The organism is Lacrimispora sp., assembly GCF_032078915.1.
In the GTDB taxonomy this organism is placed as follows: Bacteria; Bacillota; Clostridia; order Lachnospirales; family Lachnospiraceae; genus Lacrimispora.
In genome coordinates this window covers 1-115343 of sequence record NZ_DAMAUN010000001.1, presented here as the reverse complement: position 1 = coordinate 115343, position 115343 = coordinate 1, and the positions used below count along the sequence as shown (strand labels likewise).

111 protein-coding genes and 1 riboswitch (1 of these 112 running past the window's edge) are annotated in these 115343 nt (G+C 45.8%); of the genes, 97 read left to right on the top strand and 14 right to left on the bottom strand.

Annotated elements, in window-relative coordinates:
* The 7 genes from RT269_RS00555 to RT269_RS00525 form a co-directional block, all read left to right on the top strand.
* Nucleotides 1–859, top strand: the 3' portion of a protein-coding gene (locus RT269_RS00555; RefSeq protein WP_313180062.1) for an ABC transporter permease. Its footprint begins 95 nt before the window's first position; only the last 859 of its 954 coding nucleotides appear in the window; the start codon falls outside the window, past its left edge; the stop codon is at nucleotides 857–859.
* The gene (locus RT269_RS00550; RefSeq protein ID WP_313180061.1) at nucleotides 860–1756 is read left to right on the top strand and encodes an ABC transporter permease; all 897 of its coding nucleotides are present in this window, start codon (nucleotides 860–862) and stop codon (nucleotides 1754–1756) included.
* A gap of 9 nt (nucleotides 1757–1765) precedes the next feature.
* Nucleotides 1766–1987, top strand: coding sequence for a hypothetical protein (locus RT269_RS00545; protein ID WP_313180060.1), 222 nt, complete (start codon nucleotides 1766–1768; stop codon nucleotides 1985–1987).
* Nucleotides 1988–2000: 13 nt separating this feature from the next.
* Nucleotides 2001–3014 (top strand): ABC transporter ATP-binding protein, encoded by a 1014-nt coding sequence (locus RT269_RS00540; protein WP_313180059.1) that lies wholly within the window; start codon nucleotides 2001–2003, stop codon nucleotides 3012–3014.
* A complete protein-coding gene (locus RT269_RS00535; protein ID WP_313180058.1) occupies nucleotides 3007–3993 on the top strand; it encodes an ABC transporter ATP-binding protein in 987 nt (328 codons plus the stop codon). The genes RT269_RS00540 and RT269_RS00535 overlap by 8 nt, the downstream gene beginning before the upstream one ends.
* A 22-nt stretch (nucleotides 3994–4015) precedes the next feature.
* Nucleotides 4016–5269 carry a M20 family metallopeptidase gene (locus RT269_RS00530; protein ID WP_313180057.1) on the top strand — a complete coding sequence of 418 codons (1254 nt, stop codon included), beginning with the start codon at nucleotides 4016–4018 and terminating at the stop codon, nucleotides 5267–5269.
* Between the two features lie 83 nt (nucleotides 5270–5352).
* Nucleotides 5353–6312: a DUF1177 domain-containing protein gene (locus tag RT269_RS00525; protein ID WP_313180056.1), complete on the top strand. Its 960-nt coding sequence runs from the start codon at nucleotides 5353–5355 to the stop codon at nucleotides 6310–6312.
* Between the two features lie 3 nt (nucleotides 6313–6315).
* On the opposite strand, the gene RT269_RS00520 is transcribed toward RT269_RS00525, so the two are convergent.
* Entirely contained in the window at nucleotides 6316–7947 is a 1632-nt protein-coding gene (locus RT269_RS00520; RefSeq protein WP_313180055.1) for a PucR family transcriptional regulator, read from the bottom strand.
* Between the two features lie 163 nt (nucleotides 7948–8110).
* On the opposite strand from RT269_RS00520, the gene RT269_RS00515 reads away from it, so the two are divergent.
* Nucleotides 8111–8740, top strand: coding sequence for a cyclodeaminase/cyclohydrolase family protein (locus tag RT269_RS00515; RefSeq protein ID WP_313180054.1), 630 nt, complete (start codon nucleotides 8111–8113; stop codon nucleotides 8738–8740).
* A 21-nt stretch (nucleotides 8741–8761) separates the two neighbouring features.
* Entirely contained in the window at nucleotides 8762–9619 is an 858-nt protein-coding gene (locus tag RT269_RS00510) for a bifunctional 5,10-methylenetetrahydrofolate dehydrogenase/5,10-methenyltetrahydrofolate cyclohydrolase (protein ID WP_313180053.1), read from the top strand.
* A gap of 43 nt (nucleotides 9620–9662) precedes the next feature.
* Here RT269_RS00510 and thiT read toward each other — a convergent pair whose 3' ends face one another.
* Nucleotides 9663–10334: an energy-coupled thiamine transporter ThiT gene (thiT, locus tag RT269_RS00505; RefSeq protein ID WP_313180052.1), complete on the bottom strand. Its 672-nt coding sequence runs from the start codon at nucleotides 10332–10334 to the stop codon at nucleotides 9663–9665.
* 26 nt (nucleotides 10335–10360) lie between these two features.
* Nucleotides 10361–10459, bottom strand: a riboswitch (TPP riboswitch).
* Nucleotides 10460–10664: 205 nt separating this feature from the next.
* Between thiT and RT269_RS00500 the strand changes: the two genes are divergently transcribed.
* The 7 genes from RT269_RS00500 to rlmH all read left to right on the top strand — a co-directional run bounded on the left by RT269_RS00500 (nucleotide 10665) and on the right by rlmH (nucleotide 16627).
* A complete protein-coding gene (locus RT269_RS00500; RefSeq protein ID WP_100303484.1) occupies nucleotides 10665–11090 on the top strand; it encodes a DMT family transporter in 426 nt (141 codons plus the stop codon).
* Nucleotides 11091–11192: 102 nt separating this feature from the next.
* Nucleotides 11193–11867 carry a helix-hairpin-helix domain-containing protein gene (locus RT269_RS00495; protein ID WP_313180051.1) on the top strand — a complete coding sequence of 225 codons (675 nt, stop codon included), beginning with the start codon at nucleotides 11193–11195 and terminating at the stop codon, nucleotides 11865–11867.
* A 21-nt stretch (nucleotides 11868–11888) separates the two neighbouring features.
* Complete coding sequence (locus RT269_RS00490; protein WP_313180050.1) at nucleotides 11889–12587, top strand: response regulator transcription factor; 699 nt, start codon at nucleotides 11889–11891, stop codon at nucleotides 12585–12587.
* Nucleotides 12588–12702: 115 nt separating this feature from the next.
* Nucleotides 12703–13209 carry a GNAT family N-acetyltransferase gene (locus RT269_RS00485; protein ID WP_313180049.1) on the top strand — a complete coding sequence of 169 codons (507 nt, stop codon included), beginning with the start codon at nucleotides 12703–12705 and terminating at the stop codon, nucleotides 13207–13209.
* Nucleotides 13210–13221: 12 nt separating this feature from the next.
* Complete coding sequence (locus RT269_RS00480) at nucleotides 13222–15078, top strand: DUF6320 domain-containing protein (protein ID WP_313180048.1); 1857 nt, start codon at nucleotides 13222–13224, stop codon at nucleotides 15076–15078.
* 29 nt (nucleotides 15079–15107) lie between these two features.
* On the top strand, nucleotides 15108–16136 hold the full coding sequence (locus tag RT269_RS00475; protein ID WP_313180047.1) for an alpha/beta hydrolase: 1029 nt from the start codon (nucleotides 15108–15110) through the stop codon (nucleotides 16134–16136).
* Nucleotides 16137–16147: 11 nt separating this feature from the next.
* Nucleotides 16148–16627, top strand: a complete 480-nt coding sequence (gene rlmH, locus RT269_RS00470) for a 23S rRNA (pseudouridine(1915)-N(3))-methyltransferase RlmH (protein WP_313180046.1) — start codon at nucleotides 16148–16150, stop codon at nucleotides 16625–16627.
* A gap of 42 nt (nucleotides 16628–16669) precedes the next feature.
* Here rlmH and RT269_RS00465 read toward each other — a convergent pair whose 3' ends face one another.
* On the bottom strand, nucleotides 16670–17440 hold the full coding sequence (locus RT269_RS00465) for a response regulator transcription factor (RefSeq protein WP_313180045.1): 771 nt from the start codon (nucleotides 17438–17440) through the stop codon (nucleotides 16670–16672).
* Complete coding sequence (locus RT269_RS00460) at nucleotides 17418–19295, bottom strand: cache domain-containing sensor histidine kinase (protein WP_313180044.1); 1878 nt, start codon at nucleotides 19293–19295, stop codon at nucleotides 17418–17420. Before RT269_RS00460 ends, RT269_RS00465 begins: the two co-directional genes overlap by 23 nt.
* Nucleotides 19296–19483: 188 nt before the next feature.
* Between RT269_RS00460 and RT269_RS00455 the strand changes: the two genes are divergently transcribed.
* From RT269_RS00455 to RT269_RS00355, 21 genes are all read left to right on the top strand, one after another.
* A complete protein-coding gene (locus RT269_RS00455) occupies nucleotides 19484–20803 on the top strand; it encodes an ABC transporter substrate-binding protein (protein ID WP_313180043.1) in 1320 nt (439 codons plus the stop codon).
* A gap of 93 nt (nucleotides 20804–20896) precedes the next feature.
* The gene (locus RT269_RS00450; RefSeq protein ID WP_313180042.1) at nucleotides 20897–21775 is read left to right on the top strand and encodes a carbohydrate ABC transporter permease; all 879 of its coding nucleotides are present in this window, start codon (nucleotides 20897–20899) and stop codon (nucleotides 21773–21775) included.
* On the top strand, nucleotides 21775–22602 hold the full coding sequence (locus RT269_RS00445) for a carbohydrate ABC transporter permease (RefSeq protein ID WP_313180041.1): 828 nt from the start codon (nucleotides 21775–21777) through the stop codon (nucleotides 22600–22602). Before RT269_RS00450 ends, RT269_RS00445 begins: the two co-directional genes overlap by 1 nt.
* Nucleotides 22603–22618: 16 nt before the next feature.
* Nucleotides 22619–24790 carry a beta-glucosidase family protein gene (locus tag RT269_RS00440; RefSeq protein ID WP_313180040.1) on the top strand — a complete coding sequence of 724 codons (2172 nt, stop codon included), beginning with the start codon at nucleotides 22619–22621 and terminating at the stop codon, nucleotides 24788–24790.
* 27 nt (nucleotides 24791–24817) lie between these two features.
* Nucleotides 24818–27070, top strand: a complete 2253-nt coding sequence (yicI, locus tag RT269_RS00435; protein ID WP_313180039.1) for an alpha-xylosidase — start codon at nucleotides 24818–24820, stop codon at nucleotides 27068–27070.
* Between the two features lie 272 nt (nucleotides 27071–27342).
* Nucleotides 27343–28653, top strand: a complete 1311-nt coding sequence (locus RT269_RS00430; protein ID WP_313180038.1) for an extracellular solute-binding protein — start codon at nucleotides 27343–27345, stop codon at nucleotides 28651–28653.
* Between the two features lie 10 nt (nucleotides 28654–28663).
* The gene (locus tag RT269_RS00425; protein ID WP_313180037.1) at nucleotides 28664–29548 is read left to right on the top strand and encodes a carbohydrate ABC transporter permease; all 885 of its coding nucleotides are present in this window, start codon (nucleotides 28664–28666) and stop codon (nucleotides 29546–29548) included.
* Complete coding sequence (locus RT269_RS00420; RefSeq protein WP_313180036.1) at nucleotides 29545–30381, top strand: carbohydrate ABC transporter permease; 837 nt, start codon at nucleotides 29545–29547, stop codon at nucleotides 30379–30381. Before RT269_RS00425 ends, RT269_RS00420 begins: the two co-directional genes overlap by 4 nt.
* A gap of 79 nt (nucleotides 30382–30460) precedes the next feature.
* Nucleotides 30461–32188 carry a cache domain-containing sensor histidine kinase gene (locus RT269_RS00415; RefSeq protein WP_313180035.1) on the top strand — a complete coding sequence of 576 codons (1728 nt, stop codon included), beginning with the start codon at nucleotides 30461–30463 and terminating at the stop codon, nucleotides 32186–32188.
* Nucleotides 32185–33789 (top strand): response regulator, encoded by a 1605-nt coding sequence (locus RT269_RS00410; protein ID WP_313180034.1) that lies wholly within the window; start codon nucleotides 32185–32187, stop codon nucleotides 33787–33789. Before RT269_RS00415 ends, RT269_RS00410 begins: the two co-directional genes overlap by 4 nt.
* Before the next feature lie 100 nt (nucleotides 33790–33889).
* Complete coding sequence (locus RT269_RS00405; protein ID WP_313180033.1) at nucleotides 33890–35986, top strand: beta-galactosidase; 2097 nt, start codon at nucleotides 33890–33892, stop codon at nucleotides 35984–35986.
* Complete coding sequence (locus RT269_RS00400) at nucleotides 35983–36888, top strand: ROK family protein (protein ID WP_313180032.1); 906 nt, start codon at nucleotides 35983–35985, stop codon at nucleotides 36886–36888. Before RT269_RS00405 ends, RT269_RS00400 begins: the two co-directional genes overlap by 4 nt.
* Nucleotides 36889–36899: 11 nt before the next feature.
* Nucleotides 36900–38282 (top strand): glycoside hydrolase family 1 protein, encoded by a 1383-nt coding sequence (locus tag RT269_RS00395; RefSeq protein ID WP_313180031.1) that lies wholly within the window; start codon nucleotides 36900–36902, stop codon nucleotides 38280–38282.
* 31 nt (nucleotides 38283–38313) lie between these two features.
* Complete coding sequence (locus RT269_RS00390; RefSeq protein WP_313180030.1) at nucleotides 38314–39456, top strand: type I phosphomannose isomerase catalytic subunit; 1143 nt, start codon at nucleotides 38314–38316, stop codon at nucleotides 39454–39456.
* Between the two features lie 431 nt (nucleotides 39457–39887).
* Nucleotides 39888–41828, top strand: a complete 1941-nt coding sequence (locus tag RT269_RS00385; protein WP_313180029.1) for a BglG family transcription antiterminator — start codon at nucleotides 39888–39890, stop codon at nucleotides 41826–41828.
* 10 nt (nucleotides 41829–41838) lie between these two features.
* Entirely contained in the window at nucleotides 41839–42291 is a 453-nt protein-coding gene (locus RT269_RS00380) for a PTS sugar transporter subunit IIA (protein WP_313180028.1), read from the top strand.
* A gap of 11 nt (nucleotides 42292–42302) precedes the next feature.
* Nucleotides 42303–42626, top strand: coding sequence for a PTS fructose transporter subunit IIB (locus tag RT269_RS00375; RefSeq protein WP_313180027.1), 324 nt, complete (start codon nucleotides 42303–42305; stop codon nucleotides 42624–42626).
* Between the two features lie 23 nt (nucleotides 42627–42649).
* On the top strand, nucleotides 42650–43753 hold the full coding sequence (locus RT269_RS00370; protein ID WP_313180026.1) for a PTS fructose transporter subunit IIC: 1104 nt from the start codon (nucleotides 42650–42652) through the stop codon (nucleotides 43751–43753).
* 25 nt (nucleotides 43754–43778) lie between these two features.
* A complete protein-coding gene (locus tag RT269_RS00365; RefSeq protein ID WP_313180025.1) occupies nucleotides 43779–44651 on the top strand; it encodes a ketose-bisphosphate aldolase in 873 nt (290 codons plus the stop codon).
* A gap of 32 nt (nucleotides 44652–44683) precedes the next feature.
* Nucleotides 44684–46066 carry a four-carbon acid sugar kinase family protein gene (locus RT269_RS00360; protein ID WP_313180024.1) on the top strand — a complete coding sequence of 461 codons (1383 nt, stop codon included), beginning with the start codon at nucleotides 44684–44686 and terminating at the stop codon, nucleotides 46064–46066.
* The gene (locus RT269_RS00355) at nucleotides 46053–46436 is read left to right on the top strand and encodes a hypothetical protein (protein ID WP_313180023.1); all 384 of its coding nucleotides are present in this window, start codon (nucleotides 46053–46055) and stop codon (nucleotides 46434–46436) included. The genes RT269_RS00360 and RT269_RS00355 overlap by 14 nt, the downstream gene beginning before the upstream one ends.
* 248 nt (nucleotides 46437–46684) lie before the next feature.
* Here the strand turns inward: RT269_RS00355 and RT269_RS00350 are convergent, their stop codons facing one another.
* Genes RT269_RS00350 through RT269_RS00340 form a run of 3 tightly spaced genes read right to left on the bottom strand, consistent with a single transcriptional unit; the run spans nucleotide 46685 to nucleotide 50506 of the window.
* A complete protein-coding gene (locus RT269_RS00350; RefSeq protein ID WP_313180022.1) occupies nucleotides 46685–48187 on the bottom strand; it encodes a xylulokinase in 1503 nt (500 codons plus the stop codon).
* A 47-nt stretch (nucleotides 48188–48234) separates the two neighbouring features.
* The gene (locus tag RT269_RS00345; protein WP_313180021.1) at nucleotides 48235–49686 is read right to left on the bottom strand and encodes an ATP-binding cassette domain-containing protein; all 1452 of its coding nucleotides are present in this window, start codon (nucleotides 49684–49686) and stop codon (nucleotides 48235–48237) included.
* Nucleotides 49687–49708: 22 nt separating this feature from the next.
* Nucleotides 49709–50506 carry a DeoR/GlpR family DNA-binding transcription regulator gene (locus tag RT269_RS00340; RefSeq protein WP_313180020.1) on the bottom strand — a complete coding sequence of 266 codons (798 nt, stop codon included), beginning with the start codon at nucleotides 50504–50506 and terminating at the stop codon, nucleotides 49709–49711.
* 325 nt (nucleotides 50507–50831) lie between these two features.
* On the opposite strand from RT269_RS00340, the gene RT269_RS00335 reads away from it, so the two are divergent.
* The 13 genes from RT269_RS00335 (at nucleotide 50832) to RT269_RS00275 (ending at nucleotide 63175) form a co-directional block, all read left to right on the top strand.
* Nucleotides 50832–51893, top strand: a complete 1062-nt coding sequence (locus tag RT269_RS00335; protein ID WP_313180019.1) for a substrate-binding domain-containing protein — start codon at nucleotides 50832–50834, stop codon at nucleotides 51891–51893.
* 69 nt (nucleotides 51894–51962) lie between these two features.
* Nucleotides 51963–52943 (top strand): sugar phosphate isomerase/epimerase family protein, encoded by a 981-nt coding sequence (locus RT269_RS00330; protein WP_313180018.1) that lies wholly within the window; start codon nucleotides 51963–51965, stop codon nucleotides 52941–52943.
* Nucleotides 52944–52976: 33 nt separating this feature from the next.
* Nucleotides 52977–54044 carry a zinc-dependent alcohol dehydrogenase gene (locus RT269_RS00325; RefSeq protein WP_313180017.1) on the top strand — a complete coding sequence of 356 codons (1068 nt, stop codon included), beginning with the start codon at nucleotides 52977–52979 and terminating at the stop codon, nucleotides 54042–54044.
* Between the two features lie 24 nt (nucleotides 54045–54068).
* Nucleotides 54069–55040: an ABC transporter permease gene (locus RT269_RS00320; protein ID WP_313180016.1), complete on the top strand. Its 972-nt coding sequence runs from the start codon at nucleotides 54069–54071 to the stop codon at nucleotides 55038–55040.
* Nucleotides 55041–55074: 34 nt separating this feature from the next.
* Entirely contained in the window at nucleotides 55075–56583 is a 1509-nt protein-coding gene (locus tag RT269_RS00315) for a sugar ABC transporter ATP-binding protein (protein ID WP_313180015.1), read from the top strand.
* A 3-nt stretch (nucleotides 56584–56586) separates the two neighbouring features.
* Nucleotides 56587–57831 carry an oxidoreductase gene (locus tag RT269_RS00310; protein ID WP_313180014.1) on the top strand — a complete coding sequence of 415 codons (1245 nt, stop codon included), beginning with the start codon at nucleotides 56587–56589 and terminating at the stop codon, nucleotides 57829–57831.
* Nucleotides 57832–57929: 98 nt separating this feature from the next.
* Nucleotides 57930–58652 carry a deoxyribose-phosphate aldolase gene (gene deoC, locus RT269_RS00305; RefSeq protein WP_313180013.1) on the top strand — a complete coding sequence of 241 codons (723 nt, stop codon included), beginning with the start codon at nucleotides 57930–57932 and terminating at the stop codon, nucleotides 58650–58652.
* A gap of 175 nt (nucleotides 58653–58827) precedes the next feature.
* Nucleotides 58828–59619: an SDR family oxidoreductase UcpA gene (gene ucpA, locus RT269_RS00300; protein WP_313180012.1), complete on the top strand. Its 792-nt coding sequence runs from the start codon at nucleotides 58828–58830 to the stop codon at nucleotides 59617–59619.
* A 3-nt stretch (nucleotides 59620–59622) separates the two neighbouring features.
* On the top strand, nucleotides 59623–59829 hold the full coding sequence (gene eutH, locus RT269_RS00295; RefSeq protein ID WP_313180011.1) for an ethanolamine utilization protein EutH: 207 nt from the start codon (nucleotides 59623–59625) through the stop codon (nucleotides 59827–59829).
* 84 nt (nucleotides 59830–59913) lie between these two features.
* The gene (locus RT269_RS00290) at nucleotides 59914–60963 is read left to right on the top strand and encodes a DMT family transporter (protein ID WP_331663770.1); all 1050 of its coding nucleotides are present in this window, start codon (nucleotides 59914–59916) and stop codon (nucleotides 60961–60963) included.
* Nucleotides 60964–61235: 272 nt separating this feature from the next.
* The gene (locus tag RT269_RS00285; protein ID WP_313180010.1) at nucleotides 61236–61895 is read left to right on the top strand and encodes a pentapeptide repeat-containing protein; all 660 of its coding nucleotides are present in this window, start codon (nucleotides 61236–61238) and stop codon (nucleotides 61893–61895) included.
* A 229-nt stretch (nucleotides 61896–62124) separates the two neighbouring features.
* A complete protein-coding gene (locus RT269_RS00280; protein ID WP_313180009.1) occupies nucleotides 62125–62409 on the top strand; it encodes a CD3324 family protein in 285 nt (94 codons plus the stop codon).
* 127 nt (nucleotides 62410–62536) lie between these two features.
* Nucleotides 62537–63175, top strand: a complete 639-nt coding sequence (locus tag RT269_RS00275; protein ID WP_313180008.1) for a DUF1062 domain-containing protein — start codon at nucleotides 62537–62539, stop codon at nucleotides 63173–63175.
* On the opposite strand, the gene RT269_RS00270 is transcribed toward RT269_RS00275, so the two are convergent.
* The gene (locus RT269_RS00270) at nucleotides 63147–64394 is read right to left on the bottom strand and encodes an MFS transporter (protein WP_313180007.1); all 1248 of its coding nucleotides are present in this window, start codon (nucleotides 64392–64394) and stop codon (nucleotides 63147–63149) included. The genes RT269_RS00275 and RT269_RS00270 overlap by 29 nt on opposite strands.
* Entirely contained in the window at nucleotides 64387–64962 is a 576-nt protein-coding gene (locus RT269_RS00265) for an ArsR/SmtB family transcription factor (RefSeq protein WP_313180006.1), read from the bottom strand. Before RT269_RS00265 ends, RT269_RS00270 begins: the two co-directional genes overlap by 8 nt.
* Before the next feature lie 430 nt (nucleotides 64963–65392).
* Between RT269_RS00265 and ahpC the strand changes: the two genes are divergently transcribed.
* Both ahpC and ahpF read left to right on the top strand, forming a co-directional pair.
* A complete protein-coding gene (gene ahpC, locus RT269_RS00260; protein WP_313180005.1) occupies nucleotides 65393–65956 on the top strand; it encodes an alkyl hydroperoxide reductase subunit C in 564 nt (187 codons plus the stop codon).
* Between the two features lie 12 nt (nucleotides 65957–65968).
* A complete protein-coding gene (gene ahpF / locus RT269_RS00255; RefSeq protein ID WP_313180004.1) occupies nucleotides 65969–67498 on the top strand; it encodes an alkyl hydroperoxide reductase subunit F in 1530 nt (509 codons plus the stop codon).
* Nucleotides 67499–67745: 247 nt separating this feature from the next.
* Here ahpF and RT269_RS00250 read toward each other — a convergent pair whose 3' ends face one another.
* Nucleotides 67746–69029 (bottom strand): LysM peptidoglycan-binding domain-containing protein, encoded by a 1284-nt coding sequence (locus RT269_RS00250; RefSeq protein ID WP_313180003.1) that lies wholly within the window; start codon nucleotides 69027–69029, stop codon nucleotides 67746–67748.
* Nucleotides 69030–69390: 361 nt separating this feature from the next.
* Here RT269_RS00250 and RT269_RS00245 point away from each other — a divergent pair, with 361 nt between their 5' ends.
* The 25 genes from RT269_RS00245 to RT269_RS00125 all read left to right on the top strand — a co-directional run bounded on the left by RT269_RS00245 (nucleotide 69391) and on the right by RT269_RS00125 (nucleotide 90295).
* Nucleotides 69391–69930 carry a DUF3877 family protein gene (locus RT269_RS00245; RefSeq protein ID WP_313180002.1) on the top strand — a complete coding sequence of 180 codons (540 nt, stop codon included), beginning with the start codon at nucleotides 69391–69393 and terminating at the stop codon, nucleotides 69928–69930.
* A gap of 24 nt (nucleotides 69931–69954) precedes the next feature.
* Entirely contained in the window at nucleotides 69955–70500 is a 546-nt protein-coding gene (locus RT269_RS00240) for a C40 family peptidase (RefSeq protein ID WP_313180001.1), read from the top strand.
* A 167-nt stretch (nucleotides 70501–70667) separates the two neighbouring features.
* Entirely contained in the window at nucleotides 70668–71675 is a 1008-nt protein-coding gene (gene spoIIIAA / locus RT269_RS00235; RefSeq protein ID WP_313180000.1) for a stage III sporulation protein AA, read from the top strand.
* A complete protein-coding gene (locus tag RT269_RS00230; RefSeq protein ID WP_313179999.1) occupies nucleotides 71668–72198 on the top strand; it encodes a stage III sporulation protein AB in 531 nt (176 codons plus the stop codon). Before spoIIIAA ends, RT269_RS00230 begins: the two co-directional genes overlap by 8 nt.
* Before the next feature lie 10 nt (nucleotides 72199–72208).
* Entirely contained in the window at nucleotides 72209–72403 is a 195-nt protein-coding gene (gene spoIIIAC / locus RT269_RS00225) for a stage III sporulation protein AC (protein WP_013273849.1), read from the top strand.
* Nucleotides 72404–72411: 8 nt separating this feature from the next.
* Complete coding sequence (gene spoIIIAD, locus RT269_RS00220) at nucleotides 72412–72798, top strand: stage III sporulation protein AD (protein WP_313179998.1); 387 nt, start codon at nucleotides 72412–72414, stop codon at nucleotides 72796–72798.
* 17 nt (nucleotides 72799–72815) lie between these two features.
* Nucleotides 72816–73997 carry a stage III sporulation protein AE gene (locus tag RT269_RS00215; RefSeq protein ID WP_313179997.1) on the top strand — a complete coding sequence of 394 codons (1182 nt, stop codon included), beginning with the start codon at nucleotides 72816–72818 and terminating at the stop codon, nucleotides 73995–73997.
* Nucleotides 73998–74002: 5 nt separating this feature from the next.
* Nucleotides 74003–74686, top strand: a complete 684-nt coding sequence (locus tag RT269_RS00210) for a stage III sporulation protein AF (protein ID WP_313179996.1) — start codon at nucleotides 74003–74005, stop codon at nucleotides 74684–74686.
* Nucleotides 74634–75260: a stage III sporulation protein AG gene (locus RT269_RS00205; protein ID WP_038277074.1), complete on the top strand. Its 627-nt coding sequence runs from the start codon at nucleotides 74634–74636 to the stop codon at nucleotides 75258–75260. Before RT269_RS00210 ends, RT269_RS00205 begins: the two co-directional genes overlap by 53 nt.
* Nucleotides 75261–75275: 15 nt before the next feature.
* Nucleotides 75276–76064 carry a SpoIIIAH-like family protein gene (locus RT269_RS00200; RefSeq protein WP_313179995.1) on the top strand — a complete coding sequence of 263 codons (789 nt, stop codon included), beginning with the start codon at nucleotides 75276–75278 and terminating at the stop codon, nucleotides 76062–76064.
* Nucleotides 76065–76236: 172 nt separating this feature from the next.
* A complete protein-coding gene (locus RT269_RS00195; RefSeq protein WP_029702046.1) occupies nucleotides 76237–76614 on the top strand; it encodes an Asp23/Gls24 family envelope stress response protein in 378 nt (125 codons plus the stop codon).
* 125 nt (nucleotides 76615–76739) lie between these two features.
* Nucleotides 76740–78086: a sensor domain-containing diguanylate cyclase gene (locus tag RT269_RS00190; RefSeq protein ID WP_313179994.1), complete on the top strand. Its 1347-nt coding sequence runs from the start codon at nucleotides 76740–76742 to the stop codon at nucleotides 78084–78086.
* Nucleotides 78087–78174: 88 nt separating this feature from the next.
* Nucleotides 78175–78960: an aspartate dehydrogenase domain-containing protein gene (locus RT269_RS00185; RefSeq protein ID WP_313179993.1), complete on the top strand. Its 786-nt coding sequence runs from the start codon at nucleotides 78175–78177 to the stop codon at nucleotides 78958–78960.
* A 97-nt stretch (nucleotides 78961–79057) separates the two neighbouring features.
* Entirely contained in the window at nucleotides 79058–79966 is a 909-nt protein-coding gene (locus tag RT269_RS00180) for a D-isomer specific 2-hydroxyacid dehydrogenase family protein (RefSeq protein ID WP_313179992.1), read from the top strand.
* A 65-nt stretch (nucleotides 79967–80031) separates the two neighbouring features.
* Entirely contained in the window at nucleotides 80032–80475 is a 444-nt protein-coding gene (nusB, locus tag RT269_RS00175; protein WP_313179991.1) for a transcription antitermination factor NusB, read from the top strand.
* 3 nt (nucleotides 80476–80478) lie between these two features.
* Nucleotides 80479–81792, top strand: coding sequence for an exodeoxyribonuclease VII large subunit (xseA, locus tag RT269_RS00170; RefSeq protein ID WP_313179990.1), 1314 nt, complete (start codon nucleotides 80479–80481; stop codon nucleotides 81790–81792).
* 17 nt (nucleotides 81793–81809) lie between these two features.
* Nucleotides 81810–82019 carry an exodeoxyribonuclease VII small subunit gene (xseB, locus tag RT269_RS00165; RefSeq protein ID WP_100042690.1) on the top strand — a complete coding sequence of 70 codons (210 nt, stop codon included), beginning with the start codon at nucleotides 81810–81812 and terminating at the stop codon, nucleotides 82017–82019.
* Complete coding sequence (locus RT269_RS00160) at nucleotides 82012–82899, top strand: polyprenyl synthetase family protein (protein WP_313179989.1); 888 nt, start codon at nucleotides 82012–82014, stop codon at nucleotides 82897–82899. Before xseB ends, RT269_RS00160 begins: the two co-directional genes overlap by 8 nt.
* A 39-nt stretch (nucleotides 82900–82938) precedes the next feature.
* The gene (dxs, locus tag RT269_RS00155) at nucleotides 82939–84864 is read left to right on the top strand and encodes a 1-deoxy-D-xylulose-5-phosphate synthase (RefSeq protein ID WP_313179988.1); all 1926 of its coding nucleotides are present in this window, start codon (nucleotides 82939–82941) and stop codon (nucleotides 84862–84864) included.
* Nucleotides 84861–85673 (top strand): TlyA family RNA methyltransferase, encoded by an 813-nt coding sequence (locus tag RT269_RS00150; protein WP_313179987.1) that lies wholly within the window; start codon nucleotides 84861–84863, stop codon nucleotides 85671–85673. The genes dxs and RT269_RS00150 overlap by 4 nt, the downstream gene beginning before the upstream one ends.
* Nucleotides 85674–85739: 66 nt before the next feature.
* The gene (locus tag RT269_RS00145; protein ID WP_313179986.1) at nucleotides 85740–86597 is read left to right on the top strand and encodes an NAD(+)/NADH kinase; all 858 of its coding nucleotides are present in this window, start codon (nucleotides 85740–85742) and stop codon (nucleotides 86595–86597) included.
* Nucleotides 86598–86608: 11 nt separating this feature from the next.
* The gene (gene argR, locus RT269_RS00140; protein ID WP_313179985.1) at nucleotides 86609–87058 is read left to right on the top strand and encodes an arginine repressor; all 450 of its coding nucleotides are present in this window, start codon (nucleotides 86609–86611) and stop codon (nucleotides 87056–87058) included.
* 11 nt (nucleotides 87059–87069) lie between these two features.
* Nucleotides 87070–88740, top strand: coding sequence for a DNA repair protein RecN (gene recN, locus RT269_RS00135; protein ID WP_313179984.1), 1671 nt, complete (start codon nucleotides 87070–87072; stop codon nucleotides 88738–88740).
* Nucleotides 88741–88744: 4 nt separating this feature from the next.
* Nucleotides 88745–89461 carry a DUF554 domain-containing protein gene (locus RT269_RS00130; protein WP_313179983.1) on the top strand — a complete coding sequence of 239 codons (717 nt, stop codon included), beginning with the start codon at nucleotides 88745–88747 and terminating at the stop codon, nucleotides 89459–89461.
* A 39-nt stretch (nucleotides 89462–89500) separates the two neighbouring features.
* Nucleotides 89501–90295, top strand: coding sequence for a YdcF family protein (locus RT269_RS00125; protein ID WP_313179982.1), 795 nt, complete (start codon nucleotides 89501–89503; stop codon nucleotides 90293–90295).
* Nucleotides 90296–90459: 164 nt separating this feature from the next.
* Here the strand turns inward: RT269_RS00125 and RT269_RS00120 are convergent, their stop codons facing one another.
* The gene (locus RT269_RS00120) at nucleotides 90460–91296 is read right to left on the bottom strand and encodes a prenyltransferase (RefSeq protein WP_313179981.1); all 837 of its coding nucleotides are present in this window, start codon (nucleotides 91294–91296) and stop codon (nucleotides 90460–90462) included.
* Nucleotides 91297–91351: 55 nt separating this feature from the next.
* Nucleotides 91352–91792 carry an ASCH domain-containing protein gene (locus RT269_RS00115; protein WP_313179980.1) on the bottom strand — a complete coding sequence of 147 codons (441 nt, stop codon included), beginning with the start codon at nucleotides 91790–91792 and terminating at the stop codon, nucleotides 91352–91354.
* Between the two features lie 529 nt (nucleotides 91793–92321).
* Between RT269_RS00115 and spoIVB the strand changes: the two genes are divergently transcribed.
* The 11 genes from spoIVB to RT269_RS00060 all read left to right on the top strand — a co-directional run bounded on the left by spoIVB (nucleotide 92322) and on the right by RT269_RS00060 (nucleotide 101927).
* Nucleotides 92322–93596 (top strand): SpoIVB peptidase, encoded by a 1275-nt coding sequence (gene spoIVB / locus RT269_RS00110; RefSeq protein WP_313179979.1) that lies wholly within the window; start codon nucleotides 92322–92324, stop codon nucleotides 93594–93596.
* Between the two features lie 531 nt (nucleotides 93597–94127).
* Nucleotides 94128–94934, top strand: coding sequence for a sporulation transcription factor Spo0A (gene spo0A / locus RT269_RS00105; protein WP_092244067.1), 807 nt, complete (start codon nucleotides 94128–94130; stop codon nucleotides 94932–94934).
* 97 nt (nucleotides 94935–95031) lie between these two features.
* Complete coding sequence (gene glgA / locus RT269_RS00100; RefSeq protein ID WP_313179978.1) at nucleotides 95032–96477, top strand: glycogen synthase GlgA; 1446 nt, start codon at nucleotides 95032–95034, stop codon at nucleotides 96475–96477.
* A gap of 37 nt (nucleotides 96478–96514) precedes the next feature.
* Nucleotides 96515–97084 (top strand): HD family phosphohydrolase, encoded by a 570-nt coding sequence (locus RT269_RS00095; protein WP_313179977.1) that lies wholly within the window; start codon nucleotides 96515–96517, stop codon nucleotides 97082–97084.
* Between the two features lie 13 nt (nucleotides 97085–97097).
* The gene (locus RT269_RS00090) at nucleotides 97098–97556 is read left to right on the top strand and encodes a divergent PAP2 family protein (protein WP_313179976.1); all 459 of its coding nucleotides are present in this window, start codon (nucleotides 97098–97100) and stop codon (nucleotides 97554–97556) included.
* 135 nt (nucleotides 97557–97691) lie between these two features.
* A complete protein-coding gene (locus tag RT269_RS00085; protein ID WP_313179975.1) occupies nucleotides 97692–98249 on the top strand; it encodes a putative ABC transporter permease in 558 nt (185 codons plus the stop codon).
* Nucleotides 98250–98409: 160 nt separating this feature from the next.
* A complete protein-coding gene (locus RT269_RS00080) occupies nucleotides 98410–99006 on the top strand; it encodes a Maf family protein (RefSeq protein ID WP_313179974.1) in 597 nt (198 codons plus the stop codon).
* Nucleotides 99003–99785: an HAD family hydrolase gene (locus RT269_RS00075; protein ID WP_313179973.1), complete on the top strand. Its 783-nt coding sequence runs from the start codon at nucleotides 99003–99005 to the stop codon at nucleotides 99783–99785. Before RT269_RS00080 ends, RT269_RS00075 begins: the two co-directional genes overlap by 4 nt.
* A gap of 23 nt (nucleotides 99786–99808) precedes the next feature.
* On the top strand, nucleotides 99809–100780 hold the full coding sequence (locus RT269_RS00070) for a peptidylprolyl isomerase (RefSeq protein ID WP_313179972.1): 972 nt from the start codon (nucleotides 99809–99811) through the stop codon (nucleotides 100778–100780).
* A 29-nt stretch (nucleotides 100781–100809) separates the two neighbouring features.
* Complete coding sequence (locus RT269_RS00065; protein ID WP_313179971.1) at nucleotides 100810–101049, top strand: hypothetical protein; 240 nt, start codon at nucleotides 100810–100812, stop codon at nucleotides 101047–101049.
* A gap of 143 nt (nucleotides 101050–101192) precedes the next feature.
* A complete protein-coding gene (locus tag RT269_RS00060) occupies nucleotides 101193–101927 on the top strand; it encodes an AAA family ATPase (RefSeq protein WP_313179970.1) in 735 nt (244 codons plus the stop codon).
* A 222-nt stretch (nucleotides 101928–102149) separates the two neighbouring features.
* Here the strand turns inward: RT269_RS00060 and RT269_RS00055 are convergent, their stop codons facing one another.
* Nucleotides 102150–102740 carry a hypothetical protein gene (locus RT269_RS00055; protein ID WP_313179969.1) on the bottom strand — a complete coding sequence of 197 codons (591 nt, stop codon included), beginning with the start codon at nucleotides 102738–102740 and terminating at the stop codon, nucleotides 102150–102152.
* A gap of 492 nt (nucleotides 102741–103232) precedes the next feature.
* Between RT269_RS00055 and RT269_RS00050 the strand changes: the two genes are divergently transcribed.
* The 6 genes from RT269_RS00050 to RT269_RS00025 all read left to right on the top strand — a co-directional run bounded on the left by RT269_RS00050 (nucleotide 103233) and on the right by RT269_RS00025 (nucleotide 110545).
* Nucleotides 103233–103898: a molybdenum cofactor guanylyltransferase gene (locus RT269_RS00050; protein ID WP_313179968.1), complete on the top strand. Its 666-nt coding sequence runs from the start codon at nucleotides 103233–103235 to the stop codon at nucleotides 103896–103898.
* Between the two features lie 11 nt (nucleotides 103899–103909).
* Nucleotides 103910–104716, top strand: a complete 807-nt coding sequence (locus RT269_RS00045; RefSeq protein WP_313179967.1) for a formate/nitrite transporter family protein — start codon at nucleotides 103910–103912, stop codon at nucleotides 104714–104716.
* Between the two features lie 17 nt (nucleotides 104717–104733).
* Nucleotides 104734–105219, top strand: a complete 486-nt coding sequence (locus RT269_RS00040; protein WP_313179966.1) for an NADH-quinone oxidoreductase subunit NuoE family protein — start codon at nucleotides 104734–104736, stop codon at nucleotides 105217–105219.
* A 19-nt stretch (nucleotides 105220–105238) separates the two neighbouring features.
* A complete protein-coding gene (locus RT269_RS00035) occupies nucleotides 105239–106501 on the top strand; it encodes a complex I 51 kDa subunit family protein (protein WP_313179965.1) in 1263 nt (420 codons plus the stop codon).
* 47 nt (nucleotides 106502–106548) lie between these two features.
* On the top strand, nucleotides 106549–109245 hold the full coding sequence (fdhF, locus tag RT269_RS00030; RefSeq protein ID WP_313180161.1) for a formate dehydrogenase subunit alpha: 2697 nt from the start codon (nucleotides 106549–106551) through the stop codon (nucleotides 109243–109245).
* Between the two features lie 91 nt (nucleotides 109246–109336).
* Entirely contained in the window at nucleotides 109337–110545 is a 1209-nt protein-coding gene (locus RT269_RS00025) for a molybdopterin molybdotransferase MoeA (protein ID WP_313179964.1), read from the top strand.
* 2 nt (nucleotides 110546–110547) lie between these two features.
* Here RT269_RS00025 and RT269_RS00020 read toward each other — a convergent pair whose 3' ends face one another.
* Complete coding sequence (locus RT269_RS00020; RefSeq protein WP_313179963.1) at nucleotides 110548–111834, bottom strand: M18 family aminopeptidase; 1287 nt, start codon at nucleotides 111832–111834, stop codon at nucleotides 110548–110550.
* A 282-nt stretch (nucleotides 111835–112116) separates the two neighbouring features.
* On the opposite strand from RT269_RS00020, the gene RT269_RS00015 reads away from it, so the two are divergent.
* From RT269_RS00015 to RT269_RS00005, 3 genes are all read left to right on the top strand, one after another.
* Nucleotides 112117–112614 carry a DUF5721 family protein gene (locus tag RT269_RS00015; RefSeq protein WP_313180160.1) on the top strand — a complete coding sequence of 166 codons (498 nt, stop codon included), beginning with the start codon at nucleotides 112117–112119 and terminating at the stop codon, nucleotides 112612–112614.
* A gap of 162 nt (nucleotides 112615–112776) precedes the next feature.
* On the top strand, nucleotides 112777–114780 hold the full coding sequence (gene htpG, locus RT269_RS00010) for a molecular chaperone HtpG (RefSeq protein WP_313179962.1): 2004 nt from the start codon (nucleotides 112777–112779) through the stop codon (nucleotides 114778–114780).
* Nucleotides 114781–114948: 168 nt separating this feature from the next.
* On the top strand, nucleotides 114949–115239 hold the full coding sequence (locus RT269_RS00005) for a sulfate transporter (RefSeq protein WP_313179961.1): 291 nt from the start codon (nucleotides 114949–114951) through the stop codon (nucleotides 115237–115239).
* The last annotated feature ends 104 nt before the right edge of the window (nucleotides 115240–115343 follow it).

The window sequence follows — 115343 nt, the reverse complement described above, 5'->3', positions numbered from 1 at the left end:
CGATCCTGCCAGAGCGGTACTGGGACCTCAGGCATCTGTAGAAGATGTGGAGAAAATGCGGGAAACCATGGGGCTTAACCAGCCTTTGGCAGCTCAATACAAGGATTATATGATAAACATCGTAAAAGGGGATTTTGGGACATCTTATTCCTACAATCAGCCTGTGTTTTCATTAATTGCAAGGCGTATCCCAAGTACTCTGCTGATCGCCCTGCCGGCGGTTTTGATCGCTTTGATTGCAGGAATGTTAGTAGGGGTTACCTCGGCCGTACATCAAGGCACGCTCTTTGATTACGTATTCATGATACTGGCTCTGGTGGGAGTCTCCATGCCGATTTTCTGGCTGGGGCTTATGCTGGTTTTAATGTTCAGTGTAAATTTGGGCTGGCTGCCGGTTCTCGGCATGGGAGATATTTCCAAGGGGCTGGGTGATGTGATCCGCCACATGATACTTCCCTGCTTTTGCCTTGCAACCATCCCGACGGCCACCTTTTCCAGAATCACCCGTTCCAGCATTCTGGAATCCATTCACGGGGATTCCATCCGTGCACTGCGGGCCAGAGGAATCAAAGAGTCTTTGGTGATCTGGAAGTATGCCTTAAAAAGTGCCTTTCCTCCCTTAATAACGGTTCTGGGATTACAGCTTGCCGGCTGCTTTGCCGGTGCAATCCTTACGGAAACCATATTTTCCTGGCCGGGCATGGGAACGCTGATCGTCGGAGCCATTGACAACAGGGACTATGTTTTGATCCAGGGGGCAGTTTTAGTCATAGCCCTGGCCTTTGTAATGATCAATATGTTTGTGGATGTGATTTACATGATCATCAATCCAAATGTCAATTATGAAGGAGGAAATTAAATGGCGAAATCACTTGGATTGGATCAGCAGTCCCACGAAGAAATATTAAAAAAAGAAAGAAAATCCAACAGTGCCTGGAGCAAACTAAAGAGGAATAAAACAGCGCTTCTTGGATTGTTTGCTGTCAGCCTTATGCTCGCTCTTGCCATTCTGGCTCCGGTAATTACAAACGGGAAACCAAATGAGATTCATCCCATCGATGCTTATCTGAAATTTTTTGAAAAGGGCCATCTGCTGGGTACCGATGAGTTCGGGAGGGATTTATTTACCAGGATCTGTTACGGAGCCAGAGTATCCTTGCTGGTTGCTGTCGGTGCTACCGTTGTTGGCGGAGTGACCGGTGTGATTCTGGGTCTTATTGCAGGCTATATGGGAGGGATTGTGGATGCTGTCCTGATGAGAATCATGGATGGAGTCCTTGCCTTTCCATTTATTCTGCTTTCCATTGTACTTATGACGGTCCTGGGTTCCGGTATTATCAATGTGATCCTTGCCATAGGCATAGCAGAGATTCCTCGGTTTGCAAGAGTCGTAAGGGGACAGGTGCTGATCGTAAAAAAGGAAGAATACTGCAATGCCGGAAGGGTGATCGGAATATCTCATTTCCGTATGCTGACACACCATATCCTGCCTAATACTGTTTCAGAGGTAATCGTGTATGGGACTCTTAATATAGCCAGTGCCATTATTTCGGAAGCGGCCTTAAGCTTTCTGGGACTTGGCATTGAACTGCCTACCGCCTCCTGGGGAAGTATCCTGCGTTCCGGAAGAAACTGCTTAAATACGGCTCCTCATATTGCAGCCGTATCAGGTACCTTCATATTGATCACTGTGATCGGCTTTAATCTGCTGGGAGACGGAATCCGGGATGTGCTGGATCCCAAAATGAAGAAGTAGGTAATACATATGGATATTAAAAGGATAAAAAAAATGCGGAACAGAGCATTGAGGAAAAAGGAGAAGATTTGTTGGGACTTGCCAGATACCTCTGGGAAATTCCAGAATATAATTTTAACGAGTTTGGGAGCCAAAGCCATGGCTTTTACAGCGGCGGTTCTGCTGTTCACACCTGAAGCAATGGAAAAGGTAAGAGAAAGCTTTGAGGAGATGAAGAAAAAATATGAGTAAAGGAGGTGCTGCTGTGGGAGAAGTATTATTAACAGTGAATGACTTAAAAACATATTTTTATACGGCAAGCGGCGTGAGCAAAGCGGTCGATGGAGTGAGCTTTCACATAAACCGGGGAGAAATTATGGGAATTGTGGGAGAGTCAGGGTCAGGAAAAAGCGTTGCCTCCTCCTCGATCATCCGGCTGCTGCCGGCCAGAACCGGAAAAATTGTAAGCGGCAGCATAGACTTTGATGGAACAGATGTGTTGAAGCTGGGAAAAAGGGAGCTTTTGTCCTTTCGGGGCCGGGATGTTTCCATGATCTTTCAAAATCCCATGACTTCCCTTTCACCGATATTTAAGGTAGGCCATCAGATGGTGGAAATGATTTGCGCCCATCACAAGGTCAGCAGGCAGGAGGCTTACCGCATGGGAGAAGAAGCTTTAAGAAAGGTGGGAATACCGGAAGCCGGTCAGCGGATGGATTCCTATCCCTATGAATTGTCAGGCGGCATGTGCCAGCGGGTAATCATAGCAATGTCCCTGTGCAGCAATCCGAAACTGATCATAGCGGATGAACCCACGACAGCCCTGGATGTGACGGTTCAGGCACAGGTGCTGGAGCTGTTAAAGGATATGCGGGAGAAAAATGGGATGGCCATCCTGCTGATTACTCATAATCTTGGCGTGGTATGGCAGATGTGCGACAGCGTCATGGTGATGTATGCGGGAAAGACCGTTGAGTATACGTCCTGTAAGGAATTGCATCACAATCCCCTTCATCCTTACACCTGGGGACTGTTGGATTCCATGCCGAAGCTGAGCAGCAATTCCGGGGAAGAGCTGACAACGATCCAGGGAACCCCGCCGGATTTAAGACTTACGGGAACCTGCTGTAACTTTTCCAACCGATGCCCATATGCAGAGGAACTTTGCAGAAACCAGGTGCCTGATTTAAAGGAACTTGAGCCGGGGCATTTCGTTGCCTGTCACAGGCAAAGGGAAGAAAGCCGTCTTTTTCGGGGAGGTGTGAAACAACATGAGTGAGAAAAGGGTGATCTTACAAGTGAAAGGCTTGTCTAAAGATTTCCAGATAAAAGGAAAGAAGCTGGGGAGCAAAAAAGCGGTTCTTCATGCGCTGCAGGAAATCGATTTAGAAATTCATGAGGGTGAGGTGCTTGGTGTCATAGGAGAATCAGGATGCGGGAAATCTACCCTGGGAAGATGCCTGGTAGGTTTACATAAACCGACGGAAGGGGAAATCCTGTTTGAAGGAAAAAGCATATTGGGAGTCAGGGCAAAGGATAAGCTGAAACTGTGCAGGAACATTCAAATGATATTTCAGGATCCCTATTCTTCCCTGGATCCCAGGCATACTGCGGCTGATTCTGTTTCCGAACCTATGGTGGTTCATAGAACCGTCAAGGGCAGGGCAGCCATGGAGCAGAGGGTTTTAGAACTTTTGAAACAGGTAGGGCTGGATGTGCAGCACATGAACCGGTATCCCCATGAGTTTTCAGGGGGGCAGAGACAGCGTCTGAACGTGGCCCGTGCCATATCCATAAATCCCAGGCTGATCATCTGTGATGAGCCGGTATCGGCTCTTGATGTATCCATTCAGGCCCAGGTAATCAATCTATTAAAGAAGCTTCAAGAGGAATACAATCTTACTTATGTGTTCATATCCCATGATTTAAGCGTTGTGAAATATGTCAGCGACAGAATCGTGATCATGTATCTTGGGAGGATCGTGGAAATCTGCAACGGAGGAGATATCTATAAGAATCCCCTGCATCCGTATACCCAGGCGCTGTTATCGGCGATTCCTCCGGAATGCCCTGATGAGGAAAAAGAGAGGATCGTACTTCAGGGAGAGGTTCCAAGCCCCATTGGAGAGCGTAAGGGCTGTCCCCTGGCTGGACGATGCCCTCAGTGCATGGAGCGGTGCAAAAACGAAATGCCAAAGCTGAAACAACAGGGAGAAGAGGGACATCAGGTGGCCTGCTTCCTATACGAAAAAAAGTAAACCGGAAACGGAGGATTATGGGATGACAAAAAAGGAACTTCTGCACTATGTGGATGAGCATAGGGAAGAATTGATACGGCTTGTATCTGAACTGATTCAGATAAAAAGCGAAAATCCTACGGGTACCCAGAGAAACGTGATTGATTATGTGGAAACCTTTCTTGGGGAAGCAGGGATTGAGTTTAAAGAGACCGGGTGCAATCCGGATTATCCCTGCATTGTAGCAGGGCTCGGAAGTGGAACGGGATTTTCCATGATTATTAACGGTCATATGGATGTGGTGCCGGCCGGTGATTTGAGCCAGTGGGATTTTGATCCATTTTCCGGTGAGATCACAGAGACCCAGATCTTAGGCAGAGGGACCTCTGATATGAAGGCAGGGGTGGCCGGCGTTCTATTTGCCCTTTCCCTTTTGGCAAAAGAGCATGTTCCGTTAAATGGGAACATCAGGCTCCACATAGTTTCCGATGAGGAAAGCGGAGGGCAGTTCGGAACCCAGTGGCTGTGTGCCAACGGCTATGCGGACCATGCCGATGCCTGTCTGGTGGCGGAACCAACATCTATGAATACCATTGAGATTGGACAAAAGGGGGGCCTTCTTCTGACCTTGAAGGCCTTTGGAAAGTCGGCCCATGGAAGTCTGGGAAATTTTAAGGGAGAGAATGCTATTTTGAAATTATCCAGGGTACTTCCCCATATTTCCATGCTCACGGAAATAAAGGGCCATTTTACAGACAGGCAGCAAAAGCCATTAAGGGACTCCCAGATGCTGGCGGAGAAAGAAAATAACATTCCCGGATTAGGAAGGGTCATTGATCATGTGACCACAAATGTAGGTCTTATAAAAGGAGGAACCAGGCACAATATGGTTCCTGATTATTGCGAGGCCATTGTTGATGTGCGGCTGCCCATCGGAGTCCGCAAAGAAGAGATTGAAGAGGCATTAGAACATATTATGGAGGCCGGCGAAGCAGTGGGGGTGGAGTATGAGCTTCATTATAAGAGCGAAGCCAACTTCACCGACCATGAAGCCCCCATTGTTCTGGCATTTAAGAAAAATGCGGAAGAATTATTGGGAAGAGAAGTCATACCTGCCTACCAGTGGGCATCAAGTGATGCAAGAGATTACCGGCTGCTTGGAATCCCCACCATCCAGTTCGGCCCTTCCAATACGGTTGGGATCCATTCCTATAATGAAACGGTCCAGATCCAGGACGTGGTCACGGCTGCCAAAACTTATATAGGTGCAATTTGTGATCTTATGGAGGTTTTGTAAAATACCCCGCAGGCAGTTACAAAGGGCAGGCCGCCTGGCATCTGACCGCTGCTTTTGCGAGAATAAATTTTGGAGGATTTGCAATGTTGATGAAACAATTGATAGAGGTACACGACTTACTTGACAGCAGCTATGCAAACGGAAAGAAGGCAATGGAGTATTTAAAAACCATCAGGCCGGATGCTGACGTGGAAGTATATACCTTGGTGGGACAAAAGGGAAAAACTGATATGATTAAGGTAAGGATTCCCGGAGCGAGAGGAAAGGAAAAAGGCTTAGATGCCCCGACCATCGGCTTGCTTGGAAGATTGGGAGGCCTAGGTGCCAGGCCGGAGAGGATCGGTTTTGTATCCGACGGGGATGGGGCCCTTATCGCCTTATCCTTAGCGGCGAAACTGCTGGACATGCAGAACAAGGGGGACTATCTGGATGGCGATGTTTTTATATCCACCCATATCTGTCCGGATGCGCCCACCAGAGAGCACAAGCCGGTCCCGTTTATGGATTCTCCGGTGAATATGGCGCAGGTGAATCAGGAAGAGGTGACGATGGAGCTGGATGCCATCTTATCCGTTGATACCACAAAGGGAAACCGGATCATCAACAACAGAGGCTTTGCCGTTTCTCCTACTGTAAAGGAAGGATATATATTGCGGGTTTCTGAGAGCATTTTGGATCTGATGCAGACAACTACAGGAAAACTGCCTTTTGTATACGCCCTTTCCCAACAGGATATCACGCCTTATGGAAACGGGCTGTATCATTTAAACAGCATTCTTCAGCCGGCAACCGCCACAAAAGCGCCAGTGATCGGGGTTGCCATAACTACGGAAGCGCCGGTTGCAGGATGCGCAACCGGTGCAACCCATATCACAGATTGTGAAGAGGCGGCAAGATTCATGCTGGAGGTTGCTAAGGCTTACGGCAGGGGAGAATGCAGTTTCTATGATGAAATGGAGTTTGAGAGGATCCAGTATTTGTATGGAACTATGGAACAATTTCAAACTCTGGGTACGGGAGACGAATGTGACGACGATGCTTAGGATTTAAGTGTTTTTTAACAGCTCCCAGGCGCAGATTCCCAAATACAGACGGAAGATGTCCTCAATGGCTGTGATATCGCTGCACAGAAGCCTTCTGATAGCGGATAGCCGGGCAGTCAGGGTATTCCTGTGGATGAAAAGCTTCTGAGCGGTTTCGGTTAAATTCATAGAGTTTTCCAAATACGCCTTAAGGGTCACAAGAAGCTCGCTTTTATTCTCGGTATCATAGATAGCAAGGCTGCTGACGGTATCTTCGTATATTTTTTCTCTTTCATAAGAAGTCAGCTGGTTTAAAAGATGAAATGCAAATTGCCTGGTATAAGAATGAATGTGAGCGGTTTGGCGGTCGGAGGTCTGCAGGTGCAATGTCTGCAGGCTTTCTTCATATGCCTTTGCGACGGAAGTGCAGGAGGTATGGCAGCGACTGATCCCCAGTCTGAAAAAGGCTTGATAGTCCTTTAAATAATCCGACAGCTGCAGGGCAGCCTGATTGGACAGTGAGAGCGCCTCCACATTTGGTATTTGTTTCGGATGCAGAAGAAAAATAACAATACGGTTTTCGTTGTGGCATAAGAAGTATTTATGGCTCAAATGGATCAGTCCCTGGTTTACAGCATTGTAAAGGCTGCGGAAAAGCTTGCTTTCTTTTGACTGGCATTCCAGGGTGATGCATACCTTTTTTAAGTCGTATGGAAAGGAATAGGCATCGCAAATCACCCGTATTTCCTCAATGGATTTATTTTTAATGTCCGAAAGCATATAGAAAAAAGAATCATAATAATTTTCCTGGGAAAAGGCTCTGTTCTGAATCTGCATGGAGGTGAGTTCCAGCGCGAGTACGGAGAATATCTGCTTAAGCACTTCCATGATGGTGGTGTCGATCTCTTTTTTTGTGATATCAATACACAAGTAGTGCTTGTTGTCGGGAAGCAGAAAGGAATGAAAAGTAAGGAGTGTGTCATTGCAGTAAAAGTTACGTTTTCTGACAAGCTCTTTTGGTGTTTTCTCCGGCAGGGAATTGGAAGGCTGGACCTGCAATTTGTGAATTCTGGAAAAATCCCCGTATTCTTTGGGCGGAATGCAGTAATATATGGGGAAATCAGTAGTTGTGGTTATCATTGTCATGGAATTGGTATAATTGGATATCCGCTCAAGCATTTTCATAATTCCTTCCCTATTAAAAAAGGATTCATGAAATTTTTCCGCCTCGCTGAGGATGAATTGCTGCCTTATAATTTTCTGCTCAATAAGATTTTCGTTTATTACATTTATAATGTTGGTATAACCATGATAAAAAGGCACAGAAACAAGCGCAAGTCCATACTTGGCGGCCTCTTCGATCATGGCGTCGGGAATCCTGTCAAAAAAACGTTTCACTTTAATGCAGAATGCGGTACAGTCAATGGCATGGAGATCCGCAATTATTTTTTTCTGGATTTCTAAATCATTATAAAAAATATAACCTGTTGTAAGAACGATTTCATTCTTTTTTATCCACTTTACACCGTCAGGATTATCAAGCACGCTGATGCCGGTGATGGTTTTATGAAGAGCTTCATCTTCTCCAATGAATTCCAGATTATCTATGGGGGTTTCATATATAAACCATCCAAGGGTCAAGGGAGGATATTTCATTTCATGCTCCTTTTCATTCAAAAACAAAGATTAACCAGGGACTTGATTATTTTTGACAATCATAGCATTGACTGTTTCACTTGACAAGTTAAACTTGTTTTTTTATAGAAAGCCCTATATAATAGTGGAAAATAAAATGCGGTTGGAAAGGCGGATCAATGTTATGATACAGGACTTTACAATTCACACATTCCTTGAAAAATTATCCTCAAAAAGCCCAACGCCGGGCGGTGGCGGAGCAGCAGGTCTTGGCGGCGCCATAGGAGCGGCTTTGGGAGAGATGGTGGTAAACTTAACACTTGGCAAGAAGAAGTATGCCGAAGTGGAAGAAGAAATGCAGTCAATCCTTGAAAAGCTGGAAGCTTTAAAAAACGAATTTTTAAGGCTTGCAGATGAAGACGAAGTAGTATTTGTGCCTTTGGCGGCTGCATACGGCCTTCCCTCCGGCACGGAGGAAGAAAAACTTCATAAGGCCGAAATTTTAGAAACCCACCTTCTTGCAGCCACCCTGGTTCCTCTCATGGTCATGGAGCGTTCCATGGAAACTCTTGATATCATGGAAGTCCTGGCAGAGAAGGGAAGCCGCCTGGCTGTCAGTGACGTAGGCGTGGGAGTCCAGTTTATCCGCTCCGCACTGCTGGGAGCAAAGATGAATGTTTCCATCAATACAAAGTCCATGAAGGAGCGGGAAAAGGCCGGACAGCTCCAGGATCAGGCGGATCACCTGGCAGAAGAAGGAATCAGAAAGGCAGATGCCATTTATGCAAAGGTGGAAGCTGCATTAAAGGCATAATAAGGAGGAGGAAAAACTGACGTGATAACCTTAAAGGGTGCAGCCGTATCTGCAAAAATCAAGGAACAGGTAGAAACGCTTTTGACTGATTTAAAGGGAAAAACTCCAAAACTTGCCATTGTGCGGGTAGGAGAACGGCCTGACGACTTATCCTATGAGCGGGGAGCTTTAAAGAAGATGGAAAGCTTCGGCTTGATGGGGGAAAGCTTTGCATTTCCCCAGGACATCACTGATGAGGCATTTAAGGAAGAATTTGCAAAGATCAATGAAAACCCGGACATCGATGGCATCCTTCTCCTTCGTCCCCTGCCAAAGCAGATAAAGGAAAAGGATATTGAGCATATGATTGACCCGGGAAAAGATTTGGATGGCATATCACCAGAAAATATCGCCAGGGTATTTGCCGGGGACGATACCGGATTTGCACCCTGTACGGCGGAAGCGGTGGTGGAAGTCCTAAAAGCCAATGATATTTCCCTGACAGGAAAAAGAGTAGCCATCGTAGGCAGAAGTATGGTAGTTGGCCGCCCCTTATCCATGCTGATGCTGAAAGAGAACGCTACGGTTACCATCTGCCACACCCGCACGGAAGATTTAAAGGAAACCTGTAAAAATGCCCAGATCCTTGTGGCCGCTGCCGGACGTGCAAGGATGGTGGATGCATCTTATGTAGGTACGGATGCCATAGTGGTTGATGTGGGAATCAATGTGGACGAAGACGGAAAGCTTTGCGGAGATGTGGATTTTGGGTCTTTGGAAGGAACTGCCTCCATGGCAACTCCTGTACCAGGAGGTGTAGGAGCGGTGACAACGGCTGTACTGGCCAGGCATCTGGTGTTGGCTGCCCTGCCTGAGACCATTAATGAAACCGTAGGGTAAAAATAAAACAGAGGCGCTGCAGAAAAAGCAGTGCCTCTGTTTTTTATCCGTTTAAAGCCTGCCGCTTCACCTGTCCGATAGCTCCCAGTACAGGCGGGAAATACAGGATTAATACGGTTAATACCAACTCTGGCAGGATATAAGTGGCATTATAACCCAGAGTATAGACCAATGGGGGTACGCCCTCCGGTGTATAGGCTGCAAAGAATATATAACCGGAAATAACATGGAATAAGTACCGACCTGTAACGCCCACAATATATCCGGCTACAAGGCCGTGCTTTTTATTGCTGAACAGCCCGGAAAGTCCCAAAGCGCCGAATGCCAAGGGATAGTCAAGAAGAACCTGGATCGGAGCGTATATATAGGGGCCCGTGATAAACTGTAAAATTCCGTAGGCCACACCGGTCGTGATCCCGGCCTTTACCCCGTAAACATAGCCGATGAGGCAGATAAACAACATGGAAAACAGAGTGATGGAGCCGCCAAAAGGAAGGGAGGCTAATTTGATAAAGGAAGTTACCGTTGCCAGCGCCATTGCACCTGCGCAGTAAACCAGCTGGCGGGTCTGCAGCTTTTGAGATTTAGAAGACGATCTGCCAAGAAGATGCAGTGCAAAAAAGATTGCAGCAAATAGAACGATCACCAGCAAGTATCCGGCCGGCCTTAATAAGTACTCTTCACTTTCCGCAGAGTAAGTTAGAAAAAATGACATAAAAAATCCTCCTTTGTGCGCGCAGGAGGGGACTACTATTGCTTCCTTACGCCGGCATTATCCGGTTCAAGTAGTGAGGGTTCGGTTTCTACCAATCTCAGCCAATGGCTCCCCTAGCGTGTGTAATTTATACAATTTTGCTGTGAGTATAGCGCAAATACACAGGCTTGTCAAGCCTTATCATGTAAAGTTTCTGTATGTCCGATCCCTAACCAAATTGTAAATTCAGTATAAAAATGAAAATTAAGCACAACCTAGTAAAAGCAGTAAAGTTGAAATAAGGTCCGCTTGATTTATTATTAACAAATTGGAGATACGGAGGTTGTTTTAATGACAGGCTTTATTATTGCTCTTATATCCGGAGCGCTTATGAGCATACAGGGAGTTTTTAATACGGGAGTGACAAAGCAGACCAGCATGTGGGTTTCTACGGGCTGGGTACAGCTGACTGCATTTTTGACCTGCCTCATCCTGTGGTATTTCTCCGGCAGGGAGAACATTACCGGCCTATTTGACGTACAGCCCAAGTACTTATTGATTGGCGGCGTCATGGGTGCATTCATTACCTATACAGTAGTAAGGAGTATGGGAACCCTGGGTCCGGCTAAAGCGGCTCTGATTATTGTAATTTCCCAGATCATTGTGGCTTACGCCATCGAGTTGTTTGGTTTGTTCGGTGTTGAAAAGGTAGGATTTGAATGGAAAAAGCTGATCGGCGCGGTTGTTGCAATTATCGGAATCATGATATTTAATTAATTTGGAAATAGTGCTTGTATTTACTTATTTCTTTAGGTAGAATAGTAACATAGGCTGAAGATGGTATCCTTTTTTGGAGATTTTTGTAAGAGGAGGGATATCATGGATTACCAGAAAGTTAAAATCATCCTTATCGCCCTGTGTGTCTTAGGGGCGGGTGTATGTTACGGCTTGAGCAGAAGCCAGGATGTCCGCAGGACGGGGATTTCTCTGTCAGAGGAATCGGCTTTACATTCCGGGGAAACGGTTACCGGAATTGGAGCAGATGATGGTCCGGCGGCTTTAACAGCAGAAGAGGACAGTTTAGGAAGTGCAGGAGAGGAAACGGCCCTGCCTTTCTATGTACATATCTGCGGAGAAGTTGTTTCTCCCGGTGTTTATGAGCTTAAAGAAGGAAGCCGGGTTTTTCAGGCAATCGAGAAAGCAGGCGGAGTCACAGACCAGGCTGCGGCAGAATATTTAAATATGGCGGAGCAGGTCAAGGACGGCATGAAGATCGTGGTCCCTGGCAAGGAAGAGGTGGAAGCGGCAAAAGCCAGGGGAGAGATTTCCTTACAGGCAGAGGCTTCATCTAACGTACAAAAAACAAAGGTAAATTTAAATACAGCCACCAAAGAGGAACTGATGACCCTTCGGGGAATCGGAGAAGCCAAGGCAGCTGATATCCTTAAGTATCGGGACAGCCACGGCGGATTTCAAAAGATCGAGGATATCATGAAGATATCCGGCATTAAAGATGCGGCGTTTCAAAAAATAAAAGAAGATATAACGGTTTGAAATAGAAGACAGAGGTGTAGTATGGCAAGCGTTTTAGTAGTTGATGATGAAAAACTCATCGTAAAAGGTATGAGATTCAGTCTGGAACAGGACGGTATGGAAGTTGACTGTGCCTATGACGGAGAGGAAGCCATTAATCTGGCAAAGCAGAAAGAGTATGATGTGGTCCTTTTGGATGTTATGCTTCCCAAATATGACGGATACGAAGTGTGTCAGGCCATCAGGGAATTTTCCGAGATGCCCATTATCATGCTGACGGCAAAGGGCAATGATATGGATAAGATCCTGGGCCTGGAATACGGTGCAGACGATTATATTACAAAGCCTTTTAACATTCTTGAGGTAAAGGCCAGGATCAAGGCTATCCTGCGCCGGAATGCCAAGAAGAACAAGCGGGATAACCAGGAAGACAGCCAGGTAATAAAAGAAGGCGATTTGAAGCTGGACCGGGACAGCAGGAGAGTGTTTATTGCTGAGAAAGAGATCAATTTAACAGCAAAGGAGTTTGACCTTTTGGAGCTTCTTACCTGTAATCCGGGTAAGGTTTACAGCAGGGAACAGCTTCTTACCTGCGTGTGGGGAAATAAAGCCATGGATACGGGGGATGTAAGGACGGTAGACGTTCATGTAAGGCGTCTCCGGGAGAAGATTGAACCCAGCCCCAGCGATCCTAAATATGTGCATACCAAGTGGGGCGTAGGATATTATTTCCGCGTCTAGTAAAAGAAAGAGGAGGATTTCTGACGGGAGACCGGGGAAATCCGCCTTTTCTTTAAATTTTGGGAGAGAAAATTCCATAGATCAGAATCAATTTTGGAAACGGGGAAACGATAGGATGGATTACAGTATTAGAAAAGTAAGAAAAGAGGATTTGGACCGGGTGGCGGAAGTGGAGGCTCTTTGTTTTCCGCCGGAAGAGGCGGCAGGGAGAGAAGCCATTGGGCATAGGATCGATCATTTTCCTGAAAGCTTCCTTGTGGCGGAGCTTTCCGACGGGACGATCATCGGTTTTATTAATGGCTGCGTTACCGATGGGGATACGATCTGTGACGAAATGTTTGAGAAAGCAGATTTTCATAACCCAGATGGTGCTTACCAAAGCGTGTTTGGACTTGATGTGATAAAAGAATGGCGGGGCCGGGGAGTTGCCGCTGCTCTTATGAAACGTTTTATGGAAGAGGCAGGGAAAAGAGGCAGGAAAGGAATGATACTTACCTGCAAGGACAGGCTGATTCACTATTACGAAAAATTCGGATACCGGAATATGGGAGTGTCCGGTTCTGTGCACGGAGGAGCCGTCTGGTATGATATGCGGCTCGATTTTATGGATACAGGGAAGTGAGGCACCGTCAATATGAAGAGAAGCCCCCAGGGAGAGCGGTGGAGACGGCTTGACAATACGGCAAAGATATTTCCAGTCATAGCCAGTGAAAATTTAAGCAATGTATTCCGGATTTCCGCGGTTTTAAAGGAAGAGGTGGATCCGGGCACCTTACAGCGGGCACTGGAAGAGATCCTTCCTCAGTTTGAGGGATTTTCGGTGAGGCTGCGAAGGGGATTTTTCTGGTATTATTTTGAGGACAATAAGAGGATGCCGGTCATTGAACGGGAGACGACTTACCCCTGCAAATTCATTGATCCTCACAGCACTCAGCTTTATTTGTTCCGGGTCACATATTTTGACAGGCGGATCAATCTGGAGGTATTCCATGCGGTTACAGACGGCCTGGGAGCGGTGAACTTTTTAAAGGCCCTTGTTTACCGGTATCTGGATCTTAAGAAGAATTCCAGGACCGGCCATCAGGCCCCTCAGAAGATATCATCAGATGTTTCCATGAATGTGGAGGATAGTTACGTCCGCCATTATAAAAAGACCGAAAAACGCAAATACAGCTCCAGAAAAGCTTATCATCTGGCAGGAGAAGCCCTTCCTCTTGATGAGGAAAATGTTCTTCACGGTTATGTGGACTTAAAGATGTTAAAAACGGCCGCTAAAAGCTACGGGGTCAGCATCACCAGATTTTTGACGGCGGCTTTGATCTTTACGATCTATCAGGAATATCTTGATGGAAAGCCTTGCGAGGAATCCATCGGCATCAGTATCCCCATTAACCTGCGGACCTTTTTCGGCTCGGAGACAACCGCTAATTTTTTTGCGGTGACGCTTATTGATTTTTTATCCACCAGTGAGGAGCATACCTTTACCCAGGTACTGGAAGCGGTAAGCAGCCAGATGGATTCAAAGATCACAAAAGAAAAGATGGAGCAGATCATCTCCTATAATGTTTCCAATGAAAAGAAGTGGTATCTGCGGGCCGCGCCCCTTTTTGTAAAATGGTGTGCATTAAACCTGGTTTTCCGGAAAAATGAGAAAGCCTACACCATGACTCTTTCCAATATCGGTCCGATTGATATTGAAGAGGATTACAGGAAGGAAATCCAACGGTTTTCCATAATGATCGGTGTTTCCAAGAGGCAGCCTATGAAATGTGCGGTCTGTTCCTATGGAGAAGAGGTCATTGTGACCTTTACTTCCGTATTTCAGGACACCAGGCTTCAGGATCGTTTTTTCGGTTTTCTTAGAGAAATGAGTATTCCGGTGAGCCTTGAGAGCAACGGCGTTCCGGATCACCGGGATGATCTTGGTATGTATCCCCAGATCCGTTATGACCGGAAACGGCTTAAAAAGCTGGTCACTGTCTTTTATGGATTGCTGTTTTTTGTGGGGGCTGTTTTAGGGATGATCAATTATGCCACCTATTCCGGCTCTCTGTGGTCAATCATTGCCATCGGGCTTATGGCATATACCGCTCTTACGGTTGAATATTCCGTTTTGCGCCATGCCAATCTGGCATCTAAGATCCTTTTGCAGACCGTGGCTGCGCAGATACTTTTAGTGGCCTTGGATCATTCTACGGGTTATAATGGCTGGTCAGTGAATTACGGAATTCCAAGCACCATTTTGTTTGCGGATCTTTCCATTGTTTTTTTGATTCTGGTGAACCGGATGAACTGGCAGAGCTATTTTATGTATCAGATTGCTGTTACCGTGTTCAGCTTTATTCCTTTGATTTTATGGGCGACAGGTCTTCTGACCAGACCGTTTCTGGCCCTGTTCACTGTGACGGTGACGGTGATTATTCTTGCCGTTACCATTGTGCTTGGAGACCGAAGTGTGAAAACTGAACTGAAAAGGCGGTTTCATGTGTAAAAAGATGCCGGAAAAGGAGGGAATTGTTGATGAGCCAAAGAAAAGTGAGCGTAAGAGGAAATCTTGTGAGGGACATGATGCAGAATGTAATGGAAACTTCGTTAAAACAGCCTATCCGGACCGGAGAACTGAGGAAAAACCCTGTGGAGCCTGCCTGGGTCTGTCCGGCGGGTTATGAATATGAAATCATAGAGCTGGAGCATTTGAAAATGGAGTATCTGCGCCCTGTGGGAGTGGTGACGGACCGGGTGATCTTACAGCTTCACGGCGGCGGATACATCGGGCCTATGAAGAACATTTACCGGAGATTTGCGGTCCGGTATTCCAAGCTTAGCTACGGCGGGGACGTTTTGACCCTTGACTACCGGGTGGCACCGGAGTATCCATATCCGGCGGCTTTGGAGGATGCAGTGGCTGCTTATCAGTGGCTGATAGAGGAAAAAGGGTACCGGCCGGAGCATATTGTGGTGGCCGGGGATTCTGCCGGAGGCGGATTAAGCCTGGCCTTAGGGCTGTATTTGAAAGATCATGGAATTGCCCTTCCAGGAGGGTTTATCACCATGTCCGCCTGGACAGATCTAACCAACAGCGGGGAAAGCCATGTGTCTAATTACGAGATCGATCCGCTGTTTGGAAATTCTACGGATAGTATGCTTTACAATTCAGAATATATCGGCGGAGAGGACCCTGGCCTTCCTTATATTTCTCCGGTATTTGGGGAATATGAAGGCTTTCCTCCTGTTCTCATGCAGGTGGGCAGCTATGAGGTGCTTTTAAGTGATACCCTGACGGTGGCTGACAAGTTAAAAAATGCAGGAGTGAAGCGGCGGGTCTCCGTTTATGAGGGAATGTTTCATGTATTTCAGATGGGACTGGACTTGATCCCTGAGAGCCGGGAGGCATGGGATGAAGTGGAATCGTTTTTACGTATCATTTTTAATATCAATATCAAACCCGATGGAAAAGTGGTGCGAAAGGTAAAAACAGAGCACACAAAGCCGGCGAGAGATATGGTTAAGCTTCTCATTGCCATGATGAAGAAAGAACTGGATGCATAAAGGAGACACCAATGAAGATTACGCTGGTAACTGTGGGAAAAATAAAGGAGAAGTTTTATGCAGATGCCATCGGGGAATACAGCAAACGATTGAGCCGCTACTGCAAACTGGATATCGTACAGGTGGCTGACGAAAAAACACCGGACTCGGCCAGTGAGGCAGTTGAAAGACAGATAAAGGATAAGGAAGGGGATAGAATCCTTTCTTCGATTAAGGACGGGGCTTATGTGATCGCGTTGGCAATTGACGGGGAAATGCTTAATTCCGTCCAGCTTTCGGAGAAAATCAATGACCTGGGGGTCAGGGGCATAAGCCAGATCGTCTTTGTGATTGGCGGTTCCCTGGGCCTTTCCGATGCTGTTTATAAGCGCGCGGATTACAGGCTGAGCTTTTCCCCAATGACATTTCCCCATCAGCTCATGAGGGTGATTATGCTGGAACAGATTTACCGGAGTTATCGGATCGTGAACGGGGAACCGTATCATAAGTAGTGGAAGGAAGCAGCCCCCTTATTATGGCTGCATTGCTGGATCTCACCGCCCCCTCTGCCCCTGGTGCCGGAATTCGCTTGGCTGGATTCCGGTATGGCTTTTAAAGGTCCGGCTGAAATAAAAACCATCCCTGTATCCTACCAGTTCCCCAACTTTCTGGATTTCCATATCCGGATTGTTTAACAGAAGCCGTTTTGCCTCATTCATTCGCAATCTCGTCAGATATTTTGAAGGGGTCTCCCCGGTATGCTTCTTAAATAGCTTTCCCAGATATTCCGGCGTAAAGCCGAATTTTTCCCCAAGCTCCTGAAAGGAAATCTCCTGCTGGTAATTCTCCTGGAGATAGGTTTCCAGCAGCTCACAAATGGATCTCTGGTCCAGCCTGCTATTGCTGGAGCGGTAGGAATCCAGTTCGTCGGATTCAGCAGCCATGGTAATCAGGATTTTATGCAGGGATCCGGAGAGTGCCTCTAAGGTCACCGGCTTCAGCAGATAATCCATGACGCCGCAGCGGAGGGCTGACAGCGCATATGCGAAGTCACTGTAGCCGCTTAAAAGGATGGTTCTGGTACCGGGATGGTTTTTCTGGATATACTGTGCGAGTTCCAGGCCGTCGGGAGGGGGCATGCGGATGTCCGTAATAACAAGATCCGGGAAGTGTTCTTCCATCAAAAGGATGGCCTCTTCCCCATTGGAAGCCTCACCTGCCAGCGTGAAAGGCAGGTTTAAAGAGGCTATTTTTTTTACCAAATTCCGCCGAATCAGGCTTTCATCTTCAGCCACTATATATTTATAATTCAGGATGCTGCTCATAATATTCCTCCCTTGAACGGTACACAGGACCGCCGACTATAAAAACTGTTTTCTTTGGCTGGGAATTATCAATCTGAAATATGGCCTTGTCTCCGTAGAGAAGCTTGAGCCGCAGATAGACATTTTTCAGTCCCATGCCGCCAATCTGCATGGATTTTAATTCTTCCTTCATATCCAGATTCTGGTACAGACTTAAAAGCTCTTCTTTCTTATCTTCACTTAATACCCCACCGTTATCTTCAATTCTGATGACCCAAAAATCCTGCTCCGCAGAAGCTGAGATACAAAGCTTCCAGGGAGGCGGTGTCTGAAACCCATACTTAAATGCATTTTCCACGATCGGCTGTGTGACAAGCTTGGGAATGTATAGTTGTTTCGTATCTTCAGATATTTCCAAGGTATACTCCAGCTTATCACTGAAACGGAGGCGCATGCATTCCAAGTACTGCCGGGTATAAAATATTTCTTCCTCCAGCGGGACGAACATTTCCCTGGAAGCGGAAATATAACGGAAGTAATCACATAGTGCCTGGCACATGTGGATGATGTCTCCATTCATCTCTTCCTCAGCCATTATGCTCATATTGGTCAGACAGTTATAGAGAAAATGGGGATTGATAAGGGATTGGGTTGCCTGCAGTTTGGCGCGGGTCTCTTCGGTGCGGGAGAGTAAGGCCTCCTGGGTAGTGGAGCGAAGCTTTTCATACATGGTGCGGATGGACTCACAGAGCTGGGAAAGCTCTGTGATATTGCTGTCAGCAGATGTAAGGTTCACCTTTGTTTCATCCAGGACCCGGCTGATGGTGATCTTGCTGGTAGCTGCCGTCAGCTTCTGCAGCGGTGCGGTCAGCCTTCTGGATATGTAAAAGCAGATGAACAGGGTAAGCAGGATAGAGAGGCCCCCTATGAGGAAGAAAATCAGCCTGAAGTTCTGTAACTGTTCATAAACGGCTTTTCTGGGCTTAGCCAGTATGACAGTCCAGTCGTAAGCGGGAATGCTCTGCCAGGTGATCAGATACCGTTCCCCGTTGCCGGCTTTTAACATTTTAGTGGAATGCTCCGGAAGCCCGGAGTTCATGACAATAGAATAATAATCCGTTTCCGGTGCAGACCGGTTATAGGGATAAACCAGCTCCTGATCGGAATTATAGATATAAACAGTGCTGTCCGGGTTCTGTGCCTCTAGCTGGGAGGCAAGAGAAAACATCTTCCCGCAGTCCTGGACAACTTCAGCAATGCCTTCCGGCTGTCCGGAGGCATTCAAAAAGAGCCGGACAAGAGAGATAAATTTCCGGGATCTCTGGTTATCGCCTTTGGCCGGGAGTTCCTTGTTTACGATTGGAGTGGTGATGTATTTATAACCGTTTAAAGACATGGTTTTTTCATACCATACCTTTTCCTTTAAATTTACTGTAATGGTCCGCTGGCTGTAGCCGGATTCAACACAAGAGCCGTCGAGGTCATACAAATTAATGGCTGCCGCACTTTGATAGGCTCCAATGATGGCTGTAATGATATCATGTATTGCCTCTACATGATCACGGGAGGCTACCAGCTGGCCGGTCGAGATGTAGTTTTTCCTGGAAATATCAGAAAATTCCTTAAAGTTTGTCTTAATGGCATTGGAGTAAACCAGGTTCATGGAAATGGTAGAGATATTGTCCAGTTGGATCTCTACGGAGTTATCTACAGAGGCACACATATTTTCCAGATCCTTTGCTGCGTTATCCAGAGCATTTATCTTGTAATGCCGGTAAGTGAAAAAGAAAAAAATACATAGAAGGCAAAGAATAAAAAGGCCGTAGATTACAAAAAGGTACATGTGCTGGGAATAGTGTTTCGTCATTTTTTTCATGCAATTCACGCCTCCTTCGTGGTGATATTATACAAGATAGTTCAAAAAAATGCAATTGTCAGTTCTGAATTGTCTATTTTATATGATAGTAAGATATGGTACTATGTGGTTGTCACAAAGGAAATATATTTTATCGATAAAATATCAGCAGTTTGTATGAAAATATAAGCCCAAAAGGAGAAGAAGCTATGAAAATAAAAGTAAAAAAAATAGTCGGACTGACACTGGCGGCAGGGCTGGCTGTGGGGATGATAGCAGGGTGCAGCGCGGAGAAGGGGAGCGCAGGAGCTGATGGGAAGAAGAATGTGACGCTGACCTTTGGCAGCCATCAAAGTGGACTTCCAACCTCTGGCATTGTACAGGAGCTTGCAAAAGACTTTGAGTCGGAAACAGGAATTCAGATCGACTTCCAGATTTCACCGGATGCCCAGTGGAGGGATTTAATCAAAGTTAAGCTGGATTCCGGAGAAGCCCCAGACATCATCTGTGTTGACACTCCCATTGGTCTGGCCTCCAGTCTCCATATGGACCAGTACAGTGTGGAGCTTACGGATCAGCCATGGGTAAGCCGTATCGAGAAAACCACACTTGCAGCCGTGAGTGTAAAGGATAAGGTTTATGGAATTACTTTCCCGGGGGCAAAGATGTATTTCTATCTCTATAACAAGGATATTTTTGAGTCCCTGGGGCTTTCGGTTCCTGCTACATACCGTGAATTTCAGGATATCTGCCAGAAGGTCAAGGCTGCAGGTTACACACCGGTTTATGAAGCAACCACCAATGGCTGGCATCAGGTGCTTCCATTATTTGAAACCGGCGGATTATGGCTGGAACAGGACCCGGATATGTATGATAAGTTAAATGCCAATGAAATCGATTTGGATGGCATTCCCTCTCTTCTGACCATAATCAGGCAGCTGGATGAATGTGCTAAAGCAGGATATTTCGGTGATGATTATTTAAGCAACGCCTGGGAAAATGCTAAGGAAGCCATGTCAACGGAGCGGTGTGCCATGACCATTGCAGAGCTGGGCTTCCGCGGACAGATCGAACAGGAATATCCGGACTTTAAGGCAACGGAAAAATTAGGTGCGTTTGTTATGCCGTGGGGAGACAATCAGGAGATTGGCGTAAACCCTGCAAGCAACGCTTACTTTATTAATAAAGACAGCAAATACGCAGAAGAAGCAAAGCAGTTCTTTGATTTTCTGGCAAGGCCGGAAAACTTACAGAAGAGACTGAATGGGCAGCCGGAATTAAGCGCACTTTGCTGGCCGGAGATCACGAGCAAATATACAAAAGAGGATCAGGCATTTTTGGATTCCTTAAAAAAGGCAAACGTCGTCCAGACCTCCGTAAATTATATCGACAGCCAGTGGATGGATGTAGGAAAAGACTTGGAGGCTATGTATACAGGCGCTTCCACTCCGGAAGAGGTTCTAAAGACCATTATGGAAAGGCGTACCGAACAGGCGAAGCTGCAGAAGGATCCGGGCTGGGTGAATTAGCCGCCCTCTCTTTCTGCTGGAATACAGGGGTTAAGGGGGAAGAATCAAATCCCCCTTACCTGTTTGCGCTTCATGTACAGAATGGAGGAAATTATGAACCAAAAGAAATTATATCCCTGGTATTTTGCAGGAGGGGCAGCCTTACTTTTTTTCCTGCTGTGTTTTGTTCCCGGAATTTTAGGAATTGCTTATTCCTTTACCGACTGGAATAATTTCAGCAATGAAATTAATTTTGTAGGGCTTGCCAATTATAAAACGGTTTTTCAGGGAAATTCGGAATATTTAAAATATATAGGCAATACTGTTTTGTTCACTGTTGTTACAACGGCTATGAAAACCATCATTGGTCTGGCCTTGGCACTTCTGCTGACCCAGAATTTTATCCGGTTTAAGAATTTTCACCGTATGATCGTTTTTTCTCCCCAGGTGATGTCTTATCTGGTGGTAGGTCTTGTATTCAGAAGTATGCTGCATCCGACAACGGGCTTTTTAAACAGCTTTTTACGAAACCTTGGACTGGACGGGCTGGCAAAAAACTGGCTGACGGACTTAAGCCTTGTGTTTCCTACGGTTATGACCGTTGATACCTGGAAGGGCATGGGATATATTATGGTGGTGGTAATCGCCGGACTGTTATCTGTTTCGCCGGAATATTATGAGGCAGCCAGCATTGACGGCGCCAGCTTTTTCCAGAAATTCAGGGCCATCACCTTGCCGCTGCTAAAGCCTGTGCTGGTCAATGTTACGGTGCTGAACGTGACCTATGGCCTGAGAGTATTCGACATGATCTATTCCCTTACTAACGGCGGTCCGGGAAATGCAACCGGCGTTATCAACACCGCTGTCTACAAGGAGTTTTCCAAGGGTAATCTGGCGATGGGAACTACCTTGTCCAGCGTCTTGTTCTTCGCGGTTCTTGCCTTGTTATACTTTATCATTAAATCCATGGAAAATAAGGAGGTGGAAGCATAATGGGAAAAACGGGGAAAACCATTGGCCGTATTCTGGGCAATGCAGTGACTGTGTTTATCAGTCTGATTGTTATCATACCTCTGGTTGTTCTGTTTCTGAACTCTTTTAAAACTGCCGGTGAGGCAAACCGGATGACCTTATCCCTGCCGAAAGTATGGATGTTTGAAAACTATGGAAAGGTAATCGAACAGGGGAAGCTGCTTTCTTCGTTCTTAAATGGACTTATGTATGCGGTCTTCAGCGTCCTTATTGTAGTGATTTTGGTGTCGGCGGCCGCCTTTGTCATCTCAAGAAACCAGAAAGGCATCAACCGGTTTCTCTACTATTTCATCATTTCCGGCATCGCCATGCCGATCAATAATGTTGCTCTTATGAAGGTCATGCAGGCATTGCATTTAGTCAATACGCGGTTCGGTATCATTCTGCTTTATGCAGCCATTAACATTCCCCTAAGCTTATTCTTAGCCTATGGATTTATTGGAACGATTCCCAGAGAGATTGATGAAGCGGCGGTAATCGACGGCTGCAAACCTGGTCAGCTGTTTATCCGGGTGATTGCACCGCTGCTAAAGCCCATTGTATCCACTTTATTTGTTCTTGACTTCATGTCCGTGTGGAACGATTTTACCATGCCCCTGTATTATTTGAACAACTCCAGAAAATGGCCCATGACTTTGGCGGTCTACAATTTCTTCGGAGCATTTGAATATTCCTGGAACCTGGTTGCGGCGGATATCATACTGACCCTGGCCCCGGTGCTGCTGGTATTTATCATCGGGCAGAAATATATTGTAGGCGGCGTGTCCGCAGGTTCCGTAAAAGGATAACAGACAGGAGGAAAGGATGGAACGGTATCAGATCGAAGAATTGATAAAAGAATTGACGCTGGAAGAAAAAATAGGCATGATTCACGGGCAGGGGATTTTTCATACCAAGGGGGTGGAACGTCTTGGGATTCCTCCTCTTTGGATGTCCGACGGACCTATGGGGGTGAGAAAGGAGCTTCAGGATGACAATTGGAATCCAAAAGGAACCACCGATGACTTTGTGTCTTATCTGCCAGGCAATCTTGCATTGGCCTGTACCTGGAATCCGGAATGTGCCAAAAAGGCGGGGCGGGTTTTGGGAGAGGAAGCAAGAGGACGCGGGAAAGATGTCATACTGGCCCCTGGAATCAATATCATACGGACGCCTGTTTGCGGCAGAAATTTTGAATATATGAGTGAGGATCCCTATCTGATTTCCAGGCTGGCTGTTCCGCTGATACAGGGAATACAGGAACAGGATACGGCTGCCTGTGTCAAACATTTTGCATTGAATAACCAGGAGACAAGAAGGCTTGATGTGGAAGCAGAAGTGGATGACAGGACGCTTCGGGAAATCTATTTGCCCGGCTTTGAGGCATCGGTAACAGAAGGGAAGACCAGAACGCTGATGGGCGCTTACAACCGTTATCTGGGCGAACACTGTTGTCATAACAAAAGGCTGCTCTGTGATATTTTAAGGGATGAATGGGAGTTTGACGGGGTAGTTATCTCTGACTGGGGTGGTGTTCATGATACGGTACAGGCAGCGGAGCATGGATTGGATATTGAAATGTCAGTGACCGACTGTTTTGACCAATACTATATGGCAGACCCTCTTCTATCTAAGGTTCGGGCAGGGGAGATCGGGGAAGCACGGATCAATGAGAAAGTGAAGAATATTCTGGTGCTGATGGACCGGCTTCATATGCTGGATGGAGAACGGAAAGCAGGAACCTATAACAGCCGGCAGAGCCAGGAAACTATACTGGATTGCGCAAGAGAGGCTGTGGTTCTGCTTAAAAATGAAGAAAGCCTTCTTCCCCTAGATTTAACCGGAAAGAAGCATCTGGCCGTTATTGGAGAAAATGCAGTGAAGGTCCACTCCAACGGCGGAGGAAGCGCGGCCATTAAAGCGTTGTATGAGATTTCCCCTTTGCTGGGATTGAAGACGGAGCTTGGAGGAAGCGTTTCTATTACTTATGCCCCAGGATATACCAGCCAGGTCTCTCAAACAGAGGAAGAGGAAAACTGGCAGTCCTCCAGTCTGGAAGACAGAATTTACAAGGAGGCTTTCCATGAGGAGATTGACGGCAGCCTGGAATTGCAGAGAGATGCCTTGATTAAAGAAGCTGTGGAACTGGCTGCAAGGAACGAAAACGTTTTGTTATTCTGCGGACTGAATCATGAGTTTGACCTGGAAGGATGTGACCGCAGGGATATGAAGCTCCCTTATGGACAGGAACGGCTGATTTCCGCAGTCCTGGATGCCAATGAAAATACGGTTATTGTGGTGATTGCCGGTTCACCGGTGGATATGGAAGCGTTTGCAGACCGGGCGAAAGCCATTGTTTACAGCAGCTACAATGGAATGGAAGGCGGCCGTGCCATGGCGGAGGTTCTGCTGGGAAAGGTGAATCCGTCGGGAAAACTGCCCTTTACCATACCGGGAGCCCTGGAAGATTGTCCTGCCCATGCCCTTGGGGAATTTCCGGGAGGTGATACGGTCCGGTATAAGGAAGGGGTATTTGTGGGTTACCGGTATTATGAGACGGAGAAGAAAGCGGTTCGTTACTGCTTTGGACATGGGTTGTCCTATGCTGCATTTGAATATGATTCTCTGGAGGTGGTTTCAGAGGAAGAGGGCTGCAAAGTAAGAGTGGAGATCCGCAATACCGGAAGCCGTTCCGGTGCGGAGACGGTTCAGGTCTATGTAAAAGCAGAGGGAAGGGAAATCAGCCGTCCGGCCATGGAACTGAGAGCTTTTAAAAAGACGGTTCTGGAACCGGGAGAAAGTAAGGCATTGGACTTTTATCTGGATAGGAAAGCATTTTCCTATTACAGCGAAGCGTGTTCCGCTTTCCGGGTGCCGGAGGACCGGTATGAAATCTGTGTTGGAAGTTCTGTATCGGATATCCGGTTTTTCAGGGAGGTATCTGTAAAGGCGGGGACGCTTTTACAGGCTGTCTCAGACGGTGGAAACATGGTATAAAATAACATGGATAGAAGGAGAATTGATATGAAGTTTACCAAGGGATACTGGCAGATACGCGAGGAAATCACGCCGCTTTATGCGGTAGAATATGGGGACAGCCGGATACAGGGAAGCGGGCTGATGGTGTATGCTCCGGCAAAACATATCACAAATAGAGGAGATTGTCTGAATCTGGGGATGCTGACGGTGCGTCTGTCAAGTCCGATGGAGGATGTTATCAAAGTATCTGTCAGTCATTTTGACGGAACACAGTACAAGGGTCCATTTGCTGATATAACCGACGAGAATCCAGAAATTCTGATCGAAGAAAGGCCGGGAGAAATCATTTACCAGACAGGAAGCACGAAGGCTGTGATTGATAAACGACCGGATTCCTGGGGAATCAGGTTCTACGATGGGGACCGGGAGCTGACCAATACAGGATTTCGCAATATGGCCTATATGTCCAACCGGGATTCCGGGCACAGCTATACGGTAGAGCAGCTGGCTTTGGATGTGGATGAGTATGTGTATGGCTTAGGAGAGCGTTTCACCCCATTTGTCAAGAACGGACAGATGGTGGAGATGTGGAACGAAGACGGGGGAACCGCCAGTGAAATCTCATATAAAAATGTTCCTTTTTATATTACCAATAAAGGCTATGGCATCCTTCTGGACAATGAGGGGGATGCATCCTTTGAAATCGCCAGTGAAAAGGTGGAAAGGGTTCAATTTTCCGTAGAAGGAGAACGTCTTGACTATTATGTAATCAATGGCAGCACTCCTAAGGGAACCATTCAAAAATATACAGAGCTGACCGGAAAACCGGCATTGCCACCGGCCTGGTCATTCGGGCTCTGGCTGACTACATCCTTTACAACGGATTATGATGAAGCAACCACATCAAACTTTATTCAGGGGATGGCGGATCGTGACATTCCTCTGCATGTGTTCCATTTTGACTGCTACTGGATGGAGGCCTATGAATGGTGCAATTTCACCTGGGATCCAAAAACTTTTCCAGATCCTGAGGGGATGCTGAAGCGCTATCATGACAGGGGGTTAAAAATCTGTGTATGGATCAATCCTTATATCGGCCAGAAGTCGCCGCTTTTTGCAGAGGGGATGAAGCAAGGTTATCTGGTAAAGAAATACAATGGAGATGTATGGCAGACAGACCTGTGGCAGGCAGGGATGGGACTGGTGGATTTCACCAATCCGGAGGCCGTTGCCTGGTATCAGGGTAAGCTTAAGGCACTTCTGGATATGGGAGTGGATTGTTTCAAGACGGATTTTGGCGAAAGAATTCCGGTCAAGGATATTGCTTATTTTGACGGCTCTGATCCGGTGAAAATGCATAACTACTATACATATCTTTATAATCAGGCAGTTTTTGAGCTTTTGGAAAAGGAACGGGGAGCAGTGGAAGCTGTATTGTTTGCCCGTTCCGCTACCGTAGGCGGACAGAAATTCCCCGTACACTGGGGCGGCGACTGCTCTGCAAATTATCCATCCATGGCAGAAACCCTGCGCAGCGGATTGTCCCTTGCCTGTGCAGGCTTTGGATACTGGAGCCATGATATCAGCGGATTTGAGAGCACGGCACCGGCGGATGTGTACAAGAGATGGTGCCAGTTCGGCCTCATGAGCTCCCACAGCCGACTCCATGGCTCTTCCTCCTACCGTGTCCCGTGGTTATTTGATGATGAGGCGTGTGATGTTTTACGGAAATTTGTGAAGCTGAAATGCCGGCTCATGCCTTATCTTTACCGCCAGGCGGTGCTGTCTCATGAAGAAGGCATCCCGATGATGCGGCCCATGTTTGTGGAATTTCCCAAAGACCGGGCGTGTGAACCCCTGGATAAGCAGTATATGATGGGAGATTCCCTGCTGGCAGCACCGGTTTTTAAGGAAAGCGGAGAAGTGGAATATTATCTTCCGGAGGGCAAATGGTATAATATTCTGACCAGTCAGGTGATCGAGGGAGGAAGATGGCAGAAAGAGCATCATGATTTCTTTACCATGCCGCTTCTGATACGGCCAAATTCTATACTGGCAGCAGGAAGCTGTGATGATAAGCCGGATTATGATTACAGTGATGGTGTGACCCTGTATCTGTCCGTGTTTGAGGACGGTGCGGAAGGGAGTGCATCGGTTACGGATTTGGATGGAAACATTGTTATGACGGCAGAAGCCAGAAGAGAAGGCAATGCCATTATCCTCCATGTGGAAGGGGGAAAAGGAAACTGGTCTTATCAAACTCTTGGGGATGAAAAGGTTCAGGTGGTTGTTAAATAAAAAACAATACGGGCTGAAAGAACAAGGGCTGTGGCAGAAAGGAAATTTGCCGCAGTCCTCGCCTGCTTTTTATCAGCCATCCTCTCTCAAGTCCAAGGCTGCCCGTTCCATCATTAGCCGTAAGTAACGATCTATCATCTGATAGTTCTGCCCGGAATGTGTAGAATATCATACTTTTTTATAGATACACCCCCTTAAAACTTTTGCAGGCACTTGTTATAATTTCGATAAATGAACGAAGCAGGTTCTAAGCAAAAAGGAGGATCATTCTTATGAGAAACAAAATTTGGATGCGGCTGGCCAGTCTGGCCTGTGCCGGAATCATGGGGGTCACATTGACAGGATGCGGACAGAAAGCGCCGGAGGCAGCAGGAGAGAAGGTAGAGATCTCCATGCTGGATTTCTTTATTCCAGGGGAAGGGGTCACAAAGGCAATGAAGCCCTTACTGGATAAGTACTTAGCGGAGCACCCCAATGTGACAATTGATGAAGAATCGGTTTCCAATGCGGATCTGGCGACCAAGGTACAGACCCTGGCCGCAGGAGAAGAGCTGCCGGACATCTTTATGATTAAGGGTCAGATGGCGGAGACATTTGTGGAAAACGGAAAAGTATATTCCTTAAGTGAAGCCTTAAACAGCGACTCAGCCTGGAAGGATAATTTTAAAGAAGGAGTATTTTCAAACTTTACAATCGGGGAAAACATCTATGCTGTGCCATTTCAGGTAACAAATACCTGTGTATTTTATAACACGGATTTATTTAAGCAGGCAGGGATCCAGGAATTTCCGGGGACATGGTCTGAGCTGCTGGATATCATTCCAAAGCTTAAAGAAATCGGCGTGACCCCCATTGTGCTTGGAAATAAGGAAAAATGGAATGCAGAATCCGTTATTATGAGCACCCTGGGCAACCGTTTAACAGGAGATGAATGGTATCAGAGCATTCGTGACCGCAGTGGGGCGAAGTTTACAGATCCTGAGTTTGTGCAGTCTTTACAGGCATTCAGTGACCTGGCTGCTGCAGGGGCGTTCAATGAGGATGTAAACAGCATTGACGGCGCGCAGCAGAGACAGTTATATATGAATGGAAAAGCAGCCATTACCATTGACGGAAGCTGGGCCATCGCAAACTTCGATGAGAATTGTCCGGAAGAAGTGAAAAATGTAACGGAAATGGCGGCTCTCCCCATGGTAGAAGGCGGAAAGGGAAATCCGGAGACCATTACCGGAGGCGCCGGATGGGCTCTTGCAGTAAATTCCAAGATTACGGAGGAAAAAAAGGCAGTAGTCATAGATATATTAAAAGCAATGACAGGACCGGAATACGGTACGGCTGCAATAGAAGAAGGAACCCTGACTGCAGTGAAACCGGGAGAGGAAGTTAAGATCGAAAAGAACATAGCTGCAAAGTTTGATGTTTTTGCAAAGGACAGACCGTTTATTCCTGTTTATGACCATCAGTTAAGTTCCGGTGTGATTGATGTGATGCAAAGCGGGCTTCAGGAACTGTTGATCGGAAGGGTAGCTCCAGAGGAACTGGCGCAGAGGATTCAGGCGGAATATGAAAACAACGGAAAGTGAGTGACAGGAAATGAGTAAGGCATTAAGACCTAAAAACATAGTAATCTACGGTTTGCTTGCTCCTGGACTGGCTGTCTTCGTACTCTGCTGCATCGCTCCCTTGTTTGTGGCAGTTTATAACAGCTTCTTTGACTGGGATGGAGGTCCGGTGAAACGATTTGTCGGGTTTCAGAATTATGTGGAGCTGGTACAGGACAGGGCATTTTGGAGCGCATTTAAAAATAACCTGACCTTTATCTTCTGGACGGTGCTGGGACAGATCGGAATTGCCTTTCTCATTGCCATGCTTCTCCAGTCCAGAATATTAAAATTTAAAAATTTCCATAGAACGGTTATCTTTTTCCCGGTGGTATTGTCGGCTGTCGTAGTAGGATTTTTATGGAGGATCATGTATAATTCCGAATACGGTATCGTGAATACGCTGATGCGTGCTGCTGGGCTGGGAAATTTCATACAGCTGTGGCTGGATGACCCGGATATCGTAATCGGTTCCCTGGCGATTCCAAAGGTCTGGCAGTTTGTCGGATACTATTTAATCATTCTGCTGGCAGCGATCCAGGGGATTGACCAGAGCGTTTTAGAGGTTGCGGAATTAGACGGAGCTACCGGCTGGAAAAAGTCCAGGTACATTGTAGTGCCTCTCATCAAAAACACGTTGATGGTGACCATTATGCTATGCATATCCGGTAATATGAAGACCTTTGACCAGATCTTTGTAATGACGGGCGGCGGTCCGGGAACCAGTTCAGAGGTAGTAGCCCTTTATGCCTATAACGTATCCATGAACCGCATGCGTTACGGCTATGGCAGCACGGCGGCTATTGGAATTCTGATTCTAAGTCTGGGGCTGATCATGCTCAGCAGGCTGGCTGGAAGAAAAAAGGAGGAATCATGATGAAAAGGGCCTGGGGTATGTTTCAAGGGGTTGTGGCAAATGTGTTTGTAGCGCTGTTTTCCATCACCTGTATTTTCCCGATCATTTGGATGATTTATTCCTCCCTGAAAACGGATAAGGAGTTTTCCCTTAACATATTAAGCCTTCCTGCCAAGCCGGAGTTTGGAAATTATTCCAGAGCGATCACTGAAGGCAGAATCGGTTCCTATTTCATGAACAGTATGTTCAATACCCTGTCAGCCCTAGTTGTGGTGCTGGTGATTTCCTTTATCACAGGCTATTGTATTTCCAGATTCCGCTTTAAGGGAAGAACTTTTATCTACTATATGTTTCTTTCCGGCATGCTCATTCCCATCTATGCCCTGCTGATCCCCATCTTTGTGGAGTTTAAAACCCTGGGATTGCTAAACAAGAAATTTACGCTGATCCTTCCTTACATAGCCTTTGCTCTGCCTACGGGAGTGTTCCTGGTGGAAAGTTCCGTTGAGAGCGTGCCGATAGAAGTAGAAGAGGCCGCATGTATCGATGGAAGTTCTTTTTTAAATACGATGTTCCGGATCGTTATGCCCATGTGCAAGCCGGTTTTATCCACCGTTGCCATTTTGACATTCCTTCATACATGGAATGAATTTCCTCTGGCATTAGTGCTTATAAGAAGCAATGCACTGAAGACGATGCCCATCGGTCTTACTAATTTTGTGGGATCTTACACCGTTAATTACCCGCTGATGCTAGCGGCACTGGTGGTTTCCACCTTACCGGTTGTAATTATGTATTTGTTGTTTTATAATCAAATTATGAAAGGTATGACCGCAGGAGCAGTGAAAGGTTAATATTGTTGGAGTAATGTTTAGGCAAGCCGGAATAGGGCTTGTCTAAACTTGTTTTTCTTCGTTTACAAAAGGAGCAGGTATGAAGACTTGGTATAGAAATATATTTGGAAGTTTGCAAATGGCAATATTTGCCATGGTTCTGGTGCTGATACTGATTCCTACCATGATTCTTGGGGTGATTTCCTACGGACAGTACCGAAAGATCATCACAGAAAATGCAACGACCCTGAATCAGAATAATACGACCCAGATCGCCGCTAATATGGAAGGAATCATGAGAAACGTGGGGAACAATTCTCTTTCCTTTTTCCAGAATGAAAGAGTGAGGAATTTTCTCCTTGCCCAGGGGGAAGAAAACATGGAAAGCGCTGCCTATGATCTGGACCGCTACGTCAGGAACCAGCTTAGCTATGAGGAGTATGTTTATGCGGTGGATTTTGTCCGCATGGACGGAAATCGGTACAGTTCCAACTCCATCACCGATGGAATCAGCAAAGAGCTTCAGGAAAAACTGCTGGAAGAGAAAGGACATGCTGTTTTTCTGACAGATATTAAAGTCAGCCCGGATTGGGGGAGCAACCGGGAAGAACTGTACGGATATGCCAGATGTATCAATGATATCAATGACATTGGGACAACCATTGGATTCCAGAAAATCTATATAAAGAAGAGTGTACTGGGGCGGCTGCTATCTGACCAGATGTCAGAGGGTGAGGCTTACTACGTGATAGAAGATGGAATCATACGGATTTCTACGGAGCAGGAAACAGAGGGCTGGGAGATCACCAGAAGATTTCCGGGCCTTAAGCTGGAATCCGGCGAAAACCATGAGGGTGATCTGGTCTATGCCAGGGTGAAATACCCAGGCTGGTATGTAATAAAGAAGATTTCTCCCTTTCAGGTGGAGGATGATGCGTCGGTGGTGCGCCAGCTTCTGATTTCTACAGGCATTTTAGCGGTAATTCTTTGCGGGATCATGGGCTTTTTCCTGTCCCGGTTTGTGATAAAGCCTCTGGGAGATTTAGAATCATCCATGAGGAATCTGGAAGAGAATGATTTTAAAAGGAAGCTTCCGGAAAATGGCTACAGAGAGATATCCGTCCTTTCTAGGGCCTTTAACCGGATGACTCTTCGCCTGGATGAGCTGGTAAACCAGGTATACCGGGCGGAAATCCGGGAAAAGGATGCACAGATCCGTGCCATGCAGGCATACATTAATCCTCATTTTCTTTATAATACCCTGGATACGATCTGCTGGATGAGCCGGATGGAGCAGGCATTTGAAACCTGCAGTCTCATTGAGGCATTGTCAAAGCTGTTCCGCACTTCTGTGAAGGATACCAGTAAAACCACCACAGTGGCTGAGGAGATGGAGCATATACAGAATTATATTAAGATCCAGGGGTGCAGGTATACGGATACCATTGAATTCCAGATTTTAATTGAGCCGGGAACAGAGGATTGCGAGACCGTGCGGTTTGCCCTGCAGCCTCTTGTGGAAAATGCCATTGTCCACGGAATGGGGGAACAGGAGCATCCTGGCATGGTCCGGATCCGGTCGGAGAGACGGGGAGAGGATCTGGTTTTATCCGTAGAGGATGAAGGCAAAGGCGCCGATGTGGAAGAACTTACCCGACTTCTGGAGGGAGATGTGGAGGGCCTTCGGGGAATGGCTTTATTCAATGTCCATGAGAGGGTAAAGCTGTGCTTTGGAGCCGGCTATGGAATTCATATTCGGGAAAGAGAAGGCAAAGGACTGGCGGTAGAAGTAATTCAGCCGTTTTTAAAAAGGGGAGAAGGGATATGATCCGACTGATGATAGTGGATGATGAACCCATCATCCGGGAAGGGATGATGACCATCATTGATTGGGAGAGTCTGGGTGTTATAGTGGTTGGTACCGTGGGAAATGGACGGGATGGACTGGCAAGAGCCATGGTGGAAAAGCCGGATATTGTAATCACGGATATCCGGATGCCGGTAGTGGATGGAATCAAATTTTCTGAGGAATTGCATACAAAGCTTCCGAAGACACGGATCGTATTCCTTACCGGGTACAATGATTTTGAATATACCCGCCATGCCGTGAGGATAGGGGCTGCAGACTATCTCTTAAAACCAGTCAATACAGAAGAGCTGACCGGGCTGATCAAAAGGCTGGTGAATGAGATCATCAGGGAGAGCAGGGAGTTTGAAAACCGTAGCCAGAGGGCGGTTCTTTTGAAAGAAAATCTGCCACTGATGCGCAGCCGTTGTGTCCATGATTTTATGTGGGGAAAGACGGAGGAAAAAAGGTTTCTGGAACGGGCCGGGTTTCTCGGCATTCCGTTAACGGAAGAAAATCTCCGGATCGTCATTTTTTGCATTGACTATTATTTTCAGCTTCTTGCCAATGGGGAACGGGAAGCAGATTTGCTTAAGTACGCCCTGTCCAATGTGGCCGAAGAGCTTGTGGGACGGTTGGGAAATATCTGTGTCTGTGATGAGGGAGAAGCCAGGCTGATGGTTCTTTTGTGTTCCGGGGAAGACACCAAAGAGGTGGCAAGGAGTGCCAGGGAGGTTCAGTTTTATTTAAGAAAGCATTATGGAGTTTCCGTTTCCGTCGGAATCGGAAAGCTGGTGTCAGAGTGGGGGGATTTAAAGCTTTCCTACCAGAATGCGGATGAAGCGCTGGAAGGGCGTATGAAACAGGGCAGCAGCCAGATCATTGCCAGGGAAAAGTCTCAGGGAAGCTTACGGGAGGAAAAGATATTCATAACTTCTGAGGAAGAAGCTGAACTGAAAAATGCGGTCACACTTCTGGACCGGCGGAAGATTTATGACACGCTGGAAGAGATATTTCAAAAATATGTTATGGAACAGGAGGTGGGACGAAAGGCAGTAGAACAGTTCTGCATGTATCTGGTGTTAATCGCTATGCGGGAGGTTCAGCGTTTCCAGCTGGCTCCGGAGCAGGTTCTCGGGCAAAATTACTATTATTATGAAGAGATTTCCAAATATGAAACTGCGGACGATCTGGAAATGTGGCTGAAGGATATCTATAGTTCCGTACTTCAGGCGGTGGGAGGCCGGAGAAACAGCAAATACAAGGGAATCGTAACAAACGGAATTGCTTATGCCCAGGATCATTTTTCAGAAAGTCTTCAGGTGGCGGATGTGGCAAAAGCGGTCTATGTGACACCTAATTATTTCAGTAAGATTTTTAAGGAGGAAACAGGAGAGAACTTCACCGACTGGTTAAACAAGTTCCGCATCGAGCTGGCAAAAAAGCGGATGGAAAAGGAGCCGGAAACAAAGATATACACCATTGCAGAAGAATGCGGATTCAGTGATTACAAATACTTTGCCTTTATTTTCAAGAAATATACCGGGTATACGCCTACATCTTACCGGAATATGATCGTGTAGAATATGAAACCTTAATGTAGAATATCAGGTTTATGGTTTTCTGATGGCCTTTATAATGGAAGATATTATCGAAAACAAAAAGATGAATAAGGAGGACATCATGGATCAATTTTTATTTGGGGCGGTCTATATTATTGAGCAGGATTATACACAGGAGGAGATCCGGAGAGATTTGTCTTATATGAAAGATTGCGGCTTTAATTTAGTCACTCTCTGGCCGGTATGCAATCCATGGCTTAGCCAGGACAGCCATCAGTGGATATTCACCCAGACCAGGCAGGTGCTTGATGAGTGTGAAGCCCTGGGGATAAAGGCTATCCTGCAGCTCTTTGGACAGAATCAGGCTCAGGAATTTATGCCGGACAGTGCCTTGACGGAGGATATGCTGGTCTATGATGAAAGAGGAGAGCATATCAATGAAAATTGTTTCTGGGCCAACTTAAATCATCCGGTGGTACGGGATTATATGGACCGGTATTTCCGGGAAGCGATCACCTCGCTTCGGGACCACAAGGCTGTTTACGGCTACGATGTGTTTAATGAAGCACATTTTAGAAGCGATGACCCTTATACCATACGAAAATATCAGGAGTGGCTGAAGGAAACATACGGTACGACCACGCATTTAAACCGGGTGTGGCATAGAAGATATGAGAGTTTCGGGCAGATTTCCCCCAAAAGAAGGAGATCCCCCTACAGCATTTGGAGCAGCATCATGCCGGATCTGGAATACGAAAGGTTCCGGAGCGTAACCTTGACCCAAATCTGCAGCTTTCTCTATGAAACTGCAAGGAAATACGATACCACCCATCCGATCATCATTGATGGGACCAGCGCACAGATCCTGTCCGGGGATGTGACCCTTCGTAACAATGATGAATTTGCTACGGCAAAGATTCCCGATGTGTACGGCTCCACCTTTTATCCAAAGAGCTGGGGAAGAAATTACCGCAATACGCCCTGGACCATGTCCATGTATTATTCTGTTCCCGCAGGTGCGGCAAGGAAGGCAGGAAAACCATACATGGTCAATGAGCTTCAGACCCACACCCAGTCGGTACTGACGCCAGGTTCAGAAGTGACGCCTCAGGAATTGTATGACTGGATTCTTATGTGCATGTTCACCGGTGCCAATGGAATGCAGCTGTGGCGGTGGAGACCGTTCTTACACGGATACCAGTCCACCGGACGGGGTCTTACCAGTATGGACGGGACTCCCAATGAGCGTGCGGCGCGGGTAAAAGAGCTGATGGACTTGATCCGGGAAAATGGTGACCTATTTGACAGCTTTCAGGTGGAAAACCCGGCTGTGAAAATAGCGGTATCCTATTCTTCCAGACTTTATTTTGACGCGTTCCTAAAATGGAACAACAGCTTTTGGAGTGAGGACGTGGAAGGCTGGTACCGACTTTTCTGGAACAGAGGCTTAAATCCGGAATTTACTGACATCGAGGATTTAGAAGGCGAAGAGGCTAAGGTTCTGGTGCTGCCCTCCGCGTTAAGCATCAGTGAGGATATGGCAGAAAAGCTTACTGCATATGTGGAACGAGGGGGAATCCTCATCGCTGATGCCAGAATGGGGAGCGTAAATGAATATGGAGAGGTGCCTGCGGAAGGAATTCCGGGCAGGCATTTAAGCAGGCTTTTCGGCCTGCGGGAAGTGGATGTGGATTCCGGCCATTCCTTTTATATGAAAGATCAATGCGGCAGGGAAGAAGCGGAATCAAAGGATGATGGAATTCCTTGTAATTTCATGGAACAGCGCATAGAGGTGGATGAGGATACCCGGATCCTTGGAACCATGGAGGATGGAAGTCCGGCCGTAGTGCTCCATCCTTACGGAAAAGGCTGTACCCTGTATTTCAATTCTTTTATGGGAGTGGAACTGAAAAAACAGAACATTCCCCAGGTAGAGCAGTTGGTGATGGAGGTGATCACGAACCGGCATGATTCCCTGTTCACTGCGGAAAAGGACAGCAGGGTCCATGTGGCCTCCATCCGGTCAGAGGCTTGCCGGGCAATTTTAATCATTAATTTTAATGATACGGAGAAAGAAGTAAATCTTCATGGACTAGGGGATAAGATAGAGCTTGTTAATCTTTTAACAGGTGGTGTCTCAAAGGTTTGCGGACAAGCAAAGCTTCAGATACCAGGAAATACGGCTTATGTCTATAAATGTCAGGAGGAATTTAAGTGAAGTTGGTATTTGATGTAGGCGGAACGGCGGTAAAATACGGCGTTTCCGATGAGGAGGGAAATTTTTCTTTCACGGATTCGGTACCTACGCCGAAGACAGATGTGAAAGAATTTCTGCAAGTGACCGGAAATATTTATGATAAGGCTGTCAGGGAATATGCCCTTGACGGCGTGGCATTCAGCTTTCCGGGAGAGGTGCACAGCAGGGAAGGGGTAATAAAAGGCATCAGCGCCGTAGAGTATCTTCACGAAATCCCTTTAAAGATGATTTTGGAGGAACGGTTTGGCGGACTGCCTGTGACCATGGCCAATGATGCCAACTGCGCTGCCATGGGGGAGCTTTGGAAAGGGGTGGCAAAGGAATATCAAAATGTAGTGTTTGTGATCTGCGGTACCGGTATCGGGGGAGCAGTGATCGAACGCGGGAAGCTGGACAAGGGAGTAACCATGAACCGGGGAGAATTTGGAAATTTTCCCATGGGAGGATTTAAAGATGGCGTCCTTCTTTCCTGGAGTGATTATACCCTGGAAAAGCAAGCCAGGAAATACAACATAAGAAAGGAACCGGCAGAAGCCCCCATTGATGGGATAAAGCTGGACCAGCTTGCCCTGGAAGGGAATTTACTGGCAGAAGAACTGATGGAGGAATTCTGCTACTGGATGGCGGTGGGCTGTATAACCCTGGAATTTGCCTTTGACCCGGAACTCATTGCAATTGGCGGCGGGATCAGCGGCAATCCGGGAATCATTGACAGGATTCAAAAGACAGTGGTTTCCATGTTAAAAGGACAGCATCAGGGCTATCTGATGCCAAGGATCACAGCCTGTACAAACGGCAGCAGGGCGAATCTGTATGGAGCCCTTTATTATCATCTGTACGGAGAAACGATTGAGATAGAATAGGAGAGATGAAAATGGATTATGTATTTCCAAATGGATTTTTATGGGGAGGAGCCTCTTCCGGCCCGCAGTCAGAAGGCGGAAGCAGCGAAGGCGGACGTGTAAAATCGGAATGGGATTACTGGTTTGAAAGAGAACCGGAACGGTTTTTTGATGGAGTGGGGCCGGCAGTTACCTCTGATTTTTATCACAAATATAAGGAATATATCCAGAAGATGAGACAGGCGGGCGTGACCTCTTACCGCACCTCCATCCAATGGAGCCGGGTGATCCGTGACTGTGAGGGAACGGTGAATGAGGAAGGAGTGGCGTTCTATCATGATGTAATCAATGAAATGATTGCAAATGGAATAGAACCGATGATGTGCCTTCATCATTTTGACTTACCGGAGTACTGGGTAAAGAAAGGCGGCTTTGAGAACCGGGAAACCGTTTTTGCTTTTGCAAAATTTGCGGCAGTTTGCTTTGAACGGTTTGGGGACCGGATAAAATACTGGACCACGTTCAATGAGCCGGTCATCATTCCGGAAACGGGTTACTTATATGAGAGACATTACCCTGCAGTCTGCGATGCCAAAAAGGCGGCCCAGGTCGGGTTTCATGTACAGCTTGCCAGCAGCCTGGCGGTGGATGAATTCCGAAAAAGCGGATGCAGCGGTAAAATAGGCATCATCATCAATCTGACGCCAACCTACTGTGAAAATCCGGATAAGGCGGAAGACCGGAAAGCGGCGGATATTCTGGATTTGATTTTTAACCGTTCCTTTTTGGATCCATCCGTAAAAGGAGAATATCCGAAAGGCTTGACGGAGCTTTTGAAAGAGGAGGGCATCCTTCCGGTGATCGCAGAAGGAGATCTGGATATTATCCGAAAAAATACCATAGATTATCTGGGCGTGAATTATTATCATCCAAGGCGGGCAAAAGCCAGAACCTCCGTTTATGAGGGACCGCTGATGCCGGAAAAATATTATGAGCCGTATACGTTTGAAGGGCAGAAGATGAACACTTCCAGAGGCTGGGAGATCTATGAGCCGGCCATTTATGATATTGCTGAAAATATAAAAGAAAATTACGGAAATCTTCCCTGGTACATATCAGAAAACGGCATGGGGATTCAGGGGGAAGAGGAGTTCTTAGATGAGAACGGTGTGGTGTCAGATGATTACCGGATCGAATTTATTAAGGGGCATTTGAAATACCTGCATAAGGCCATGGAAGAAGGATGTAATTGCTTTGGATATCATTTGTGGGCGCCCTTTGACTGCTGGTCCTGGATCAATGCTTATAAAAACCGGTATGGCTTGTTAAGGGTGGACATTTATGACAACTGTAAGATTACTATGAAAAAGTCAGGAACCTGGTTTAAAGAGCTGTCAGACCGGAATGGATTTTAATTGATTGTTTGGGGAAATATGGAGGGAAATCATGGAAACAAGAAAAGATTGTCCCATTCGTCTGACAGGCTCCAGGGCCTGGAGGACTTATTTTGGGGGAAAACTGCTGGAAGAATTTCACGGAGCTAAAACAGGGGAAGACGGTCATTTCCCGGAGGAATGGATTGCTTCTCTTGTGGAGGCCAGGAACGCAGGGAGAGAAGAATTGACAGAGGGCTTGAGCATGCTGGCAGACCGGCCTTCGGTGTCTTTAAAAGAGCTGATTGAATCGGATCCCGCCGGTTATCTGGGAGAAGAGCATGCAGCGCAGCTGGGGGAAACCCTGGGGGTGCTGGTGAAGCTGATTGACTCAGCAGAGCGGCTGGCTGTCCAGGTGCATCCGGATAAAGAGAAGGCCAGGGAGCTGTTTCATTCAGAATACGGGAAAACAGAATGCTGGCATATACTTGGAGGCAGAGAAATACAGGTCGAAAAGCCTTATGTTTATCTTGGCTTTCGTCCGGGTGTGACACCAGAGCATTGGAAGGACTGCTTTCTTCGCCAGGATATCAAGGCAATACTGGAATGCCTGCACCGGTTTGAGATACAGGAGGGGGATACCATATTGATCGAAGGCGGAGTTCCTCATGCGATCGGTGCCGGTTGCTTTCTGGTGGAAATCCAGGAGCCTTCGGACTACACCATCCGGGTGGAGAGAGTGACGCCGTCAGGGTATAAAGTGGCGGATTCCATGTGCCACCAGGGACTTGGCTTTGAGAAGATGTTTGAATGCTTCCATTATGAGAATTATTCAGAAGAGGAAGCGAAGAAACGGTGGTTCATTCCGGCAAAGGTTTTAGAAGAAGAGGGGAAAAACCGCCGGATCCGTTTGGTTGGATATGAAGAGACTCCATGCTTTTGTATGGATATGATAGAAATAAAAGATGTTATGAGCCTGAAGCAGAATGGCTGCAGTGCTGTTTATGTTCTGGAGGGCGGTGGAAAACTGCTTTTGGAAGAAAGAAATGGCGTACAGGAAGCCGCTGGCCGGGAGAAGGTCTGGCAGGAAGAGGTCAAGAAGGGGGATCAGTTCTTTCTGCCTGCCGGGATACAGGCGCTTCAGTGGAAGGCTGAAGATGGAAGCTGTTTGAAGCTGATTCAGTGCTTTGGGCCGGAATTAGGTCATTCCGTTTGAGGTGGAAAGACACCGGAAATCAACGGTGATGATAAGCTGTCCAAGTGCATATGGTGAAAAATCTGTGGAGTGCAGGAATGTTATATCGCTGTATAATATAAAAGTTTGATTCAATATCCCATCGGGGCTTGTAATGGCTTCGATGGGATTATTTATTATTACTATTTGTGTCAAGATTGACATCCTTGTCCTGTTTCTGCTATTGACAGCACGCTATTAGTGAAAACAAATGTGAATATCTTATAATATTTAAGAAAACTGGAAATAACATGAGAGTTCTAATAGAAACTACTGTTGGAATTGCTAATAAACTGGAAAAAACAGTTAGAATTTTAAAATAAGAAAAAACAAATCACTAAATAGTGAAAATTGATGTTTTGCAATGAGGAAATAGTTCTCTTATAATAATCATAGAACAGGAGAGTGATTCTATGTTTTTACCTCGCGAGAAAAAATTATTGAACTTACTGTTTCGGCAGGGCAAGCCTTTAACAACGAATGAAATAGCGAATATTCTTCACATCAGTTCCCGCACCGTTAAGACGGATATCAAAAAAATCAATCAGGTACTGGAACCTCGCAACTGTTATATTATTACAAAAACAGGTGTAGGATTATGGCTGTCTTATAATCATGAAGGGAGGCATTTTTTAAACCAGATACTAAATGAAGTGAATCGCAGTTCTCCTATGAATCCTGATATGCGTAAGTTTTATGTCGCATATGAGATATTGGATGTCAATGATTATATACCGGCTGAGAAAATCTCTCAGAAATTATTTGTAAGCAGGGGAACTATTACCAATGACTTAAAGACAATGGAGCGCTTTTTTAGCAGATTCAGCCTGACATTGGACAGTAAGGCTAATCATGGGCTTCGGATTTTAGGGGAAGAACCTCAAATCCGTATGGCAAAGGCTGTTATACTGCAAAAACTGTCCGGAAGCAGTGGGAGAAAGGCGATTGAGAATGTCCGGGATTTGATGGAGGATGTTAATCTGCAGATTCTTATCAATATACTGATGGAAGCAGAATACAGCTGGAGCCGGGTTCTGGCAGACGTTTCCTTTAATATGATGATTTTTCATATGGCGGTTTCCATTCGGCATTCCCTCAAGGGTCTTCAATGTGACTATAGTCATGAAAAGCTGATGAAACTGAAGGATGAAGGTGAATGGAAAATGTCTAAGGAGATTGTCCGGAAAATTTTTGAGCATCTGTCGGTACAGCTTACGATTTATGATGTTGCCTATCTCACCCTGCAGCTCCAGGGAATGGATCAAAAGATACTGAAAAAAAATCCGGACACCGGAATCAGAAATGTTGCTGATGACAGGATTTATAATGCGATGATACTGGCAGTAGCAGATACGGAGCGTATGTTCCGGGTAGAGCTGTCAAATGACCAGCATTTTCTGGAAAGTCTGTACAGGCATTTAAAACTGTTGCTGAAACGGGTGGAAAATCATGTCACGGTTGATAATCCTATTTTACCTTTAATAAAGGAGAAGGTGGGATATGCTTTTGAGATTGCAGCATATATCTCAGAATATCTTGGTACGGCTTTTCAGTGTGTAATCAGAGAAGATGAAATCGGGAGTATCGCACTTTATGTGGCAGCAGCATTTGAGCGGCGTCAGGCGGAGCTGGAGCAGCTAAGACCCATTGTCACACTGGTCTGCGCTACCGGTTACGGAGCATCACAATTTATGACAGCCAGATTGAACAGAGAACTTCCCGAACTCATAATCAGAAAAATACTGCCGCTTAACGGGATTGAGAAAATCATTCCGGAGGAACAGGATTTTATTATTTCAACAGTACCGATGAAGCTTACGGGAGTTGATGTGATTTCTGCCTCCCCGTTTATCGGTGAGGAAGAGATTAAGCTGATTGGAGAACGCTGCCAAAAGTGGCAGCAGACAGCAAAGCTGCAGTCTGAGAGATACCCAATCTTAAACCGTTATTTAAACGATAGAATAACCATTCTTCAGTGTGACTGTAAAACGAAGGAAGAAGTGATTACATTGCTGGGAGGGCGGTTGTTTCAGGAAAAGTATGTCGATCATGAGTATGTGGATTCTGTTTTTAAGAGAGAGGAACTTTCCTCTACGTTTGTAGGGGGAGTATTTGCGATGCCTCACGCATTTGACGGGCATATTCACAAACAGGGAATTGGATTAATGACATTAAAACGACCGATTTTCTGGGAAGATGAAAAGGTACAGATTGTTTTTATGCTGGCAATAGATTCGAGGAGCAAAAAAGACTTTCAGGGGATATTCGGAGAAGTTTCCAACATGATGGAAGATCCGGTAACTCTGGAAAAGATATTGAAAGCTGACAGGTTCAGCAGACTAAAAATTGACTAGGAGAATTTGTATGGACTGCGAAATTAAAATTTCAAATATTTTAGAGGAATCGTGCATCGATCTAGATCTTAAATCTTCAACAAAAAATGAAGCATTAAAAGAGTTAATTCACCTTTTATATGAAAATGGGAAATTATCAGATGAAAAAAGATTTCTTGAAGATGTATATCTAAGAGAAGAAGAAGGTGTAACCGGTGTGGGGGAGGGAATCGCAATCCCCCATGGGAAGTCGGATTTTGTAATTAAGACTTCCATTGCCATCGGGCGGGCGGCTCATGATATTGAATGGGAAACCTTAGATGACAAACCGGTGCGATGTATTATTCTGTTTGCGGTTAAAAATAAGGAAGCCGCAAATCATATCACCCTACTGTCAGGTGTCGCCAGAGCGATATGCAGGGAAGAAGTGGTACAGGCACTTTTTTCTATGGAAGATAAGAAAAAAATTATTGAATTGTTTTAGGAGAGGTGTATATGAATATTGTTGGAGTATCCGCGTGTCCGGTGGGAATAGCGCATACATATATGACGAAGGATAAGTTGATCAAAGCAGCAATAGCCTGTGGGCATCAATGCAGGATTGAGACTCAGGGCAGCGTAGGGGTGGAAGATGAACTGAGTGCAGAGGAAGTAAAACAGGCAGATGTGGTAATCCTTGCCTGTGATGTGAAAATTTCCGGTGAAGAAAGATTTAAGGGGATTCCTATGATCCGGACATCAACTTCTGCTGTATTAAAAGACCCGGTTGGGTTCATTAAAAAGGTTGAAAAAGCGCTTAGCAAACATCAAAAGGGATAAAAAAATGCAAAGGAGAAGGTAGTATGTTAAAAAAGTCCGATATTAAAAAACATATCATGACGGGGATATCTTATATGATGCCTCTTGTTGTCGGGGCTGGAATCTGTATGGCAATGGGGTATGTATTTGGAGGAGTTGCGGTACGGGATGCAACCACAGGAATTGCATATTATATGTTTAAAACAGGAAGTCTGGGACTTTCTTTGGTAGTGCCTTTAATCGCGGCTGCAATTGCCTATTCAATTGCCGACCGGCCGGGAATTGCTCCGGGGCTTATTGTGGGTCTGGTCTGTTCAGAGATAAAATCGGGTTTTCTCGGAGGAATCATAGGAGGCTTTGTCGTAGGCTATATCTGTCTGCTGATTAAGACGAAAGTAAAAGTTCCGAAATCGATGACAGGACTTATGCCGATACTGATCATACCATTTTTAACGACCATAATTGGCGGTATTATTATGTTTGCTGTTTTGGGACAGCCCATTGCCTTGCTGATGGACATCATCACCGGTTTCCTCACCTCTTTGGAGGGTGGCTCTAAATTTATTTATGGGGCAGTAATCGGTGCGGGAGCCAGCATTGACTATGGCGGCCCGCTTACCAAGACAATGTCTGCATTTACCACGGGCCTGCTGGTAGAAGGAGTATTTCAGCCTAAGGCATGCCATATGTTAGGTTCATCGATTCCACCGCTGGGTATTATTATAGCCTGGATGTTATCAAAGGTCACAGGGAAAAAAATATTTACGGCAGTTGAGAAGGAAAGTGTGAAGACCTGTCTGCCAATGGGGGCCTGTATGATAACGGAATGTGTAATTCCTATTGCGATGAATGATCTTCCCAGAGTGATCTTTTCCTCGATGGCTGCTAGCTTTGTGGCAGGCGGATTGTCTATGGTCTGGAATGTGGGAACACCGGTTCCTCATGGCGGCTGGTTTATTATTCCCCTGATGACAAATCCGTGGGGATATGTGGCAGCGCTGGCAATCGGAAGTGTGATCATGGGAGTGATATTGTTCCTTATTAAAAAGCCGGTAACAAATGAGGTGGGAGAAGAAGATTTTGCGAAACTGGCAAGAGAGTATGACATGAATAAAACAGATGATGATGATGAACTGGTCATCGAATAAATGAAAGCTGCAGGGGAGATATTTTATGCTGATTAATATGAATGAAATGCTTAATATTGCGGAACATTATAATTTTTGCGTCGGAGCATTTAACGTAACAGAAGTAGGGAATTTTAAAAGTGTCTTTGGTGAAGCAGAACGCTTGAAATCACCGGCCATCATACAGGTGAATGCCGGCGAACTGGCATTTGCAGGAACAGAGTTTTTTGGATACATCAGACCGCTGCTTATGAACAGCAGAGTACCTTATGTGCTGCATTTAGATCATGGCAAGACCATAAGGGATTGTTTGATGGCGGTAAAAGCCGGATTTACTTCTGTTATGATTGACGGATCTCTTCTTCCTTTTCAGGAAAATGTGGAACTGACAAAACAAGCTGTGGCAATTGCGCATCCGATTAATATATCCGTGGAAGGTGAATTGGGAACGATTGGGGAGGCTCTGCAGTCTGATGAGGGGGGAACCAGTGAAATCAAATACACGGAGCCGGAAGAAGCGGAAGATTTTGTAAAGAAAACAGGGATTGACTGTCTGGCTGTTGCAATTGGTACTTCTCATGGTTTTTATCCAAAGGGCTTTGTACCAAAACTTCAACTTGACCGGCTTCAGGAAATAAAGAAAAGGGTAAATATTCCGTTGGTGCTTCACGGCGGCAGCAACAACCCTGACGAGGAGATTGCAGCAGCCTGCCGGCTTGGTGTAAGAAAAGTAAATATTTCGACGGATTACAAATCTGTATATGCATTTCGGTTAAATGAACAGATCAATGCCGATGGTGAATTTAAAATGACAAATCTTATTCCGGAAGCGGTTAAAGCAGCTCAGGAAGTGATCCAGCATAAGATGGAGATCTTTGACAGCATTGGAAAGGCAAAATATTATTATGAAGATCTGTAACTGCTGGAACCGAAAGCTTGGAGAACATGGATGTGGAAGGTAACGCAATGATGTGGAACGGACGGGATTTTGACTTTAAGATTATTGTGCTGGATGATGATCCTACAGGAATCCAATGTGCAAACGGGGTTTATGTTTACACTGACTGGTCAGAAGAAACGATAGAAGAGATATTTGAAGACGGTATGACAGTTTCTTTTCTGCTGACGAATTCCAGATCATTCAGCAAAGAATATACGCAAGAAGTTCATCGGTTCATTGCTGAGCGGACGGCCGCAATAGCCAGGAGAAAAAATAAACGTTTTCTGTTCTTCTCAAGAAGTGACTCGACTCTTCGCTGGAATTATCCCGTAGAATCAGAGACCCTTGCAAAAGTGTTAAAAGAGTATAACGTGATCATAGATGGTGAAGTCATTTGTCCCTGTTTTGTTGAGGGCGGCAGGTTTACTGTAGATGATGTCCATTATATTCTGGAGGCTGGAAAGAGGATTCCGGTGTCTGACAGTGAATTTGCGCGGGACAGTACGTTTTCTTTTAAGAACAGTGATCTAAAACGGTACATAGAAGAGAAATATCAGGGAGAATATACGGCAGCGGACTGTATTTCTGTTACACAAAAGGAACTGCGCAGCGGGCAGCTTGAGCAGATTACAAAAAAGCTGATGTCTGTGAGTGATTTTAAAAAGATTATTGTAAATGCGGAAACCTATGAGGATTTAAGAGTTTTTCAAATTTGTTTTTTAAAAGCATTGTCACAGGGAAAGTTGTTTTTGTACCGGGGAGCAGCCTCATTTATCCGCTTGTTTCTGGATAATCCGTTTCCCCCTTTGCTGGAATGTGATGATCTGACAGACTCTGAAAATAAAAACGGAGGCTTGATCGTAGTAGGGTCCCATGTAAAAAAAACCAGGTTACAAATGGAATGGATAAAAAGAATCAGTAATATTAACATGCTGGAGTTTGATAATCGTCTGGTTTTAGAACCGGATAAGTGGAGATCTGAGATTCAAAGAATTGCGTCAGAGGCGAATTTGCTGCTGGGAGATGGTAAGACGGTATGCATTCATACAAGAAGGGAAAGGCTCGAAGTTTTGGGAGCGGGGCCGGAGGAGCTGCTTGGCATATCCACTCAGATCTCCGAAGGACTTGTTGAGGTCGTCAAATCATTGAAAATACAGCCAAAGTACCTGATTGCCAAAGGGGGAATCACATCCAGTGATATAGGAACCAAGGCATGTCAGGTAAAAAAAGCATGGGTACCGGGGCAGATTGAAAAGGGGATACCGGTCTGGAAGCTGGGACCTAAAAGCCGTATGCCGGGAACTCCCTATATCATTTTCCCAGGAAATGTAGGAGAAGAAGATACTTTGTATCAGGTGATCAGAAAACTGGAGGTGCATAATGAAAATAATTGACAGAGATAATATGGCAACAGATCTTTTGCCGGGGAGAAAGCTTCAAAGGGCTGTCGGTAAGAACAGCTATTCTGACAGCGATGCAATGACAGTTGGCTACGCTGTTTATTCAGAGGAAAGCGGTGTTATGGAGCCTCATCAGCATGCGGAGGAAACGGTGGTTATTATCGATAGTAAAGACGGGTACGTATTCTGGGGACCAGATAAGGATGAGCTGCCTCAAAAAGCAAAGCTCTGCAGGGGAATGATTCTCCATATCCCGGAAAATGAATGGCACGTATTTACGTATGATGATGGGGGATTTGTTGATATCGTATTTATATATGGGACCTCCGGGAATATAAGACCAGAAGATCAGATGAAAAAATAAAGGAAGATTCCCGATTGCCCTCAGTCAAATAAATATCTATTTTGAAATAGCATCTGCTTTAGGCGGCGGGATGCTATTTCTTTTTGTGGTTATGATTGTCTATGTAAGACAGTGCCGCTAATATTACAAGCAGCAAGGTTAATACTTCACCGGTACTCATAAGGGTTTTCTGCCCTTTTATCAAGCGCACATTCTAATAAGTCCCTGACATGATGTTACGATCGCCTCCATGGAGACAAGGCGCCAGCTTACATCTCACTCAATTCTGCCAAATTCTCCGTCCATTTCCGATAAACAACCAAACGCCTTTCATACAATGCATTCGCTTCCTTATCCGGAAGCAGGATATCTTCCGTCTGATGGATTTCCGTAATGCGGTCATATCCTTCCCATAGCCCGCACCCATTAGCAGCCAGTGCAGCAGCACCCAGAGAAGCGGCATTCTGGTCAATGTTGGTTTTTAAAACGGGAAGATTATAAACATCCGCAAAAATCTGCCGCCATACCGCGCTTTTGCTTCCGCCCCCGCAGATCAGCATTTCTCCGTTGATGGAGGTCTGTGTCAGCAGGATATCAAGGGTACAGCGCAGGGCCATGGCAATGCCCTCCATGGAGGCCCGCACCAGGTCCTCCCGGGTATTGTGAAGGGCCAATCCCATAAATCCGCCCCGAAGGCCGGAGGCTGGCTCCTGGGCGCTTCCGCCTGCCAGGGAGGGATTAAACAGCACCCCATTGCTTCCGGCAGGGACACGTTCTGCCATCCGGTTCATGGCATCATATGTATCCGTATCATCTGTAAAATCCCGGCAAAGATTATCCCGGATCCAGCGGAAAGAGTTTCCGGCGGAGAAAATGGATACCGCGGAAGTATAAAATCCTTTCTTTGCATGGGCAAATACAAAGGGTCTGGTTACTGGATCCACAACTGGTTTGGAAGAGGTAACGGCAATCCAGCTGGAAGAACCCAGGGACGTATACGCCACTCCTTCCGCCAATCCCCTGGCGCCAAGGGCCATGCAGGTGTTATCCACTGCCCCGCAGGAAACCGGGGTTCCCTCTGCCAGTCCGGTCATTTCTGCCGCAGCCTGCGTGACCCTCCCGATGATGGAATCGCTTGGCCGGATTTCCGGAAATATCTCCGGACTGATACCTGCGGCCTTCATAAATCCGGGTTCATAATCCCAAGCAGTAAGATTGAATACGCCAAATCCCGACGCATAGGAGGGATCCGTACACATGGTTCCGGTCAGCATGTAGTTGATAAAGTCCTTAGATCCCAGAATTTTGTAAATCCTGGAGTACAGTTCTGGCTGGTGCTTTTTCAGCCACATCAATTTGGTAACTGTGTAGCATTCCGCCGGATCACCATTTCCGGTCGTGAGATACCACTGGTTATAGTCCAGATCCTTAAATAATTCCCCGGCTTCCTTCTCCGCCCGCATGTCGCACCAGATGGGCACCTGGTCTGCCAGCAGAGTTCCATTCCTGTCAAGAGGCACTGCCACCAGACTGTGGCCGGACAGGGCGACACAGGCGATATCCGCTGCATCAGATTTTGACTTGTCCAGAAGCTGCCTTGTTGCCTGACAGACATGGTTCCACCAATCCATTGGGCGCTGTTCCACAAAACGCTCATTGGAAAATAAGGTGTCATACTGGATAAATACATCTGCCAGAGATGTCCCGTTTTCAGAGAACAGTGAGGCTTTGATGCCTCCGGTACCCAAATCATAAGCAATTAATTTTTTCATACAATTATACATTCTCCTGTTATGTAGAAATGAAAGTGACCGCTCCATTACAAAATGGAATATAGAAAATCGCTGGTTATGGTATCGGCAGGATAAAGCCCCACCTGTTCCCCTGCCTTTAACAGCAGTATCCGGTCACACATGCCGATAAGCTCTGAGAAATCCGAGGAAATCAGTATGATGGAAGCATTCCGGGACAATAGGGCATTGTAAATATTATAAAGCTCGCTTCTTGACATTAAATCTAAGTAGCTGGAAGGCTCATCAAAAATATAAAGCCGGGCCTCCTGGTGGAGGGAGCGGGCGATGAGCACCTTCTGCAGTTCTCCCCGGCTTAGTTGCTCCACAGGAACGCGGCAGGAGACTTTCCGTATATTCAGACGGTCCATGAAATCCCGGGCATATAAATCCAGCTTCTGGCCGGAAACCATATGAAAACGCGCAGCCTTCCGGACATTGGAGGCTGTGATGTTGAAGCTTAAATCCTTTCCCGTAAACAGGGTCTGACTTCCGCAATCCCCCGGGAGGAAGCTGATGGCCCCGGAGCGTTCCAGCACAGGCGCATAATACATATGGCCTGAGGTGATTTCCCGTTCTTTGGAAATGGCCTGGATCAAGGTCGTGCGGCCGGAGCCTACGATCCCTGCGATTCCAAGAATTTCCCCTTCCTGCAGGGAAAAGGAAATGTCATGGAGATTTCCGCTTGAAATATGGTCTGCGGCAAGCAGCAGCTTTCCCGGCGTATGGGGCAGCTTTGGATAGGAAAAGCCCTTTTTAAATGACAGCACCCGTTTTACAAATGCCTCGTCTCCAAGTTCCTTTCTGGAATAGGACTCCGTGATCTGTCCCTGTTCCATAACGGAGACGCAGTCACAGTGCCGGATCACGGCCGGGTATTCGTGGGAAATAAGTATGACACAGATATTTTTCTTTTTTAATTCTGTCAGAAGATTCATGACCCTTCTGGTTTCGTGGTTGGTCAGGGAAGCAGAGAATTCGTCCATAATCAGAATTTTTGGGCGGCATAAAAGAACCCTGCCGATCTGAAGCAGGCATTTCTCCCCCTGGGATAAGCGGTCTACAGGCTGGTTTAATTCTAAGTCCAGCCCCAGCTCCTTAAGGATGGAGCGGCAGACAGCTTCCTTTTTTTCTTTTGCCGGATAAAACAAACGCTTATGGAAAATAAGCTCTTCGATACCCAGCAGCAGGTTGTCCATAATGCTTTTGCCTGGAAAAAGCTGAAGGGATTCTAAAAGCATGTAGATCCCGTTTCTTTGGGCGCTTGTGATGCTGTGGATATCCAGCTTCCTGCCGTCTATCAGGATTTCCCCGCCCAATCTGGGAACGATGCCCGCAAGAATCCTGGTAAGAGTGGTTTTCCCCTCGCCGTTGCTTCCCACAATCGCGGTGATATCTCCGGAAGCTGCCTGGAAGTTGATATGGCTTTCCGGAAATTGCTTTGAACAGACATTTTCCATACGAATTACAAACTTTTCCATAAACGTTCCTCATGAAATTATTTTAGCTTAAAGGTTTTAAATTATAGGAGGTGTATGCCCGTATTCCGTGTTCCATGTAGTACTGATGGTAATCCTGGGGAATCTTATTGTTGGTGACTATGGTGGAAATGCTGGTCAAATCCCCTAGACGGATGAAAGAACGCTGTTCAAACTTCTTGCTGTCCAGGCAGATGATTGCCTCATGGCAGCGGTCTGACACTGCCCTTATGATATCCACCACATTCATATCCGTAAGAGTATAGCCTCCTTCCATACTGGCTCCATCCACGGAAAAGAAAAACTTGCTTAAATAAATATGCTCCAGCTCCCGGTTCAAATCCTCCGGTATGGTATACATTCCGGAATTCTGCATCCGCCCGCCCAGAAACAGAAGCTGCACAGAAGCATTGCTTCCGAAAACATTGGCAACATAAAAATTGTTGGTCATTATATTTAAATTCTGCCGTTTGGACAGGGCCTTTGCAATATAGTAGCTGGTGGTGCCGGGGCCCAGGAAAATCCATTCCCGTTCCCGGACCAGTTGGGAAGCCACCAGTCCCAGCTCTTCCTTTTCCTTATCGTAAGGAATATTTAAGCTGTCCATCCGATCCGTATGAAGCTGTTCCTCCGGAAATGCGGAGGCATTTAACGTAGCGCCTCCGTGATTGCGGGTCAAAAAGCCGCTTTTTTCCAGCTGCTCTAAATCGTTTCGAATTGTTACCTCTGTTACATTTAAAAGAGAGCTGAGAGTGGCTACGTCTATCTGTTTGCGTTCAAATATAATTTCTTTGATCCGCTGTATTCTTTCTGCTTTAAACATTTATGCCTCCTCCCGATGATCATTGTTTTCATTATTAAGATAGCATATAAAACGAAAAATATCAACAAAAAAAGAAAAAGAAAAACAAAAATAATAAAAAATTAAAGCAAGAAAACGAAAGAAAATAGTTGAAAAACGAAAAATCGTATGTTATAATGACGAAAACGGGAGAGAAAAAGCGCATTTCTTTCCACTGTTTGGCCAAATCAGCATCGTTTTTGTTAAATATTTATCATGTCTGCATCAGAATTTATGCAGAGCAGTACGAAAGCACCGGGGCGTTATTACAAGATTATTGGAGGTATTTAAGAAAGAGAGGGTTATTATGAGGAAAGCATTAGCAGTATTCATGGCATTGACAATGGCAGTTTCCTTAAGCGGCTGCCAGGCGGCAAATAAGGCGCCGGCAGAGAGTCCGGAAGGAACGGGTGTGACCGCTGGGGAAGCAACGAAAGAAGCAGGAGCAAAAGCAGAGACGGAAGCCGGAAAGAAATACAGGATCGGATTTGCCAACGCATCCATATCCAATAGCTGGCGTGTAAAGATGAGGGACATGCTGGTGGAGGAATGCAACAGGCTGGGAGTGGAGCTGGTGGAAACAGATGCCCACGATGACGCCAACACCCAGAACAGCAACATTGAAGCCATGCTCCAGCAGAACCTGGATGCCATTTTGATTACTCCATGTGTGGAAGATGCAGCAAATCCCGGCATTGAGGCGGCATTTGAGACGGGAATTCCGGTCATCATTTTTGACCGCACCTGCACCACAGAGGATTACACCCATTTTGTAGGATATTCCGACAAACAAAACGGTGCGGAATGTGCCAGGATGCTGGTGGAAGCCTTAACAGAGCGCTACGGCGAGCCAAAGGGGAACATCATAGCTTTAGATACCATGGCAGGCTCCAGTACGGATAACTTCCAAAAAGAAGGGCAGGACTCCGTATTTTCCAAATATCCTAACATCAAGATCATCGCGAGACAGTATACGGATTTTGAGGTCAGCAAGGGTAAGAGCTTTATGGAGGACTGTCTGGCGAAGTTCGGTCCAGGAGAAATTGACGGATTTATTTCACAGGATGGCGGCGTAACTCTGGGGGCAGTGGATGCCATCCGGGAGGCAGGAAGGGATAAAGAAGGCATTGTCTTTACAAATGCGGATGGTATCAACGGCGTGGTGAAGATGATCAAGGATGGCAGCTGCGTGGGCCTGACCCAGTTCCCCTGTGCGGCAAGCGTGGACGCCCTTCATGCAGCCATTGACTGCATCGATGGCCAGGGGCCAAAGGAGAAGGACGTCATGATGGACTCCATTGTTGTAACAAAAGACAATATGGGCCAGTACCTGATTCCGGATGGGGATGATTATGACTGGACCTATTGATCATGAAGGGGCAGCCACAGTAAGAGCTGAGCAGCAAAAACAGTCAGGATGACCAGGAGGGATACATAGATGAAAATCGGATTTTGCGTAGTAAACTACTCGGAAAAGCCACTGGAAGAGGTGGTAAAGCTTGCGGCAGACCATGGATACGACTGCGTGGAACTGCCCACCTATGTGGGCAACGGACAGGTTGATGTGGAGGATATCCTAAAAAACAAGAAGGCAGGGGAAGTCAAAAAGATGGTGGAAAGCCATGGCCTGACCATCGCCTCCTTAAGCAACCATGCGGATTCCCCTTTGATCATGGGACCTTACAGTGATGGGACCGTATCCTCCGGCAAGGGAACCAGGGAGGAGAAGATACTCTTTGGAACGGAAAGCATGATCCGCAGCGCACAGCTTGCAGCAGAGCTTTCTGTACCTGCTGTAGTTGCCTTTTCCGGCATGGAAAATTACGGACATATCAACGATTGGCCGGAGCCAAACGGCTGGAAATACGAAGAAGAGCAGTTTGCATTAAAATGGGGCAGGGTGCTTGATAAATACAAGGAATACGGCGTAAAGGTGGCATTTGAACCTCATCCCAACAATGTGGTGTATGATACCCAGTCCGCATTAAGGCTTTTGGAGGTGGTGGATCACCATCCGGCCTTTGCCATTAATTTAGATCCGGCAAATATCTTATTTTCCGGTGTGAACATCCAGACCTTTGTGGATGAGCTGAGGGGAAGGATCGCGCTGGTTCATGCCAAGGATTGTGAAATCGTCCATCACAACCTGGCAAAGGGCGGGTTAAATATGTATATGCAGGATGGCTGGGGCCGTTTGGACCGCTCCTTCCGTTTCCGGATTCCCGGCTGGGGTGACGTGGATTGGAAGCGTATGATCAGCGAGCTGTTTCTCACCGGATATGACGGCGTATTCAATTACGAGCATGAAGATGTGATCATGAGCAGGGCAGACGGAGTGAAAAAGACCATAGAATTCCTGCGTCCCCTGATGATCGACGCACCCTATGAAGGACGCAGTGATGCGCTGTTTACTAAATAAAATCAGACATTTACAGAGCGAAGGAGAACATATATGAGAAAAATGAGAGCACAAGTGCTGACCCAGCCGTATCACTATGAACTTTCAGAAGTTCCGGTACCGGAGATTTCCGAAGATGAGGTCCTGATTAAGATCAAATATTGCGGAATCTGCGGTTCAGACTGGGGTTCCTATACGGGGAAATATGCGGACGAGGTAGCTTGCCTGCCGTTAATTACTGGCCACGAGTTCTATGGAACGATTGAAGAACTGGGAGCCAATGCACTGGGATTGAAGATCGGAGACCGTGTTACCTGCGATATCTGCAAGCCCTGCGGAACCTGCTATCATTGCCGCATCGGAGAGCCGCTCCTATGTACGGAATTCAAGCAGATCGGGATCCATGTAAACGGCGGGTTTGCAGAGTATGTAAAGGTACCTTGGAAAAATGTATATGTGGTGCCGGAGGAAGTATCCGATGAGAAAGCGGCCTTTGTGGAGCCTTTGACCGCCTGTATCAATGCTTCCAGGAAAATGGACTGCGTCATGGGAAGAAGCGTGGTAGTCATCGGTGCCGGGCTTGGAATCCTCCATGCCTGTCTTGCAAAGCTTAGAGGGGCTGCGCCGGTGATCATCATAGACGGTAATGAGGACAGGCTTGCCATGGCTAAGGACATGGTGGCGGACTATGTGATCAACTTTAAGGAGACCCCTGACGTGATTCAAGAGGTCATGAAGCTGACAAACGGCATAGGTGCTGATTTTGTTCTGGAAGCCGTAGGCAGTTCAAAGACCTATGAACAGGCATTTCAGATGGTGAGAAAAGGCGGAAAGGTAGAGGCTTTCGGAATCTGTGCAGATGATGATTACGCCAGCCTTCCTCCGGTGAAGTTCGTGCTGGAGGAGAAAAAGGTCAGCGGAAGCTGCGCGGGCATCGGTTACGACTGGGGCGACGTCCTGACCCTTCTCAAATATGACCGGGTGGATCCTGCCCCTCTGATCTCCATGATTGTTCCCCTTGAGGAACTGGAGGACGCTGTCAATGAAATTCGCAGAAATCCGAAATTGGTCAAGGTTCTGGTAAGCCCAGAGGCCAAAGAGCGGGTTGTGCTGTATCAGTAAACCGATAAGGGGGACATTTCAGTCATGAAACAAAAAAGTGCTTCGGGAATGGTGAAAAAAATATTAAACAATCCCATCAGCGGCCCCTATCTTGCGCTGATCATCCTGCTGCTGATTGCCAGCATGATTTCACCCATTTTTCCCACATTTAAAAATATTACAAACATCCTACGGCAGGCATCCATTGTGGGCGTGGTCAGCATCGGAATGACAATGGTACTGCTCATAGGAGGAATTGACTTGTCCGTCACCAGTATTATGGCGATTGCAGCCTGTGTGATGGCAAGAATGTCAGAGCCCTATGTGCAGGCCGGCGGTACCGGCATCTATTTAGGACCGGTGCTTCTGGTGATGTTATTCGGCTTTATCTTTGGCCTGATTAACGGCAGTATCATTGTGTGCAGGGGGGTGGAGGCTTTCATCATCACCCTTGGCACGGGGCAGGTGCTGCGGGGACTCAATTACATATATACCAACGGAGCACCGGGAGGCTCGGTTTCCCAGTTCTGGTCCAACTTTGGTTCCAAGTCCCTGGGAGGCATCCTCCCCTTTGCTGTGGTACTGTATGCTGCCCTTATGGTGATTTTCATGGTGCTGCTTCACAAGACGGTATTCGGGCGCCATATCTATGCCATAGGCAGCAATTCGGAGGCAGCCAGGCTCTCTGGGGTAAAGGTGAAATTTCATAAAATTATGGCATATGGCCTATGTGGCCTGACTGCATCCATCGCCGGCGTCATGCTGGCAGCCAGAGTCCGGGTAGGAGAGCCAAACGGCAGTACCGGCTATGATATGGATGCCATTGCGGCGGTGGTCATCGGAGGAACCTCCATGGCAGGAGGGCGGGGGTCCTTAATCTGTACCCTGGCAGGCGTGCTGATTATGGCGGTAATGAACAACATACTGAATCTTTTGGGCGTGAATCCTTACCTTCAAATCGTGATTAAAGGTCTGATTATACTGGTGGCGGTACTGATTCAGAAGAAAAATAAATAATGCAGGACTGCTATGAGAAAACAGAGGTGAGCATATGAGCGAATACGCATTGGAAATGCTTGACGTGACTAAGACATTTTCCAAAGTGACCGCTTTAAATCATGTGGACTTAAAGGTAAAGGAAGGAGAGATACACGCTCTCATCGGAGAAAATGGTGCAGGAAAATCCACCCTTATGAAGGTTCTTTCCGGGGTTTACCAGGCAGATTGTGGGACAGTGCGCATTTTTGGAGAAGAAATGCATTTTCATAACCCACAGGATGCCATTGATAAGGGGATTGCCATCATCTACCAGGAGTTAAGCCTTGTCCCTGATTTGAATGCGGTTGAGAATCTGATGCTGGGTCATGAGATTCATAAGAACCATTTTATAAAGAAAAAAGAGGAAGAAGAGTTTGCGAAAAAATGGCTGGACTATGTGAGTGCCGGGACCATCCCGGATTATCACACTCCGGTCCGCTGCTTAAGCGTTGCACAGCAGCAGATGATCGACATCGCAAAAGCAGTATCCTATCATGCAAAAATCATTATTATGGATGAGCCTACGGACAGTCTGACCCAGAAAGAAATTGATGTGCTGTTTCAGATCGTGAGAAAGCTTAAGCAGGATGGAATCACAGTGATTTACATATCTCACAGGCTGGAGGAGCTGTTTGAAATCTGTGACCGGATCACGGTTCTTCGGGACGGGGCCTATGTGGACTGCGCAAATATTGCGGCTGTGAATAAGGACTGGCTCATTGGAAAGATGATTGGCCGGGACCTAAAAGATACCTTTCCCCCCAGACGCCGGGTACATTCAGAGGAAGTGGTGCTTGAGACCAGCAATTTATGCGGGGAACGGTTCCAAAATGTATCCTTCCGGCTCCACAAAGGAGAGATCCTGGGATTTTCCGGTCTGGTTGGTGCTGGAAGAACGGAGGTGATGCGGGCCATATTCGGAGCGGATAAAATCTGCTCCGGAGAAATGAAGCTTTTCGGACAGCCGGTGCATATGACCCACCCTTATCAGGCGGTGGAACTTGGCGTGGGATTTGCCACGGAGGACAGGAAAGCCCAGGGGCTTTTCTTAAACCAGACAATTAAGGACAATATCGCCATTGCTTCTCCCAAGCGGGTTTCCACCAAAGGCTTTGTAAGCGGGAAAGAAGAAGTAAAGCTTGCAAACCAGTATATGAAGGAGTTAAAAATTGCAGCGCCGGATATCAATAAGGTCTGTAAATTCCTTTCCGGAGGAAACCAGCAGAAGGTGGTGCTGTCCAAATGGCTGGCATCGGAATGCAGGGTATTGATCCTTGATGAACCCACCAGAGGAATTGATGTAGGGGCAAAGTATGAAATTTACTTACTGATGGACCAGCTGGCCAATGCGGGAGTCAGTATCATCATGATTTCTTCTGAAATGCCGGAGATCATGGCAGTATCAGACCGCATGATCGTAATGCACGAGGGGACTGTGACAGGGGAAATTACTCATGAAGATTATACGGAAGAAAATATTATGAAGCTTGCCAGTGGCGAAAAACGGAAAAAGGAGAGTTGACTTATGGGATACAAAGAGACATTATTTCAGCCGGTCATGATCGGCAGCAGAGCGTGTAAAAACCGGTTCTTCGCACAGCCCATGGAATGCGTGGATTCTGATGCAGAGGGAAATCCGACGGACTTGACCTATGAGCGGTATGAAAACCTGTATAAAGGCCAGTTTGGCCTGGTGGATCTAGAGGCGATCACGGTTACCAATGAAAGCCGCGCCAGAAAGACCCAGCTGGAGATCATGCCCCGCAATGAAAAAGCCCTGGAAAAATTTATCCGCAGACTGAAAGAAGTAAATCCCGATGCCCTGATCGTATTCCAGCTGACCCATTCAGGAGAGATCAGCGTGCCGGAGTTTTCCAGAAGGGTCTGTGTGAAACCGATGTACGGGCTAGGCGGCGACATCCTGACAGAGGAAGAAGTAGAAAATATCATGGACCAGTTTGCCCTGGCATCAAAGATCTGTCAGAATGTGGGCGCAGACGGCGTAGACATGAAGCTGTGTCATGGATACTTAGGTTCCCAGATCATCCGTCCCTATAATGACAGGGACTGGAAATACGGCGGAACCTGGGAAAGGCGTTCCGCTTTTGCATACGATCTCATGGAGCGGATCCAGAAAGCGGTAAATTTTGATAAGAACTTTCTGATAGGCTCCAAAATGTCCATGTGGGAGGGTTTTCCCGGAGGCTTCGGTTCCGCAGGCCCGGACTCTCCGCTGATGGATATGACAGAGCCCATCGGCTTAATTAAAGGGCTGGAGAAAATGGGAGCTTCCTATTTTGTGGAATCCTTAGGCAACGTCCACTGCAGCATGAGCTTTATGGAAGCAGCGACCAATGATCCTTACTTTTCTTATCTGCACATTTATTTTGCAGATCTGATGAAGAAAGCCCTGAAACCGGAAACAGTTGTAATCGGTTCCCATTTCTCATCCTTCCGGGGAGGAAAGAACAAGCTGCTGTCCATTGAGCCGGAGAAATCCTCCCTCTTTGCAATGGGAGCCAGATGCATTGAAGACGGTATGATGGATATGGTAGGCCTTGGCCGCCAGTCCTTTGCAGACCCGCTGACTCCTTTAAAGCTTAAGGAGGGCCGGGAACATGAGATCAAGTACTGTACCCAGTGCATGAACTGTGAGGAACTGATGATACGTCAGCAGCCAGTCGGCTGTGTGGCATTTAATAAACCTTACACCCAGCGGTTTGTGGACATTCGAAAGACCATGGGGAAACTGACAGAGCTGCATACCTGATGTCTACAGTTTTATAGGATCCCGGCATTCCCAAAGAATCCGGCTGATCCATGATTCCGCTTATCTAAAAAATTTACATACAAAGAAAGGCAAAGAAAATGAAAGAATTAAGAAAAGACGTATTGACAGCAAAGGATATTGCTTACATGATGGACCCAAGTGTACTGAAATTGGATACGTCGATCAAAGATGTGGAGGCAATGGTAGAAGCCTGTAAAAAGTATGATTTTGGCTCTTGCTTCTGCTGGCCATGCTATTATCCTGAACTGGTGGAACTGTTAAAGGGAACAAACACCGCTTTCGGTACTTCTCTTGCATTCCCTTCTGGTCAGGAAACCACAGAAACAAAAGTATACCTGGCTCATGAGTTTATGAAGCTGGATCCGGTGGAAAATGATATGGTAATGAATGTGGGCTGGCTGAAGGCAGGACTTTATGATCTGGTACTTGAGGATATCAAGGCAGTCCGCGAGGCTACCAAGGGAACCTCTTTAAAGGTTATCATTGAAGCAATGCTCTTAACGGATGAAGAAATCATAAAAGCCAGTGAGCTTTGTATCGAAGGCGGCGCAGATTATGTCAAGACAGGAACCGGATTCTCCCAGAATCCTACAACCCTTCATCACGTAGAACTGATTAAGGCAACCGTAGGCGACCGTGCAAAGATCAAGGTTGCAGGCGGAGTCAGGGATTTAGGCACACTTCTTAGAATGTATAAGAGGGGAGCTTGCAGATTCGGTATCGGCTTAAGCAATGCAATTAAGATCATCGAGGAAGTAATTGCAACAGGACACGATATTGATATTTCAACGATTGACTAAAAGCTGAAGAAAGGCTGTTGCAAAATAAACGGAATATGCCTTATATTGTATATAGGAAGCAATACGATTGCGATACAGAGCATATATCATAGTTTAGCAGCAGCCTAAAGCTTTTTAAATGAGTAAGTGGCGTAGCGGACTGCGAATATCCAATCCACAAGGAGGAATGAAAACAATGGGAAAACTTACAGGTAAGACTGCATTGATTACAGGTGCTTCACGAGGCATTGGGGAAGGAATTGCAAAGGCGTTTGCAAAACATGGTGCAAAGCTGATCCTTCTGGATATTTCAAGTGATGTAGACAGGCTGGCAGAGGAGCTAAAGGCGGAGGGTGCTTCCTGTGCGGCGGTACGGGCGGATGTCCGGGTTCTAAAGGCAGTTGAGGCTGCGGTTGCAGAAGGTAAGGGTCAAATGGGAGATATCCACATCCTGGTGAATAATGCAGGAGTATGCAGACTGGGAAATTTCCTGGATATGAGCGAAGAAGACCGGGATTTCCATATTGATATCAACATTAAAGGTGTTTGGAACGTGACCCGGACCGTGCTGCCGGAAATGGTGGAGCGAAAGGATGGACGGATCGTCATCATGTCCTCCGTAACAGGGGATATGGTAGCTGACCCAGGGGAAACAGCGTATGCACTGTCAAAGGCGGCCCTGGTAGGGTTCACAAAATCCCTGGCTGTAGAATTTGCCGGATCCGGCATCCGTGTCAATGCCATATGTCCAGGATATGTTCGGACACCTATGGCAGAGAGCATTGCACGGCAGTCGAATCCCACTGATCCGGAGTCTGTGCTGACCGAGATGGCAAAAGCTATTCCAATGAGACGGCTGGCGGCTCCCTTTGAGGTGGGAGAGCTGGCGGCATTCTTAGCCTCGGATGAATCCAGCTATCTGACTGGTACTCAAACGGTCATTGATGGGGGAAGCACATTGCCGGAGAGCGTCAGTGTCGGGGTATAGTTCATGATCATTTCTAAAGGAATTGTGCTTCTCATGGCCCTGTTTCTGTTTGCAGGCGGTCTGGATAAAATCTCAGGGAACCGTTTGGGCCTTGGGGAAGAATTTGAAAATGGCTTCCATGCCCTGGGTCCTTTGGCCCTGACAATGGCAGTGGCTTCTATTCTGCCCGGGATGGGCCGGAAGAAGAGCGCTGTCAGACCTTCAACCTGAATGCATGGATTTTTTGGTATTTACTTTGTTTGAGGTGTATGCTATGATGAAAAAACTCTTCATGATAGATGGAGATCAGTATGAATGATTTATAATCATGTACAGAACTTGCAGATGATGTATATTAAATTTGAGCCAGAGGATGTTCACGAATCTGCCAAACACATGGGCGGCGAACCCGATAAGGTCATAATGGAGTACAAAAATATGAAAAAAGCACTTATATTTGGTATTATCGGATCTTTCTTTTTTGCATTTACATTTGTGCTGAACCGCAGCATGCACCTGTCCGGAGGAAGCTGGATTTGGAGTGCAAGCCTCCGCTATCTGTTTACCTTTCCGATTCTTGCTCTGATTGTGGGAAAACAACATGGGTTTTGGCAAGTCCATAAAGTTATCAGAAAGAATCTTTTCAATTGGCTTACCTGGAGTACCGTCGGATTTGGACTTTTTTACGCACCCATGTCTTATGCAGCCGGTTATGGAGAGTCCTGGTTGATTGCGGCATCCTGGCAGGTAACCATTGTAATGGGGATCTTATTGTCTCCTGTATTCCATAAGCGTATCCCCATAAAAAATCTATGTATATCAGGATTTATTTTAATCGGAGTTTTTCTTTTACAGGTACATAATATTGCAGATCTGGACATTAAGATAACCCTTATGACCCTGCTTCCCATCCTTGCAGGGGCTGTCTCCTATCCTTTGGGAAATAGAAAAATTATGGAGGCAAGCGGGGACCAGCTATCTACAATCCAGCGAACTTACGGTATGACGTTATGCAGCCTCCCCTTCTGGTTCATTTTATCTGTATTCGGACTGGTAAATGCCGGGGTACCTTCTGTTAGTCAGACCGTACAATCCTTATGTGTTGCGGTTTTTTCCGGAGTGATCGCAACGTTGTTGTTTTTTAAAGCCACCGATTTGGTTAAGTCGAACCATAAGCAGCTTGCTGTAATAGAATCCACACAGTCGGGCGAGGTCATATTTACCTTGTTAGGAGGCATTTGGCTTCTTGGAGATTCCCGGCCTGATGACTTGGGAATTATCGGCATATCGTTTATTGTGTTTGGTATGATCTTAAACAGCATGATTGTATCCTTTTCTAAAAAACCAGAAATTATTAACCCGTAACGAAACGGCCGGCGGCTTTGAGATGATAGAATTTCAGGGCCGGCGCTTTTTTTGTTTTTCTTAAGTTATTACAAGTATATAAGTATCAGGGCTGTTTTGATCCGCATGAACTTGAAAGTCTCTTGATAGTCTGGTAATATTAGGAACAGATCATTTTGTTTGCAGCCGTCAAATGATAAAGAGGCTGAAGTAAAAAGGGCGGCCGTGCATGAAAAGGAATAACAGCCGGATATGCCGTCGGGATAAGTAAAGAGATGAAAGGAAACGGGTATATGAGCCAGAAACTTCTTACCCCCATCCTTCCGGAGTGGATGGATTTTGTTCTGGAAGATGTGGATGAATTGTACCGCAGAAAAGACCAGGAGGAGGCGGTAAGCGATGTTCTCGTAAGAAATCTTCATGTAACGGAGGAAGATCTTTCCCACATGCGTTTTTCCGCCGTCATATTTGAAAACTGCATATTTCAGGACTGCAGCTTTGAAAAGGGAGAATTTACTGATGTGGCGTTCCGGGCCTGCGACATATCCAACTGCAATTTTGAGGACAGCTATTTTAACCGGGCAGAATTTACCTCATCAAAGGGTATGGGAACAAAATTCTGCGGGAATACCATACTCCATACCGTAATAAAAGACTGTAATTTCAACTATGCCAATTTCGATTCTTCCAGACTGGAACACATTCGCTTTACCGATTCTCAGGTCCGGGGCGGATCCCTGACCCAGTGCCGATGCAAGGCGCTTGAATGGAACCGGGCAAACCTGGAAAATGCCAGTTTTTTTAAGACCATGATGAAAGGAATGGATTTTACAAACAGCATCATACAGGGGTTGGTGATGTCTGATAACTGCATGGAGATAAAGGGCGCTGTGGTGGACTTATACCAGGCGGCGGAGCTGGCAAAGTATCTTGGGGTCGTCATAAAAAACTGACCATCTGATGCTCTAACACATTTCTGGATCAAACATGAGGTTTACAAAGACAACTTATGTGATAAAATGGTTATAATTATGTTGCAAGATAAGCGTTTATTTAAGGAGGCGGGCTTTTTTATGATGGAACCCTCAAAAGCTGCGTAGCACGGGTTATGCAGTTAAACTAAATAAGTAATTGTATAGCCTTTGCTATTCCTGACAGTAAAAATATGTTTGGGAGGCAGCGATGCGCTATCAGAAAGCGAATGAGATTTTACCGGAAGAGCTGGTGGAATTAATTCAGAATTATATAGACGGGGAATATGTTTATATCCCCAGAAAACAGGAAAATAAACGAACCTGGGGCCAGAGGACAGGTGCCAGAGAGGAAAGAAAGCTCCGGGATTTATCCATCTATGAGGACTACCTTTCCGGCATATGCGTGAAGCTTTTGGCGGAGCGCTATTATCTGTCTGAGAAAAGCATCCAGAGGATCGTACTTCAGGAAAAGAAAAATAAGAAATTGAAATAAGGCGGCGTATCCATAGGAAAATGGTGCGCTGCCTTTTCTTTGTTCCATAAGAGAGTATGAGGTGGGATAAAGAGCGAGGGCGTGTTACATTTGTTGAAAGAAACAATTGTAAAAATGGAGAAAGAACATGAATCGAAATTTACGAAAACAATGGATCGTCACGCCGGACCAGCTTCCAGCCATCATAAGAAGATGCCCGAAATGCGGGAAAAAGACGGAATTTATAAACAGCGGAAAATTCAGGGTCAATGCCAATGGCCGCCTCATAGATGTCTGGATGATTTACCGGTGCGGACAATGTAAGACCTCCTGGAATATGGCGATATGGGAGAGAATGGAGGCCGGCCGACTGGAGAAAGAAGAATATGAGGGATTTTTAAATAATGATCCTGATCTGGCGGCAAAATACGGGAATGACAGGGATTTATTTGGGAGAAACAGGGCAGAAGCTGCTGCCTCAAAGGCAGAATATCATGTGACAGCCGTTGATACTGCATTATCCTGCGGGGAGGATCATGCCATGGAGATCGAGATAAGGATTCCGCCTGGATTTGATTTGAGGGCAGATATTTTTTTAATGCAGCAGTTGTCCGTATCCAGAAGCAGGATCAAGAAATGGTGTGAGGACGGACTGATTCTAAGCGGCGGACAGGTATTATCTCCCAAAGGGAAAATCAGGGACGGGATGCTTTTGCAGATAAAAAAGGAAGCCTGCTGTTGGGAACAGGAGGAAGCATTTAAGATGATTCAGTATCATATGATTTAAAGTCCTGCTTTTCCAGCTTTTTCTCACCGGATCCGGTCCTTTTTGCCAGAAGAAACAAAGTCATAAAAATGGTATATCCAATCAATAATGCTCCTGCAGTCAGCCATAACCCGGATATGGCAATCCGGTCTACAAACAGACTGCAAAAAAGGGACGCACACATGGAGCCAGCCTGCAGAAGAAAAGAACCTAAAGAAAGAACACTTGCTCTGAGATACCCCGGAGTATATTGGTTGATCAGGGTGTTTTCAGCTACACTTCCGGTTCCGAGAAGGAGATAAATACTGCCATATCCCAGGATAAAGAGCCAAACATTTTTATGAAGTGCCAGAACAAGCAGGGCGCAGCCAAGGAAAAAACGGCTGATGCTGTAAATCCGCCATTGGCGGCCGGGAAATTTTTTCAGCAGCCTTTGGCAAACGGAATTTCCCATCGCAGCCAGTAAGAATCCGGCAAAGGACAGAATGCCCAAAACCCAGGTTCCTTCCGTAGGTTTTGAGATCTTAAGATAAGCCGGCTGCCAGTAGGTTTCAATGGAGATAAGGAAAAAGCCGGTAAACAGCATGCCTGCCAGAATCAAAGGAAAGTCCTGTTTCGACAGGACTGTTTTTACGCCTCTCTTTATATGCTTCGTGAGGGGGATCCTCTCTCCCCGGCGGCCGCAGATTTTATCCTCCCGGATGCAAAACAGACAGAGCATGAAGGTAACTGCTGTAAATACGCCGCGGGTCAATATATTTCCGGTGAAAGAATCTCCTATACAGGAAAGAAAGCCCCCAAGGATACAACCGGCCGCAAGCCCGGTCTCTTCCAGAATCCCAAGGCGGGCAGCTATTGCAGGAAGACAAGCTTCTCCCTTTTCCTGCAGAGCCTGATCCACGATGAGGGCATCCAGGCTTCCGGTAGAAAAGGCTCTGCTGATCCCATTAAGAAGAATATAAAACAGCAGCCAAATCCAGTTAGCAGCAAACAGAAGCAGGATCAGAGACAGCATCTGGCATGCGCCGGAAATAAGGAAAACAGTCTTTCGTCCGTATAAATCTGCACAGATCCCGCTGGGAAGTTCAAAGCAAAGAACCACAGCAGAATAGGAAGCGATCAAAAGAGGCAGAGTTTTTAGATCGGCTCCCCGGTTTAAAAGAATTAAATTCAGCACCGGCAGAAGGATTCCCAAGGATACATAGTTGAGAAAAATAGTCAGCTGCTTTCCATTACTCATGAGGATTCTCCTCTGCATTATATAGAATGAGCGCATATTCCCAGGGGGATTTTTCCGCAGAAGGAATGGCATGCCGGTCTAAATAATCCGTGATCATCATCAAAAGCTCTTTGCCTTCTCCCTCGGAAAGATGTATGACACCGGTCAAGATATCTCCTAAATTCCATGTACTTTCCGGATCGGTGGAATTGCACCGTTCCAGATACTTCCTTTTCTGAGTCAGAAATCCCTCATAGGTTCCGGCGATCTGCTCCTGAACCAGAACTTCCTTCTGCATATTGTTCTCATCGGGATGATCCAGTCCAATCTGGACATTGACATAGGTGGGTTTGTAATATCTGGCAGTAATTCCGTTGATCATTTCTGTATGATCCAATTCCATGACTCCCAGCGAGCTTAGTTTCTTAATATGATGCTGGACACTGGAAGGGGATATCTCCAGTTTTTCTGAAAGCTGCTTGGGTGTCATAGGGATTTTGGACCGTTCCAATAATCTAAGAAGCTTCTGCCTTACAGGATTCATGTAGATTTCCAGTTCCTTTTTTGTAGATAACGTAATTTTGTCCATAATTCTTTCTCTCCTTATTCCTGCGACATCATTACATATATTATAACGTTACATAATATGTAACGTCAAGCGGATCTTAAGCGGAAAGCAAGAAAGGTCTTATAAGTTTCACAAACACATATCTTATGTATTGATGAAAGAATAAAAAATAATTGATATTTTTGGAAATGCCTCTTGACAATCAGGGAATAATATTATATTATAAACATAGTTGATAATAATAATTATTACTGATATTATTTATCAATAAAATAAAGCAATTATTTTTATATTGCTTTCCATATGTCAGAACCAATACGCAGCTATACAGCTGTTTTCGCGGGGGCCTGGCCTCCACGGAAAAAAGTACAGTTTCCGCCCATAGAAACAGCGGAAAATCCTGATAAGTTAACATTAAATCAAAATATAAAATCATAGGAGGTAATTCATTATGTCATTAATCGGAACAGAAGTAAAACCATTCAAAGCGCAGGCTTATCACAACGGAAAATTTGTAGAGGTCACAGAGGAAGATTTTAAGGGCAAGTGGAGCATCATCTGCTTTTATCCTGCGGATTTCACATTTGTTTGCCCGACAGAACTGGAAGATCTGCAGAACAATTATGAGACATTTAAAAATCTGGGAGCGGAAGTTTATTCCGTATCTACGGATACTCATTTTACCCACAAAGCCTGGCATGACAATTCAGAGGCTATACGTAAATTGACCTATGTTATGATTGGAGATCCATCACACACAATTTCCCGCAATTTTGATGTACTGATCGAAGCGGATGGACTTGCTGACCGTGGTACCTTTATCGTTGACCCGGACGGCATCATTCAGTCAGTAGAGATCAATGCCGGAAACATTGGCCGTGATGCAAACATACTTATTGATAAGATCAAGGCTGCCCAGTACGTAAGAAAGAATCCTGGTGAAGTTTGCCCGGCAAAATGGAAAGAGGGCGGAGCCACACTGAAACCAAGCCTTGACCTGGTAGGAAAAATTTAAGGAGTAAAGATTATGATGCTGGATGCTGAAATAAAGAAACAACTGGCTGAGTATCTCCAGCTTCTGGAAAACGATGTGCTGATTAAAATCAGCACAGGATCTGACAGTATATCAAACGACATGACGGCTCTGATGGATGAGCTGACCGCGCTGTCGCCGAGAATAAAGACAGAACAGGCAAAACTGCCCAGAACACCCAGCTTTACCATTAACCGAATGGAAGAAGACTTTGGGATCACGTTTGCAGGGATCCCTTTGGGCCATGAATTTACTTCCCTTGTACTGGCTCTTTTACAGGTAAGCGGAAGAGCCCCCAAAGTTGACGGTAAACTAATTGACCAGGTGAAGCGTATCAAAGGCGAATACCATTTTGAAACCTATATCAGTTTAAGCTGTCACAATTGCCCGGAGGTGGTGCAGGCCCTTAACTTAATGAGCATTTTAAATCCTGGCATTACCCATACGATGATTGACGGTGCCGTCTTTAAGGAAGAGGCGGAGAGTAAAAATATTATGGCGGTGCCCACGGTTTTACTAAATGGTGAGGTTTTTGGCAGCGGGCGAATGACACTGGAAGAGATTCTTGGAAAATTAGGCAGCGGGCCGGATATGTCAGAGTTTGAGAAGAAAGAGCCGTTTGATATACTTGTAATCGGAGGAGGTCCCGCGGGAGCCAGCGCAGCAATTTACGCGGCGCGCAAAGGCATACGCACAGGGGTTGTCGCGGATCGCTTCGGCGGTCAGGTAAGAGAGACGCTGGGAATTGAGAATCTGATCAGCGTCGGATATACCGAAGGTCCCAGATTAGCAGAAATCCTGGAGCAGCATGTTGGTAATTATGATGTGGATATTATGAGTACGCAGCGGGCCAGACGCCTGGAAAGAAAAGAATTCATTGAGGTGGAACTGGAAAACGGCGCTGTCTTAAAAAGCAAGGCAGTAATCCTTTCCACAGGAGCCCGCTGGAGAAATGTCGGGATACCGGGAGAGGAAGAATTTAAGAACAAGGGAGTTGCTTATTGTCCCCATTGTGACGGTCCTCTTTATAAAGGAAAGCATGTGGCAGTAATCGGAGGCGGTAATTCCGGCATAGAAGCCGCTATTGACCTTGCGGGAATTGCCAGCCATGTAACGGTGTTTGAATTTATGCCTGAGCTGAAAGCAGATGCCATACTACAGAAGCGCCTTTACAGTCTGCCTAATGTGACAGTCTTAAAGAATGTACAAACGAAAGAAATTACCGGCACGGATAAGGTAAACGGCATCACCTATATGGAACGTGAATCCGGAGCAGTCCATCATATGGACTTGCAAGGAGTATTTGTTCAGATCGGTCTCATAGCCAATACAGACTGGCTGGGGGATACCATTGAACGCAACCGCATCGGTGAGATTATTGTTGATAACCGTAATGCAACCAGTGTGCCAGGAGTTTTTGCAGCAGGAGACTGCACGGACAGTGTTTATAAGCAGATTGTGATCTCGATGGGATCCGGGGCCAGCGCGGCCTTAAGTGCTTTTGATTATTTGATAAGAAATTAATTTTATGTAAAGTGGTACTCATGAAACTCTTTGTTTATACTTGTTTCATGGGTACCACTTTATTATTAACGTGCAGCCTGAAATTTATATTTAAATAAGTCCGCCACATCTCTGGTTATTTTAAGAGATAAATTATATACGTAAGCATACCTCTTCTTTTCCATAAAAAATGAACCCTCCATATTAGATTTTTATCCAACATTTTGGGTTCGCTTCAAATCTTGTTTCGATGGTTTGAGAGGGACATTTAAAACTTCAGGATGTAATATTGAGTATTAATAACAAGCCACATTTGGGCATCGAATCTCATAACGGTCCAAAAAGATAAGCCCTGGAGATTATATTCTTCTACCAGTCCGGCCCTTGCATCAAAGCTTCTTGCATCTTTCGTCCATACGACATGCAGATTCCCATCACTATCTGTATAATAGAAGAAGGGTGACTGTGCTGCTTCATTGAATTGTATTGGTATACCATTTTCCGCTGCAAGTTGTACTGCACTGTCATAAGATATTACAGTAGCTTCTGTGGCGCCTGGAACATAGGGAAGTGTCCAATCATAACCTAAAGCAGTAACTCCCAGTAAAATTTTTTCCGGTGGAATAATACTAACCATGTAATCTAACAACTCTCTTACGTTATTAACCGGAAAAATTGCGTTTGGATAGCTGTAAGACCTTGCCCAGTCATAAGAAGAAAATATGATTCCATCTACAAATTCAGCTAATCTTGAATAGTCTATTCTTTCAAAACTAATGTTAGGAGTGTTAATATTTGTAGCAGGCGTTATGGTAATTACTACCCGGAAACCTTCCGAATGAAATATTTCAGAGCCTCTTTCCAAAAATTCGGCATAGGTATTTATGTTATCAAAGGTGATGGCTTCAGTATATATGTTTATACCAGAAAAACCTTTTGTTTTCATTATTTGAAGAGCATTCTCAATCAGGCGGTCCTGCACAGAGGGATTATTTAAAATTTCAAAGGACACTTCACGGCTAATGATTCCCTCTCCCGTCATAGTGGAAACAAACATCATGGGTGCGGTATCATAAGCTTTAGCCAGCTGGATAAGTTCCGTGTCGTCAGCACTGGAGACAATTTCTCCTTCCCTTGTAGCCCTGTAATTAAATATGGTCAGATAAGATAAAAAAGGAAGTGTTTTTATTAAAACAGATCTATCTATATAAGGAAAGATATAACCACTAGTGGCAATTGTTCTTATTCTGTCCGTTTGATAGCTTATCACTATGGATTCACCGACGTACAAAGATGCTCTATCGGATAGATAGGGATTATTTCTTAATAATTCCATTGGCGTAGTACCATGCTGCTCTGCAATGCTCTCCAAAGTGTCGCCAGCCTGGACCGTATAGAGTGTTTCCGGTTGAACAATCACAATCGTTTGGCCAATTGCTAAATTGCCAGGGTTTAAAATTCCGTTTTCCAATATTAATCGGTCAACAGGGATTTGGTAATCATCTGATATTGAATTTATGGTTTCACCGGGTTGGACAACGTGTATGATCATGGGTTCCCTCAAAGATCTTATTAATACTATTATATGCTGATCTTACTTGTTCATAACATCATAGCGCGGTTAAAAATGTATCAAAAAAATTTTACATAATAACAGGTTTAGGCAGTTGCCATAGAAAGTCAATGATATAGGCGGGTATCCGGTGCCGGTTAACCGGAGGGAAACAGTATCTTTACTATGTACCAAAACCTTGACATGTCCCATCTGCAACAGTATAATTTAACTGACAGGCAGCGTAGGCTGCTTGTCAGTTATGCCCGGTGAAGCGGGGCAGGCTGTGAGCAAGCAGCGAAGCGGATTGCGAATATCCGCCTGACATGGACACGGCTGGAAAATGACTGGAGTGATAAACATGCAATATTGTGCATTAGAGCAGATGCTCATTAATTCAATAAAAGAAGTACAGATAAAATTAGGATATGAAAAAGAACCTATTCGATTCTATTACCCCGAACGTGCTCTGGTGAACATCCTGAAAATCCACGAAGGCTCTCCTCAGGAAACAAGGGCAGCCATGGAAGGCTTTAAGGAATATGTGAAAGAGCGTTTGGGCGATATCAGGATCACAAAAAGTCAGGAACGCTTTTGCTTTGAGATTCCCCAGGAAGGTATAGAATACGTATATTACCATAAAAAAGACAATGGCTTCTTAAAAGAATTCATTGAAACCGTGGAAAAACCCAATACGTCCCTGGAGGATATCCTGAAAGTCTTTCATAAATTTGCTGACGGCAAGGTTATCTGCATAAAATCTCAGGAAGAAGATTTCGATTACATTATATTTTTTGAGGATTCCTCAATGGATAATTACCGTTATTATATTAAATTTCATGGAAATCACGCCACATACCACAGATTCTTATCCGAAGATGCAGCAGATATGGGCATATAAAATCATAATCAGGAGAAAAGAACAATGCAGAGAAAAAGGTGGATCGCAACCCTGTTTACGGGCCTGGTATTTATGGCCGCTAATAGTTTTACTGCCAAAGCAGATATGGCCGCCAATATGGTGATTCCCATCGTGGCTCCGCCGCCCTTTGAGCAGCAGATAGGCCCTGGAGTCGGCGGGGGGAAAGACTTTTCCCAGACAGCGCCGGAAATTTACACAGGTACAGGAGAACAGGTTGTGGCTTTTGCAAAACAGTTTCTTGGAAATCCTTATGTATATGGTGGGACAAGCCTTACATCAGGTGCCGACTGTTCCGGATTTGTGCTGAGCGTTTATAATCAGTTCGGCATAAACCTCCCAAGGACATCCGAGGCCCAGGGAGAAGCGGGTTTTGATGTAGGTGGAATCGAAAATGCCCGGCCAGGCGATGTAGTATATTACATAGGACATACCGGTATTTACATAGGGCAGGACCAGCTGATCCACGCAAGCGGCCCAAAGGATGGGATTAAAATATCCTCTGTGGATTTTATGCCAATTGTTTCAGTCAGAAGAGTATTAGGGAATTAAATAATAATAAGGTTATCTATGAGCTTATTCAGATGCTTCGTCAGAATCATCGGGAATAAGCTCTTTTTTTATGCGGCAGCGTGCCGGAATGCCTTTCAGGAAGTCAAAAGTTTTTCAGTCATAATTTGTCCCACCACACATATATTGAGGTAAGAGGAGGGATGAAAGTGGAGAGGAAAGACGAGCTTATCAATATATTTTCCAGGAGCATAAGAGAAATTTTAAACCGGGTGACAATTAACTTTGACGAGGTTCAGGAGATCAGGCTCCGGGTAGGAGCTCCTCTTTTAATGATATACCGGAATGAGGAGTATTATGTGACTCCCAGGGGTTCCTTAAATAAGGAAGGAAAGGACGCCTATATCGTCTCGAAAAATGAGCTTAAGGAAACCATGGAGTACATGAGTAACTATTCTCTTTATGCTTTTGAAGAAGAGATGAAGCAGGGGTTCATTACCATTCAGGGAGGACACCGGATCGGAATCGCAGGAAAGACCATTTTAGACGAATCCGGAATTAAGGCCATGAAATACATATCCTTTATCAACGTCCGGCTGTCCCATCAGGTGAGGGGCTGCGCCTCTGAGGTTTTGCCCTATCTTTATGAGGAAGGGAGAGAAATCTATCACACTCTGATCATTTCCCCTCCCAGATGCGGGAAGACCACATTGCTGAGAGATTTGATCCGTCAGGTTTCCAACGGTTCTGAGGAGCATGCAGGCCTTACCGTGGGCGTGGTTGATGAGCGTTCTGAGATTGGGGCCTGTTATCAGGGGATCCCTCAGAATGAACTTGGAATCCGTACCGATATTTTGGACTGCTGTCCCAAGGCAAGAGGAATGATGATGCTGATACGGACCATGTCCCCCAGAGTGATCGCCGTGGACGAGATCGGGAGCCGGGAGGATTTAGAAGCAATGGAATACGTGATGAACTGCGGCTGCAAGCTGATTGCCACGGTTCACGGAAACTCGATAGATGATTTAAAGCAGAAGCCGATTCTTAGAAAGTTGGTGGAGGAACGGATCTTTGAGAGGTATGTGGTCTTAAACAACTTAGGAAGGATCGGAAACATCGACCAGATCTATGACTCCAGGGGAACGCAGCTTTACAAGGCACAGGTACATCAGATGGGAATACGGTGGGACAGGCAGGAGTGCATCGCTTATGGATAATACATGGCTGCGGATAATAGGAGCTCTTCTGGTCATTATATCATGCTCTGGCCTTGGATTTTTTATGGCGGCCCAATGGAACGAGCATTTAAGAACGGTAGAAAAGCTTAGAAAAATGATTTTTTTATTGAAAGGCGAGATTGTTTATGCCAATTCCCCGCTGACTGAGGCTTTTGAACGGACCGGCAGAAAGGCTGGGGGCGAGATCGGCATTTTGTTTGAAAGTGTGTCGGAAAGACTTTCCGGACAACAGGGAGAAACCTTCTATACTGTATGGCAGGAAGAGATTGACAAGCTTCCAAGGGAGGTCTGCCTGTCCAAAGAGGACAAACAGAATTTAAAAGGTCTGGGGGAGCATCTTGGCTACCTGGACATGGACATGCAGGAGCGGAATATCCTTTTATATCTGGAACAGCTGGACTTAACAATCGGTTATCTGAGAAAACATAAGCAGGAAAAAAGCCGCCTTTATACCAGCCTGGGTATCATGGGCGGTTTATTCCTAACAATCGTAATGTATTAAGGAGGAACGCATGGGAGTCAATTTGATTTTTAAAATTGCAGCAGTTGGAATCCTGGTTTCCGTCATCTGCCAGGTTTTAAAACACAGCGGACGGGAAGAACAGGCATTCTTAACAAGCCTTGCGGGGCTGATCCTGGTACTGTTCTGGCTGGTGCCTTATATTTATCAGTTGTTTGAATCCATTAAAAATCTGTTTGCATTGTAGGTGATCGTATGACCGTAGTGACCATAGCCATAACAGGAATCGTTGCAGTGCTTTTAGCGGTTTCGTTAAAGGGGATGAAGGGGGAATATGGGACCTATCTGGTCATGGCGGCGGGCTTTTTTATCTTCTTTTACGGCATGGGAAAGCTCACCACCATTCTGGATACGATGAAGGAAATCCAGTCCTATATTAAGATCAACAGCATCTATTTAACCACATTGGTAAAGATGATAGGAATTACCTATATCGCAGAATTTGCCGCAGGGATATGCAAGGATGCCGGATATGGAGCCGTAGGGACTCAGATCGAAATATTTGGAAAGCTGTCTGTTTTGGCGGTCAGCATGCCCATTCTCCTTGCGCTGATCGAGACACTGCAGGTATTTTTATCATGACGGGAGGGATAAGGACTATGAAAAGAACCGCCTTTTTCCTGCTGTGCCTTATTAGTTTAATGCTGCTGTTTTTTTGCAGGGACAGCCTGGGAGCGGAAACATCATCAGGAGAGGAAGCATCCGTCCCGGCGGAAAATTTAGACTTAGATCAGTATGATCTAACGGATATCCAGAATTTTCTGGACCGGTCGAAAGAGAACCAGGGCATGAATCTTTCCTTTAAAAAACTTATGAAAGATCTGATGGATGGAAAATTAGACGAGGTCATGGGACAAGTCGGAAAAGCGTTAAAAGATCTGCTGGTGGGGGAGGTAAGAAACAGCGGGCATATGATGGGACAAATCATGGTGCTGGGAATCATTGGAGCGGTGTTTTCCAACTTTTCCAGCGTATTTACCGGAAGCCAGATTTCAGAAACCGGGTTCTTTGTCACCTATTTGCTTCTGTTTACCTATCTGGCGGCCAGCTTTTTTACAAGCGTGACCATTACGGGAAATGTGGTGGGGCAGATTCTGGATTTTACCAAGGTATTGATGCCTGCCTATTTTCTGGCGGCGGCATTTGCGGGAAGCAGTGCATCGGCGGCGGCTTCCTATGAGTTCACACTGCTTGTGATCGTTGCTGCCCAGTGGCTTTTGGGACAGGTACTTTTAGCACTCATAAGAGTCTATGCTCTTTTGGTCATGGCAGGCCACATTGCTAAGGAAGAAATGCTTTCAAAGCTTACGGAACTGTTGGAACAGGTGGTTTCCTGGAGCTTAAAGACCCTTGTAGGAGTAGTACTTGGGTTTCATCTCATACAGTCCATGGTTCTGCCCTATGTGGATTCCATGAAAACGGGAGCCATTCAGAAGCTGATCGGAGCCATTCCGGGAATCGGCCAGGGCGTCAACTCGGTTGCCCAGATGGTTCTTGGTTCCGGGGTACTTATAAAAAACACCATTGGTGCAGCAGGTATTATCATACTTCTTATCCTTTCCGTGATTCCTCTGATTAAACTGGCAGTGCTGATGGTTTTATACCAGTGCGTTGCCTCCCTTTTGCAGCCGGTCTGTGATAAAAGGATCGTTTCCTGTATTTCAGAAATGGCCAAAGGCCATAAAATGCTGCTGTCCGTAGCGGCTTCTGCAGTGATTCTCTTTGTTGTTACTATAGCGCTTGTGTGCGCTTCTACCAATGTGACCTATTATACCGGGTGAGTGGCATGGAAGAATTGTTTAGCTGGATACGCAATATAACCTATTACCTGATTTTTATAACTGTGGTGGGAAACCTCCTGCCAAATAAAAAATACGAAAAATACATAAAATTATTTGCCGGCATGGTACTGATCCTTCTGGTATTAAAGCCCATTACAGGGGGCTTAAGGCTTGATGATACGCTGGCTTACTATTTTGAGTCAATAAGCCTTAAAAAGGAAGCCGGAGAGCTGACAGGAAAGCTTTCAGATATGGAAGGGAAACGGCTGGAAAGCATGATTGCCAGATATGAAGAGGCGGTTGGAACGGATTTAAAATCCATGGCTGAGACCGAAGGCTTTACCTGCAGGGAATCCAGGGCAGAGATCAACCAGGATCAGGAAAGCAGTACCTTTGGCCATGTCGTGCGGGTGTCCTTGGTTCTGGCGCCGGGAGGAACTGGAAAAGAGGGAACAGATATAGCCGTTTCCGGTAATGAAAATCTGCCGGTAAAAAAGGTACAGGAAGTGGAAGAAGTGAAAATAGCCGGCTCTGAACCGGAAAAGACTGATGATAAGGGACTGGAGGATGTGAGAAAACAGAAGCAGGAAGAAAATTCACGGCTTTCTGGTCTTAGAAGGCGGATTGCGGAATATTATGATTTGGAGGAACAGGATATTGAAATTCAAATGGAAGATGGGAAAGGATAAATGGCTGATCCTGCTGGCGGTTGGAATGATTATCCTGATCCTTACATTTCCCTCCGGTTCGGGTATGGCTGCCAGGGTAGAGAAGACAGCGGAAAGCAAAAACCAGACGGCACTGCAAAAAGGGATTGTGACAGAGCCGGCAGATGGGGAAGCGGCTGTTGCGGCAGGAGCAGACCGGACCTATGAGGAACAACTGGAGGCGAGGGTGAAGAGAATCTTAAAAACCGTGGATGGGGTCGGTCAGGTAGAGGTAATGATCGTACTGAAATCCTCAGAGGAGAAGGTACTCCGAGTCGATAAGGACAGTTCGGATTCATCTACTGAGGAAAAGGACAGCTCCGGGGGAACCAGAAAGATCACCAGCGCAGATCGCAAGGAAAACACCATTCTGACCGGTTCGGGAGAAAATACATCTCCCATTGTGGAGAAAGAGATACGTCCGGAAATAGAAGGAATCATCATCAGTGCACAGGGCGGTGGCAGTCCTACGGTAAAAGCTGAAATTTCCGGTGCCATGGAAGCATTATTTAACCTGCCCCCACATAAAATTAAAGTATTAAAGAGGGTGGAATAAAAAGGAGTGTCATGTATGAGAAGTTGGAAAACAAGCAATGAGCCCAAAGTCCCTAGGACCCCAAAGAAAATGGATATGAAGAAACTGTTCCGAAGAAACCAGATTATTATCACCACCTTAGCCGTTATGATAGCTGCTGCTGGATATTTAAACTATGCAGGAAAGCAGGAGGCCGCTTCCGGGACAGACGTCTATGAAGCTGGAATGACTGATATTTCTGAAGAAGATATTTTAGCGGAAAACCAGTCCCTTACCGGTAGTGATACAAATCAGGAAATCGCAAGCCTTGACCAGGATGCAGAGGATATTGATAAACTGGCGGCAGGAAATACCGATGCGGCTTTGCAAAGCGATGGATCGGTAGACTTAGCGGCAAATGAGACACAGGAGGTAAAAACTGGCCTTGACAATCCTGGAGAAGCGGTGCTTACCAGCGGAATGAACGTATCAGAATACATATCCAGCGTACAGTTGAATCGGGAGCAGGTAAGGGCAAAGAATAAGGAAACCTTAATGAACTTGATCAACAATCCAAACATTGAAGAAGCAGCAAAACAGCAGGCCATTCAGGAAATGATTGATATGACGGCTATTGCTGAAAAAGAAAATGCAGCGGAAACTCTGCTGCTTGCCAAAGGATTTGCAGATCCAGTGGTCAGCATTTCCAGCGGAAAAGTGGATGTTGTTATCAATGCCCCCAGCATTACAGATCCTCAGCGGGCTCAAATTGAGGACATCGTAAAGAGAAAAACAGAAGTGGGAGCGGAAAGCATCGTAATCACTCTTATGAAATTGGAAGAGTAAAAAGCCTTTGCAAACTGCGGACAGTTTTGCTATAATGATTCCAGAACCTAAAGGGTCGGAAGAAAAAAACATCTTTCAACCCCCCGCTTTTGAATCAGGCGGATATGCCTGCATATCCAGTTGATTCATTAGTTTATAAATATTAGTACAGGAGGGAATTGCTGTGGCAGAAATGGAAAGCAGAAATACTCACAAGGTATATGAAAAAGATAAAATTGGCGAAGTACAGATTGCGGACGATGTGGTGGCTATCATCGCAGGTCTTGCGGCAACCGAGGTTGAAGGTGTAGATTCCATGGCTGGCAACATCACCAATGAGCTGGTGTCAAAGCTGGGCATGAAAAATTTATCCAAGGGCGTTAAGGTGGAGCTGACAGAAGAGCATGTATCTGTGGATTTATCCTTAAACATCAAATACGGTTACAGCATACCTGCCGTCAGTGAGAAGGTTCAGGAGAAGGTGCAGAACGCCATTGAGAACATGACAGGCTTAACGGTTCTGGATGTAAACATCCGGATTGCCGGTGTAGCATTGGAAGAGAATAAATAGATGAAAAAGTCTATCGCGGGGGCGAGCCGGGAAAAGGTTCATGCCCCCGCTTTTCTTTGTGTACAAAAGAATAAATGTTGTAAGGATATGACTCGGGATTTAAAAAGGGACAGGTGTTTTCATATATGATGGCTGATAAGGAGAAAGACCGCTACTCGCTGAGGGTGACGACATTGTTTGGTCTGGTGGTATCGGTAATTATAGGGATATTCGCATTAAACATTTATTACTTCAAAGAGGTGGAAAAGAGTCTGATCGAACAGACTTACCAGGATTTAAAAAGGGAGAATGAGGAAGTACTTACCTATCTTCAGGGAATGATCCGGGAAAGGTTTGAAGTGCTTGAGGCATTCTCTGCTTTTGGTGATCTGCCGGAGGGATCGGAAATTGGAGTTTTAGGCGGGCAGGGAATTATGTATTACGGGATCCATGAATCCCAGGGGGTAAAGGGAGGAAACAGCATATCCAGGCTGCCCTCCAAGGGCTTTAAGGGTCAGTCAGGGATGGCTCTGTCCGTTCCGGTGGTTAGGGATGGACAGGCAAGGGGGACGGTCTGTATGGAGTATACCGCTGAAGAACTGGGGAAGTATTTAAACAGTACAGAGTTACGCCCATACAGTGCCAGTCTGGTTTTTACAAGGTCCGGAGAGCTGGTGGCTGCGTGCCCTGGGTATGAAGCTTATACCAATGTTTATGATATGCTAAGAACCACGGAATTTAGAGACGGACAATCTTTGGAGCAGATGAAAAAGACTGCGGAGAGCGGGGACTCCGGATTTGCCGCCTATTATTCCAAGGGCAGCAGGGAGCTTCTTTATTATCAGCCTGCGGGAGTTGAAGACTGGATGGTGGCTTCCATAGTGAAAACAGAAAACTATGAGGGTGCTCTTTACAAGATCAGAAAACTGTCAAAAGTCTTTATTGCAAGCTCAACGGGTATGGTGGCCTGTACAGTTCTTCTTATTATTTGTATTATTTATTTACGGAAAAAGGAAGCGAAGCGGGCACAAAAGGATTATTTAACAGGCGTTTACACCAGAGAAACAGCCAGAAAGCTGGTGGAACAGAGACTGAAAGGCGGAGGGAAAAAGAGGTTTTATGCCTGCATGTTTCTTGATATTGACGATTTTAAGAAAATTAATGACACCTTCGGCCATCATAAAGGAGATCTGGTGTTAACCCAGGCAGGACAGATTTTAAGCGCCTGTACAAGAAAAGAGGATGTGATTGTCCGTTTTGGCGGAGATGAATTCTGCATCTGGCTGTACGGCTTAAGCGGAAGGAAACAGCCGGAGGCCGTTGCGAAACGGATATTAAATGCGTTTCATGCCTCCGGAACCATACATGCAAGCATTGGAATCACCCTGGTAGGAGAGCATGAGACGGAATACGATGCCATATTAAGGCGGGCGGATCAGGCATTATATCTGGCAAAGCGAAAAGGGAAAAATCAGTTTGCATTCCAGCTTTGAGTCTTGGGGGCCTGCACTCCTTGAAAGTCCTTCTGATTTCAGGTATAATGAAGTTTAATGTTTTTAAAATTACTAAAAGGAGAAAAGCATGAATAAGCTTAGACTTGGAATTATTGGAAACGGTTATCTTGGAGAAATTATTGCCGGAGCATGGAACGATGGTTTGCTGCCAGAGTATGAGTTGGTGGGGATCCTTGGGAGGACAAAGGAAAAGACAGATGCCCTGGCAGAGAAAAGTGGCTGCAGCTCCTGCACAGGGATCGATGAACTGCTGGAATTAAAACCGGATTACATCGCCGAGGCGGCATCTGGGGATTCTGTCAGAGACATGGCGGAGAAGATTCTGGCAAATGGCTGTAATCTCATCGTTCTGTCCATTGGCGCCTTTGCGGACAAAGAATTTTATGAGAGAGTGAAGGCCACGGCCGTAAAACATAATACCAGGGTATACATCGCTTCAGGAGCGGTGGGCGGCTTTGACGTGCTTCGTACGGTTTCTCTCATGGGAGAGGCCACAGCCGGGATTGAGACAAGAAAAGGTCCGGGATCCTTAATGTATACACCTCTTTTTGAGGAACATTTAATGACCGATGAGGAAAGCACCATGGTGTTTGACGGCAATGCAAAAGAGGCGATCGGACTTCTTCCTACAAAGGTGAATGTTGCGGTAGCGTCTTCCCTGGCAACTGTGGGGCCGGATAAAACCAGGGTGAATATTCACAGCGTTCCGGGAATGATTGGGGATGACCATAAGATCACTGCGGAAATTGAAGGCGTGAAGGCCGTTGTGGATATTTATTCAAGCACCAGCGCCATTGCCGGCTGGAGTGTAGTGGCTGTCCTGCAGAATATTGTATCACCAATCGTTTTTTAACCGACAGCTGCTATTCGGTTATGCCCGGCAGAGCGGGGCATACTGTGAGCAGGTAAGGCCGTAGATTGTGAATATAGCTTGACAGGAGGATAAGAAGATGTTTGAGAAGTTGGTAGCCATAGAGCCGGTGAGTCTGGTAGAAGAAGCGGAAAAAGAGCTTTTCCGGTATGCGAAGCAGGTGGTGATGTACGAGGATATTCCCTGTGATGACGAAGAGATCATAAGGAGAATCGGTGATGCGGATGGGGTGCTTTTAAGCTACACCTCCAGGATCAGTCAGTATGTCTTTGAACGATGTCCTAAAATCAAATATGTGGGGATGTGCTGCAGCCTTTATTCAAAGGAGAGCGCAAACGTTGACATTGCCTATGCAGAACAGCATGGGATTACAGTTATGGGAATCCGCGATTACGGCGATGTTGGAGTGGTGGAATATGCAATCTGTGAACTGGTGCGCTTTCTTCATGGATATGACAGGCCCATGTGGAAGGATATGCCGGTAGAGATTACCGGATTAAAGATAGGAATTGTTGGAATGGGTGTTTCCGGAGGCATGATCGCCAATGCTTTAAAGTTTCTTGGGGCAGATGTTTCCTATTACAGCAGGAGCAGAAAACCACAGTACGAGGAAAAAGGAATCGGATATCGTCCATTGGGAGAGCTTTTAGAGAGCAGCGAAGTGGTATTTACCTGCTTAAATAAGAACGTGATCCTGCTGCACGAAGAGGAATTCCAGAAGCTGGGGAATGGAAAGATCCTGTTTAATACGTCCATTGGACCTGCCTTTGAACCGGAAGATTTAAAAAACTGGCTGGATGCGGGAGACAACCGGTTTGCCTGCGATACGGCAGGAGCTGCCGGAAACGGGGAACTTTTAAAACACCCCATGGTGTTTTGTGTCAATGCTTCGGCAGGGAGAACCAGGCAGGCCTTTGGAATTTTGAGCGAAAAAGTGCTTGATAATATCCGGAGGTTTTTGGAGAATAGCAAAGTTTCTATTGTATAAAAAACCCTGGTAAGGTATAATAATTCCAAATGTCCAGAAAATCACCAATAGGAGGACCATGGGAAATGACCAGAAGTAAAATGCGCGAACACTGCTTTAAAATGCTCTTTTGTGCGGATTTTTATCCAGCAGAGGAGAAGACCGGGCAGCTTATACAATATTTTGAGGAACCAAAAGAGGATGATTTAAACGCCGAGGGCGTAGAAGAGATCATCCATGATGTGGATATGAGTGAAGAAAATGCTGCTTATTTAAGAGAAAGGGCAGAGTCCGTTATGGTCAGAATCCCTGAACTGGATTCAAAGATCAACGAAGTAGCCGAAGGCTGGAAGACAAAACGTATGGGTAAGGCTGAACTTACTATTCTGCGCATGGCTTTGTATGAGATATTATTTGATGAAGATGTGCCGGAAAAAGTAGCCATCAATGAGGCTGTGGAACTGGCTAAAAAGTACGGCGGGAATGAAGCTCCGGCTTTTATTAACGGAGTCCTGGCAAAGCTGGTGTAAGATATGGCAAGTGTGTATTCCGTTACTTCAGTCAATGCCTATATTAAGAATATGTTTGCCCAGGATTTCGCCCTGACCCGGATATCCGTTAAGGGTGAAGTTTCCAACTGTAAATACCATACCTCCGGCCATATTTACTTTACCTTAAAGGACGGGAAATCGTCTATGGCGGCAGTGATGTTTGCCGGACACAGGAAGGGTCTTGCTTTTAAGCTGGAGGAAGGACAGCAGGTGGTGGTAAAGGGCAGCGTGGAGGTTTATGAGCGGGACGGAAGATACCAGCTCTATGCCCAGGAGATCACAAAAGAAGGAATGGGTGATCTGTTTGAAAGGTTCCAAAAACTGCGTGATGAACTGGAAGAAATGGGGATGTTTTCTCCTGAATATAAGAAACCGATTCCAAAGTACGGGACAACCGTAGGAATCGTGACGGCTCCCACCGGAGCTGCTATCCAGGATATTATAAATATATCGACCAGACGCAATCCTTATGTGCAGCTTTATCTCTACCCGGCTCTTGTCCAGGGGGAGAGTGCAAAGGAAAGCATTGTAAAGGGAATCGAAACCCTGGACCAGATGGGACTTGATGTCCTGATCGTTGGGAGGGGCGGCGGTTCCATTGAGGATTTATGGGCATTTAATGAGGAAGTTGTGGCTAGGGCTGTATTTAACTGCAGCACTCCTGTGATCTCTGCGGTAGGCCATGAAACCGATGTGACGATTACAGATTATGTGGCGGACATGCGTGCCCCCACACCTTCTGCAGCCGCAGAGCTTGCGGTATTTGATCACAGCAAGTTTGAGGAACAGGTTGAAATGTACGGTCATACCCTTTTAAGGACTGTGGAAAGAAAGCTGGAACGCTACCGGTTTCATGGGAACCAGTACGCCTTAAAGCTGAAACTGCATGACCCAAAGCGCAGTATCCATGAATGCCGGCAAAGGCTTGTGGATACCCAGGACAAGCTAAAAAGCCTGATTCTGTCAAAGACTTCCTCATACCGGGCAAAGGCGGAAGAAGAAAAGCTTCACATAAAACAGCTTATAGAAAAGCAGGCGGTCAGGGACAGACACAGGCTGGAGATTTTCATCAGCCGCCTGGAAGCAGAATCCCCTCTTAAGAGGATGGGAGGCGGCTATGGTTTTGTAACTGATGGAAAAGACAGGCGGATTGATTCCGTGAAGCAGGTAAAAGCCGGTGACAGAATTGGGCTGAGGCTTAGGGATGGAAGCATGGAGGCGGTGGTTTCCCGTGTTGCCCCGGCACAACCCGGCTTATTTGGCAGCCAGCGGGAGGGCATTCGTGGAGACAGGTAATAAGGAGAAACGGATTTATGGCGGCAAAAAAAGAAAAAACGATTGAAGAGACATTTGGAGAGCTGGAAGAGCTCATTAAAAAACTGGAAAGCGGAGAATGCTCCCTGGAGGAATCCTTTCAGTATTATGAGACCGGCATGAAGCTGGTAAAGTTCTGCAATGAAAAAATAGATAAAGTGGAAAAAAAGATTATCGTGTTAGAGGAAAATGGTGAGGAACATGAATGATAAAGAAATGTTTTCAGCCCGTACAGAGGAAGTAAGGCTTGTTGTAGAAACTTACCTGCCTCCTGTGGAGGGCCATCAGAGTACGGTGCTGGCGGCAATGGATTACAGCGTTCGTGCCGGAGGAAAGAGGCTTCGTCCCATGCTGATGGAGGAGACATACCGCTTATTCGGCGGTAAGGGGAAAGAGATTGAGCCTTTTATGGCGGCGATTGAGATGATTCACACCTCTTCCCTGATTCACGATGACCTTCCCTGCATGGATAATGATACCCTGCGCCGGGGACTGCCTACAGCCTGGGTTAAATTTGGTTATGACATGGCAGTGCTGGCGGGAGACGGATTGCTGATTTACTCCATGGAGACAGCTGCAAAAGCCCTTTCCATGTCAGATCGGCCGGACCTGGTTGCCAGGTGCATGGGGATTTTAGCAGAAAAAACAGGAATTTATGGAATGATAGGCGGTCAGACCGTTGATGTGGAGCTTGCAGGAAAGCCTGTTCCAAGGGAAAAGCTTGATTTCATTTACCGGTTGAAGACCGGGGCGCTTTTAGAGGCCGCGATGATGATCGGAGCCGTTCTCGGCGGTGGGAATGAAAAACAGCTGGAGCTGGTGGAGAAGATGGCTTCCTGTCTGGGGCTTGCATTTCAGATTCAGGATGATATCCTGGATTTAACCAGCAGTGATGAGGTTCTTGGAAAGTCTGTGCTCAGTGATGAAAAGAACCATAAGACCACCTATGTAACCTTGGAGGGAATTGAAAAGGCGAAGCAGGATGTGGAGAGGATATCAGAAGAAGCGATTTCCTGCCTCCATGAGCTTCCTGGGAAGAATGAATTCCTGGAAGCGCTGATTCGGATACTTGTGAACCGGGAAAAGTAAGCCGTTTAACGATAAGGCTAAAAAGGATCTGATAAGAATATGATGCTGGAATTAATAAACGGGCCTGAGGATATCAAAAAACTGTCAAAGCAGGAGCTTGATATTTTAAGTCAGGAGATCCGTGACTTTTTGGTAGGGAAAATAAGCACGACTGGCGGCCATCTGGCTTCCAATTTAGGTGTGGTGGAGCTGACTATGGCCATCTACCTGGCTTTTGACCTTCCAAAGGATAAGGTTATCTGGGATGTAGGGCATCAGTCTTACACCCATAAAATATTAAGCGGCAGGAGAGAGGATTTTGACGACCTGCGGCAATACGGCGGCATGAGCGGCTTCCCCAAGAGAAAGGAAAGTCCTTGTGATGCCTTTGATACCGGACACAGCTCTACTTCCATTTCAGCCGGACTTGGACTGGCCCAGGCAAGAGATGTGCTGGGAGAGGACCATTTTGTGGTATCTGTAATCGGAGACGGTGCCTTAACAGGCGGCATGGCCTATGAAGCTTTAAATAATGCGGCAAGAATGAACAAGAATTTTATTATCATTCTCAACGATAACAACATGTCCATCTCAGAAAATGTAGGTGGCATGTCTACTTATTTAAACAGCATCCGTACCGGTGAAGGGTATCTGGACTTAAAGAAGCATGTGACCAACGTGCTGTCCCGGATTCCGGTTGTAGGAGATCAGATCATTGATAAGATCAGCAGGACAAAGAACGGCATTAAGCAGCTGCTCATACCTGGAATGCTGTTTGAGAATATGGGGATCACCTATCTTGGTCCGGTGGACGGCCATAATATAAAGGCCCTTTCCAGGGCCCTGCGGGAAGCAAAGAAGCTTCCCCATACCGTGCTGGTCCATGTGATCACCCAGAAAGGCAAGGGATATGCCCTGGCCGAGAGGAATCCTTCCAAGTTCCATGGAGTTGATCCTTTTGATATCATCACCGGGGAGCCGAAGAAAAAGAAGAATAATCCCAGCTATACGGATGTGTTTTCCAAAACCATCTGCCGTCTGGCTGAACAGGATAAACGAATCGTGGCGGTAACGGCAGCCATGCCGGATGGAACAGGCTTAAAGCGGTTTTCCCATCTGTATCCTGACCGCTTTTTTGATGTGGGAATTGCAGAAGAGCATGCGGTGACTTCGGCGGCTGGAATGGCGGCAGGCGGCTTAAAGCCGGTTGTGGCCGTTTATTCGTCTTTTTTACAGCGCGGCTTTGATCAGATTCTCCATGATGTGTGCATTCAGAATCTGCCTGTGGTCTTTGCCATAGACCGGGCAGGGCTTGTGGGAAGTGATGGTGAGACCCATCAGGGGATTTTTGACTTATCCTTTTTAACAGCCATCCCAAATATGAGCGTGTTTGCGCCGAAAAACTTATGGGAGCTTATGGATGGGATGGAGTTTGCCCTGTCCTACGATGGCCCGTTTGCAGTGCGCTATCCAAGAGGAGAGGCTTACCAGGGCTTAAAGAGTTTTCGTGCTCCCATTGAATACGGCAAGGGCGAGATGCTCTATGAGGAAAAGGATATTGCTCTTTTGGCAGTAGGAAGCATGGTGAGCACAGGGGAGCATGTAAGGCAAAAGCTGAAGGCAGAAGGCTGGAACTGTACTCTTGCCAACGGCCGGTTTGTGAAGCCTTTTGACCGGGAGTTGGTGGACCGTCTGGCAAAGAATCACTGGCTTATTGCGGTCATGGAAGAAAATGTCCTTCAGGGAGGCTTTGGTCCCGGGGTCACCGCTTATATCCATGAGCACTATCCGCATGTAAAGGTAATCAATATTGCCCTGCCGGATGCCTATGTGGAGCATGGCAACGTATCCCTGCTCCGGAAGGGGCTGGGGATTGACAGCAATTCTATCATATGGCGGCTCAAAAAGGAATATCTTGATACGGAGCGCCAGAATGCAGAATGGAAAAAATATAAAGATAAAACAAGGGAAATGGAAAAGGCATGAAAGAACGTTTGGATGTGCTTTTAGTAAAACGGGGACTGGCTGAATCCAGGGAAAAGGCCAAGGCTGTCATTATGTCCGGGATCGTCTATGTAGACGGAGATAAGGAAGACAAAGCCGGTACCACATTTGAGGAAACTGCAAACATCGAGGTAAGAGGAAGCACTCTGCGGTATGTGAGCCGGGGCGGTTTAAAGCTTGAAAAAGCCATGACTCACTTTAACGTGACTCTGGAAGGAAAAGTATGCATGGATGTAGGCTCCTCCACAGGCGGTTTTACAGACTGTATGCTTCAAAACGGAGCCGTTAAGGTTTATGCAGTGGATGTGGGCCACGGCCAGCTTGCATGGAAGCTGAGGAACGATGAACGCGTGGTGTGTATGGAAAAGACCAATATCCGTTATGTCACTCCTGGAGATCTGGCCGACCCAATAGAATTTTCCTCTATTGATGTTTCCTTTATTTCCCTGACAAAGGTATTAGGACCTGTAAAAGCCCTTCTTACGGATGAAGGAGAGGTCGTCTGCCTTATAAAGCCCCAGTTCGAAGCAGGCCGGGAAAAAGTGGGGAAAAAGGGCGTGGTAAGGGAAAAATCCGTTCATCTGGAAGTGATCCGGATGGTCATTTCCCATGCAGTAAGCATTGGGTTTGAAGCGCTTCATCTGGAGTATTCCCCCATTAAGGGGCCGGAAGGGAACATTGAGTATCTCCTGCACTTGAAAAATCATCAGTCAGGAGAGACATTCCCGGAATGCGGTCTTGATCCGGAACAGATCGTTAAAGAGGCCCATGGGAATTTAACAGGAAACTAAAAGCGGCCTGTCACAGCAGGCAGCAAAAGCGGATTAAGAGTATCCTTGCAGGTAAGGAGTTATTATATGAAATATTTTTATGTAATCATGAACCCTGACAAAGAAGGGGCCAGAGAGACTGCGAAAGCCATTCGTGACTATCTTACCGGTCATGGGGCGGTCTGCCTGATCGGGGGAGAAGGCCAGGAAAAGCGGCAGGGGAAAAGCCATTATACCGATGCTGCCATGGTGCCGGAAGAAACGGAGTGCCTGATCACCTTAGGCGGCGACGGGACCCTGATACAGGCGGCCAGAGACTTGGCGGGTCGGAATATCCCCATGATCGGGATCAATCGGGGAACCCTTGGGTACCTAACCCAGGTATCCCTCACGGAGGATATCAATGATGCTCTTTCTGCCCTTCTTGCAGGTGATTATAAGCTGGAAGAACGGATGATGCTGGACGGCTGTATTTACCGCAAGGGAACAGAGGTCTGCCAGGATATTGCTTTAAATGAAATCGTCATAACCAGGAGCGAGCAATTAAAGATGCTTCAGTTTAAGGTTTATGTAAACCAGGAATTTTTAAATGAATATCGGGCTGATGGGCTTATTGCGGCAACACCCACCGGTTCCACCGCCTACAATCTTTCTGCAGGAGGCCCCATCATTGTCCCGGATTCCAAAATGGTGGTCCTGACTCCCATCTGTTCCCATGCCCTGGGGACAAGGAGCATCGTCCTTTCCGCAGATGACTGGATCCAGATCGAGATGACGGGGAAGAAGGGCATAAGCCAGGCGGCTGTATTTGACGGAGATACGACCACGGAGCTTTATCCAGGCGATTGTATCGAGATACGCCGGTCGGATATTAAAACCATTCTGATAAAACTGAAAAACATATCATTTTTAGATAACCTGCGCAACAAGATGGCTGGTATATAGGGAGGGACACTATGAAACTGGAACGACACAGCAAAATTGTGGAACTTATTGGAAAACACGAGATTGAAACCCAGGAGGAGCTGGCAGATTATTTGAATCAGGCAGGCTTTGCGGTCACTCAGGCGACGGTTTCCAGAGACATCAGAGAGCTGAAGCTGACTAAGGTTCAGTCTGAGTCAGGAAAGCAGAGGTATGTGGTACTTCAAAACCAGGGTTCTTTCAGTGACAAATACATCCGGATCCTGCGGGATGGCTTTTTAACTATGGACATGGCGCAGAATATTCTGGTTATTAAGACGGTATCCGGCATGGCCATGGCAGTGGCGGCGGCTCTTGATGCCCTTCATTTCGGTGAGATGGTGGGCTGCATTGCAGGAGACGACACCATCATGTGCGCCATTCGAAGCGCCGATGATACCATACTTATGATGGACAAACTAAAGAAACTCATTACGGGATAAAGGAGGCCGCCATGCTTTCAGAATTGCACGTAAAGAACTTAGCCCTGATCGAAAAAGCCGATGTGGAATTTGGACAGGGCTTTAATGTCCTGACCGGTGAAACCGGAGCCGGTAAATCCATTATTATCGGTTCGGTTACCATTGCCCTGGGGGGCAAAACGCCAAAGGATATCATTAGAAAGGGCACAGAATACGCCTATATTGAGCTGATCTTTACGGTCAGTGACCCGGGGAAAGTCCGCCTGTTAAAGGCGTTTGATGTCTATCCGGATGGAGACGGCACGGTGATCATTTCAAAGAAGATCATGCCCTCCAGAAGTTTAAGCAAAATCAATGATGAAACCGTAACCGCAGGAAAGCTGCGGGAAATCACGGGCCTTCTCATCGATATTCATGGACAGCATGAACATCAGTCTTTACTCTACAAATCAAAACATCTTGAGATTCTGGACCGCTACCAGGAGAAAAAGTCCCATAAGCTAAAAGAGAATATTGCAGATACTTATCGGGAATACGTCCGGTTAAAAGACAGGCTTTCCGCCTTCCAGCTTGACGAGGAAGTCAGACTCAGGGAAATGGACTTTATCCGCTATGAGATAGAAGAGATCGAAAATGCCGGGCTAAAGGAAGGGGAAAAGGAAGAACTGACCTCCAGATACCGTCTTTTTTTGAATGCAAAAAAGATATCCGAAAGCCTTTCCATGGCTTTTTCCGCCGTGGATACGGATTTCATCAGCCGTGCATTAAAAGAGGTGGAAACGGTTGCCTCCTATGATGACAGGCTCTCTGCCATAAGGGATCAGTTATTTGATGCCGATTCCATTTTAAGCGATATCAGCCGGGAAATAACCTCATACATGGATGATATGTCCTTTGACGAAGATGAATACAGGCAGATGGAAGAGCGGCTTGATGTTCTACATAATCTTGAAGCAAAATATGGAGGAAGCCTAAGTCAGATATTTGTAAATCTGGAAGAAAAGCAGAAACGCCTGGAAGAGTTGGAGGATTATGACGGGGCCAGAAAAAGGACCGCTGAAGAACTCCAAAAGGTTTCGGACCGTCTGGAGCTTCTTTCCGGTCAATTATCCGAAATGAGAAAGAATACAGCCAAGGAACTGACAAAAAAAATAAAGGAAGGTCTTAAGGACTTAAATTTTATTGATGTGGAATTTTCCATGGAATTTTCACGCCTTGGCCACTATACGGCGAACGGCTTTGACGAGGCTGAATTTTTGATCTCCACGAACCCTGGAGAGCCTTTAAAGCCTTTGGGCATGGTAGCTTCCGGCGGCGAGCTGTCCAGGATCATGCTGGCCATTAAGACTGTGCTTGCGGATACCGATGACATTCCTACTTTGATTTTTGATGAGATCGATACCGGGATCAGCGGACGTACGGCCCAGAAGGTATCGGAAAAGCTGGCCTATATTGCCGGGAACCATCAGGTGATCTGCATCACCCATCTGCCCCAGATCGCTGCCATGGCTGACAGCCATTACGAGATTGCAAAGACGGTGGAAGAGGGCCGTACAGCCACTTCCATACACCCTTTAAGCGGGGAAGAGGTGGTAGAGGAGCTGGCAAGGCTTTTAGGAGGTGCAGAGATAACCGAGGCAGTGAGAGCTAATGCAAGAGAGATGAAGCGGCTGGCAAAAGAAGGCAGACGTCTGGGAGTATGAGAACATGATTGGACTTGGAACACTGATAAATGTGGCGGGGATTGCGGCAGGAGGCTTGGGAGGCCTTCTCTTTGGAAAGAAGATGGAGGAGCGTTACCAGCGCACGCTGATGAGCGGAGCAGGGATATGTGTGCTGTTTCTTGGAATCGAAGGCGTTATGGAAGAAATGCTTGTCATCCGGCAGGGAGAGCTTGCCGGCAGGGGAACAATGATGCTCATCCTATCTTTTTTCATAGGATCACTTCTTGGAGAGTGGCTGAACATTGAATCAGCCATGGAGCGGTTTGGAGAGTGGCTTAAAAGAATAACAAACAGCAGCGGCGATGCAAAATTTGTAGACGGATTTGTAACGGCCTCTCTTACGGTTTGTATCGGAGCCATGGCAGTGGTAGGTGCCATCAAGGATGGCATCTCCGGAGATTATACAATTCTTGCTGCCAAAGCTCTCCTGGATTTGATCATCATTCTGGTCATGACTGTTTCCCTGGGAAAAGGGTGCATCTTTTCGGCTGTTCCGGTTGCCCTGTTTCAGGGAACCATAACCCTTCTGGCAAGACTGATCGAACCCTTTATGACGGCCCAGGCTCTGTCTAATTTGTCCTTAACCGGTTCCGTCCTGATCTTTTGCGTGGGCATGAACCTTATCTGGGGAAAGATGATAAAAGTTGCCAATCTGCTTCCGGCTATCTTTTTGGCAGTGGCTTTTGCTTTTGTTCCTTAGAAATTATCTTATCCATTGATGCATTGAAAGGATTAATCATTGAAGAAATATATTGCGGAATGTATAAACATTCTAGGTGATTTTTGTGGGAAGAGGGATGTTCCTGCATTAACATCAGAGGATCTGAGAAAAAAATATGGAATAGATCAGGCAGACGTCATGGTCCTTTTTGGCGGCAGCATTCTCTGCGGCGGGGATATCCTGGCTCATGCAATGAAAAAGGGGATAGCAAAAAAATACATCATTGCAGGCGGGGCAGGTCATACAACGGAAACCCTGCGCCTGAAGATGCATGAAGAATTCCCTGATATAGAGACGGCCGGTCTGCCGGAAGCAAAGATATTTGAAGCATATATCGAACACCGTTATGGATTAAAGGCAGATTTTCTGGAATGTAATTCTACAAATTGCGGAAACAATATAACATATCTTTTGGAACTGCTGAAGGAAAACAACATCTCCTTCAACAGTATAATACTCGCGCAGGATGCATCTATGCAGCATCGAATGGAAGCAGGGCTCCGGAAATATGTTGCTGAAGATGTGATTATCATTAATTATGCCATTTACCGTGCCCGTGTGATTATAAGGGATTCGGAACTTGTTTTTGAAGAAGAGATATGGGGAATGTGGGATATGGACAGGTATATAACCCTGTTAATGGGCGAGATTCCCCGATTGTCAGACAATGCAGACGGATATGGGCCGAAAGGGAAAGGGTTTATAGCCCATGTGGAGATACTTAAAGAAGTTGAGAATGCTTTTGAGGGGTTGAAAAAAGAATACGCCGATATGGTTCGCACAGCTGATCCCTTGTATGCGTCAGCAAAATGATTTTTTTGGATTTTCTATTCGCCTGCTCATTTACCGCTTTCGAATTTTTCATCATCGTCAGACATGTTATGCCGCAAGCTGCATGAACACTATGTTTTTGCAGGATTGCGGCATTTTTTATTCGCCCCCACTCTTTTCTCTTTTCAGAATGACAGCCTAAATGATTATTTTTTATTGAGATTTTCTAAGATTTCATGATACCGTTTTGTAGCTAATGTGCTTGGCGCTCCCTTTTTGCAGAAAGAAAGTTTAGCCAGTTTAGGGACCACGCGCTCAACGATGATTTGACCGTCAACTGTTTTTGATTTCAAGCATTCAAATGCTTCCAGGAAACGGCTATCATTTTTTGCACGGTCATAAAAAGATAAAATATAGACATATTCAAATAAATTGTAATTGCGAAATGGGTATTCAACCTGCATAAACAGCGTTCCAATACCATAATGACATGGACCGATGGGTTTACGAATGACCCAATGTTCAAGCAGGAAATCTACCGCTTTATCAAGCGCCTGTTCTTTATTTCGGTAATCGCTGAAACGAAAGGCATCAAGCACATTCAGTGTAGGTTTTGGATTGGAATACTCCGTTTCTTCCCCGCGACCATATGAAAACTTATTGCAGCGCCAGCCTCCGTCTTTGTATTGTGTATCCAAAAAGTGGTGAAAGGTTTTTTGAATTCTGCCATCAGAAACATACCCCAAATGACACAATACATTGGCAGCTATTGCCGTTTGACATGGTAAAATACTTCCTTTGGGATATATCTTAAAACGCCCGTCATCCTGCCATACACTGAAAATTAAATCAGCAGCAGCTTTTAAAACAGGATCTTCCGGCGGCATTCCAAGTTCCGATAAATAAAGCACACTGTCAAAAGTCGAAAACGGAGATCCTTTCAAAAGCCGTTTATCGGGAGTTGCCCAAAGATCAGCCCCATTGTCATGCTTATGAGATAATATCGTTTCTACATCTGATAAGTATTGATTTTCCACCGCCATTTAATTGCCCTCCGCAACAGTCATTCCGCTTATTTGTTTTTCAATAACCCAAACGTTAAGTCCTGTAAACTAATTCAAATTCCTCGCATACGACTGGCATATCTTCATGAAATAATTTTCCGGTTTCAGACAGTTCTTTTCTGAAAAACTCAACGTGTACTTTTCTCCAGTATTCCAATGAACCATTGCCTTCGCCTTCTTTCCCGGCATGTTCCTCACTTACCTCCCGAAATGGGACGATGGTAACTTTCGTTGTTTTAATAATACATACCGCTTCATCCTTTGAGTCAAGAATTACGCTATAGTCTCCTGCTTTTGGCAGTGCTTCGTTTTCTGCTTCATATAAGGGATAAGCAGAGGCTGTTCCGGTTTTAATGCCTCTTAATACTAATTCTGCCAGTTCATCGGGTGCGGCACCAAACGCCCATGACTGATGTTCCGTTACTTCAATTTGACTTTTCGATACAAATTTATCCCACATCTGTTCTGCATTCATGATATCTTAATTATCCCATCTTTAAATTATTTATAAAACTATAAAAACAAAATTACTTCGTATCAGTTTCTTATTTATTAGAAAATTATACAATAATTCCTGCAATAATTCTACACAATTTTAAGATGAATCCTTATTTGCAGAAAAGTAATAGGGGTCATGGGATACCTCTTGGGAAAGAAGGGAAAGAAAACAAATAAAATCAGCATAAAACTCTCTAACTAAGCAATTTTCATCAATGTGTTATACAAGCTTATAAATCATTTTTTATTGTTTAATCAATGAAAAAACGGAGATGATAAGAGTAAATAAAGAATATGTATCACATCTTTTTTTTAAAATTATTGAATTTAAGATGATCAGTCAGACGGATGATAAGGCTAATAAAGTTATCCATTTTATTGCAATAGCTGCCACCGAAAGAAAATAGTTACAACTAAAATATGACAGTGTGATTTAATTAATTTCTCACATACTAAGAGAGGAGCAAAAAATTGTCTCCTTTCATTCACCTAAGGAGGTATGCGAGATGGGAAAAAATAAATTTCATAAATTTATAGTAAGAGCGTTCTGGATCAGCCTGATCTTTTGCATCGGATTTTCCTGGTTCTATATGAAACGGGTAATTCCCGACAAGTTAAATATCGTTGCACAAGAAGAAGAGCAGTTTCATTTCTCCATGCCTTTTGATGTGACGCTGTCTTCTGACAGCGAGGAAGTGGTCTTAAATAACGGATCAAATATTCCTTCCGACAAGATCCATCTTCAGGTAAACCAGCCCTTTTCCTTATATTCGGAAAACCAGGGAAGTTATAAGCTGGGGCTAAAGCTGTTTGGATGGATCCAATTAAAGGACATACAGGTGAATGTAGTAGATACCAAGTATGCCATTCCTTGCGGCACACCTATTGGAATCTACTTAAAATCCGACGGTATCATGGTAATCGGTACCGGTGATGTAACAAAAAAGGACGGAATGGTTGTAGAACCGGCTTTTGGGATACTGCAATCAGGGGATTATATTGAAGCCATCAACGGAACACCTCTTAAGGACAAGGAAACTCTGATGAATGAGCTGAGCAAAATAGGCGCCACAGAAGCAATGCTGAAAATCAGACGGAACGGGGAAACCATTGATGTAAAAATGAATCCAACGGAGGCAGAGGACGGAACCTACAAGCTGGGAGTCTGGGTCAGAGATGACACTCAGGGAATTGGTACCATGACTTATGTGGACATGAACGGACAGTTCGGTGCATTGGGTCATGGAATCAGCGACAGTGATACCGGCAATGTGGTTCAGATCACCAATGGAGCCCTTTATGAGACAGCGATTCTTGGAATTGAAAAGGGAACCTTTGGAAAGCCGGGAGTGATGAGCGGGATCATCTATTATGGACCAGGATCCACCCTGGGAACGATTACCGCCAATACAGAAGAAGGAATATTTGGAAACGTAAATGACAGGTTTAAACAGAGTATGGTGCAGGATGCCATTCCCATTGGCTACCGGCAGGATGTGAAGAAGGGAACGGCCTACATCCGAAGCGATGTTTCCGGAAAGGTGAGGGATTATGAGATTGAGATACAGCGTGTGGATTATTCCACCACTCATAAAAGCAAGGGAATGGTGATTAAGGTCACAGACCCGGATCTTTTGGCTTTGACCGGCGGAATCGTGCAGGGGATGTCAGGAAGCCCGATTATACAGGACGGAAAATTGATCGGAGCCGTAACCCATGTGTTTATCCAGGACTCAACAAGAGGGTATGGGATATTCATCGAAAACATGATCAATCACTGAGTCCAAAGGCCAGGAAAGAAAAGAACAGAATCGTAACTATTTACGGTGCCGTTCTTTTCTTTTCACATTTCAGACAAAACAGTAATAATTACAACGGATTTCAGTCAAAATAGAATATTTTCGGAAGTATTTCACAATAAATGCATTTAAATGTTTTTTCTTAATAGTCGAAATGTAGAAATTAAAGTTACAAAAAATAGCATATTTTATAGAATGTGCTTTTCAAGGTAATTATAATGTGATAATATAAGATTCATGGGATGGAAATTTTCGGAATTTTTTTGCCGACAAGGAGTATCAATTTTCAACACCGGTGGAGAATCAAAGGACCTTCAAGGTTTGGGACCGGGGTAAGCCTTTTCGACCTTCGACGTAACAAAGGAAAAAAATACTTTTAAATTCAACTTAAAAACAAGTTCCTTTTGTCGAATAATGCGATAGAATCCCATTGCGGCATAAGCTAGGGCAAGACTATAATGGCTTTACACTAGTTTTAATCTATATTTGAAGAATCAGAAGGAGAGTATCAATATGTCAGAAATTAGTATTGCGATTGCGGATGATAACCTGCAGACATTGAATCTGCTGAATGATATACTGGAAGGAGAGGAGGATTTTCACGTAGTAGGAAGAGCGGATAATGGCGAAGACGCTTATAACATGATCCTCAAAACAAATCCTGATGTTGTCTTATTGGATGTGATTATGCCGAGAATGGACGGAATAACAGTTATGGAACGGGTGCGCGGAAATGGCGCTGTCACAAAGATACCGTCATTTATTATGGTCACAGCAGCAGGAAGCGAGAATATTACTGAAGATGCTTTCCGAATGGGAGCGAATTACTACATAATGAAGCCGTTTAATAAGGATATTATCGTCGATAAGGTACGAAGGGTAGGACAGAGAAAGTCGAAGACTCCCAGCTTACAGGGGATGAAAAAAGTAAAACCTTATGTCAATAAAACGGAATACATGGAACAGAACTTAGAAAATGATGTAACACAGATGCTTCATGAAATAGGCATTCCTGCGCATATTAAAGGTTACCAGTATTTGAGGGACGCCATTGTTATCTCCGTACAGGATCAGGAAATGCTCACCTCTGTCACAAAGATACTTTATCCCTCCATTGCAAAGAAACATCAGACAACTCCCAGCAGGGTGGAACGTGCGATCCGCCATGCCATAGAGGTGGCCTGGAGCAGAGGGAAAATGGATACCATCAATGATTTGTTCGGATATACGGTAAGCACCGGCAAAGGAAAACCCACGAATTCTGAATTTATTGCTTTAATTGCCGATAAGATAAGACTGGACTATAAAAAACTTTCCTAATTTGTAACTTTTGATACTTCCTTATTTCTTTAAAATGCAGTATACTAAATAAAAATCGACTATACCCCAGCGGGAAAAGGATAAGGGAGGTTTTTGGATGAAGAAGATTTTATTCGTTGCATCAGAGGCAGTACCTTTTATTAAAACAGGTGGTCTCGCAGATGTTGTGGGATCCCTTCCCAAGTGTTTCGATAAAGAGTATTTCGATGTTAGAGTCATGATTCCCAAATACCTATGTATCAAAGAAGAACTGAGGAACCAGATGACCTATATTGACCATTTTTATATGGATTATCTGGGCATAAACAGGTATGTGGGAATTCTTCAGTATGTTCATGAAGGCATTACCTTTTACTTTATTGATAACGAAGAATATTATAATGGTCCCAAGCCCTATGGGGACTGGTATCATGACCTGGAAAAGTTTTCCTTTTTCTCCAGAGCAGCCTTGTCAGCGCTTCCGGTTATCGGATTCCAGCCGGATGTGGTTCACTGTCATGACTGGCAGACCGCCCTTATTCCTGTTTTATTAAAGGACCGGTTTCATGATGGAGATTTTTTCAGGAACATGAAATCCATAATCACGATTCACAATTTAAAGTTCCAGGGCGTATGGGATGTAAAGACGATACAGAAGCTTACCTGCCTGCCGGATTATTACTTTACTCCGGATAAGCTGGAAGCATATAAAGATGGCAATCTGTTAAAGGGCGGTATTGTTTATGCCGATGCCATAACTACGGTCAGCGATACCTATGCGGAAGAAATCAAGATGCCGTTTTACGGAGAAGGGCTGGATGGCCTGATGCGTGCACGGGCAGGCAGCCTCCGGGGAATTGTCAATGGTATTGATTATGAGGAGTTCGATCCGGATACCGATCCGCATATTGAAAAGAATTATAATTTGAAAAATTTCCGTAAGGAAAAGGTGAAGAACAAGCGGGCTTTGCAGCAGGAGCTTGGACTGAATCCGGATGAGAAGAAGTTTGTAATCGGTATTGTTTCCAGACTTACAGACCAAAAGGGACTGGACCTGATCCAGTGCGTGATTGATGAGCTGTGCAGTGATGATATCCAGCTGGTAGTTCTTGGCACCGGAGAAGAACGGTATGAGAATATGTTCCGCCATTATGCGTGGAAGTACCAGGATAAGGTTTCCGCCAATATCTATTATTCAGAGGCAATGTCCCATAAGATTTACGCTGCTTGTGATGCGTTCCTTATGCCGTCCCTGTTTGAACCATGCGGACTGAGCCAGCTTATGGCTCTCCGGTACGGTACCGTACCCATTGTACGGGAAACCGGTGGTTTAAAAGATACGGTTGAGCCGTATAATGAATATGAGAACCGGGGAACCGGTTTCTCATTTTCTAATTATAATGCTCACGAGATGTTAGGGATTATCCGGTACGCGGAGGGGGTCTACTACGATAAGAAGCGTGAGTGGAACAAGATCATAGACCGCGCCATGGCAAAGGACTACTCATGGAAAACTTCAGCCATGAAATATCAAGAACTTTATGATTGGCTGATTGGCGTTTAAGCCGGCCATGGATCAGGAAAGAAGCGTTTGAATAAGGATGGACAGCATGCATTTAACCCGAGAAGAAAAAGAAGAGGCAATTCGATGGGCAGAAGATTCTTCCTGGGTAGAACGGGAAGATTATTGTGAAGATACAGATTATATGGACTGTGTCAGGGACATTATAGATAGTCCGGTATTCCAGTCCATGGATAACTATATGCAGCATGGAGACACAAGCTGCAAGGCTCATTGCATTAAGGTGTCCTATATGGGCTACTGTATTTGCAGGAAGATGGGCTGGGATTATGCTGAGGTCGCAAGAGCAGGCCTCCTACATGATATGTTTTTGTATGATTGGCATACTCATGCAAAGGAAACAGGGGAACGTTTCCATGGTTTTACTCATCCCCGGACTGCACTTAATAATGCAGTAAAACATTTTGATTTAACAGAAAAAGAAAAAGATATGATTTTACGCCATATGTGGCCGCTGACCCCCATCCCCCCAAAGAGCCGGGAGGGAATGGTGATTATTTATTCGGATAAATTTTGCGGACTGATTGAAACAATGGCCAGGTTCAAGCGTTGGATCTTATACGGATTTGGAAAGAAGAGCGCTGCATAATACGGAGGAAACCATGACATTTTGGGAAGATATACTTGGGAATCAGGTTTTGATTACTGCAGTTGCCGGCTGGCTGGTTGCACAGGTTTTAAAAACGATCATTGACCTGGCCCTTAACAAAAACTTTAATCCGGAGAGGCTTGTGGGATCTGGGGGAATGCCCAGTTCCCATTCCTCAACGGTCTGTGCGTTATCGACCGCCGCCATTTACCGCTATGGCGTCGGTTCTTTTGAGTTTGCAGTCTGCTTTGTCCTATCCATGATTGTCATGTATGATGCCATGGGAGTACGCAGGGAAACAGGAAAACAGGCCAAGCTGTTAAACAGCATCCTGTTGGAAAATCCATTTGAGCTTAGCGGAGAGATATTACAGGAACGATTAAAGGAATATGTAGGACATACTCCGCTTCAGGTGGCGGCAGGTGCAATTTTAGGAATCTCGCTGGCGCTGTTTATCTCTCAGTTCTATTAGTCAAATACCTTGCATCTATGGGAATAAAGAAGAAAATTTTCTGGGAATCGTAAGAAAATAGTCCTTGATTTCTTAAGATATCCATTATATACTTTAACAAGTTCAAAAATTGTTAAAATTGGAGGTAAAATGGATATGTCAATTTATCATAGGATAAACTGTTTTTTCCTGTTCAGTTTTCTTGGATACCTTCTTGAATGTTCCGTACTCAGTTATGAGAATAAAAGGCCTGTGCTGAATCGGGGATTTGGACATGGACCGTTCTGTATCATTTATGGATTTGGTGCCACGGGAGCGATGATCCTGCTTAAGCCTCTTGCAGGCAATCCGGTTCATCTTTATTTCGCCTCTATGGCTATGGCAACCTTTATGGAGCTTTTAACCGCTCACATGATGATAAGGCTGTTCGGTTCCTTCTGGTGGGATTATAGCCGGAAGCTGTTTAATTACAAAGGGATCATCTGTCTGGAGAGCAGCATTGCATGGGGGTTTTTGGGAATTTTTTATTTCCGCTTCCTAAACGGATTTGTCAATCAGATGGCAGGGATGATACCGGAGGATTTTGAACGATTGGTGGCAATGGGCCTTTTGATTTTTTATATGGCAGATTTTATATACACCATGAGGATCCAGCTTCGGGATGACTATGACGATGATGATACGTCCATGATCGGACGATTGAAAGTTTATTGATGATTGGCGGGATTCGATAAGGGTCCCGCTTATTTGCTATTTCATACCATAAAAGCAATGAGCCAAATTCGCTTTTGCGTCATTTGGCGAATGCAGTACAAGAATAGACGCTTACGTCTATTCTATTATAAAATCAGAAAGAGTAACATGGAGGTTAGGGATGAATAAGATAGAAAGGCTTGTATTGGCTTCCGCTTCGCCAAGAAGGAAAGAGCTTCTGGCTCAGATCGGAATAACGCCGGAAATCGTGCCCAGCACCATAGAGGAGAAGATTACCACCAATGTGCCCGAAGAGGCGGTGATGGAGCTGTCCTGCCAGAAGGCAAAAGACGTGGCCAGCCGCAGGCAGCTGGGGACTTATGTCATCGGAGCGGACACTGTAGTTGCAGCAGGCGGTGAGATTCTGGGCAAGCCGGTCAGCCACGAGGACGCTTACCGGATGATCTCCCTGATGGAAGGAAGGACCCATCAGGTATATACAGGGGTCACCCTGGTGTATTGTGGAGGTTCTGGAAATAAAGTCAGGACATTTGTGGAAAAGACCGATGTTCATCTCTATCCCATGTCTGATGAGGAGATAAGAGCCTATACAGACAGTGAAGAGCCTATGGATAAAGCCGGGGCCTATGGGATACAGGGAAAATTCGCAGCTTTTATTAAAGGGATTGACGGCGATTATAATAATGTAGTAGGATTGCCTGTAGGACGTGTGTACCAGGAAATAAAGCAGATGTTTGAACGGGAGGATAAGGTATGATTAAACTGATTGCATCGGATATTGACGGGACTCTTGTGACGGATGGAGGCAACGAGCTGAATCCTGAGCTTTATGATGTGATTTTAAAGCTGCGGGCAAAGGGGATCCAGTTTGCCGCGGCCAGCGGACGCCAGTGGCTCAGCATTGAATCCATATTTGAACCCATCAAGGAAAAGGTATTCTATCTTTCGGATAACGGCGCTTATGTGGGCTGTCATGGCAGAAGCCTGTACGTCAACCCCATTGAGCGTAAGACGGTTATGGATATGGTACTGGATGTGAGGAATATGGCTGGACTTGATGTCATGATCTGCGGACCCGATGTGATTTATACAGAGACAGACAACCAGGAATTCCTGGACTGGATGATAAACGGCTACAAGTTCCATGTGAAGCAGGTAGAGGATTTAACTAAGGTGGAATCCGAATTCATCAAGGTCTCCGTGTACCGCAAGACCGATGTGGAGGCCCATACCAGAACCTTGCGGCAAGAATATGCGGACCGCCTAAAGATGACCATAGCAGGAGATATGTGGCTGGACTGTATGAGACCGGGAATTAACAAAGGGCAGGCGGTGAAGCTTCTTCAGGAGAGTCTTGGGATCAAGCCGGAGGAGACTATGGCATTTGGCGATCAGTTAAATGACATTGAGATGTTAAAGCAGGCATATTACAGCTTTGCCGTAGGAAACGCCAGGGAAGAGGTAAAGGCGGCAGCCAGATTTCGGACGGACACGAACGTCAACGACGGGGTCCTGAAAATATTGAAGCTGCTTTAAGCGGCGTGAAAAGAGGGATGCTCATGAAAGGACAATTTAAGATTATGGGAAAAGTCCTTCTGGCTGCTGCAGCGGCAATTGTTCTGCTGTCCGGATGCAGGGCTAATATCCCCCTTGTTTCTGAATCTTTGGAGACAAAGGCGTATACGCTGTCCCAATCCATGGTGATCGTGGCTACGGAGAGGAACCGGTATCAGCAGATTTATACCAATCAGATCTGGGGAGTGGACTTACCAGGCGGTCAGACCTTTGAAACCTATCTGGTGGATCAGGTAAAGGAATTTCTTCAGGAAATGAAAATGATGAATCTCCTGGCTAAGAATAAGGGAGTCACTCTGACCAGTGCGGAAAAGGAAGAAGTCCGTAAAGCATCGGAAGAATACTTTTCTTCCCTGACAAAGGAAGATATTTCCTATATGGGATCCTCCGAAACGGATGTGCGGACGATGTATGAGGAATATTACCTGTCCAATAAGGTAGTGGATGAACTGACAAAGGATATGAATCTGGAGATCAGTGACAGCGAAGCCAAAGTGATCCAGGTGGATCAGATCGTTATGTCTGATGTGGATGCAGCTTCGACTGTGCTTTTACAGGCAGAAGCCGAGGGGGCTGATTTTTCTGTACTTGCCAGGGAATATTCAGAGAATCCTGTTACCACATACAAAATCGGCAGAGGGGAGAATCCAGGCCCCTATGAGGAGGCTGCCTTTTCTCTTTCTGCAGGTCAGATCAGTCAGGTGGTGGAGGATAATGGCAAATACTATATTATCCGGTGCGTAAATGATTATGATCAGGACGCCACCCAGGAGAGGAAAGCCGGGCTGTACCGCAAACGGAAAAAGGAAGCCTTTGATCAGATCTATTCCCAGTTTAAGAAAGATAATCCGATCACTTTCAGCAATGAGATATGGAAAGATGTAAAATTCTCAAAAGATGATAAGACAACTACCACGAACTTTTTTGAGATCTATAAGAAGTATTTTTCTGACTAACCATAGGGGAAGGATGGGGAAAACTGCAGATGAAACCGGAAGAATATGATAGGATGAGAGGACGCAGCCGCAGCCGCAGGCGCAGAAGAAACCGGGGAAGGGAGATCCTTATAGGAGTTCTCCGCATTCTGCTTGCTTTGTTTCTGCTGGTCTGCCTGACGATTGGGGGCGTATTTGGTTACCGGTACTGGGAGGGAAGTAAGACCTCTGATTCTCCTTTGGAAACCAGCCGGGCAGTGGCGCCGGAAACCATGGGGGAAACGCATTAGAGGGAAGGGGAAATCAGGGAGATGATTTCCCCTTTTTTGAACTGTAAGGGGAGGAAAAAGTATACTTAAGTTATATAAATATGTATCATTTTTCTCGGGAAAGCTACCAGAGGATCTTCTGTTTCGATATAGGTGGGTTGATTATGATATACATTAAATCTGTTTATTTTAATAAGAAAAAGACATATAATGATTCTAAATATGAGTTTAATATACCTGCAATAAAACAACTAACTGAACAAAAGGAATTGAAATTTTCTACAGATGTTACTTTTTTTGTGGGTGAGAATGGAGTAGGTAAGTCGACTCTTTTAGAAAGCCTGGCCATTGCATCTGGATTTAATCCGGAAGGTGGAACAAGGAACTTTAATTTCTCGACGAAGGATACACATTCTCAATTATCAGATTATTTAGTTTTATCAAAAAGCCATGTTAAAGCAAGAGATGGTTTCTTTTACCGGGCAGAGAGCTTTTATAATGTATCTACAAATATTGATGAGCTTGACAGCGATGTTCGATTATTAGATAGTTATGGAGGAATATCTTTGCATAAACAGTCCCATGGAGAAGGTTTTCTTTCGCTAATTAAGAATCGATTTGGCGGTAATGGACTTTATATTTTGGATGAACCGGAAGCGGCACTTTCACCTTCCAGACAGATGAGCTTGATTTGCCTGATCGATCAATTGGTTGAGAGAAATTCACAATTTATCATTGCAACACATTCTCCTATTTTAATGGCATTTCCTAATGCAACGATATACCAAATTGATGATAAAGGGTTTAAAACTGTTAAACTGGAAGAAACGGAGCATTACATTATTACGAAAGCTTTTACTAATAACTATAAAAAAATGATTTCTGAGTTGCTTGAATAACATGAGAATCAAAGGAATACGGCAGGAAAGCAAATTAATCTCTTTTCTGATAGTTTGATATTGATTCCCCACAATTAATTTTGGTACGAGTAAGCGCGAAATAATTAAGAACGATAAGGTGATTATTAATGATTTAAGCTGAGTTAAGTTACTTGGGGCCTGTTGTATGATTGGTCCCGATAAAAGGTTTAGGAGCCGGGCTTTGAAAAGCCGGCTCCCATTTTATTGGTTCAGTTCTGTAAAATTCGATTTTAATTTCTGATACAATTCCCCCTGAACAAAATTCTCAAAGCAACCTTCATCCTGTGGAAGAATTACATCTGCGTACTCCATCACTGCCTCAGCGGTAGGTTTAACGCGGGAAGAAGTGCTGCTTTGAATCATAACAAAGAGAGCAGGTTCCGCCACCAGTCGTACGCTGTTGGATTCACATAGAACAAGGGCGTCCTTTGGAACCAGTTTCAGCGCTTCCTCTAAAGCCTCTCTTAAATTTTCCTTATAGGCCCGGATGAGATAAACCTGATTTGCTCCGGCCCTTTTTAAAAGCATGGTATCTTTTGCTCCGGTACCGGTCTCCGGCGTGATGTCAAAGGAACCTTTCAGTCCCTGGCAGATCCCGCAGCCCTGTCCTCCTCTTGGGCATATATCCCCATGGTTCCTTATGGTTATCAGCTTGAATGCAACAACCGGTAATGTATCCTTAAAGGCATGAATAATCTGAAGTGCCAGGGTTGTTTTTCCGCTGTTCCGTCCTGTCGCCCCGATTAGTACCATATGTCTGGCTTGCAGAAATGTTTTGTTTTCTGTACTCATATATGCTCCGTTTTCATAAATTGCTGCCTTTTTTTGGTAAAACCAATATCATTCTGTGCAACATTATTTTTATTATAACACGTTCCTAACATGGGTACAACATGGAAAACACGGGGAAAATCGGCGAAAATTCGTGATATATTTAACAAAATAACTTTTCGATGTTAAGGACAGCATCGCTTCCGCTGCCGCGTGTGCAGAATACTTTCTCTTAATTTTTTTTGTTGAACCAGTAAAAAGTCAGGCATTCTGTGTTTCAATGGCACAATTATAAATATTGCCTGAAAAAAGCAAGGAATACGACGAGAAGAAATTGAGAAAAACATAACAAGAAAAAAATAAAATAATACACATTTATATATTATAAACAAAATAATATACAACCGTTATACTTATTTGTACATATTGACATATGCTCAATGGAGTGTTAATATAAAAAACAACCTAAAAATATTTTATTACCTAAAAAAATTTTTTAGATATTAATGTCCGGTGAGTTTCATAAAAAGAGAAAAACAGGAGGTGATTTCTTTCAAAAGTGCAGATAAAAAAATTGAAAATGTAACGGCCGCTATTTTATGCGGAGGCAAAAGCCGGAGAATGGGTTTTGACAAGGCATTTTTGATGGATGACGAGCAGTATTTGCTGCTGCAGACAGCGGGGAAGCTGCAAAGCCTGTTTGAACAGGTGGTTCTGGTCAGCAATACAAAAGCCAAGTTTGTCGGCCAGCCAGATTTTACAGAGTTTCGCATATTAGAGGATCGTTATATGGAAAAGGGTCCCATGGGCGGGATAAGTACTGCTTTAGAGCAGGTTCAGACGGAATATGTTTTTATTATGGCCTGCGATATGCCTTTACCGGATATTGGGCTGATCGGCCGGATGTACCGGAAGCTGGAAGAGGAACAGGTTTTGGTTTGCAGTCATCAGGGGAAATTAGAGCCTTTGCTTGCCTTTTACCATAAGTCCTGCCTTCCTGTTTTTAAAAAGCAAATGGAGATAGGAGAGCTCAAGCCTCGCAGTGCTTTTCCGGCCCTGAATGTGGGGCTGTATTGCTTAAGCGATTCGGAAATGAACGCTACCGTAAATTTAAACACACCGGAAGATGTACAAAATTGGAACCAGAAAACAGCAAAAAAAATGAATGAAGTTACATAGGGGGGGGGAACATGGGTTTTTTTAGTCCGGCAGAAGTTTTGGATATTTTGGGAGATAAGGCCCAAATAAAAAAGAAGTTGTCTTTTATGAAATTGTTTTTACTTTCCATTCTTGGCGGTTCCTTTATCGCAGAAGGCTTTTTAGCCTGCATACGTGTACAGGGAACGATGCCTGCCCAGTGGGGGAGCTTTGCAACATTTCTCGGAGGCTGCCTTTTCCCCATGGGGCTCATGGCGATTGTGCTGGTTGGAGGAGAATTAGCCACCGGAAATATGATGACCATGGCCATCGGTTTGTTCCAGAAGAAGATCTCTATTTGGGATTTAACTTATAACTGGGCGGTGGTCATGGCTGGGAATATGGTTGGAAGTATGATCGTCGCCTACTCGTTCGGTCATTTTGTGGGACTGACGGAAGGAGCCTTTTTGGCAAAAACCATGGCGGTAGCTAACTCTAAGATCAGCGATCCGCCTATGGTGGCACTGGTTTCTGCTATCGGCTGCAACATTTTTGTCTGCATGGCTGTATGGTTTGCGACCAGCGCCAAGGGTTTTACCGCAAAGATGGTGGGAATGTGGTTCCCTATCATGATTTTTGTGGTCTTGGGATTTCAGCATGTGGTGGCAAACGCTTTTGTCATTCCGGCAGCAATCTTTTCCGGTGAGTCTTCGATCACGTGGCTTAATTACCTGCAGAATACGGTGTTTGTCTTTATCGGCAACGCCATTGGCGGAGCACTGTTTTTTGCCCTTCCCTGCTTCTGTATGTATGGGCAGAAAGAGAATGTCAAAACGGAATATGAAGTAAAATTAAAATGAAAGAAAGGGTCATTGCAATGGATACAAGAGTAAGGGAAGAAAAGCTGAGGATCATCCGGCAGGATGGAGCAAAGCAGGAAAACATTTTGGAAATTTTAATTGATCTTCAATTTGCTTCGGAAGAAGGTTATATTGACAAAGAAACTGCGGCCATGGTGGCAGAAGAGCTGCATATGACCGAAACCAGGGTATATGAAATTGTAAGCTATTACGCCATGTTAAAAGATAAACCTCAGGCTAAATATGTCTTAAAGATCTGCAACAGCTCGCCCTGTCATTTCTCCCGCTCGGAAGAGGTGTGTTTATCCTTGGAGAAAAAGCTTGGCGTACCCATGGGTAAGATGACAGATGACGGTCTTTTTGCCTACCACTATATTCCATGTGTGGGCGCCTGCGACATTGGTCCGGTCATTAAGATCAAGGATACGGTATTTGGAAATCTCAGCGACGAAAAAATATCTGCTTTGATTGATGACCTGCGCAGAGGCAAAATAGCCGTATAGGCTGAAAGGGGGAAACACAATGGCAATGAAAGAACCGGTCCTTTTAAAACGAGTGGGAAAAATGACGGATTCCACTTCCGTTGATGAATATATAAAATACGGCGGTTTTGCAGCACTGCAAAAAGCCGTAACAATGGACAGGGAGGATATTTTAGGAGAACTGGATACCGCTTTGCTTCGCGGAAGAGGCGGAGCAGCCTATCCCTTAGGCCGTAAATGGCGCCACCTATACGGCAGCACCGATACACCCAAATACATCGTCTGCAATGCTGACGAGGGGGAACCCGGCACCTTTAAGGATAAGCTGCTGTTAGAAAAGGATCCTCTCAGCATTATTGAAGGCATGCTGATCGCCGGATATGTCTTCGGTTCCAACGACGGTTACATTTATATCAGGGGGGAATACCGCCACATCCAGGCAGTGTTCCATCAGGCGGTAAGCAACGCTATGGCAGCCGGATATCTGGGAAATAAGATCATGGGGATTGACGGGTTTGACTTTCATCTCCACATTGTTTCCGGCGGCGGCGCTTATGTCTGCGGTGAGAACTCGGCGCTTCTTAATTCGGTGGAGGGAAAAACCGGGCGTCCAAGGGTGAAACCTCCCCATCTGGCTGATGTGGGACTTTACCGAAAGCCAACGCTGGTCAACAATGTGGAATCCTTCGCCTGTGTTCCGGCTGTTATCAATATGGGAGGAGAAGCATTTTTACAGCTTGGCACAAAGGATGGGGGCGGTACCAAGCTCATCTGTTTATCCGGGCATATTAAAAACAGAGGAATTTATGAGATTCAGCTTGGTACGCCCCTTGATGAGATACTTTACAGTGAGGAATACGGAGGCGGCACCTCTACAGGGAGGCCCATTAAATTCTGCCATTTTGGAGGTCAATCCGGTGCCATCGGAACCAGCGGGCAGATCAGGGGCTGTCTGTATGATTACGGAGATTTCTGGTCCCATAAGCTGTCCGTGGGATCCGGCGCCATCGTGGTGATGGATGACAGCGTAAGCGTTGTGGACTATATCACAAGTGTTATGGAATTTTTTGTCCATGAGTCCTGCGGCAAATGTACGCCCTGCCGGCTGGGAACCACGCGGCTTTTAGAACTGCTCCAGAATTTTCAGCGTCATAAGGGCAGGCCGGGGGATCTTGAAAGACTTGAAAAGATGCTGGAACATATTACTTATTTGTCCGCATGCGGACTTGGCCAATCGGTATCAGTTTCTGTGAATTCTGCCTTAGCCGGCTACAGAGATGAATTCGAAGCCTGTATCAGTTAATGGAGAAGGAGGAGAATACTGTGTTAGAAACAGAGAAAAACAACTCTATGATTGAACTGGAAATCGACGGGCACACCATTGCCGTACAAAAGGGAACCACCATTCTGGAAGCCTGTGAAACACTGGATATTGAGATTCCAACTCTTTGTCATATGAAAGAACTGGCACCGGATGGTTCCTGCCGGATGTGCGTGGTGGAAATCGAGGGCGGGCGAAAGGGAGGGCTGGTCCCTTCCTGCTCCGAGCACTGTGTTCCTGGAATGAAAGTATCCACCAGATCGGAACGGGTGGTAAAATCCCGGCGCTTTATCCTGGACCTCCTTTTGAGCAATCATGTGCTCAGCTGCTTTGACTGCGCATCCAACGGGGAATGCAGGCTCCAGGATTACTGTCTGGAATACGGTGTGGAAAAAACCAGCTTCCCCTATGGAAAGAGAGTAGGGACGTATGAAACGGACAGCAGCAATCCTTTCTTTTCCTTCCATCCAGAAAAATGTATTATGTGCCGGCGCTGCACCAGAGTATGTCAGCAGCTGCAGGGGCGTGATGTCATCAGCGTTTCCAACCGCGGCTTTGATACCCGCATGAGCCCCAGCTATCAGCTTCCGTGGAGAGAGTCCATTTGTGAATCATGCGGAAATTGTGTGTCAAACTGTCCCACAGGGGCTCTTTCCTCTAAAGATCAACAGAGGCATTACAGAGCCTTCGAGGTTAAAAAGATACGGACTACCTGTCCCCATTGCGCTACAGGATGCCAAATGGATCTTTTGGTGAAGAATAACCGGATCGTAGGGGTTGATCCTGCTGACGGACCGTCAAACAGAGGACTTTTGTGCGTAAAAGGCAAATTCGGCTCCTATAAGTTCATTCATTCCGGAGACCGTCTCACTCATCCTCTTATCAAACGCGACGGAAAATTTGAGAAGGCCAGCTGGGACGAAGCCCTGGACTTAATCGCCAGCCGGTTTATAGAAATAAGAAAGAATTATGGAGCGGATGCCAATGCCGGCTTTTCCTGCTCCCGGGCTCCCAATGAGGACAATTATGTTTTCCAGAAAATGATGAGGGCCGCTTTTGGAACCAACAATGTAGATAACTGCGCAAGAGTCTGTCACTCAGCCTCCGTCCATGGCCTTGCTGCGACCCTGGGTTCGGGAGCCATGACAAATCCCATCCGGGACATTACGGAGGATGTTGACCTTATTTTACTCATAGGCTCCAATCCTACTGAAGCTCACCCTGTGGTCGGCACACAGATCCGGCAGGCAATCAGGAGGGGCACGCAGATTATTGTGGTGGACCCGCGTAAGATCGATTTAGTTAAGGATGCAGTCATTCATATGCCCATCAAAGCAGGGACCAATATCGCTTTTGCCAATGCAATGATCCATGTTATCATAGGGGAAGGCCTTGCGGACATGGACTATATTAGGGAACGGACCGAAGGATTTGAAGAACTGGCTGAAATCGTGAAAGATTATACGCCGGAAAAGGTTGCAGAGATCTGCCATATTGATGCAGAGGATATCCGCAAAGCCGCAAGGATGTACGCCAAGGCGAAAAAAGCTCCTATCATTTACTGCCTGGGCGTCACAGAGCATTCCACAGGAACAGAAGGTGTTATGAGCCTATCCAATCTGGCCATGGTGGTCGGGAAAATAGGAAAATCAGGCTGCGGCATCAACCCTCTCAGAGGACAAAACAATGTACAGGGCGCCTGTGACATGGGTTGTATGCCCTATGATTTCCCGGGATATCAAAAGGTGGCAAACAAAGAGGTCCGGGAAAAATTCGAAAGAGCATGGGGAGTCCCTTTAAGTGAAACCACCGGACTCATGTCCACCCAGGTGCTGCCGGAAGCAATAGAAGGGAAGATCAAAGGGCTCTATATTTTCGGAGAAGACCCCATGGTCACGGATCCGGATACTGGCCACGTTGCCAAGTCCCTGGAAAGCCTGGACTTTCTTGTGGTGCAGGAGCTGTTTATGACAGAAACGGCCCAGTATGCTGATGTGATACTGCCTGGAACCAGCTATGGGGAAAAGGAGGGAACCTTCAGCAATACGGAACGCCGGGTGCAGAGGGTACGCAAAGCGGTGACTCTGGAAGGAGAAATGCGCCTGGACACGGATATCTTTTATGATGTGATGAACCGCATGGGATATCCCTGCGGGAAAAAAACAGCGGCTGAGATCATGGATGAAATCGCCAGTGTAACTCCGGCCTTTGGAGGCATCAGCTTTGAGAGGCTGGACCGGGGGGAAACACTTCAGTGGCCCTGCCTGGACAAAGAGAGCAAAGGAACTTATATCATGCACGTTGGTAAATTTTCACGGGGCCTTGGATATTTTTATCCGGCAAAGTACCGGCCGTCCAAGGAACTGCCTGATAACGATTATCCGTTTATGATGGTCACGGGCCGCATGCTCTACCATTACAACACCAGAGCCATGACAGGCAGAACCGAAGGCTTAAATGAAATCTGCGGAGATTCCTATATTGAGATCAACCAGGGGGATGCAGCCATGCTGGGAATTAAGGACGGAGACAAAGTCAAAGTATCCTCCCGCCGGGGTGAAATTGAATCCAGGGCGGTGGTAGGAGATAAGATGATGCCTTCCGAAGTATTTATGACCTTTCATTTCGCAGACGGAAATGTTAATAAAATCACGAATTTTGTGATCGATGATATCGCCCGCATTCCGGAATACAAGGTCTGCGCGGTGTCTGTAAAACGAGCTTAATCCTGTGATTAAGAAAAGGGGCTGCAAAATATGCTATTTCGCAGCAGCCCCTTTATCCTTTATATCGTTATATTAGGAGGGAGGAGCCTGATTGATTGAATTAGAAGAAGCCGTTAACCTATTGGTGAACAGCGTTAAAATAGAAACAAAAACAGAAAAGCTGGACATTTTATCTGCCTATGGAAGAATTTGCGCAGAGGATGTGACAGCGCCTTTCCCTGTCCCCCATTTCCCCAAATCAGGAATGGATGGGTATGCGGTCAGAAGCCAGGATACAAAAGGTGCTTCAAGGGAAACGCCAATCCAATTTAAAGTGGCTGGAGAAATATGTGCAGGGGATTATCTTTCCATCCAGGCAGAACCTTGTACGGCGGTTCGGGTGATGACCGGTGCCGTGGTGCCGGAGGGCTATGACTGTGTGATACGCCAGGAAGATACGGACTATGGCCAGGAACAGGCAGAGATCTATGTGGAGGGAAGACCCTGGCAGAACTATTGCAGGATCGGAGAGGACTTCCAGGAAGGAACGTGCATGATCCCCCGCCGGATCCGTTTGAGCGCAGGGCATATCGGCGTTTTAGCCAGTATGGGAATCCGGGAAATTACGGTGCTTAAAGAGCCGGAGGTGGGCATAATCTCAACGGGAAATGAGCTTGTACCGCTCACCAGTCCCTTAGGAAAGGTGGGGGTGTATCCCAGCAGTGCCTATGCCATCGCTGCCCAGCTGAAAGCTCAGGGAGTCCAGGTTCCTTTTATGGAAATCTGCCCTGACGATGCCAGGGGTTTTTCCCGCATGTTGGATGAGAGAATCGGCCAGGCAGATGTGATTATCACAACCGGCGCTCTTTCCGTGGGCAAGAAGGACTTTCTTCCGGAGGCACTGGAAAAAATGGGGGCCGAACGGCTTTTTCATGGAGTGAATATGCGGCCCGGTACGCCTGTCATGGCTAACCGGTACAAGGAGAAGCTTATCCTCAGCTTATCCGGCTATCCCTTTGCAGCCATGGTCAATTTCCGGCTGTTCTTCTGGCCTGTCATGGCCAGGATGGTTGGCGATGATTCTCTTTCCTGGAAAAAAATAAGACGTATGGTGGTAGAGGGAAATGCCAATGCGGCAAAAAGGAGGCGGTTTGTCCAGGCATTCAGCGATGAGATGGGCGTCCATATCTTTGACAGAAACCACCATTCCTCCGTTTTATCCGAAATGCTCCGTTCAAACTGCATCATTGACCAGAAACAGGGATCGGTTATTTCGCCGGGGGATATGGTGGATATTCTCTATTGGAAGCAGGATCGGTAAAATTATGCCTGGAAAAAGGCCTCTGCCAGATGTACAAGGGCTTCCTGGTCTTTCGTGCCCATGACTTCCCTTGCGGAGTGCATGGCCAGTATGGGCACGCCTGCATCTACCGTCCGCATGGTAAGAAGGGCGGAAGAAATGCTTCCCAAAGTGGAACCGCCTTTCACATCGGAGCGGTTGGAGAACTTTTTATAAGGAATATTATTTGTTCGGCAGATTCCTTCAATGACTCCGGTGCTGGAAGCGTCGGTGGCGTAGGCCTGACTGGATGCCAGCTTAATGGCGACTCCGTCTCCCATGAGAATCTGGTTCTTAATATCGCATTTTTCCCCGTGGTTGGGGTGAATGGCATGAGCCACGTCCAGGGACAGCAAAAAGCCGCTAAGCAGAACATTTAGGAACGTTTCCCTGGTATAACCCAGAGATAAGCAGATCTTTTCAAGAATGCGTTCCATCAGGGCGGAAGCAGCTCCCTGCTTGGTATGGCTTCCGATTTCCTCATTGTCGTACAGGGCGATGGCATGAATGCCGTTTTTGCATGGTCCGGCCATGATCCCGCTTAAGCAGGCCTGTACGGATGTTAAGTTATCCAGGCGGGGAGAAGAGTAGAATTCATTCTGTAAGCCTAAGAGAGTCCCCTGCTCCCAGTTATAGATACAGATCTCATAATCCAGAATATCTTCCTTTTTAACACCTGCCTCTTTTGCCAGAGCTTCTAAGAAAAAGTCTTCCTTACTTAACTCATCCGTGATCCGGGTTATGAGGGGAAGCATGTCTATCTGTGCATTGATGGCAACTCCATCGTTGGCATCCCGGTTCATGTGGATTGCCAGGTTGGGAACCGTAAGGAGGGGACGTGAAAAGTCCACAAAGATGGTCTCAGGCTTCATGGGAGATGCTCCGGCTACGCAGACCTTGCCCGCCATGGATAGGGGACGGTCAAACCAGGTTCCCAGCAGAGGACCACCGTATACCTCCACGTTAAGCTTACCGTATCCCAGAGAAGTGATCTCAGGGGAGGGTTTTACCTTCAGGCATGGCCAGTCCGTATGGGACGCTGCCAGCTTAAGGGCCGGTATTTCACCCAGCTCTTCCCCTACGGTAAATGCGACCAGGGTGGAATCAAAGACATTTATGTAGTATGACCCGCCCTGTTGTAACTTCCAGGGTTCAGCCAGGGACAGTTCCTTAAATCCTGCGGACAATAGCTGGTCCGCTGCCGCCATAATGCAGTGGTATGGAGAAACGGATGCGGCGATCAGTGTCTCTAACTGCTTGATATGATTCATATGGTTTCCTCTTTTCTGCCCATGCTTTTTGGGCATAATGGTATGGCCGAAGGGCGCTTCCTCTTTTCTGCCCATGCTTTTTGGGGCGTGGTGCTGTTAGGGTAAGTCCACAGTGCAAGCCAGGGAATCCTGTTTTGCACTGCTCATTGCTTACGTGAATAAGTATACCACAGAAAAAAACTGTTTGGAATAGCGAAGATCGTGGGAATTCCTGCGTTGACAGTCTGGGAGGATCCGGTGTATAGTAAACGGATAGAGATTATAAAATGGGGAGAAGTTGCCATGATCGCACTGAAAATTGAGGACCTAAAGCTCTTTACCTCCAAGCTGTTCGTAGGAGAAGTGTTTGACCAGTTCCTTGCTAAGGAAGCTGTTATTGTTACCTTTAATACATTTACCATCGATGGAACTATCCGTTCCGCTTATTACTCCAAAGAGGAACTGGAGGAAATGAATACGGGACAGCTTTCTACCTGGGCTATGATGAAGCCTTTTTGTTTTTCATTAATTAAAGGAAAAAGACTTCCTGTCAGTTTCCGGATCATTCTGCAGATGTCAAAGGAAGGTACAGAGCGCTTTCTTGCCTCCCGCCAGATTGCCTTTACGCCTGATCAGGTGAAGGGACTGTATCTAAATATCCGCTATGAGGAAGATAAGCTTTCCTGCGTGACAGGAACCTCGGTTTCTGTCTTTACCCTTGATAAGACTCTGGATGAGGAATGGGATCAGGCGTTTAAAGGATTTTTAAAACAAAATGAGATTCCGTTTCTGGAGGAATAGAATTATTAGCACTCAGTTTAATTGAGTGCTGATTTTCTATTGACATTTCCATAACAGCGTATTAAAATATTCTTTGCAGGTATGATCCATACGTTTACAATTTGTGAAAATTCCATGGAAACATGGAACTGAAATAGAAAAAAGAGTAAGGAGTGTTCTAATATGGCAAAGACAGGAAGTTTAACAATTAACAGCGAGAATATTTTCCCGATTATCAAGAAATGGCTGTATTCCGACCATGATATTTTCTACCGGGAGCTTGTTTCCAATGGCTGCGATGCGATTACAAAGCTTAAGAAGCTGGAAATCATGGGAGAATGGCAGAAACCGGAGGATCTGGATTTTAAGATCGAGATCATTACAGATTCCAATGAAAAGTCCATTACCTTTAAGGACAATGGCCTTGGAATGACCATGGAGGAAGTCGATGAGTACATCAACCAGATCGCTTTCTCAGGCGCCCAGGATTTCCTTGAGAAGTATAAGGACAAGGCCAATGAAGATCAGATCATCGGTCACTTCGGACTTGGTTTTTATTCCGCATTCATGGTAGCTGACAGGGTTACGATTGATACCTTATCCTATAAGGAAGGCGCTTTAGCGGTTCACTGGGAGTCTGACGGCGGTACGGAATATGAGATGGAAGAAGGGGACAAGACAGAGTCTGGTACCACCATTAAGCTGTACCTCAACGAAGAAAGCCTGGAATTCTGCAATGAGTACCGCGCAAAAGAGGTTCTTGATAAATACTGTTCCTTTATGCCGGTGGCGATCTATTTATCCAGTTCATCTTCAGAGCCTCAGTATGAGACCATTGAAAAGGATGAGCTGACCGATAAGGATACTGTTATCGAAACCATCCTCGAGGAAGCAAAGACCGAGGAAAAAGAGAACGAAAATGGTGAGAAGGAAGTCGTAGAGGTATCTCCTGCCAAAGAAAAATATAAGATTAACAAGCGTCCGGTACCTGTCAATGATATCAATCCCCTGTGGAACAAGCATCCCAACGACTGCACAGAGGAGGAGTACAAGTCCTTCTACCGCAAGGTATTCAATGACTACAAGGAACCCTTATTCTGGATTCACTTAAATATGGATTATACTTTTAACTTAAAAGGAATCCTTTACTTCCCCAAGCTGAATTTAAATTATGACAGCCTGGAGGGAACCATTAAGCTGTATAACAGCCAGGTATTTATTGCTGATAATATTAAGGAAGTTATTCCGGAATTCCTGATGCTGTTAAAGGGTGTGATCGATTGCCCGGATCTGCCGCTTAACGTATCCAGAAGCGCCCTTCAGAACGATGGTTTTGTGAAGAAGATTTCTGACTACATCACAAAGAAGGTAGCGGATAAATTAACCGGTATGTTTAAAACAGACCGTGAAAATTATGAAAAATACTGGGATGACATCAATCCATTTATTAAATTCGGCTGCTTGAAAGACGAAAAGTTCGCGGAAAAGATCAATGATTCCCTCCTGTTTAAGAACCTGGACGGCAAGTATTTAACTCTTTCCGATTGTCTGGAGGAGAATAAGGAGAAGCATGAGAACAGCGTATTCTATATCTCCGATGAAAAAGAGCAGAGCCAGTACATCAACATGTTTAAAGAGGCAGGCATAGATGCGGTTTATTTAACCCATAATATTGACAGTCCCTTTGTAGGCTATCTGGAACAGAAGAATGAGAATGTTAAGTTCTTATGCATTAATTCTGATTTATCCGACATCTTCAAGGAAGAAGTAAAGGAAGAAGATAAGGAAGCCATGAAGGCAGATGCAGAGGCTTTGACTGAACTGTTCCGCAAAGCATTAAATAAAGAACATCTGGAAGTAAAGGTGGAGAAGTTAAAGAACGGAAATGTATCTTCCATGATTACCGTATCTGAGGAATCCCGCCGCATGCAGGAAATGATGAAGATGTATACGATGCCGGGAATGGATCCTTCCATGTTTGGTGCAGGCGGTGAGACCCTGGTTCTTAACTACAACAATAAGCTGGTGCAATATATACTGGGACACAAAGACGGAGCCCACACAAACTCCATCTGTGAACAGCTTTATGATCTGGCAGCTCTCAGCCATGGTTCCCTGACACCGGAGCGTATGACGAAATTTATTACCAGAAGCAATGAATTGATGCTTGTGATGGCAGAGGAATAGAACGCGGATCCTTGGATTTAGGGATATCTTTTTTCGCCCGATTGTGCTATATTAGATACAGCGATTTAAAATTGGCAGGGGAAAATACCTTAGGGGGGAACCTGCCCCCGCTGTATTGGGCAAGTATCTATTACCCAGATGGCACGGGCATGGAAAGGAGAAACTTTAATGAAGGAAAAGACTATGAAGGTGAGGAAGGCGATGCTGCGTCTGATGATTGCTCTCATGCTGGGAATATTCGCAGGAGCTGTACCTGGAGCCGCATTGGTGTCTCACGCCGAGACAGTTGCTGCTTCAGAGGCCAACCTACCGGCAGAGGGAACATCTGAGGACTTTGGAGTGACTTTTTTAATATGGTTTTTCGGGGGACTTACACTTCTGATCCTGTTTGTTGTCGTAGTGGTCGTTTGTTCCAGCATAAGCGCAGTAGGAGTATTTGATGCGCAGGGAGAGGAATAATATCTGATGGTAAGATAAGGACTTGTACCTTGGAAGGTTCCCGGTATAAGTCCTTTTTTATGAAAAATTTTATTTTTGCATCATTAAGATTCATTCCCATAGCA

Coding starts and splice junctions, on each gene's coding strand:
- RT269_RS00405 (WP_313180033.1), top strand. CDS start 33,890: ATGGATCAATTTTTATTTGGGGCGGTCTATATTATTGAGCAGGATTAT.
- dxs (WP_313179988.1), top strand. CDS start 82,939: ATGATGCTGGAATTAATAAACGGGCCTGAGGATATCAAAAAACTGTCA.
- htpG (WP_313179962.1), top strand. CDS start 112,777: ATGGCAAAGACAGGAAGTTTAACAATTAACAGCGAGAATATTTTCCCG.
- RT269_RS00365 (WP_313180025.1), top strand. CDS start 43,779: ATGCTGATTAATATGAATGAAATGCTTAATATTGCGGAACATTATAAT.
- RT269_RS00055 (WP_313179969.1), bottom strand. CDS start 102,740: ATGAGTACAGAAAACAAAACATTTCTGCAAGCCAGACATATGGTACTA.
- RT269_RS00525 (WP_313180056.1), top strand. CDS start 5,353: ATGTTGATGAAACAATTGATAGAGGTACACGACTTACTTGACAGCAGC.
- ahpF (WP_313180004.1), top strand. CDS start 65,969: ATGATGCTGGATGCTGAAATAAAGAAACAACTGGCTGAGTATCTCCAG.
- RT269_RS00390 (WP_313180030.1), top strand. CDS start 38,314: ATGGAAACAAGAAAAGATTGTCCCATTCGTCTGACAGGCTCCAGGGCC.
- RT269_RS00410 (WP_313180034.1), top strand. CDS start 32,185: ATGATCCGACTGATGATAGTGGATGATGAACCCATCATCCGGGAAGGG.
- RT269_RS00530 (WP_313180057.1), top strand. CDS start 4,016: ATGACAAAAAAGGAACTTCTGCACTATGTGGATGAGCATAGGGAAGAA.
- RT269_RS00460 (WP_313180044.1), bottom strand. CDS start 19,295: ATGAAAAAAATGACGAAACACTATTCCCAGCACATGTACCTTTTTGTA.
- RT269_RS00440 (WP_313180040.1), top strand. CDS start 22,619: ATGGAACGGTATCAGATCGAAGAATTGATAAAAGAATTGACGCTGGAA.
- RT269_RS00245 (WP_313180002.1), top strand. CDS start 69,391: ATGCAATATTGTGCATTAGAGCAGATGCTCATTAATTCAATAAAAGAA.
- RT269_RS00385 (WP_313180029.1), top strand. CDS start 39,888: ATGTTTTTACCTCGCGAGAAAAAATTATTGAACTTACTGTTTCGGCAG.
- RT269_RS00210 (WP_313179996.1), top strand. CDS start 74,003: ATGGAAGAATTGTTTAGCTGGATACGCAATATAACCTATTACCTGATT.
- RT269_RS00195 (WP_029702046.1), top strand. CDS start 76,237: ATGGAAAGCAGAAATACTCACAAGGTATATGAAAAAGATAAAATTGGC.
- RT269_RS00075 (WP_313179973.1), top strand. CDS start 99,003: ATGATTAAACTGATTGCATCGGATATTGACGGGACTCTTGTGACGGAT.
- thiT (WP_313180052.1), bottom strand. CDS start 10,334: ATGTCATTTTTTCTAACTTACTCTGCGGAAAGTGAAGAGTACTTATTA.
- spoIIIAD (WP_313179998.1), top strand. CDS start 72,412: ATGACCGTAGTGACCATAGCCATAACAGGAATCGTTGCAGTGCTTTTA.
- eutH (WP_313180011.1), top strand. CDS start 59,623: ATGATCATTTCTAAAGGAATTGTGCTTCTCATGGCCCTGTTTCTGTTT.
- RT269_RS00485 (WP_313180049.1), top strand. CDS start 12,703: ATGGATTACAGTATTAGAAAAGTAAGAAAAGAGGATTTGGACCGGGTG.
- RT269_RS00325 (WP_313180017.1), top strand. CDS start 52,977: ATGAGAAAAATGAGAGCACAAGTGCTGACCCAGCCGTATCACTATGAA.
- RT269_RS00250 (WP_313180003.1), bottom strand. CDS start 69,029: ATGATCATACACGTTGTCCAACCCGGTGAAACCATAAATTCAATATCA.
- RT269_RS00320 (WP_313180016.1), top strand. CDS start 54,069: ATGAAACAAAAAAGTGCTTCGGGAATGGTGAAAAAAATATTAAACAAT.
- RT269_RS00395 (WP_313180031.1), top strand. CDS start 36,900: ATGGATTATGTATTTCCAAATGGATTTTTATGGGGAGGAGCCTCTTCC.
- RT269_RS00190 (WP_313179994.1), top strand. CDS start 76,740: ATGATGGCTGATAAGGAGAAAGACCGCTACTCGCTGAGGGTGACGACA.
- RT269_RS00040 (WP_313179966.1), top strand. CDS start 104,734: ATGGATACAAGAGTAAGGGAAGAAAAGCTGAGGATCATCCGGCAGGAT.
- RT269_RS00480 (WP_313180048.1), top strand. CDS start 13,222: ATGAAGAGAAGCCCCCAGGGAGAGCGGTGGAGACGGCTTGACAATACG.
- RT269_RS00130 (WP_313179983.1), top strand. CDS start 88,745: ATGATTGGACTTGGAACACTGATAAATGTGGCGGGGATTGCGGCAGGA.
- RT269_RS00265 (WP_313180006.1), bottom strand. CDS start 64,962: ATGGACAAAATTACGTTATCTACAAAAAAGGAACTGGAAATCTACATG.
- RT269_RS00180 (WP_313179992.1), top strand. CDS start 79,058: ATGTTTGAGAAGTTGGTAGCCATAGAGCCGGTGAGTCTGGTAGAAGAA.
- yicI (WP_313180039.1), top strand. CDS start 24,818: ATGAAGTTTACCAAGGGATACTGGCAGATACGCGAGGAAATCACGCCG.
- RT269_RS00020 (WP_313179963.1), bottom strand. CDS start 111,834: ATGAATCATATCAAGCAGTTAGAGACACTGATCGCCGCATCCGTTTCT.
- RT269_RS00415 (WP_313180035.1), top strand. CDS start 30,461: ATGAAGACTTGGTATAGAAATATATTTGGAAGTTTGCAAATGGCAATA.
- RT269_RS00145 (WP_313179986.1), top strand. CDS start 85,740: ATGAAATATTTTTATGTAATCATGAACCCTGACAAAGAAGGGGCCAGA.
- RT269_RS00430 (WP_313180038.1), top strand. CDS start 27,343: ATGAGAAACAAAATTTGGATGCGGCTGGCCAGTCTGGCCTGTGCCGGA.
- ucpA (WP_313180012.1), top strand. CDS start 58,828: ATGGGAAAACTTACAGGTAAGACTGCATTGATTACAGGTGCTTCACGA.
- fdhF (WP_313180161.1), top strand. CDS start 106,549: ATGATTGAACTGGAAATCGACGGGCACACCATTGCCGTACAAAAGGGA.
- RT269_RS00455 (WP_313180043.1), top strand. CDS start 19,484: ATGAAAATAAAAGTAAAAAAAATAGTCGGACTGACACTGGCGGCAGGG.
- RT269_RS00330 (WP_313180018.1), top strand. CDS start 51,963: ATGAAAATCGGATTTTGCGTAGTAAACTACTCGGAAAAGCCACTGGAA.
- RT269_RS00290 (WP_331663770.1), top strand. CDS start 59,914: ATGATTTATAATCATGTACAGAACTTGCAGATGATGTATATTAAATTT.
- RT269_RS00315 (WP_313180015.1), top strand. CDS start 55,075: ATGAGCGAATACGCATTGGAAATGCTTGACGTGACTAAGACATTTTCC.
- RT269_RS00240 (WP_313180001.1), top strand. CDS start 69,955: ATGCAGAGAAAAAGGTGGATCGCAACCCTGTTTACGGGCCTGGTATTT.
- RT269_RS00515 (WP_313180054.1), top strand. CDS start 8,111: ATGATACAGGACTTTACAATTCACACATTCCTTGAAAAATTATCCTCA.
- RT269_RS00475 (WP_313180047.1), top strand. CDS start 15,108: ATGAGCCAAAGAAAAGTGAGCGTAAGAGGAAATCTTGTGAGGGACATG.
- nusB (WP_313179991.1), top strand. CDS start 80,032: ATGACCAGAAGTAAAATGCGCGAACACTGCTTTAAAATGCTCTTTTGT.
- RT269_RS00535 (WP_313180058.1), top strand. CDS start 3,007: ATGAGTGAGAAAAGGGTGATCTTACAAGTGAAAGGCTTGTCTAAAGAT.
- RT269_RS00015 (WP_313180160.1), top strand. CDS start 112,117: ATGATCGCACTGAAAATTGAGGACCTAAAGCTCTTTACCTCCAAGCTG.
- RT269_RS00215 (WP_313179997.1), top strand. CDS start 72,816: ATGAAAAGAACCGCCTTTTTCCTGCTGTGCCTTATTAGTTTAATGCTG.
- RT269_RS00115 (WP_313179980.1), bottom strand. CDS start 91,792: ATGAATGCAGAACAGATGTGGGATAAATTTGTATCGAAAAGTCAAATT.
- RT269_RS00205 (WP_038277074.1), top strand. CDS start 74,634: ATGATTTGGAGGAACAGGATATTGAAATTCAAATGGAAGATGGGAAAG.
- RT269_RS00095 (WP_313179977.1), top strand. CDS start 96,515: ATGGACAGCATGCATTTAACCCGAGAAGAAAAAGAAGAGGCAATTCGA.
- RT269_RS00375 (WP_313180027.1), top strand. CDS start 42,303: ATGAATATTGTTGGAGTATCCGCGTGTCCGGTGGGAATAGCGCATACA.
- deoC (WP_313180013.1), top strand. CDS start 57,930: ATGAAAGAATTAAGAAAAGACGTATTGACAGCAAAGGATATTGCTTAC.
- RT269_RS00450 (WP_313180042.1), top strand. CDS start 20,897: ATGAACCAAAAGAAATTATATCCCTGGTATTTTGCAGGAGGGGCAGCC.
- glgA (WP_313179978.1), top strand. CDS start 95,032: ATGAAGAAGATTTTATTCGTTGCATCAGAGGCAGTACCTTTTATTAAA.
- RT269_RS00090 (WP_313179976.1), top strand. CDS start 97,098: ATGACATTTTGGGAAGATATACTTGGGAATCAGGTTTTGATTACTGCA.
- RT269_RS00070 (WP_313179972.1), top strand. CDS start 99,809: ATGAAAGGACAATTTAAGATTATGGGAAAAGTCCTTCTGGCTGCTGCA.
- RT269_RS00500 (WP_100303484.1), top strand. CDS start 10,665: ATGACAGGCTTTATTATTGCTCTTATATCCGGAGCGCTTATGAGCATA.
- ahpC (WP_313180005.1), top strand. CDS start 65,393: ATGTCATTAATCGGAACAGAAGTAAAACCATTCAAAGCGCAGGCTTAT.
- argR (WP_313179985.1), top strand. CDS start 86,609: ATGAAACTGGAACGACACAGCAAAATTGTGGAACTTATTGGAAAACAC.
- RT269_RS00495 (WP_313180051.1), top strand. CDS start 11,193: ATGGATTACCAGAAAGTTAAAATCATCCTTATCGCCCTGTGTGTCTTA.
- xseB (WP_100042690.1), top strand. CDS start 81,810: ATGGCGGCAAAAAAAGAAAAAACGATTGAAGAGACATTTGGAGAGCTG.
- RT269_RS00445 (WP_313180041.1), top strand. CDS start 21,775: ATGGGAAAAACGGGGAAAACCATTGGCCGTATTCTGGGCAATGCAGTG.
- RT269_RS00340 (WP_313180020.1), bottom strand. CDS start 50,506: ATGTTTAAAGCAGAAAGAATACAGCGGATCAAAGAAATTATATTTGAA.
- RT269_RS00335 (WP_313180019.1), top strand. CDS start 50,832: ATGAGGAAAGCATTAGCAGTATTCATGGCATTGACAATGGCAGTTTCC.
- RT269_RS00285 (WP_313180010.1), top strand. CDS start 61,236: ATGAGCCAGAAACTTCTTACCCCCATCCTTCCGGAGTGGATGGATTTT.
- RT269_RS00280 (WP_313180009.1), top strand. CDS start 62,125: ATGCGCTATCAGAAAGCGAATGAGATTTTACCGGAAGAGCTGGTGGAA.
- RT269_RS00425 (WP_313180037.1), top strand. CDS start 28,664: ATGAGTAAGGCATTAAGACCTAAAAACATAGTAATCTACGGTTTGCTT.
- spoIIIAC (WP_013273849.1), top strand. CDS start 72,209: ATGGGAGTCAATTTGATTTTTAAAATTGCAGCAGTTGGAATCCTGGTT.
- RT269_RS00200 (WP_313179995.1), top strand. CDS start 75,276: ATGAGAAGTTGGAAAACAAGCAATGAGCCCAAAGTCCCTAGGACCCCA.
- RT269_RS00065 (WP_313179971.1), top strand. CDS start 100,810: ATGAAACCGGAAGAATATGATAGGATGAGAGGACGCAGCCGCAGCCGC.
- RT269_RS00420 (WP_313180036.1), top strand. CDS start 29,545: ATGATGAAAAGGGCCTGGGGTATGTTTCAAGGGGTTGTGGCAAATGTG.
- RT269_RS00150 (WP_313179987.1), top strand. CDS start 84,861: ATGAAAGAACGTTTGGATGTGCTTTTAGTAAAACGGGGACTGGCTGAA.
- RT269_RS00160 (WP_313179989.1), top strand. CDS start 82,012: ATGAATGATAAAGAAATGTTTTCAGCCCGTACAGAGGAAGTAAGGCTT.
- RT269_RS00120 (WP_313179981.1), bottom strand. CDS start 91,296: ATGGCGGTGGAAAATCAATACTTATCAGATGTAGAAACGATATTATCT.
- RT269_RS00270 (WP_313180007.1), bottom strand. CDS start 64,394: ATGAGTAATGGAAAGCAGCTGACTATTTTTCTCAACTATGTATCCTTG.
- spoIVB (WP_313179979.1), top strand. CDS start 92,322: ATGGGAAAAAATAAATTTCATAAATTTATAGTAAGAGCGTTCTGGATC.
- RT269_RS00520 (WP_313180055.1), bottom strand. CDS start 7,947: ATGAAATATCCTCCCTTGACCCTTGGATGGTTTATATATGAAACCCCC.
- RT269_RS00350 (WP_313180022.1), bottom strand. CDS start 48,187: ATGAAAAAATTAATTGCTTATGATTTGGGTACCGGAGGCATCAAAGCC.
- RT269_RS00490 (WP_313180050.1), top strand. CDS start 11,889: ATGGCAAGCGTTTTAGTAGTTGATGATGAAAAACTCATCGTAAAAGGT.
- RT269_RS00045 (WP_313179967.1), top strand. CDS start 103,910: ATGGGTTTTTTTAGTCCGGCAGAAGTTTTGGATATTTTGGGAGATAAG.
- RT269_RS00080 (WP_313179974.1), top strand. CDS start 98,410: ATGAATAAGATAGAAAGGCTTGTATTGGCTTCCGCTTCGCCAAGAAGG.
- RT269_RS00310 (WP_313180014.1), top strand. CDS start 56,587: ATGGGATACAAAGAGACATTATTTCAGCCGGTCATGATCGGCAGCAGA.
- spo0A (WP_092244067.1), top strand. CDS start 94,128: ATGTCAGAAATTAGTATTGCGATTGCGGATGATAACCTGCAGACATTG.
- RT269_RS00085 (WP_313179975.1), top strand. CDS start 97,692: ATGTCAATTTATCATAGGATAAACTGTTTTTTCCTGTTCAGTTTTCTT.
- rlmH (WP_313180046.1), top strand. CDS start 16,148: ATGAAGATTACGCTGGTAACTGTGGGAAAAATAAAGGAGAAGTTTTAT.
- RT269_RS00060 (WP_313179970.1), top strand. CDS start 101,193: ATGATATACATTAAATCTGTTTATTTTAATAAGAAAAAGACATATAAT.
- recN (WP_313179984.1), top strand. CDS start 87,070: ATGCTTTCAGAATTGCACGTAAAGAACTTAGCCCTGATCGAAAAAGCC.
- RT269_RS00550 (WP_313180061.1), top strand. CDS start 860: ATGGCGAAATCACTTGGATTGGATCAGCAGTCCCACGAAGAAATATTA.
- RT269_RS00005 (WP_313179961.1), top strand. CDS start 114,949: ATGAAGGAAAAGACTATGAAGGTGAGGAAGGCGATGCTGCGTCTGATG.
- RT269_RS00355 (WP_313180023.1), top strand. CDS start 46,053: ATGAAAATAATTGACAGAGATAATATGGCAACAGATCTTTTGCCGGGG.
- RT269_RS00465 (WP_313180045.1), bottom strand. CDS start 17,440: ATGAGCAGCATCCTGAATTATAAATATATAGTGGCTGAAGATGAAAGC.
- RT269_RS00345 (WP_313180021.1), bottom strand. CDS start 49,686: ATGGAAAAGTTTGTAATTCGTATGGAAAATGTCTGTTCAAAGCAATTT.
- RT269_RS00370 (WP_313180026.1), top strand. CDS start 42,650: ATGTTAAAAAAGTCCGATATTAAAAAACATATCATGACGGGGATATCT.
- RT269_RS00185 (WP_313179993.1), top strand. CDS start 78,175: ATGAATAAGCTTAGACTTGGAATTATTGGAAACGGTTATCTTGGAGAA.
- RT269_RS00275 (WP_313180008.1), top strand. CDS start 62,537: ATGAATCGAAATTTACGAAAACAATGGATCGTCACGCCGGACCAGCTT.
- RT269_RS00380 (WP_313180028.1), top strand. CDS start 41,839: ATGGACTGCGAAATTAAAATTTCAAATATTTTAGAGGAATCGTGCATC.
- RT269_RS00230 (WP_313179999.1), top strand. CDS start 71,668: ATGGATAATACATGGCTGCGGATAATAGGAGCTCTTCTGGTCATTATA.
- RT269_RS00035 (WP_313179965.1), top strand. CDS start 105,239: ATGGCAATGAAAGAACCGGTCCTTTTAAAACGAGTGGGAAAAATGACG.
- xseA (WP_313179990.1), top strand. CDS start 80,479: ATGGCAAGTGTGTATTCCGTTACTTCAGTCAATGCCTATATTAAGAAT.
- RT269_RS00545 (WP_313180060.1), top strand. CDS start 1,766: ATGGATATTAAAAGGATAAAAAAAATGCGGAACAGAGCATTGAGGAAA.